Below are 92,277 nucleotides of genomic sequence, written 5' to 3' on the forward strand. Positions count from 1 at the left end.
TTACACCCGTTCCCATACCGAACACGAAGGTTAAGATTTAAACGGTCGATGGTACTGCTTGGGCGACTGAGTGGGAGAGTAGATGGTTGCCAGGTTAGTTTTGGATCTTTAGCTCAGTTGGTTAGAGCAACCGGCTCATAACCGGTAGGTCCGGGGTTCGAGTCCCTGAAGGTCCACCATTTTTGGGGGTATAGCTCAGCTGGGAGAGCACCTGCCTTGCACGCAGGGGGTCAGGAGTTCGAATCTCCTTACCTCCACCAAAAAGTAAGCTATGAACAGAAGTTCATAGCTTTTTTTGTACATAATTTTATATTATAACAAGTTTTAATAATTGCTATATCTAATTATAAATTATTATATATTTAGATTTATAACTTTAAAAATTCAACTAGTTATTTTTATATAAGTGAATATTTTTAAAATAAATTATTAAAAATGCTTTAAATAAATTCCAAATTATGTTACCGTATTGTATATATTTGTTTATATTAAGGAGTTTTAAAATGATTATCTATAGAGTTAAACAATTTATATGGGCATTTACTTCTATATTTAAAGAGATAGATAAAGAGTATATATCTAGGTATTTAAACGATGAGGAGAAGTTACTATTTAATAAATTAAAAAAATCAGATAAGGCTCATAGTATTAGAGTATCAAAAGAAAATTTAAATTTATTAGAGAGAGATTTTAATAAAGGAAATTTAAGTGAAGAAGATTTAGCTAAAGTTGGACTATTACATGATATAGGAAAAATAGATAGACCTTTAAATATATTTGAAAAGTCTATAATCGTTATATTAGATAAAATAACTAAGGGGAAGTTAAAAAAATATAATAATATAAAGCTTATAGATATTTATTATAATCATTCTAAAAGGGGAGTAGAGATTTTAAAAAACTATAATAACAATATATATTCATATGAATTTTTAGAGGCTATAGAATATCATCATATGAAAAATATTAATATAAACAATAAGATTCTTGTAATTTTAAGAGAAAGTGATAATAAAAATTAATTTTATAATAAAGAGGGGGATAATAATTTATGAAAAAAAATATAGCCATTATTATAGCTATATTAGTATCTTTAATAGGCTTATTTTTCTTAAGTTCTAATGTTATTATAAATATTCAGTGGTTTAAAGAAATTGGATATTTAAACGTTTATTTTACTAAGATTATTGCTATTTTAAAATTAATGATTCCAATTTTTTTAATATGTTTTTTAATTATATACTTTTATGGAAAGAGTATAGTTAAAAAAGTATTAGGAGTTATAGGTGATGAAAAGAAAAAACAAATATATAAGATAAATATAATAGTATCATTAATCACATCTTTAGTTTTAGCATATGGCACAGCGTCAACCTATTGGTATAGGATACTTCAATTTACTAATTCAGTAGAGTTTAATTATAAAGATCCATTATTTAATAATGATATTTCATTTTATGTTTTTAAATTACCTTTATTACAATCACTTTATAGTTTATTAATAATATTATTAATTGCATTAATAGTAATAACTTTTTTATCTTTTATTTTAATAAATGTAAAAGATAAAATTTTTTCAACAAATTTTAATTATAATAGTGCAAGGGATGTATTTAAATATTTTGCAGGAAAACAACTTGCAGTACTTGTATCTGCGTTTATGATAGTTATATCAATAGGATATATATTAAAGTCTTATAGTTTATTGTATAGTCCTAGAGGGGTTGTATATGGAGCAGGTTATGCAGATGTAAAGATAACTTTATTATTTTATAGAGTCATTTTCATAGTAAGTATAATTGCAGCAATAGTTGTTTTTATAAGTATAAAAAAGTTAAAAATAAAACCAATTATATTTTCTGCTGTATCTATATTGGCATTAATAGTTATAGAACCTATAGTTGCTAATGTATTTCACAGCTTTATAGTTAAATCTAATGAAATGGAGCTAGAAAAACCTTATATATCAAATCATATTGAAGCTACTAGAATGGCTTTTAATATTAATGGTATAGAAGAAAGGGAATTTGCACCTAAATATGATTTAAATAATGAGCAATTAAGTCAAAATAAAGATATAATTGAAAATTTAAAAGTTAATTCAATGCTTCCAGTTTTAACTTTTTATAATCAAGTTCAAGTAATAAAGAATTTTTATGAATTTTATGATGGAGATACAGATAGATATAATATAAATGGAGATTATACTCAAGTATTTTTAGCACCTAGGGAAATTGATTATAATGGCATAACTACATGGCAGAATAAACATTTAAGATACACTCATGGCTATGGAGTTACTATGAGTAAGGTTAATTCTGTTACATCAGAAGGACAACCAGATTTTCTTATGAAGGATATACCAACAAATAATATTACAGATATACCCTTAGATAATCCTAGAATATATTTTGGAGAGGGAAATTTAGATTATGCTATAGTAAATACAGATGTTGAAGAATTTGATTATCCAAGCGGTGGAGAAAATAAAACAAACAAATATGAGGGTGAATCTGGTATACCTATGAATTTTTTAAATAGAATTTTATTTAGTATAAATGAAAAGAGTATAAGAATACTTTTTTCTAGTGATATAAATAATGATAGTAAAATTCTTTTAAATAGAAATATAGTAGAAAGAGCAAAGAAAATAGCTCCATTTTTAGATTATGATAGTGATCCTTATATTGTTATAGATGAAGGAAAATTATTTTGGATTATAGATGCCTATACTACAACAGATAAATTTCCTTATTCAAAACCTTATGATAAGAAATTTAACTATATAAGAAATTCTGTAAAAGTTGTTATAGATGCATATAATGGAGATACAAATTTTTATTTAGTAGATAAAAATGATCCTATAGCCGTAAGCTATTCTAAGATATTTAAGGGGTTATTTAATGATGTAGAAAGTGCTCCAAATGGAATAAGAAATCACTTTAAATATCCTCAAAACTTATTTGATATTCAATGTAATGTTTTAGGTAAGTATCATATGACAAATCCAACAGTATTTTTTACTGAAGAGGATGTATGGGAAGTTTCATCAAATATAAATGAAATAGAGGGAAAAGAAAATACTAACGAAGCTCTTTATATGATGACAAGATTGCCAGGAGAGAAAAATTTAGAGATGCTTTTATTTGAATATTTTAATATAAAGGGTAAGCAGAATATGGTTTCTCTTCTATCAGCTAGAATGGATGGAGATAATTATGGAGAGTTAATACTATATAGATTTCCACCGGATAAAACAGTATATAGTCCTGTTTTATTTAAAAATAAAATAAGAACAGATTCTGATATATCTAAAGAAATAAGTTTATGGCAGGGAAAAGGAGCCAAAGTTGATTATGGGGATACAGTAATATTACCTATAAATGAATCACTACTATATTTAGAAACTATATATTTAAAAGCAGATTCAGAAAATTCTCTTCCAGAGGTAAAGAAAATAATAGTATCTGATGGTGAACAAATAGTAGGAGCTAATACTGTTGAAGAAGCTTTAGGGCTTTTATTTGGATATAAGGATGGAAAGAACAATAATTTAAATAATAATCAAGAAAACAATATTTCTAATAGCAATGTAAAAAAGGCAAAACAACTTTATGATAATGCTATAAATGCACAAAAATCAGGAAATTGGGCTGATTATGGAAAGTATATTGAGGAATTAGGGAAATTTTTAGAATCATTAGATTCTGAGTAATAATAAATTTGGAAACATAAAGATTTTAAAATTTTTATGTTTCTTTTTTGTATTTATAATATTAATACTTATTTAATATTATAAATCCTCATAAGTATTCAAGTGAGAAAGTATGATATAATTTTAGGTGTTATATTTTATATAAATTAGGAGGGTACAATGGATTATGATGTTTTGATATTAGGTGGTGGCATAGTAGGTTGTGCTGTTGCTTATGAATTATCAAAATACAATTTAAATATTGCGGTAATTGAAAAGGATTTTGATATTGCAGATGATATATCATTTATAAATACAACTGTAGTTTATGATGGACTAGAAGCTAGCGATGATCTTATGAGTAAACTAGAAGCTAAAGGAAATTATATGATAGAAGAGGTAGCTACTAAATTTAAAGTACCATTTAAAAGAACAGGATCTCTTCATATTGCTGAAAATGATGAGCAAGTTAAAAAGCTAGAGGAAATTTATAATAGAGCTTTAAGAAGAGGAATAGATAATATTTATCTAGTAGATCCAGATTATATTAATGAAGTAGAGCCAAATTTAAATATAAAAATAAAAAAAGCTTTATATTCTAGAAATACAGCAGTTATATCTCCTTATGATTTAGCTATATCTTATGCTGAAGTAGCTTTTGATAATGGAGTTAACTTTAAACTAGAAGAAATAGTTCAAGATATTAAAAAGGGCGCTAATGGATTTAATATAACAACAAATAAAAATAAGTTTTCTTGTAGGGTAGTTGTAAATACTATACCAGGAGATAACTATACTATAGATATGGACAGAATGAAATTTAAAGAACCAGATGCTAATATAAATTATGTTTTGTTAGAAGATAATGAAAACATAAATCTATCTAATGTGGTTTTTAAATTAGAGGAAAATGGAGAGACTGTTCTAGAAGCACCTTTGTTATCTGGTGGAACTTTAGCTGCTGTAAGAAGTAAAAAGCGCTTAAAGTTTAACGAAACAATAAATAAAATAAAAAAGGTATTACCTAACATCACTAAAAGAGATGTAAATAACATTTTAAGTGATAGTTTTCATAAAGACTTAATATTGATTGATGATAATAATTTTAGTAAAGGTTATATAAAGGTTACAGGAAAGCATTATGCAGAAGTGACTATAGCACCATCTATATCTAATATGATTTGTGAAACTATAGTAAATAATTTAAATTGTAGCATAAAGAAAAATTTTATAGATAAAAGAAGAGAATATTATAGATTTAGAAATATGACGAGAAGTGAAAGAAATGAAATAATAGCTTTAGATAAAAGATATGGAAAAATAATATGTCTTTGTAACCAAGTGACAGAGGGAGAAATTGTTGAGAGTATAAGAAGACCTTTAGGAGCTAGAACTGTTGAAGGAGTAAAGAGAAGAACAGGAGCTACATTTGGTAATTGTCATGGTGCTTATTGTATAAGTAAGATAATAGATATATTAGCAAGAGAAATGGATAAGAGTCCTACAGAAATAGTAGAAGACTCTAAAAACTCTAAAGTTTTAGCCTCTAGAATAAAAGAATTTGAAGATATGTAGGGAGGAATAACGTTGAAGGAAAAAGATATTTTTACAAGTCTTGTTAGAATTAAAGGATCTAAAAGATATAATGTTGTTCCTGTTAGAAGTAGCAAAATAGTTGATAAAAAATTATGGATTGAAATATCAAAGGTATTAAGTAGGATATACATAGGATTACCTATTAAAAGAGGAGATGTTATTTGCAAGAATATACTTAATACAGGTATTGATATAATTTGTACGAAGACTTTAAGTAAAGATGAATAAATTTTATAATATATTGACATTATAACAATAAATGTATATAATAAATTAAAAATTTATTTTTAATTTAAACCGTTGAAGAGGCTAGTAACAATTGTTAATTTTTTAGAGAGTCGATGTTTGGTGTAAATCGATATTTTACATTTGTGAATCCACCTTGGAGGGGCTGTGATGAGCAGTACGGCGGAAGTCGTTAAATTTTTTAACTGAGAGAATGATGCAAATTGCATCATTAATTAGGGTGGCAACGCGGAGTCTTTCGTCCCTATTAATATAGGGATAGAGGCTCTTTTTTATATGTAAAAAATAATGATATACAAGGAAGGGGTAACAATATGTTAGATTTAAAAAAAATAAGAAATAATCCTGAAGAAATAAAAAAAGCCTTATCAAATAGAGGAGAAGATTTTGATGTTTCTGTAATAGATGAAATTATAGGTTTAGATGAGAAAAGAAGAGCTATATTAGTTGAGGTTGAGGCATTAAAGAGCAAGAGAAATCAAGTATCAGCAGAAATTCCAAAGAAGAAAAAAGCAGGTGAAGATGTTTCTTCTATAATGGCTGAAATGAGAGAATTAGGTGACGAAATAAAAGAGCATGATATTAAAGTATCAGAAATAGATGAAAAGATAAATTATATAATGCTAAGAATTCCTAATATTCCAAATCCACAAGTGCCAGATGGAGAAACAGATGCTGATAATATAGAAATTAAAAGATGGGGAGAACCAACTGAATTTGATTTTGAACCAAAGGCTCACTGGGATTTAGGTACAGATCTTGATATACTTGATTTTGAAAGAGCTAGTAAGATAACAGGATCAAGATTTACTGTATATAAAACGTTAGGAGCAAGATTAGAAAGATCAATAATAAATTACTTTTTAGATAAGCATACATTGGAAAATGGTTATACAGAAGTACTTCCTCCATATATGGTTAACAGAGAAAGTATGACAGGAACAGGTCAATTACCTAAGTTTGAAGAGGACGCATTTAAAGTAGAGAACAATGGATACTTTTTAATTCCAACAGCAGAAGTTCCAGTAACCAATATGTATAGAAACGAAACATTAAAGGGAGATGAGCTTCCTATAAAACATGCTGCATATTCAGCTTGCTTTAGAGCGGAAGCTGGTTCAGCTGGAAGAGATACAAGAGGATTAATAAGACAACATCAATTTAATAAAGTTGAATTAGTTAAGTTCTGTAAACCAGAGGAATCATATAGTGAATTAGATAAATTAGTGCAAGATGCAGAATCAGTTCTTCAAGGATTAGGATTACCATATAGAATAGTTAGAATATGTAAGGGTGATTTAGGATTTACAGCAGCATTAAAATATGACATAGAAGTATGGATGCCAAGTTATGGTAGATATGTTGAAATATCAAGCTGCTCAAACTTTGAAGATTTCCAAGCTAGAAGAGCTAATATTAAATATAAAGAAACTCCAAAGGATAAACCACAATTTGTTCATACATTAAATGGTTCAGGAGTTGCTATAGGAAGAACAGTTGCGGCTATTTTAGAAAACTTCCAACAAAAAGATGGTTCAGTAGTTGTACCAGAGGCTTTAAGACAATATATGAGATGTGATGTTATAAGCAAATAATTTGTATTATAATTATAGATAAAATTAATAGTTATTTTAAAATCATAGTTTTAGTAAATCTTATATTGACTAAAACTATGATTTTTCTATATAAAAACTAAATTTTATTATATTTATAATATATTGATATAAATTTAAAAAAATATGTTGACAAATATTTTTTTAGTTGTTATAATAATTTTCGTAATGACACGGAGAGATGGTCGAGTTGGTTTAAGGCACCGGTCTTGAAAACCGGCGTACGGGTGACCGTACCGTGGGTTCGAATCCCACTTTCTCCGCCATTTTTTTTTTACAAAAAATTAATTTTGTAGAACTTGGAGGAATACTCAAGAGGCCGAAGAGGCGCCCCTGCTAAGGGCGTAGGTCGGGCAACTGGCGCGAGGGTTCAAATCCCTCTTCCTCCGCCAAAGCATTTAGTTTAAAACTAAGTGCTTTTTTTATTTTAATTTATATAAATTACTTATGATTATAATGAATTATTTTAAATTCTTTAACTGTTATTAATATTTAAGTTATGATTTATTTTAATGCAATAATCTATATATTGTTTATTTATTAGAAATTATAATATCAATTTATAAAATAAATTTTATTTAATAAGAAATAACTGTTAATTAAAGTAAATAACAACTAAATTAAAAAATAATAATTAGAAACAATCAATAATTAAAAATAATTATTAGTTTTAATTATAAAAGTTATTATAAGAATAAAGTGGTAATAATGTATATATACATGAATTTAGTAAAAATTTTTATGTTTTTAAAGAATTTAATTATTTATAACCATATAAATGAAAAAAATTTAAATGATAATGTTGACATTTTTTTAATTAGTTATTATAATATGTATTGTGACTTGATGGAGAGATGGTCGAGTTGGTTTAAGGCACCGGTCTTGAAAACCGGCGTACGGGTGACCGTACCGTGGGTTCGAATCCCACTTTCTCCGCCATTTTTATATATTTAAAATTGTAGGACTTGGAGGAATACTCAAGAGGCCGAAGAGGCGCCCCTGCTAAGGGCGTAGGTCGGGCAACTGGCGCGAGGGTTCAAATCCCTCTTCCTCCGCCAAAAATAAAACACTTAGTAATTACTAAGTGTTTTATTTTTTATATCACTAGAAAATATTGCAAATTATTGTATTTAATTGTATAATTCAAATATTAACATATATTGAAAATTATATTAATAATAGAAATCTATGAAAGGGAATATGTAAATGAAGGACAAAAAATTTATTACTTTTACATTAGTAAGTATTTTTATAAGTACAAATTTTACAATAGCCAATGCAAGAACTGTAGGATTTGGTGATATAAATAAAGATAGTAATATTATAACTGAAAACCATCATGTAAATGATAACAATAATTTAATTGATGGTAATATTAAAAATAATAATATTAGTAAAGAAAATAATAGTAATAATAAAGAAGAATCGCAAAATAGTGATTCTCAAATTAATGACAATAATAATATAGATAATAATATAAACAAAGAAAATGAAAATAATGATGAAGATAAAAATTTAGAAGACAAAAATTTAAATGAAGATAATCAATCCAACATAGAAAATAGTATAAATAATAATAAAGATAATGGTAAAGACAATATAAAAAATGGATGGGTAGAAGAGAATAATAATAAATACTATTATAAAGACAACCATAAGATATTAGGATGGATTGATCTACATGGAGATAAATATTATTTAGATAGTAATAATTATGGGGCCATGGCTAAAAGGTGGAACTATATAAATAATAAGTGGTATTACTTTAATGAAGATGGAAAAATGTTAAAGGGATGGTTACTAGATAATGGTACATGGTATTATTTAGATGAAGATGGAACTATGAAAACAGGCTGGTTTAGTGATGGAAGCCATTGGTATTATCTATATCCAACAAGTGGAGCTATGGCTACCGGATGGGTTAAAGATGGTGAAGATTGGTATTATTTAAATAGTAGTGGATATATGCAAACAGGATGGTTAAATCTAGGAGGTACATGGTACTATTTAAATTCTTCAGGAAGAATGCAGACAGGCTGGTTTAGTGATGGAAGCCATTGGTATTATCTATATCCATCAAATGGAGCTATGGCTATCGGATGGGTTAAAGATGGTGAAGATTGGTATTATTTAAATAGTAGTGGATATATGCAAACAGGATGGTTAAATCTAGGAGGCACGTGGTACTACTTAAATTCTTCAGGAAAAATGAAGACAGGCTGGTTTAGTGATGGAAGCTATTGGTATTATCTATATCCAACAAGTGGAGCTATGGCTACCGGGTGGGTTAAAGATGGTGAAGATTGGTATTATTTAAATAGTAGTGGGTATATGCAAACAGGATGGTTAAATCTAGGAGGTACATGGCACTATTTAAATTCTTCAGGAAAAATGGAGACAGGCTGGTTTAGTGACGGAAGTCATTGGTATTATTTATATCCATCGAGTGGAGCTATGGCTACCGGTTGGATTTTGGATAATAATAATTGGTATTACTTATATAATAGTGGGGCTATGGCCTGTGATAATATTATAAATGGATGGTATGTAAATAATCAGGGAATTTGCAAGGATAAGGTTATAGAAAACATTAATTATGGAACAAGTGGATATGGAAGAAATTTAGATGCATATAAAATAGGAAGTGGATCTAAAAGCTTAGTTGCAGTATTTGAAGTTCATGGATATGAAGATGCTTGGGCAGGAGATGGAAATGAATTAGTAAAGATAGCTAATGATTTAATTTATGATTTAGCATTAAGATTTGGTAGATATGGTGGTATTAATGATTGGTCAGTTTATATAATTCCGTCAGCAAATCCTGATGGATTAATAGATGGTTGGACTAATAATGGACCTGGAAGAACTACAGTAAAGCATGGAGTAGATATTAATAGATCATTCCCAACTGGATTTAGGCCAAGATATGATGGAAGAAATTATACAGGAGCAATTAGTTTAGGAACTCCAGAGTCTAAATATCTATATAATTTTATAAGCAGTATAAATAATAAATCTACAGAATCAGTTTTATTAGATGTTCATGGATGGGAAAATAAAACAATAGGATCTTATCAAGTTGGTAGGTATTTTGATGAACAATTTGGTTTTAGAAATATAGATGCTTATCCAGGTGGATTTTTAATATCTTGGGGAAACTCAATAGGAATGAAATCTAACCTAGTTGAATTACCTTATCCAAGTTCAAGTTATGATATAAAGGTTAAGGATTTTAAAGGAAGAATGTTAAGAGCATTTATAAACCTTATGGAAGGTATGTAGTATAGATTTAAAATATAGTATTCTATATAAACTATTTAAAATAAAAGAACTATGAAATAAACAAGATTTTAAATCTAATTTCATAGTTTTTTTTATTATATAAATCTTATAAGGATAATTATTATATATATAAATAAAATAATAATTTACTGCACATAATTAAATATAAATTTTAATGATAATTGGATTTTAATTGTGACTAAGAAGGATATTAAAACATCAAAGGCATTTAAAACATATTTTGACCATATATAAAAGAAAATAGAATTTTAAAGGTTTTTTAATAGAGTTATAATTATAATAGAAATGAATAAAGGGAATATTGCCTTTATATAGGAGGGGTGTTTTTTGCTTAAGGGAGAGAAGATTTATTTAAGATCTGTAGAGAAAAGGGATATGAGTATATTTTATAGCTTTTGTGAGGAAGAGGAAGTTCGCAAATTTGATGGTGGTCATAAGATAATGCCAGCATTAGAAAGAGTAATGCAATCTTTTGATGAAATGACTAATAACAGAAGAGATGCATTAAGTATAATAAATGAAAAGAATGTATTAGTTGGATATATGACATTTAAAGAAAAAATGGATACTATAAATGTTTATTCTATAGGCATAACTATAGGATCTAGGTATTGGAATAGGGGATATGGAAAAGATTCTATAAAAACTTTATTAGATTATTTATTTATGTATAGAGCAGCTCAGAGAGTTGAACTAGAAGTTGTAGATTATAATGAAAGGGCTATAAATTGTTATAAAAGTTGTGGGTTTATAAAAGAAGGAACTAAAAGAAAAAGTTATTTTTCAAATGGAAAGTATCATGATGTATTTATGATGGGAATACTTAGTGAAGAATATAAGGATGGCGTTATAAAAGAATAGGGTTTTTAACACTGATTTTGTAAAAAATCAGTGTTTTTTTATTTAGAAATGTATTATAAATAAATGATAAAATAAAACTATATGGAGAAAATAAATGATAAATTAATTCTCATAAATTTTAGGAGAGTGTACTATGGGTTTAAAATTAATATATGGAAGAGCTGGTAGTGGAAAGAGTCATTATTGTATAGATGAAATAAAGAAAAAGATTAATAACAATAGAAAATTAATATTACTTGTGCCAGAGCAATTTACATTTCAGACAGAGACTAAATTACTTAGAGAAATTGGAGAAACGAGTGTTATAAATGCAGAAGTTTTGAGCTTTAAGAGAATGGCGTATAGAGTTTTTAATGAATGTGGTGGAATTACTCATGACAGAATGAAAGATGCTGGAAAAAGTATGCTTATATATAAAATACTACAGGATTTAAATGATGAAATGACTGTATTTAATAAATCAGCAAATAAGCAAGGATTTATAGATATAGTATCTAAAACAGTAACAGAATTCAAAAAGTATAATATTACCCAGGAAATATTAGGAGAAACAATCGATAGTCTTCATAAAGAGGAAGATGAACTTAAAAATAAATTACAAGATTTAAAAAAATTATTTGATGAGTTTAACTTTAAAATTAGCAAAAATTATATAGATACTGATGATGAACTTACTATGTTAGCAGAAAAATTAGACTTTTGTAATATTTATGATGGAGCAGAAATTTGGGTAGATGAGTTTACAACATTTACTCCACAACAGATGTCTGTACTTACAAAGCTTTTAAGAAGATGTAAGAGAGTTAATATAACTTTAGTTTCAGATGGAGAAAATAATGGTAATTTAGAAACGGATATATTTAATGTTACTAAAAGTACAGAAAGAAGACTTATAAAACTTATAGAAGAAAATAAAATTCCTTTTGATGGGGTAAAAAATTTAAATAAAAAGAAAAATCCTAGATTTAAAAATAGTGAAGAATTAGCTTATCTAGAATCTCATTTCTTTTCTTATCCTTTTAAGGCTTATAAGGATAAGACTAAAGATATAAGAATTTATAAGGCTAATAATAGTTATGATGAATTTAATTGGATTGCAAAGGATATTATTCGTCTTGTTCGTGATGAAGGTTATAGATTTAAAGATATTTCTGTAGTTTGTAGAAGTATAGATAATTATGAAAAGATATCTTCAGTAATTTTTTCAGAATATGATATACCTTATTTTATAGATAAAAAAATAGCTGTAACTAGTAATCCATTAATAGTTTTAATTAGTTCAGTTTTTGAAATTTATTTAAAAAATTGGAACTATGAAAGTGTCTTTAGATATTTAAAAACTGGCTTAACTTCAATAGATAAAGACTATATAGATATTATAGAAAATTATGTTTTAGCTAAAGGAATAAAAGGAGCTAAATGGAGAGAAGAGTGGTGGAGTTATCCTGTTTATGAAAATTCAAAGAAAAGTGATGAACCTTCTATTGAAGAAACTCAACTATTAAACACAATTAATGATATAAAAGATTTAATTAGGAAGCCTCTTATTAATTTCTTTGAAAGTTTAAAAAAATCTAAGACTTTAAGAGATAAATGTGAGTTATTATATGACTTTTTATTAAATTTAGGTGTATTAAGTAAAATAGATTCCTTATCTAAGGAATTTGAAGAAAAGGAAATAATGGATAAGGCTAAAGAATATTCTCAAATTCAAGATATAGTTATGGAAGTATTAGATCAAATGGTTGAAGTTTTAGGAAATGAGGAAATTACAAATAAGGAATTTATAAAAATTCTTCAAGTAGGATTTGAAAAATATGAAATGGGAGTTATACCTCTTTCTTTAGATCAAGTGAATATAGGAGATATTGCAAGAATTAGAAGTAGAGATGTTAAAGCTTTATATATAGTTGGAGTAAATGATGGAATTTTACCTTCTGCTAACAAAGAAGAAGGTATACTTTCAGATAAAGATAGAGAGGTTTTAAGTAATAAAGGAGTAGATTTAGCTTCTGATACAAAAACTAAAGCTTTTGAAGAACAGTTTTTAGTATACACAGCACTAACTATTGCTACAAATTATTTAGTTATAACATATCCATTAGCAGATTTTGAAGGTAAGGCTTTGAGACCATCTATAATAGTTCCGAGACTTAAAAAGATATTTCCTTATTTAAAAGAAGAAAGTGAAATATTTAAAGTTCAAAGGGATAAGTATGAAAAAATATCTTCTCCTAAACCAACTTTTAATAATCTTATAGAAGCTTTAAGAAGAGAGTATGATGATAAAAGTATAGAAAGTTATTGGGGGGAAGTTTACAGTTGGTATAAAGATAATGATCAATGGAAAGAAAAGTCTAAGAGAATGATAGAAGGATTATTTTATAGTAATCAAGCTGAAGATGTAGATAAGGAAAAAATTAAAGCTTTATATAGTTCAGCAAAAAATAAAAATAAATTTTTATTTAATGTATCAAGAATAGAAAAATATGCTCAATGCCCTTTTGCTTATTATATTAAATATGGACTTAAGGCAAAAGATAGAAAAATATATGAATTTACAGCTCCAGACTTAGGAAGTTTTATGCATGAAATTTTAGATAAATTTACAAACTATATAAGAAATAACAAGTTAAATTGGGGTGAATTAGAAAAAGAGCAGTGTGAAAAATTAATTTCTAATTTAGTTGAAGAGGAAATCACGGAAAATTCCTTAAGTATTTTAAATAGTAATAAGAGATATCAGTATTTTACTAATAGATTTAAAAGAATTTTAACTAAGTCAGTTACTGTAATATCAGAGCATATAAAAAGAAGTGATTTTAAAATATTTAAAAATGAATTTGAGTTTGGAAACTTTAAAGATAGTGAACCAATAAAGTTAAATATATCTAAAGATGAAGAAGTATTATTAACAGGAAGAATAGATAGAATAGATACTTTAGATTTAGATGGTAATACTTATATAAAAATAATAGATTATAAGTCTGGTAGCAAAGAGTTTAATTTAAATGAATTATACTATGGTCTTCAAATACAGCTTTTAGTTTATTTAGATGCTATTCTTAAAAACTCTAAATATTTATTAGAAAAGCAAGCAGTACCTGGAGCTATACTTTATTTTAAGATTGATGACCCAATAATTAAAAGTGATATAGATTTAAGTGATGAAGAGATAAAAGAAAAGATATTAAAAAAATTAAAGATGAATGGATTATTGTTAAAGGATGCAGATGTAGTAAGGTCTATGGATAATAGTATAGAGAGTATCTCTTTAATAATACCTGCAAGCTTTAATAAGGATGGAAGTTTCTCAAAAAGAAGTTCTGTTATTACTGAAGAGGATTTTTTGGTATTAAGAAAATATGTAAATGATAAAATGATAGAATTGTGCAATGAGATGTTAAGTGGAAAAATAAAAATAGAACCTACAAAAGATGGAGATTTTTCATACTGTAGTTATTGTGATTATGGATGTATATGTCAATTTGATACTGGGATAAAAGAAAATAAATATAATATCATAGGTAAAAAAAGTGATGATGAAATATGGAATAATATATTACAAAAAGTAAATTGCAAAGGTGGTGAGGATAATGGCGGAAACTAAGTGGACAAATGAACAGTTAAATGCAATAAATGTTAGAGGGTGTAATTTATTAGTAGCAGCAGCAGCAGGTTCTGGAAAAACAGCTGTATTAGTTGAGAGAATAATTAAGATGATTACTAATAAGGATAATCCAATAGATATAGATAAACTATTGGTAGTTACATTTACTAATGCAGCAGCAGCAGAGATGAGAGAAAGAATAGGCGATGCTATTTCTAGGGAACTTGAAAAAGATCCAACTTCAATAGTTCTTCAAAGGCAATTAGCACTTTTAAGTAGAGCTAGTATTACTACCATACATTCTTTTTGCCTCGATGTTATTAAGAATAATTTTCATCATATAGATTTAGATCCTAATTTTAGGATAGGAGATGATACAGAATGTACCTTGCTAAAGTTAGAAGTAATAGAAGAACTTTTTGAAGAAAAATATGAAGAAGATAATGAAGATTTTTTAAGGTTAGTTGAAGCTTATGGAGGAGGAAAAGATGATAAAAGCCTTCAAGATATGATTTTAAAATTATATAACTTTTCTATGAGTGGTCCTAATCCTAAGAAATGGTTAGAAGAAAGAGCGGAAGATTTTAATATAAATGATTTAAATGATCTTAGTGATACAAAGTGGTGGAATATATTATCTGAGACTATAACTATAGAACTTTATGGTATAGTAAAGCTTTTTGAAAAGGCTAAGGATATATGCATAAGTAGTGATGGATTAGAACCTTATATACAAAATCTTGATGATGATTTAATAAAAATAAATAGAATTAAAGAAGCTTTAAGTATTGGAATAGAAGAAACTTATAAAGCTTTTAGTTCTATAAAGTTTACTACTCTAAAAAGAATAAAGAAGGAACTAATAGAAAGAGAAGAGGATCAAAATAAAGTAAAAAAGCTAAGAGATGAAGGAAAAGAAAAAATAAAGAAACTTAATAACGAAATATTTTCATTTACTCCAGAGGAGATGGTAGATGGAATAAAAAAATGTTATTTACCGATAAAAACTTTAACTGATTTAGTTTTATATTTTAAAGATTTATATGATAAGAAAAAAAGAGAAAGAGGAATAATAGACTTTAATGACTTAGAACATTTATGTATAGAGATTCTTAAGGATGGAGAAGAACCATCAAAAGTAGCATTAGATTTTAGAGAAAAGTTTGAAGAAGTATTAGTAGATGAATATCAGGATAGTAATAATGTTCAAGAAACTATAATCAATTTAATATCTAGAAGAAATTTAAAAAATCCTAATGTATTTATGGTAGGAGATGTAAAGCAAAGTATATACAGGTTTAGGCAAGCAAAGCCAGAATTATTTTTAGATAAATATAGCAAGTATTCAGAAGAGGAATATTTTGATAACAGAAAAATAATGCTTTATAAAAACTTTAGAAGTAGGAAAGAAGTAATAAATGGAGTTAACTATATATTTACAATGCTTATGTCTAATATAATTGGTGAATTAGATTATACAGAAAAAGAAGCATTAAATTTAGGAGCTAATTACAAAGAATTATCATTAGAAAATATATATGATATTGATTCAAGTATTAATTTAGATAATGTAAAAATAGCAGGGGATATAGAAGTTAATATTCTAGATAAGAATGAAAGTTTATCTAAAGAAGATCAGCAATCAGAAAATAATAAAGAAAAAGTATTGGATTTAAATGATGGAGATAACGAAGAAGAGGACTTAACTTCTATTCAATTAGAGGGTAGGATAATAGCTAGAAGAATAAAAGAACTAATGGGTTATTCTAATGAAAAAAAGTATTTAGTTTATGATAAAAATATAAATAAATATAGAAATATTAGGTTTAAAGATATAGTAATACTTTTAAGAGCCACAAAGAATTGGTCAGAGGTATTAGTTGAAGAACTTGCTCTTGAGGGAATACCGGTTTATGCAGATACAGGTACAGGATATTTTCAAACTATAGAAATAAGAACTATTATGTCTTTGCTTCAAATAATAGATAATCCAATGCAGGATATACACATAATATCAGCACTAAGATCTCCTATATTTGGTTTTACATCTGAAGAATTAGCAGATTTAAGATTGATAAATAAGGATCAATACTTTTTTAATAATATAAAAGAGGTAGTAAGTAATTTAGATATCAATACTTCTCATGAATTAAGAAGTAAATGTGATTATTTTATAGAATGTTTAGAAAGATGGAGAGAAAAATCTCTTTATATGGCCATTGATGAATTTATATGGTATTTGTATAGTGACACAGGTTACTATGGATATGTAGGAGCTATGCCTAATGGAGTACAAAGACAGGCAAATTTAAGAATATTATTTCAAAGAGCAAAGCAATTTGAAGAAACAAGTTTTAAGGGAGTATTTAACTTTATAAATTTTATAAGTAAGTTAAAAAATTCATCTGGAGATATGGGAAGTGCTAAAATACTTAGTGAAAATGAAGATGTAGTAAGGATAATGAGTATACACAAAAGTAAGGGCTTAGAGTTTCCTGTAGTATTTTTATCTGGAACAGGTAAAAACTTTAATTTAATGGATTTAAATAATGAGATTCTTATACATGAAGAATTAGGTTTCGGCCCAAATTGTATAGATATCCACAGAAGAATAAGTTATAATACTTTAGCAAGAAGTGCTATAAAGAAAAAATGTAAATTAGAGACTCTTTCAGAAGAAATGAGGATATTATATGTTGCTTTTACTAGGGCTAAGGAAAAGTTAATAATTACAGGAGCTAAGGCTAATTTAGAAGATACATTTAGTAAATGGTGTTCTTCAGCATTTCTAAATAAAAATAATATACTACCATCAGAAGTTTCTAAGTGTAAAAGTTATTTAGACTGGATAGGGATATCGTTAGCTAGACATAAGGATGGACAATTAATTAGGGATATTGCCAATGTGGATATATTTTATTCAAATGATGAATTATCCACATGGAGTTTGAGAATTTGGAGCAAGAATGACTTTTCTGTGGATAAAAAACAAGAAAATGTGGATAAAAATAAAGATGATTTGTTTATAAGTAAGCAAGTGGATGAGATAGATAAGGAAATACTTAAAAGATTAGATTTTAATTATAAGTTTAAGGGAGCAACAATACTTCCTTCTAATGTATCTGTATCAGATTTAAAAAGAGCAAATTATGATGAAGATGATAATATGTTAAAAATTTATAAAGATGAAGTCATAAAAAAGCCTAAATTTTTAAGAGAAGAAAAAGGACTATCTGCTGCTGAAAGAGGTACTGCTGTTCATTTTGTTATGCAGCATTTAGATCTTAACAATATAGATACAATAGAAGAAATAAAAAAACAAATACAACAAATGATAGAAGATGAGCTATTAACAGAAGAACAGAGTAAGGCTATATATCCTCCTATGATTTATAAATTTTTTAAAAGTTCTTTAGGAAAAAGAATGCTTAAAGCTTTTAATGATGGGAAAATGATTAGAAGAGAATTACCTTTCTTTACAGAAATACCTGCAGTTTTAGTTAATGAAGAATTACCTAAGGATATATATATAAATGAAAAAATAAGATTACAAGGAATAATAGATTGCTTCTTTGAAGAGGATGATGGAATAGTTTTATTGGACTATAAAACAGACTATGTAGGCGAAGAAGGCAGTAATTCATTAAAAGAAAAGTATGAAATACAAATAAAATATTATAGTAATACTTTAGAGAAAATTTTAAATAAAAAAGTAAAAGAAAAATATTTATATTTATTTTCAAATGGAGAAATAGTTAAATATTAAAAAATATAAGAGCTGAATCAAAATATAAATATAAAAATAATTTAATTACTATAGGTTTATTTTTGATTTAGCTCTTTTTATACCCCAATTAAATAATAATAATGAATATTTCGTAGAGAAACACTTTTAAATATTACTTTGTTTTTCTATGAAATATTATTAGTAAAATCTATAGTTTTTCTTTAGTAATTATAAAATAAAAGTAAATATAAATATATAAATTGGTATAAAGATAAAACTAAATAATAAAGTTACTGGATTCATTATAGTAGCAAACTTATAATCTCCATTATATTTTTTAGACATTATAGCAACTAAATTCATAACAGGCATTGATGCCATAACAATAAATACTTCTTTATTTATTGTTTTAAGGTTTGTGAAAGATAGTATAAATGCCATTAAAATAGGAGCTACAATAAATCTTCCAAAGATAATTGAAATAGATTTTTTATTAAACCTAAAACTTTTTAAATCAACATTACTTAAAATAGAGCCTATAAACATGGCTGCTAAAGGAGTAGTCAAACCTCCAAGGTAAGAAAAACTTTCTAATAAAAACTTAGGAAGTTTAATATTAAGTAAAATTAATAATATTGAAATTATAAATGCAATTAAAGGAGGTGTTATTAGATTTTTTAAATTTTCCAAAGGACAATTTAAATCTTTTTTTTTACAAGTATCTCTTTTTATAAAATATACACCAACAGTCCAAAAGCATAAAGTATTAGCAACATAAAAAGTTAATATATAAGGTAATGCCACATCTTTAAATATAGATAAGCAAACAGGAAGTCCTATAAATATAGAATTAGATAGTGAAAAAAGACAACAAAAAGTTCCCTTTTTATTATTTTCTATATTTAGCATTTTAGTAACTATTATGCCTATTAAAAACATTGAAGATTGACAAATAAAAGCAAAGATTAATGAGAGAAGCATGGCTGAAAACTCCTCCTGACTAAATTTTGTAGTCATATTAGCTATCATAAAAGCAGGTAATGAAATATATATAAGTACTGATGTAATAAAACTATCTGTATGTTTATTACAGATTTTTTTCTTTCCTAAAATATATCCGACAGTTATTAAAATTATTAAAGTTAAAGCTCCGTTAAAAGCGTTAAATATCATAATAAAGCTCCTTTTTAAATAGTTTAGTTATTAATATCTTTCAAGATTTTTTTTGATAAGTTTAACAGGATTTCTTTATTATTTAATTGGGGATTATCTAAAACTTTATCTAATAATATATCTAAAATTTCACCTATGATTTTACCAGGTTTAATATTTAAATAATTAATTAAATCATTACCATTTAAATTTAAATGTTTTGTGCTAATTGGTGCTTTAGAATTTAATATTTCTATGCATTTTGCTTCCATATAATCAACTTTTTCTAAATATAAAAATGGAGGAGCAGTAGCTTTTATATCTTCTTTTTGAAGTGTAAATAAATCAAATATTAAGTTCTCACCAACTCTATTAATCATCTTTTTTAATGTTGAATCTTTAGGGTTAACCAAAACATTCATATGTTCTTTTATAAGTATACAAACTTTATTTATAGTTTCGTTATCAAATTTAAGTCTTTTTAGTATAAATTTAGTTATTTCTTCACTTTTTTTATTGTGACCATAAAAATGACCTATATTATTTTCATCTAAAAAGAAACAATGAGGTTTTCCTATATCATGAAAAAGTGCTGCAAGTCTTAAAATAAGATTAGAAGGTACATTACCTAATACTTGAAGAGTATGATTAAATACATCTTTATTATGATAAGGTGTTCTTTGATCAAATCCTATAGTAACTTCAAGTTCTGGAATAATTAAGTTTAATAAATTACAATTCTTTAAAAGAATTAAACCCTTAGAAGGTGTTTGGCTTAATAGTATTTTAATAAATTCATCTCTTATTCTTTCTATGCTTATATTAGATATAAGATGTCTATTTTCCTTAATAGCTTTAAGGGTATTTTCTTCAATAGAAAAATCTAATTGGCAAGAAAATCTTATAGCCCTAAGAATTCTAAGAGCATCCTCTTTAAATCTTTTATTACTTTCTCCTACAGTTTTTATTATCTTGTTTTTTAAATCTTCTTTTCCGTTAAAAAAGTCTATTAAACCTTCTTTTTCATTATAGGCCATAGCATTTATTGTAAAATCTCTTCTAGATAAATCTTTTTCAATATTAGAAACAAATATAACTTCTTTAGGATGACGATTATCTTTATATTCACCATCAATTCTATAAGTTGTAATTTCAAAGGATTCATTATTTATTAATACAGTTATAGTTCCATGCTTTATTCCAGTAGGAATGGTTTTTTCAAATATATTTATTATATCTTGAGGTAAAGCATTAGTTGCTATATCAAAATCTTTAGGCTTTTTATTCAATAAAAAATCTCTTACAGAGCCGCCTACTATAAAAGCTTCAAAGTTATTTTTATATAATTCACTTATTATATATTTAACATTATTAGAAATTTGCATTTATTTTCACTCCTTTTCATATTTATATTCTATCAAAAAATATTTTGATATGTTTAAATATAAAATAAACCGTTATAATTATATATGAACAATATTTTTTTATTTAATAATTTAGTCGATGAAAGGAAGAGATTTAGTGAGTATACCTGAAAAAGCAATAAATGAATTTATACAAGGTGAAAGAATAGAAGGTTTCTTTCTTATAAAATCTGTCAACTGTAAAACTGCTAATGCTAATGGCAAAAAGTACTTAGATTTTGTTATTGGTGATAATACTGGAGAGATAGCAGCTAAACTATGGGAAGTTAATAATGAAAATGAAAACGCATTTAAAGAAAACACTTTAGTTAAAATAAGAGGAATAGTAGTAGCTTGGCAATCCTCTTTACAATTAAAGATAGAACTTATAAGAAATTTAAATGATGATGATCATGTTAATATAGAAAATTATATACAAACAGCTCCTTATAGCAGTAAAGATATGTTTAATGAGATAAATGGTATTATAGGTAGAATGAGTAATGATGATATAAAGAAAATAGTTAGGGAAATGTTTTTAAATAATGAAGATAAACTTATGTACTATCCAGCTGCTAAGAAGAATCACCATTCAATAAGGGGTGGACTATTATATCATATCTTAACTATGTTAAAAGTTGCGAAGCAATTAACTTTAATATATGATTTTCTAAATGAAGACTTATTATATGCTGGAGTTATACTGCATGATTTAGCTAAGATTAAGGAAATGGATGCAAGTAATTTAGGTATAGTAAGTGAATATACATTAGAGGGAACCTTATTAGGGCATATAACAGAAGGAATAAAGGATATAGAAGTAACAGGTATTAAATTAGGTGTAGATAAAGAAATTATAATATTATTACAACATATGGTATTATCACATCACTATGAGCCTGAATACGGTAGTCCTATTAAACCTATGATTCCAGAGGCTGAAGTTCTACATTATTTAGATGTATTAGATGCAAGAATGTATGATATGAGAAAAGCTATTAGGGAAACTAAAGTAGGAGATTTTTCAGAAAGAATATGGTCTTTAGAAAATAGAAGAATTTATAATCACAAATTAACTAAATAAAACTAAAATTAAGAAGCTATGAATTTTAAAATTTTTATTATAATATTTTAAATTCATAGCTTTTTATTTAAGGTATTTTTATAAAAAATATATAAATAAATTTAATTTATAATATAAAGATATTCATAGACAAACTTTTATTTATTTTAAGTTTTAATTAGTTAATTATAAGTTTGGAACCTATAGTGACATTATCATGTATCCACTTAGCATCATCTATAGCTAATCTAATACAACCATGAGAGGCAGGAGTACCTAAGGTATAATCTACTATGGTTTCTTTATCCTTAGCAAAAGGGATAGAGTGGAACATATAGCCATCTATAAAGGTAGTCCAGTACTTTCCTCCTTGCTCATATTCAGGAGCATAGAACCATTCGCCACGTTTTTTTGTTGTATATGTGCCTTTAGGTGTTTCTTTTCCATCAACACCAGTAGAGCATACAAAGTTTTTAATTAATTCCCATTTGTTTTTTGAACCTTTATATACTTGAGTTCTTTGATTTTCTAAATCTACATACATAAGATATGGACTACCACTATTTAAATTTAGAGTATTTATATTATTTGAAGTTATTTTTGTTGTAATAGTAGATGCAGAAGCGGAAGCTTCTTTTGATTTAGATTCTTCTTTAGAAGTATTTTTTTCATTTGATTTTTTAGATGTTTCCTTAGAATTATTTTTATTTAGGATTTCATCTTTTTTTAATTTATATTGATCTATTTTAGATAAAATTTCTTTATCATTCCCATAATAGGTCATATTTTCTTCTAAGATCGCAATTGCTTTAGAATAGTATCTTTGAGATGCTAATTCTTCAGAAGATTTTAAGGCTTTTTCTTTCATTTTAATTGATATTAATTGTTTATAATTTAATGATTCCATGTAATTTTCATCAAAAGCTATTACTTTATTAAAAGAATTGAAAGCTCCAACATAATCCTTATCATTAAACTTTTGTACTGCAGAATTAAAAGTTGTTTGAGAATCATTTAATATAATTAATGATTCTTTTAAGTTTTTTATATCTTCATTTATAACATTAAATCTTTCCATTTCAGTAACTATAGCAAGTAAGGTTAAGTCATTTATCTCATTGTTATCATATTTTTGTGATAATGAGTTTAATTCATTTGAAAAGTATTTTTTCATATCATTTTTTAGTAATAAATGTTTCATAGGATTAAGCTTGCCTTTATTTAAAATTAAATTATTAGCTTCTATATATTTTCCGTCACTAAATAAGCTAGAAAATGAGTTGAAAATTTTATTGTAGGACAAAACTGTAGAAAATATAAATATAAAACAAATCATTAAAAGTGAAGAATATAATATGAAAAATTTCTTTCCTTTTGCAAAGCTTAAGATATTTTTAAGGAAAGATTTTTTTGATTTGTTTTCATTTTTAAGCATAAAACCACTCCCTTTAAATTATTTATCTAAATTATGGACAAAAACTCTAAAAGTTAAACATTGATAATAAATTTTATTTTATGGATAAACTATAAAAAAGGAGTGAGATTTATGGATAAGATTTCTTTTAAAGATAGATTAATAATAAGCATATATAAGCCTAAAAATTATATATTATTATATAAAGATAGATTTTTTAGAGCATTAATTTATATAGTGATAATTTCTTTCATATTAGGGATTATAAGCTTTTTTAATATATTTCATAAGTATAATAAGTTTATAAATTCTGTAGAAATAGAAGTTAAAAATAACTTTCCAGATTTTAGTTTTCATAATGGTATATTACATGTAAATCAAAAAGATGAAATAGTAATAAAAAATAGTGGTGGCCTAGAGATAATAATAGATACAAGAGATGGCGAAGGGAATATAATAAATAATTATTTATATGGTAGGGATAAGGTTATATTAGTCTTAAAAGATAAGATAATTTATAAAAGTAAAGATAAAATAGATGAAACTCAATTAGATACATTTAAAAAAATAACTTTAAATAAAGAAAAATTTATAAAGTATGTTTTTAAATTTAAATTAGGATTAATAACATTAATAATAATATTTCCTTTTTTAATTTTTATTATAAATATATTCTCTTGTTTTTTATTGACATTGCTTGGAGTTTTAATTACTTCAGTATTAAAAATAAAAATTTCTTTTGTTGATTTATTTAAGCTAAGTATATATTCAAACACTTTTCCTTCAATTTTAAAATCTATTTTTATGTTATTCGGATTCTCGAATAATAAGTTTAATTACATATACATAATTTTAGGATCATTTTATTTAATTTTTTCTATAAAATATATAACTATTAACCTGGAAAAATAAACTTATAAATTATATTGGTAAACATATGTAAAATATATGTTTAAAATAGTATAATTAAATATAGAACTTATCCTATGGGGTGAAATTATGGAAATAAAGGATGGTTTTTTCACAGAATTTATAAATGCTATATTTAACTTTAAGTATTATATAAATTTTAAAAATAGTACTGTAAAAAAAGCTTTTGGATTTTTATTTATATTAGCTTTATTTTTTGGTGTCATAGAAGGCATAGGAGGAAGTGTAAGCTATATACAAAATATAAATAGATTAAAAGGCGATATAAAAAGTGGAATAATTGATTTTGAGTTTAAAAATGGAGAAGTTAATATTTCAAAAAGTCCATATATATTAAGTAAAGATGAAAATTTAATATTTATAGATACTAATTTAGAATATAAAGAATTTAATAAGAACTTATTAAAAAAATATAATATAGATAATAAACCTAATGTACTTTTAATATTTAAAGATAAGCTTATACTTATAAATGATTTTAAAGATGTTCAAAAGATTAATTTTGGAGATTTAGAAAAGGTTAATTTTGGAACAAATCAATTGTTAACGATTTTAGCAGTTTTAAAAGCTGGATCTATATTTATAATTCTTTATCAAATAGCTTTTAATTTTATAGGACTTATATTATCTTCAATATTAATAGCTTTAATTGGTTTACTTATAAGCATTTTATTAAGAGTTAAAATATCTATTTTTGATATATATAAAGTTTCAGTATATTGTTTGGTACTTCCAACAACTATATCAACAATATTTTTCTTATTTAAGTTTAAAGTACCTTATTTTTATATAATGTATATATTGTTATCATTAGTATATTTAATATTTGTTATTAAAGAACTTAAAGATAACCTAAATAATAAACAAATTTAATTTTATAAAGGGAGAGGTGTTTTATAATGAACGTAACAGAAAGATTTTTAAATTACGTAAAGGTCAATACTAAATCAGATGAGACAACAGGTACAACTCCAAGCACAAAGGGTCAATTAGAACTTGGAAAGATTCTAGCAGAAGAATTAAAGTCTTTAGGTGTTAAAGATGTCACTATAAGTGAATTTGGATATGTTTACGGAACATTACCTTCCAATACCTCAAAGAAATTACCAACAATAGGCTTTATATCACATATGGATACATCTCCAGATATGAGTGGCGAAAATATAAAACCTCAATTTGTTAAAAACTATAATGGTGAAGATATTATATTAAATAAAGAATTTAATATAGTCTTATCTCCAAAGGAATTTCCTGAATTAAATTTATATAAGGGAAAAACTTTAATAACAACAGATGGAACTACACTTTTAGGAGCAGATGATAAAGCTGGTATAGCTGAAATAATAACAGCTATTGAATATCTTATAAATAACCCAGAAATAGAGCATGGAACTATAAAAATTGCATTTACTCCTGATGAGGAAATAGGAGAGGGTGCAGATCACTTTGATGTTAAATTCTTTGGAGCAGACTTTGCATATACAGTTGATGGTGGAAGACTTGGAGAATTAGAGTATGAAAACTTTAATGCAGCTGCAGCTACAATAACTATAAAAGGTAGAAATGTTCACCCAGGTTCAGCTAAAAATAAAATGATAAATTCAATGTTAGTAGCTAATGAGTTTATAAATATGTTACCATCTAATCAAGTTCCTGAAAAAACAGAAGGATACGAAGGGTTTTTCCATTTAATAGATATGAAAGGTGATGTAGAAAATTCTACAATAGCTTTTATAATTAGAGATTTCTTTACAGAAGGTTTTGAAAACAGAATAAATCTTATGAAAAAAATAAGTGAAGAGTTAAATGGAAAATATGGAGAAGGAACTGTTACAGTTAATATAAAAGAACAATATAGAAATATGAAGGAAAAAGTAGAACCTGTTATTCATATAGTAGAAACAGCTAAAAAGGCTATGGAGGATTCAGGGGTAGTTCCACAGGTAGTGCCAATAAGAGGTGGTACAGATGGAGCTAGATTATCATTTATGGGACTTCCAACACCTAATTTATTTACTGGGGGAGAAAATTTCCACGGAAAGTATGAATTTATACCAACAGAATCAATGGAAAAAGCTGTTGAAGTTATTCTTAACATAATAAAATTAAATAGTAAATAATAATTAGAACATATACTAAAAAGACCTCTTTGGAGATATCCAAGGAGGTCTTTTTAAGATAATATATAATTAATTATAAATATAATTGGAGGGATAACATTGAAAATAATTCATACAGGTGATTGGCATATAGGAAAAATTGTAAATGAATTTAGTATGATACCAGATCAAGGATTCATATTAAGAGAATTTTTAAAAGTAATAAAAGAGGAGAATCCTGATGCTATAGTAATAGCTGGAGACTTATATGATAGATCAATTCCTCCTATAGAAGCAGTAGAGCTTTTAAATGATGTATTTACTAAGATATTAAATGAATATAAAATACCTATTCTAGCTATAGGTGGAAATCATGATGGAGGAGAAAGAATATCTTTTGGTAATAAACTTTTTAAAAATAATGGATTATATATAGAGGGAGTATTAAAAAAAGATATAAGTAAGGTATCATTAAAAGATCAATTTGGAAATGTAAATTTTTATTTAATACCTTATGCAGATCCATCTTTAGTTAGACATATTTATGAAGATTCTGATATAAAAACTCATGAAGATGGAATGAGAAAAATAATAGAAAATATAAAGAGTGATATGAATTTAAATGAACGAAATATAGCAGTAGCTCATGGTTATGTAACCTATGTTAAGGAGAAAGACAATAATATTAGTGAAGAAGCTAATGAAGATTATAAAACTCTTAGAGCTGGTATGGAGATAAGTGATTCTGAAAGACCATTAAGTATAGGTGGTACGGACTTAATAAATGGAGATATTTTTAAGGATTTTACTTATACAGCCTTAGGACATCTACATGGACCTCAAAAAGTAGGAAGTGATAGAATAAGATATTCAGGGTCTCTCTTAAAGTATTCCTTTTCTGAAACTCATCAAAAAAAGAGTATAACTATTATAAATATAGATAAAAATGGTGAATTAGATGTAAAAATAAAACCTATGATATCTTTAAGAGATATGAGAATTATAAAAGGTAATTTAGAAGAAATTATAAAGCCAGAAGTTTATAATCTTGAAAATAAAGATGATTATATATATGCTATTTTAACAGACGAAGGGGAGATTATAGATCCAATATCTAAACTTAGATCAGTTTATCCTAATGTAATGGGATTATCAAGAGAATATATTAATGCAAGGGAAAGTTCAAGGACTTCAGCGTCTAATGGCTATAAAAATAGAACTAAATTAGAATTATTTAAAGAGTTTTATAATTCTATTACAGGAAAGGAATTAGATAATAAAAAAGAAGAAGTTATGACAAAAATTATAGAGGAAGTTGAAAAGGAGGAAATATAAATGAGACCTGTAAAACTTACCTTAAATGCTTTTGGACCATATGCTGGAAAAGTAGAATTAGATTTTAATGATCTTAATGATAAAAATATATTTTTAATAACTGGCCCTACTGGGGCAGGGAAGACCACAATATTTGATGCAATAAGTTTTGCTTTGTTTGGAGAAGCATCTGGAAGTAGTAGGGATAAGGACAGCTTAAGAAGTGACTTTGCAAAAGATGGAGATTTAACTTATGTACAATTAGAGTTTGAGCTTAAGAATAAAAAATATAATATAAAAAGATATCCAGCCCAACTGAAGAAGAAGGCAAAGGGGGAGGGGTATACTCAAAAGGGAGCAGAAGCTGATTTGCTTTTACCATCAGGAAAACTAATAACTAGAGTTACAGCAGTTGATGAAAATATTAGTAATATATTAGGTATAACTAAGCAGCAATTTAAGCAAATAGTTATGTTACCTCAAGGAGAATTTAGAAAGCTTTTAGAAGCGGATAGTAAGGAAAGAGAAGATATTTTTAGAAGAATATTTGGAACTGAGATTTTTGATGGTGTAAAGAAGAAATTAGAAAAGGAAACCAAAGAAATATATATAGATATTAAGGAAAAATTATTGGAGCAAAATACCAACATTAAAAATATAAATGCAGAAGGAAATGAAAGACTTTTTAAATTAATAAGTAGCGAAAATAAAAATACTGAGGAAATAATTACAGAAGTTAAAAAACAAATTGATATAGATAAAGAATTGGTACAAGATATAAATAATAAAAAAGATATAATAAAGATGGAAATAGAAAATCTTCAAGGTAAAATAATAAAAGGTGATGAGCAAAATAAAAAAATACAAAATAGAAATAATTTAAAAATTTTATTAGATGAAAAAGTCAAATTAAAAGATGTTTATGAATATAAAGAAAAAGAACTTTTATTTAATAGAAAAGCATTAGAAATAAGATTTATAGAAAATACTTTAAATAATAAAAAAAGAATAAAATTAGAAAGAGAAAAAAGTTTAGAGCAATCTAAATTAAATCTTAAAAACTATAAAATATTATTAGAAGATAAGAAAAATCAATTAGAAAAATTAAAAGATATAGAAATTCATAAGAAAAAGTTATCTGAGAATCTAATTAAACTTAAAAGTTATGAGGTTAAGGTCCAAGGATATGATGAGAAAATTTCTAATTTGAAAAATTTAAAGAAACAAAAGGATGACATAAATAGTAGTGATATAAATGCAAAAAATAAATTAGAGATTAATAATAAAGCTGAAGAAGAATTACAAAAAAGATTAGTTAATATTCAAAAGTTTGAAATTAAGAAAATAGAAAAAGAAAAAGAAAGAGATAGTATTAGTGATTTAATCATTAATTTAAGAAATATTTATAAAAAATATAATGAACTAAAGGAAATAGAAATTAAAAGAGAAAATGAAGTATCTTCCTTTATTCAATTTGAAAAAATTTATGAAAGTATAAAAAACAATTACGAAATAAAAGAAAAATTATTTAGAAGAGGACAGGCTGGATTATTAGCTAAGAACTTAGAAGATGGTATGCCTTGTCCGGTTTGTGGCTCTATTCATCACCCTAACTTAGCTAGCTTTTCAGATGATGTACCTACAGAAGAAGAGCTTAAAATATTAAAGTTACAATTTGATAAAAAAAGTGATGATTATAAAAGTAAGTATGAAAAATTAACTAAAAGTAATACTTTAATAGAAGAAAAAAAGAAAAGCCTATACGAGGAAGAAGAAAAATTTATAAAAATACTTAAAGAAGATTTTAAAGCTTTAAGTTTAGATGATAAAACTAATAGAATTATACAAATAGGAAAAGAACTAAAATTTAAGGAAGCAGATATAAATAAGGAATTAAATTCAATAAAAGATATAATAAATGAAAAGAAAATTATAGAAGATAAAATAAAGTCTTTAAAATTAGAAAATGAAAAATTATCAGGATTAAGAGAAGATTTAAAGTTAAAATTAAATGATACTATTGGTAAGTTAGAAGGATTAAATGAAGCAATATCTTTAATAGAGAAAGAAATACCAAAAGAAATAAGAAGTTTAGATATACTTAAGAAAAATATAAAGGATTTAGAGGATAAATTATCATTAATTAAAGAAGAAGAAAATAAAATTCAGAATGAATACACTAGAGCTATATCTTTAGCTTCTGCAGGTGAAAAAGAGGTTTCTTCTAAAGAAGAATTTTTAAAGGAAATCAACGAAGAAATTGATAAGGAAAATAAGGAATTATTATATAGTATAAGTAAACATGGATTTAAAGATATAAATGAATATAAAAACTTTTTAATAGATGAAGATGATATCTTTGTTAGGGAGAAAGATATAAAAAATTATTATGAAAACTTAAAATCATTAAAAGATAGATATGAAGAAATATTAAAAGAAACTGATAAATTAGACAAGATAAATATAATTGAATTAGAAGAAGAGTTAAAGATTAAAAAATTAAGTATAGAAGATTTATATTTAAAAGAAAAAAGCATATTGCCAAGAGTTAATAACAATATACATTTATTAAAGAATATTATTTCTATAAGAGAAAAAATAAAGTTTAAGGAGGAAAAATATTCTGTTATAGCTGAACTTTATAAGGTTACATCTGGAGATAATTCACAAAAAATAAGTTTTGAGAGATATGTTCTTGCCGCTTATTTTGATGAGATAATTGAAGCGGCCAATATAAGATTAAATAAAATGGCTTGTGGAAGATTTATATTAAAAAGAAAAGAAGAAAAAGGAAAGGGAACAAAGCAGCAAGGATTGGAACTAGAAGTTTTTGATAATTATACAGGTAAATGTAGACATGTAAAGACATTATCCGGAGGAGAGGGCTTTAAAGCTTCATTATCTTTAGCATTAGGACTTGCCGATGTTGTTCAATCATATGCTGGAGGTATATCCTTAGATACTATGTTTATTGATGAAGGTTTTGGAACCCTTGATACAGAATCTTTAGATAATGCAATTGAAAGTTTAATAGAATTACAAAGAGATGGAAGATTAGTAGGTATAATATCTCATGTACCTGAGCTTAAGGAAAGAATAGAAGCAAGATTAGAGGTAATTCCCGCAAAAGAGGGAAGTAAGGCTAAGTTTATAATTTAAATTATAAAGATTAATAAAAGAGTTTATCTTAAATGTAAATTATTCAGATAAACTCTTTTTTATGTTTTATAGTAATTAGAAAAGACTCTGATAATATAGGATTTAATTTTTTAGATTAATATAGCTAAGAAAAAAATATAATGATTAAGCTCTAGTATTGTACATTATTTCAAAGTAACCTTGAGGATGCTTGCAAGCGGGACAAACAGTAGGTGCTTCTAAGCCATCGTATATAAATCCACAATTACGACATTTCCAATATTGGTTTGTATCTCTTTTAAATAATGTATTATCTTTTAAGCTTGTTAAAAGATCTCTGTATCTTTGCTCATGACCTTTTTCTACTTCTAAAATATGCTTAAAAGCATTTTCTACTTCTGGGAATCCTTCTTCTTTAGCTATTTTTTGAAATGCTGGATAAGCATCTCCCCATTCTTCTTTTTCTCCTTCTGCAGCATATAAAAGATTTTCTTCTGTTGTACCCAAACCAATAGGATAATCTGCATTTACATTTATATGAACAGCTCCTAATCCTTTGATTAATAAGTCATAAAAAACTTTAGCATGAGCTCTTTCATTATCAGCAGTTTCTAAAAAAACTGCTTCTATTTGTTTGTATCCTTCTTTTCTAGCTACACTAGCGTAAAAAGTATATCTATTACGTGCTTGAGATTCTCCTGCAAATGCTTTAGCTAAATTATCAGCAGTTTTTGTTCCTTTTAAGCTTTTCATAAAAAAAACCCCTTTCAAAATCAATAATATTTTATATTATTGACCTAAATAGGGGTTTTTATTACTAATTTTTAAGGCCTTTTATAGGCGCCTAAGAAAAATAATCCTAACATTCCTGGGCCTGCATGACTTCCTATTGCAAGACCTAAATTATTTATGATTATATTTTGCACATTATATTTTTCTTTGATCATTTTAGCTAAAAATTCTGCATCTGCTAGGTTATCACCATGAGATATAAATATAGTTTGATCTTCCCAATTTATAATGTGAGTTTCAAACTGCTCAAATAATGATTTTATAGCTTTTTTATTTCCTTTAACTTTATTAAAAATAACTAATTTTCCTTCATCATCTACATATAAAACAGGTTTTATATTTAATATACTCCCCACTATAGCTGCAGTAGTAGATATTCGACCACCTCTTTTTAAATGATGTAAATCATTTACTGTAAAGAAGTGACAAACTTTGTCTTTAGTTTCTTCTATCCACTTTACAACCTCTTCCTTACTTTTTCCTTGAGATTTATAGCAGCATGAATAGTATACCAATAAACCTACCCCTAAAGACGCGGCTCTAGAATCTACTATTGAGATATCTGCATCTGGATATTTTTCTAAGATTTCTTCCCTTGCTAAAAGTGCACTATTGTAAGTTCCACTTAATCCAGAAGAGAAAGATATATATAATATTCCTTTGCCTTCTTTTATGTGTTTCTCAAATTCTTCAGTAAATCTAAAAACATTTATTTGTGAAGTTGATGGAGTTTCACCGTTTCTCATGGAATCATAAAATGTTTTATAATCTAATGATTGGCCACCATCTTCTATTATTTCGTTTCCTTTGTAATTACATACCAACCCTAAATATTTAACATTTAAGCTTTTGATTAAGTTTATAGGTAAATCACAACTAGAGTCAGTTAAAATGATATATTCTTTCATAAAATCTCTCCTTACTAGAAGTAGTATTAATTTTAATAAATTATATATATACTATATAATTATTTATTTTATCAGATTAGAAGAAATAAAACTTTAAGAAAATTAAAAAAAGACAAAAAAAAGTAGAAGTACGGGAGTTACTTCTACCTATTGTAGTAATAAGAAGTTTGTAGTAGGTAGGGGAACCTACTACAGTAAGTATAAAATATAATAATTAAGTACTTCTTAATTGAATCTTAAATTAATCTTAATAAAGTAAAAATTCACAATAAAGTAAATTCTATAAAAATGGAGAATTGCTATATAAAACTATTTAATAATAGCAAAGTACTAGTATTGATTTATTAATAAAATTATGATACTATTATTTTAATATTTAATATATGCGGTAGTAGCTCAGTTGGATAGAGTAGCTGGCTACGAACCAGTTGGTCGGGGGTTCGAATCCTCTCTGCCGTACCATAAGTAAGGGTTACAATAATTTTGTAACCCTTATTTTTTTTATAATTTATATATTTACTTTTATTAAGTAAGATTAAAAATTAAATTTTGTTAAATTATTCTATATATTTTTGTATAGATGATATAATTGTAGTTAATAAATTAAATATTTTTATACATTAAATTTAATATGGGGGAATTGTAAATTTGAATGTGGCAGATAAATTTAAAATAAAAGATATATTGGGAATTTTATTAGTTATTATTATTATTTTTCTGATTAAAAAATTTTTAATACTTACAGTTTATATACCTAGTGGATCAATGATACCTACTTTAAAGCCAGGTAATGTAGTTGTTGCAACTAAGGTATATAAACCAAGGGATTTAAAAAGAGGAGATATTGTAATTTTTAGATCTAATGAACGTAATGAGAATATGATAAAAAGACTTATTGGTTTACCAGGTGATGAAATAGAAGTTAAAGGAACATTACTTTATGTAAATGGTAAAAAATTAGATGAACCATATATAAAAAATAATATTGACTTTGAAGGAACTTATAAGGTTCCTAATGAAGAATATTTCTTTTTAGGAGATAACAGAGCTTCATCATTGGATTCTAGGTTTTGGAATGATCCATATATAAGTGCTAATAATATAATAGGAAAAGCTCAGTTTAGAATTTGGCCATTAAATAGTATTGAATTTTTAAAATAGTAAAAGATAGTTACATATAAAGCTTAAATAGCTTAATTTTTGATATACCATAAAAATCTGTAATAAGTTTTTACAGATTTTTTTATTAATAAATATTTAATTATAAATAGTTATAAATCTATATGGAATATTTAAGATAATATATTTTAATTTACTAAAATAGTAAAACTAATGAGGTTTTGTTATAGAAATATATATTTTATTATCAAAATATTATTGATTTGTTAAATTAATTCTATATAAATAAGCTTATAATATTTAAATCATAATATTTCTTATAAATTAATAAAAAATAAATAAATATAGTGACAACTTATATAAATTTATATGTTGCTCAGATGTTGACATATTATTTTATGTTATTTATAATGCAATAGACACTCTTGCCCAAGGAGGTTTTTAAATGCTAGAAAAATTTAAAACAAATTTTATTAAGAATTTTTCTAACAGTCCTAAGGCAAAAATATTGTTTTTCCTTGTAATTATAGGAATCTTATTTGGAACAATATACAATATGAAAAAAAATATAGTAGTGAAAATTAACGGAGAAGAAAAGACAATAACTACATTTAAAGGGACTGTTGAAGGAGCAATAAATGATAGTAAAATTGCACTAGCTCCAGAAGACAAAGTACAGCCAGCTTTAAACGAAGTAATTAATAAAAATACAATCATAGAAATAACTACAGCCATACCAGTTAAAGTTCAAGTGGATGGTGATGTCTTAGAATTTAAAAGTGCAGAAAAAACAGTTAAAGGCTTATTAGCATCAAAAGATATAAACTTAGGAGAAAATGATAAAGTTTCTCCAGCTAAAGATACAGAAGTATCAAAGGATATGTCTATTGAAGTTGTAAGAGTAAAAAGTGAAACGATTAAAGAGGTCCAACCTATAGAGTTTAATACTATAGTTAAAGATGATGATACAGTTGAAGAAGGGTCAACAAAAACCGTTACGGAAGGAACTAATGGAGAAAAGGAAATAACTTATGAAGTTGTTTATGAAAATGGTGAGCAAGTGTCAAAGTCAGTTATTGCTGAAAATATTACAAAACAACCTGTAGATAAGTTAATTTCTAAGGGAACTTTAAAAAAATTAGCCCTTTCAAGAGGTGGATCTAGTACAGTTTATAAAAAGAAGATGTCAGTTACAGCAACTGCTTATACTGAAGATCAATTTAATAGAACAGCATCAGGAGCAAAACCGGTAAGAAATATTAATGGATTAAGTACTATAGCGGTAGATCCTAACGTAATTCCTTTAGGCACAAAGGTTTATGTAGATGGTTATGGATATGCTGTTGCTCAAGATACTGGTGGAGCTATAAAAAATAATAAAATAGATTTATATATGAATTCTGAAGCAGAATGCAATCAATGGGGTAGACGTAATGTAGATTTATATATAGTGGCATACCCAGGTCAATGGTAATTAATAATAAGATTATAAATTAATATTAAAATAGATTTATAGGTTCTAGAAATTATTTTTAGATGATTTCTAGAACTTTTTTAAACAATAATTTTTTATTATTATGTATATATTTTTTAAAAAAGTAACACACTTTCTTAGTGAAAGGAAGTGATACTTTGAAAAAATTTAAAATTATATCAGCTACACTTATTGCATTATCTTTTTTTTCAACAGTTAATGTTTATGGAAAATCTTTAACTAGCAAAAAGGGTGAAGAAAGAATTTCCTTTTTAGATCTAGTTAAGGATAGAGATGAAAATGATAAATGTGAAAATGATAGATGTGATAAAGATCATAAAAGAGATGATAAGGAAAATAAAATAAAAGGGGATAAATCAGAGGGAGAGGAAAGTAAGGAAAGACAAAAAATAAAAGATAAGTTTATGAAAGAAAAAAGTAATAACTTATATAAGAATGAACTAGAAAATAAAAAGGATAGAGATCAAAAGCCTTTAGAAAATGATAAAGAAAAAGAAAAAAAAGAAGAAAATAGAAGTTTTCATGATAATAAAAAAGAAAATTTAGAAGAGGAAAATTCTAAATAATAATGTAAATTACATAATTATTTTTAATAAAAAGGACTTTTAATATAAAGTCCTTTTTTTATTTTTAAAATATTTATAAGAATTATGGTTAAAATTTTTAATAAAAGGCAAAATATATAGTAACTCTCCAAATAAATAGGAGGTATATATGAGATGTAGATCATTAATTATAATATTAGGACAACATAACGAAGAAGGTATATTAGCCGCTGCTAAGTATATGCCAGAACGTATAATTTTTATATATAAAAGGAATCAATATACACAAGAGCAACTTCAAAAAATAAATCAGTGTTATTTAAAAAGATTTTCTTTTTTAAAGGTTTTTAATAATTGTATAGAAAAAATAGATATTAATAGTATAAATAATATTTTAAGAGAGCAAAAATCTGAAGAAACAATTATTTCTTTAAATGGAGCAGATAAACTTACTTCATTAATCTTTCTAAATCAATCAAAACAATATAATATACAATGTATTTATATAAATATAGAAAAGGAATCTTTATTAACATTTAAAGATAATAACATAAATATAACAAAACAAAATTTTTTGGATTTAGGAGTAAAAGATGTTATAGAGAGTCTTGGTGGTTCTATTATATTAGAAGGTACAGATTTAAGTCATTGTGAGTCAATACAAGCTTTAACAAAAATAATAGCAAATAATCAAGAAGAATGGCAAACAGTTAAATACAGAATTTCAGATAAAGAAGTTTTTATCCATGATGAGAGTAATCCAACTATAATAAAAATAAATTTAAGATTTTTACCTAAAAAAGAAATAAAAACATATATAAAAATATTAAATATTTTAAAAGAATTCAAAGAGATAGATTATGAATATATAGGAGAACATATAAGGGTAAGATTTTTAACTACTTATATTAAAAGCTTTATATTTAAAAGTGGCTCTTGGCTTGAAGTTTTTACAAAAAATATAGTAGAAGAAATAGAAAAAGTAGATGATGTAAAAAATAGTGTATTATTTTTATGGAATGATTATAAAAAGAGAGTTAAAAATGAGTTAGATGTAGTTGCTATAAAAGATTCTTTATTAATATGCATATCTTGTAAGGATAGTGCAAAATATGATGATGTTGCTCTTAATGAGTTAAATGTGTATGCAAATCAATTAGGTGGTAGAAAGGTTATAAAAATACTAGTTGCAACTAAAAAGCCATTAAAGGGATCTATTATAGATAGAGCAAAGGAAATGGATATTAATCTTATAATTTATGATGGTAATATAGATAGGTTTAAGAAAAATATAGAAGAAGCTATTAAAGTATAAAAAATAATATGTAATAAAAATTTATATAAAGATATAAGTAATTTAAATTATATATTTTATAGTTATAAAAATAAAACAGTAGATAATGTTAAGTTATCTACTGTTCATTGTTTAAAATAATTAATTACTTTGAAATAATCTTTTTACCGATTGATTCTCCCATTAAAACTTTTGTTTCATACCCTAAAGATGATTGGTTTATAATATCTTCATCTATCTTTATAGTACCTTTTTTAAAGAAAAGAATTGTAGTAGATCCTCCAAATTTAAAATATCCCTTTTCATCACCCTTTTTTATAGGTGTATTAGGATTATAAGTTTGTATTATTGTACCAACACAGGTTGCTCCAACTTCTACATGAATTATATCATCAAAGTTTTCAGATTTAAAAATACACCATTCTCTTTTATTTTGACAAAAAAGCTTAGGTATACTGTTTAAAGCTATTGGATTTACGGAATAATAATTTCCTTTTATTTTTTTGGTTTCTTCACAAATACCATTATCTACAAAATGAAATCTATGATAGTCTAAAGGACATAATCTTAAGATTAAACAAGTTCCGCCTTCATAATTTTTTGCTACATCATAGTCATTTATTAATTCTTTTAATGAATAAGTTAATCCCTTTATTTGAACTATTTTATTTAAGTCTATATTATCTATAACAGTTAATCTTCCATCACCAGGAGATACTAATATATTTTTATCCATATCTACAGGTCTAGCAGAAGGTTTTAATTTTCTAGTGAAGAAATCGTTGAAATTTTTAAAGTCATTTATTTTATTTTTTGAAATAGACATATCTATATTGAAATCATTTATAAAAGGAGCTATTTTCTTTTTACTCATAGGACTATCACAAAAAGAGCCATAAAACTTAGAAAAAAGTTTTTTCTTTACAAAAAGCTCTGTAAATCCTTTACCAATAGGAGAATTATAGGACCATTCTATATATTTTTTTCCTGCTATGCTTTCTATTTCATAATCCTTTGTTTTTCTATCATATACTTTAATCATAATTTCCCTCACTTAAAATCAAATAATAAGATTATTTTATCACATTCTTTGAATTAAAATAACAGTAAAAGAGATTATAAAGTAAATATTAAGATATAATTAAGAATTTTATAATTAATAAAATTCAAAGAAAAAGTTAATATTGTTAAGAATGTTAAAAAGAGTTATTCTATAAGAAATAATTTATAAATAAAGTTTAATGTTAAATCTAGCTACAAAATCAATATGGAGTGATATAAATGAATAAAACTAAGAAATCTATTATAGAAGCCGCTATAAATATTTTTTCAAAGAGAGGATACAATGGAGCAACCATTGATGAGATAGTATTAGAGGCAGGAGTTGTAAAGGGAACATTATACTATCATTTTAAAAGCAAGGAAGAAATTTTTAATTTTATAATAGATGAAGGCATAAAAGTATTGCAGAATCACCTGAAGGATATAGATAATGAAAATATTGATCCTTTAGAAAAATTAAAGAATATATGTAGAATTCAATTAACTATGTTATATAAAAATAAAGAATTTTTTAGAGTTTTAATAAGTCAATTATGGGGACAAGAAATTAGGCAATTACAAATTAGAACAAGACTTTTAGATTATTTTAAAGAGATAGAAATTTATATAAAAGAGGCTATGGATGAAGGATTGATAAAAAAGGGAGATGCTAATTTTATGGCTCATACTTTTTTTGGTGTATTGATATCCTCAGCAGTATATGAAATATTTACTATAGATAAAGTTGATTTAGATAAAGTAATAAATAATCTAATAGATGTTAGTTTTTATGGGTTAATAGGTAAAAATTAATATTTTAAAGGAGCCATCTTAGGTATATAGGAGGCTCCTTTTATATTATATATTATAAAAGGTATATGTACCGGTACATTTGATTTAAGGGAATTGTAGAAATAATATAATAATATACATAGATTGATATATTAGTTTTAAGGAGGTAATTTATATGAAGGTTAAAAGATTAGTAAGAATAGGATTGTTTGCAGCATTATGCTTTATAGGAACTTATATACATATACCAATAGTTTTTGGTGGATATAATTCAATGATTCATTTAGGTACTACTATGATATTTTTATCAGCTATACTTTTAGGTCCTGATGCTGGTATTTCAGCAGGAATAGGTTGTGCTCTTTTTGATGCTATGGATCCTAAATTTGCAGCCTATATTATACCGACTCTTATAATAAAGGGACTTACAGGGTATGTAGCAGGGAAAATTGCTTTCTATCATAATAATAATGGTAATAATAACAAATTAAATATATTAGCATTTATATCTGGAGGTCTAGTTTCATTGTTTGGATATTTTATAGCTAATTGGATATTTTTCAAGGGATGGATAGGAGCTGTATTAGGATTAAGCACATCAATAATAACTACAATAATAGGTGTTTTAATTACAATTCCATTAGCTATTATAATAAAACCTTTAGTGATAAGAAGTGGAGTACAACTATTTAATGGAGGTAGATAAGATGAAAAAGCCAGTTAAAAGAGTTATGGCAATACATGATTTATGCGGGTATGGAAGAGCTGCCCTTATGAATATAATTCCAATAATGGCTTATAAGGAGATAGAGGTTTGTCCTGTTCCTACTATGGTTTTATCAACACACACAGGAGGTTTTGGAACTGTAGCAAAGCAAGGATTAAATGATTTTATGGAAAGAAATTTTAATCATTGGAAAGAGTTAAAGTTAGAGTTCGATTGTGTTTATACAGGATATCTCGGTGGGATAAATGAACTTAAAATTACAGAAAAATTTATAAAAGAATTTAAAAATCGAAATAATTTAATAGTGGTTGATCCAGTTTTTGGAGATAACCATAAATTATATTCTAACATGGAGATGGACATGGTAGAAGGAATAAGAAATTTAATAAAATATAGTGATGTAATAACTCCTAATTATACTGAAGCCTGTTATTTAGTTGGATTAGATCCAAAGGAACCTGCTAATTCTATAAGAATAAATAAGTTAATTAAGGGTTTAAAAGATTTAGGTTCCTATAGAGGGATTATAACAAGTATTGAAAAAGAGAATGAGTTAGGAGTTATATGGTATGAAAATGATGATGATTATAAAAGTTACTTTAATAAAAGGTGTCTAAAATCTTATGGAGGTACAGGTGATATATTTACATCAGCACTTATAAGTTATTATATAAATGGTGAAACTTTTGATGATTCTGTTATGAAGGCTATGGACTTTGTAGTTAATTGTATCAAAGTAAGTTCTCAATATGATTACAATACTAGAGAAGGAATATTAATAGAAAAATCTTTAAGTTTACTGTAAAAATCCCCTTAAGAAGTTATATGTTGACAATGGCATATGTAAGTTTTAAAATATATATTGTGTCGCTGTTAAGTCCTCATAGTTCAATGGATAGAACAATCCCCTCTTAAGGGATAAATGTAGGTTCGATTCCTACTGGGGATACCATATAATTTTAAAAATGCTTTAGTGAGATTGCTAAAGCATTTTTTATATAAAATATTATTTATTATTGATAAATTATCAGTAGTTTGTTGTAAATAAATTTCAATCCACATAATTAATAGTATATTTATAAATTATAATTATTATATTGTATATATATAAAATTAATTAATAAATTCCATAAGTTTTTCAATAGCAAAATATTAATAGAAGTAATATCATATCATGTATAGAATTATATAATTAACCTATCTTTTTCAAGAATAAAAATTCCCTATAAAATTTAATGGATAGTACATAGGAATATTTCATTTTTTCATAATAATTAAAATTATCTTAATAAATTTATATTAAGATAATTTTGTCATCTTTTATAAGAAAATATAAAATATAATCAATGCGTAAAAATTACTTATATATTTTTATTAAATTTATAATTTTAAAAAGCATATAGGTAAATATATATTTATAATATAAGAAAAATAGATTGGATTTCATTAATAAATAAGAGTAATATCAAATTATAAATTGTTAAAAAAAACACAATTTAATATATAGTAATTTAAATATTTTGTGTAAAAAAATAAATAATATATAAGCTAAAATAATTGTTTATGATAATCTAAAGGATATCATAAGGCTTTAAATTACATAAAGTATAAAGATTAATTTTAGGGGTATGGGATTTATGAGTATAATTTACTTTTTTGTTTGCTTATGTTCATGTATAGTTGGAGCTATAAGTGGTATAGGTGGAGGAGTTATTATAAAACCTATACTTGATGCTTTAGGAATTTTAAATGTATCAACTATAAGTTTTTTATCAGGATGTACAGTACTAGCAATGACTAGTATGACATTATTTAGAAGTAGAAACTCTACTGTGAAAATTGATAAAAGAAAGGGAACTTTACTAGCTGTTGGTGGTGCTATTGGAGGAATAATAGGAAAGTATATTTTTGATATCATAAAAGTAAGTTATGGAAATGGAGCTGTTGTTGGAGCATCACAGTCTATGTTGTTGGTTATAGTAACTATAGGAGTTCTTATTTTTAGTTTAAATAAAAGTAAATGTAAGGTGTATAACATAGAAAATAATATAGTTTGTATTATAATAGGATTTTTTTTAGGTTCAATATCAGCATTTATGGGAATAGGTGGGGGTCCAATTAATCTTGCTATTTTATACTTGTTATTTTCAATGAATAGTAAGACTGCAGCTCTTAATTCAATATATATAATTTTCTTTTCACAACTAACAAGTTTATTATTCACAATATTTAGAGGTAAGGTTCCAAATTTTAGCTGGTATGTATGTATCTTTATGTTAGCTGGAGGTTTATTAGGCGGAACAATAGGGCCTATGATTTCTAAGAAGCTATCATTAAAGGGAGTAGATAAAGTTTATACAACATTAGTTTTTATTGTAATAGCTATTAGTATTTATAATTTTGTAGGATACTTAGGGAAAATATAAAATTTTAAATATAATAAAAAGTAAGATTTAACATATTAATTAGCCTATGTATTGGTCACAATATTATTATTCTTTAGGGATACAAAAAGCTCCTATAATAATTTTTAAAGTTAATGACAGTCTTTTATGACTTAATTATTTAGGCAATATTTATCAGGTTAAAGCTTATTATAAAAAGAGATTATTTAAATAATTTTTTTATGTATATGGTAAAAGGATCATATATTTTACAACTTATTTTTTTATATTTAATATATATAAGTAATTTAAAATTTTTATAGGATTAATTTCAATAAAAAAGGAGTGTATTAAAAATACTTTTAATACACTCCTTTTTATATAGTTTAAATCATTTTATAATTTTTTTAGTTTTGTTTGAAAGAAATAAGGTAAATATTAAAGCTATTAAAGCTATTATTGCTGCACATAAAAATAAATTACGGAATCCCATATTTAAAACATGTTGAAAAGTATTTTCTATTGCAGCTTTTGCTCCATCTAATGAATTAAAATAATTACTTTGAATTTTATTTACCATCATATCTGGAGTAGTTCCAGGAGGTAATTGAGAATTAGAAAAATTTTGTTTTAATATAGGTGTCATTTTATCCATCATTGAATGAGAAAAGTTTTTAATTACATCAAATATTGTATTAACATCAGCATTTTGAAATGCTTTAGCCATCTCAGCTCCACTACTTCCACTAAACATTGAATTAGCAGAGTTTTGAGCCATACCAGGTATATCTAGTTTTGGCATAACTGCTTGGATTTTACTAGGCATTTTTTGTGCTGCATCTGATATAAAGTTTACTAATATATTAGGGGAAACAGCAACACCTACAGATCTTATAAGTGATAGAGTTGATTGTGCTGAACCAGCTTCACTAGGATCTACATAAGATTGCATTAAGTAATTTAAAGGAGTTCCCATAGTAAAGCCCATACCTAGTCCGCAAAATAATAATCCTATTATTAATGAAGCCATTCCAGGATGAGATGTTGTATATAAGGCTAATATTAATGAACCTAATATAGTAGATGAAAAACCTAATAATAAAAGAGCTTTAGCAGAAAATTTGTCTATAAATTTACCACCTATAGGAGCAGCTATTCCAGAGAATATAGCCATTAGTGTTACTAAATATCCACCAGAGCCAACTTTTAATCTTAGCACATTTTCACCAAATTGAGGTACAAAGACTGTACCCATCATTCCGCATCCAACTAAAAAGCTTAATAATAAAGTTATAGCTATTTGTCTATCTGTAAAATATTTCAAGTTTATAATAGGATCTTCTGCTTTTTTCTCAACCATAATGAATAATGGTAGTATTATTATAAAGGCGATTAAATAGGGATAAACATCTACAGATTTTAAACTATTAAAAAAGTCATGAAATTTTAAATTTGTTATTCCATACATTAAAGAAAGTATTGTTAAACTGGCTAAAACGCTTCCTAAAATGTCCATCTTCTTTGAAGGATGTAATATTCCTTCGTCCTTAACTATTAAAGATACTATTATTACGAAAATGCAAATAGGAATATTTATAAAGAATAAAAATCCCCAATCTTTATCTCCAAAGGTATCAAGTATAAATGAACCTACAGTAGGTCCTAGTGTTGTAGCGATACCATACATAGCACCTACTAATCCTAAAGCAGAACCTCTTTTTTCAATAGGAAAACTTTCTCCTATGTAAGCAGTAGCAATTGGCATTATGCCACCACCACCTATAGCTTGTATAACTCTAGCTCCTAAAAATAATCCATAGTTATCTGTAAAACTAGAAAGTCCGCATAGTAGAGAACCTATGCCAAATATTAATATACTTATTGTAAATATTTTCTTTTTACCTAGTCTATCAGAAATTTTACCAGCTATAGGCATTGAAACAGCATAAGTAAGGGTATAAATAGTTACTATCCATATACTTGCAGTATCTGATATTTTGAATCCATCAGCTATAACAGTACGGGCTGGAGATACTATTCCAGTATCTAAGGCCCCTATAAATATACCTAATAAAAATATTACAAGTAACAGATTTCTACTTTTATTTTTTTCCATAACTTTCTCCTTTCTGAACATTGTTCATAAAATGTTAAATAAATAGTACTCTTTATTTAGAATTAATTTACAAATGTAATTAATCTATTAAGAATACTTTAAGTTTTAATTAGAATTTAAAGGAATTATATAAATCTTCAAAAGTAATATCTTTTTCTTTAGCTATGAATATTATATTATTTAATAGTATTTTTGATAATTTATCACAAGTTAAAGAAGGATTTATATCACCTTTATTTTTATGATAAATAAGAGTTTTATTTATAGCTTCGCAAACGGGATATAATATTTCTTTATTATGACTACATTTTTTACCTTTAGATACAAGCATTAGAAATGTAGTCATATAATTATTAAGAAATAAATCTATATCATTATATATAATTTTTAGTTTATATTTTAAAGTATAATCTGGAGAATTAATTATTTTATTAAATGGTATTAAAGCTTTGGCCCAGTCTGTTCTTATTATTTCTATAATTAATTTATCTTTATTAGAAAAATAATTATAAAAAGTACCTATACCTATATTACAGTTTTTAGCTAATGTTCTTATGTTAAGACAATCATAACCATAATTAGTTAATACTTTTTTACCTTCTTCTAAAATATTTTCTCTTATATTGGGTAATATTTTTGGCATAATAAAAAAGTCTCCTTTACGAACTATGTTCATAGTATAAAACAATGATTAATAAAAAACAATATAAAAACAAATATATAACAGAATTGTAATAGTAATTTTATTTTTGTAAAATACTTATAATATATAAGGAATATTTATATATTATAAGGACATAAATGTATTAGAGAGTGTTAATTAAAGATTATAATAAGAAATAAATTCTATAAAAATATATTTAAAAAATATTTTAAATACTTTATATTAAATTAAATTTTAAAAACTTATAACCTTTATTAAGTATGATATAATAATAATATAAATTTTAGAAAATAGGAGAGTGGTGTTTTTGGACAGTTTTACGTGGCAGTTAATTTTGTTAATAATATTGCTGATACTTTCAGGATTTTTCTCAGCATCAGAAACTGCCTTAATGTCATTGAGCAAAATTAGAACAAGGCATTTAGTTGAAGAAGGAGTTAAAGGTGCTAAATTAGTAGAGAAACTTACTGATGATCCTAATAGGTTATTAGGTAGCATACTTATAGGAAATAATATTGTTAATATAGGAGCTTCAGCTTTAGCATCTTCTGTAGCAGCGCAAATTTTTGGTGGTAGTACTGGAATTGCTATAGCTACAGCAGTTATGACTGTTTTAGTTTTAATTTTCGGTGAAATAACTCCAAAGACCTTAGCAAAACAAAATTCAGAAAGTGTATCTTTAAAGGTTATAAAACCTATAAATATAGTAGTTAAAGTATTTACTCCTTTTGTTTGGATTTTTACTAAGATATCTTCTTTTATAATTAAACTATTAGGTGGAAGCATTGATAGAACTCAGCCATTTATTACAGAAGAAGAGCTAAAAACAATGGTTGGTGTTAGTGAAGAAGAGGGTGTTTTAGAAGAAGAAGAAAAAGAGATGATATTTAATGTTTTTGAATTTGGAGACTCTCAAGTTAAGGATGTAATGATTCCAAGAGTGGACATAATAGCAGTTAATATAAATTCAACCTTTGATGAAGTTTTATCTGTAATGAAAGAAGAACAATTTTCAAGAATTCCTATATATAATGAAACTATAGATGATATAGTTGGAATATTAAATGTAAAGGACTTAATCCTTGTTGATGATTATAAAAAAGATTTTGAAATCAAAAAATATATGAGAGAACCGTCATATACTTTTGAATTTAAAAAGATAACTGAACTATTTAATGAAATGAAAAATACTAGAAACCATATGTATGTTGTTTTAGATGAGTATGGTGGAACAGTAGGAATTGTAACATTAGAAGATCTACTAGAAGAAATAGTTGGAGAAATAGAAGATGAATATGATGATGAAGCTCATAAAGAAATAGAAGTTGTAAAAGAAGATGAATATATTATTGATGGTAGTGCAAAGCTAGATGATATAAGTGATGAAATAGGAGTGAAAATAGAATCAGAAGAATTTGATTCTATAGGTGGTTTTATTATAGGTCAGTTAGGAAGAATGCCAGAAGAAAATGAAGAAGTTGTGTATGGAAATATAAAGTTTATCGTAGAAGAAATTGAAAAAAATAGAGTTAAAAAAGTTAGAGTATTTACTTAGTTAGATATTTTAGCATGATTAAATAACTTGTAAATTTTATTTTACAAGTTATTTTTACTTATATATTAAAATATTTAAAGATTTTTTATGATAGGATTGATATGAATGAATTTTATGGATGTAGCTTTAAAAGAAGCTGTTATAGCTAAGAACTTAAATGAAGTTCCTGTAGGAGCTGTGATTGTAAAGGATGGGGAAGTAATAGCTAAAGCTCATAATCTAAGAGAAACTACAAATTCACCTTTAGCACATGCTGAGATATTAGCAATAGAAGAGGCTGCGAGAAGGTTGGGAAATTGGAGATTAAATCGGTGTGAATTGTATGTAACACTAGAACCTTGTCCAATGTGTGCTGGAGCTATTCTTCAAAGTAGAATAGGTAAAGTTTTTATAGGAACCTTTGATCCTAATTCTGGAGCAGCAGGTTCAGTTATTAATATACTTCAAAATAACAATTTAAATTTTATAACATCAGTTAAATGGTGTTATGATGAAAGATGTAGCAAAATATTAAGAGATTTTTTTAAAGAAAGAAGATAAAAAATAAGACGATCCTAAAGGAAGAATCGCCTAAACTGAGGCATGAAAAAACGCTAGAGGTTAATTTTTAAAAATTAATTAACCTTATACTAAAATGGTAACATACTAGTATATATTGGTAAAATACAAATGTATAATACATATATAATGAACTATTAACAAACGAAATGATTCGTTATATTTGTTAAAATTAATTTAATACATTGAGTTATTATAAGATTTACTTTTAAGCTTATAAATATAAATTAAATAAAAAAACAAGAATTTTTTTAATTCTTGTTTTTTATTTAAAAGTTCATCAGATGTAATAGTTATTTTACTTATTTATTTAATAATTAAGTTAGCCTATAGACATAGTCAATATAATTAAATAGATAAGGGCCCCCTATTTACCTATTATTATTTTAAATTTAGGCTTCTGTTACCTTGTCTGGCTCATGTAGTAGCATAGTTCTAAATTCTTTATTTTTATTAAAGTAATTTTCATCTAAGTATTGTATAGCATCCATAACATTTTCTTTTCCATAAATATAAGCTATCATTCCACAAATACTTGTTTTAAACCATATTCTACAGAAACTTTCATCTAATAAAAGAAGTTGTCCTTTTTCTCTAGTTCCCTTAATTTCTATATCCTCATCAGAATTTATTAAGTGATCAAAATGTTTTAACATATTAAGCATTACATTGTTACCTACCTCTTTTGATTCATCAGCTAGTGTAAGAAAGTAATAAGTCCATGAAAATAAAACATTTTGTTCAACATTCATACCAGCTACTTTATCTCCTAAGGTTGTTTTAAAGTAATTATACATAAATAATGATATTCTTCTAAAGTTATCATTAAATTTTTTCTCAAAATTATTTGCGTCATAACCAATAAGCATTTCTATTTTTTTCATTAAATTACACCCCCGTATATATTTAACTTTAGTATATCATAAGGTTCAGAATATTAACACAAAAGTTTTGATATATTACTTTTAAAGGAGTATAATTTATAGGTAAATATTTTATAAAATGATAAAATAATATAATGGAGAAATGTCCGAGTGGCTTAAGGAGCTTGTCTCGAAAACAAGTGTATTATAGGAATAGTACCAGGGGTTCAAATCCCCTTTTCTCCGCCAAAATAAAAAAGAAAAAGGTTGGTAGCATTTAGATTTGAATATATTTTATTCTTACTAAATGCTATTTTATTTATAAAAATAGTAAATTTTATAAGAATAATATGAGAGTTTAAGACAAAGGTTAGAATTGATTTTTTAAGTATTTAATTTAATTATAGATAAAATTATTTTTAAATTTTAAATTCAAATTAAAATAAATTTTATTATTAAAAACCTACTTGAATTTATAATAATAATATATAAATTTAATTGAATAAAAAAACAATTTAGATTTAGAAATAATAAATATATTATATTAATTTCTATTATAAAGTTATATTTTTTATTTAAGTTTATCATATCTTTAAAATTATAAAACTTTTTGTTATATGATCTTAGAACACCTTTTTATTATAAAAAAATAAATTTATAGTAAAAAAATAAAAAATATTTATCTAAATTACAATAAACAACAAAAAAATACAAATACAAATCTAAGTAAAAAATAAATAAAAAATTATTGAAATTTTAGTAAAATAATACTAAAATAAAAATATATTAAAGGTGAATATATTTATTTTTATAAAAGGATGGGGTTATATGAATAATTTATTAAATAAATTTGAAAAAGTTTTCAATAAAGGAAATGGAAGTATTTATTTTGCGCCAGGTAGAGTAAATTTAATAGGAGAGCATACAGATTATAATGGAGGAAATGTATTTCCTTGTGCATTAACTTTTGGTACTTATGCTATTGCTAGTAAGAGGAATGATAGAAAGGTAAGATTATACTCTGAAAATTTTGAGAAATTAGGAGTTTTAGAGTTTTCACTAGATGATTTAGTTTATAATAAAAAAATTGATTGGGCGAATTATCCCAAGGGAGTAATTTGGGCCTTTGAAAATAATGGATATAAAATAAATCAAGGCTTAGATATCCTGTATAGGGGAGATATCCCAAATGGCGCTGGGCTTTCTTCATCAGCTTCAATAGAGGTTTTAACTGGAGTTATATTAAAGGATTTATTTAATTTAGATGTTTCTATGATAGATATTGTTAAGTTTAGTAAGCTTGCAGAAAATAAATTTATAGGAGTTAATTGTGGCATAATGGACCAATTTGCCATAGGTATGGGAAAGGAAAATTGTGCTATATTATTAGATACAAATACGTTAAAATATGATTATGCACCAGTAAAACTAGATAATGCATCAATAGTGATTGCTAATACAAACAAGAGAAGAGGATTAGCTGATTCTAAATACAATGAAAGAAGAGCTGAATGTGAAAAAGCTTTAGAAGAGCTAAAAAGTAAACTTCAAATAAATTCTCTTGGAGAGCTAACTGAAGAGGAGTTTGAAAAAAACTCTAGTTTAATTGATAGTGATATTAGAAGAAAAAGAGCAAAACATGCTGTTTATGAAAATAGAAGAACTTTAAAGGCGGTAGAAGCTTTAAAAAATAATGATATAAAAACTTTTGGCAGACTTATGAATGATTCTCATATATCATTAAGAGATGATTACGAGGTTACAGGATTAGAACTTGATACTTTAGTAGATTTAGCATGGAACCAAAAAGGTGTTATTGGTTCAAGAATGACTGGAGCTGGTTTTGGTGGATGTACGGTAAGCATTGTAGAAAATGATAGTATAGATGATTTTATTAAAAATGTTGGTGATAAATACAAAGAAAAGATAGGTTATGAGGCAACATTTTATGTAGCTAAAATTGGTGATGGTGCGAGAAAAATAAAATAGATTAAATATTTACTTAGGAGGGTTTAAGATGAGTATATTAGTTTGTGGAGGAGCTGGATATATAGGTTCTCATTGCGTTTATGAATTAATAAAAAGGGGAGAAGATGTTGTAGTTGTAGATAATCTTGAAACTGGTCATAAAGAAGCTGTTCATGAAAAAGCTAAGTTTTATAAAGGTGATATAAGGGATTTTAACTTCTTAGATAAGGTATTTAAAGAAAATGATATAGAAGGAGTTATACATTTTGCGGCTAATTCACTAGTTGGGGAAAGCATGAATATCCCTCTAACATATTTTAATAACAATGTTCACGGAACAGAAGTTTTATTAAAGGCTATGGTTGAAAATAAAATTGACAAAATAATTTTCTCATCAACAGCAGCAGTATATGGAGAACCAGAAAGCTTACCAATCAAAGAAACAGATAAAACAAATCCTACTAATACTTATGGTGAAACAAAATTAACAATGGAAAAAATGATGAAGTGGGTAAACAAAGCTCATGGGGTTAGGTATATTGCATTAAGATACTTTAATGTAGCAGGTGCTAATGAAAGTGGTTTAATAGGTGAGGATCATAATCCAGAAACACATTTAATTCCTTTAATACTTCAAGTGCCTTTAGGAAAAAGAGATAAAATTTTAATATTTGGAGAGGATTATCCAACTAAAGATGGTACATGCTTAAGAGATTATATACACGTAGATGATTTAATAGATGCTCATCTTTTAGCTTTTGATAGATTAAGAAAAGGTCATGATAGTGATATATTTAATTTAGGAAATGGAACTGGATTTACTGTTAAAGAAATGATAGAAGCTGCTAGAAGAGTAACTAATCATGAAATTCCAGCAGAGGTTGCTAAAAGAAGAGCTGGAGATCCAGCAGTTTTAGTTGCATCTAGTGAAAAAGCAAAGAATGTATTAGGTTGGGAACCTAAGTATACAAGTATTGAGGACATAATAAGAACAGCTTGGAACTTTCATAAAAATCATATAAATGGATTTAAGAAATAGGTGATAATAATGGTCAATATCCAAAAAGAAATAGAAAAGTTATTAATATATGGATTAAAAAATAACTTAATAGAAAAAGAAGATATAATTTATACGAGAAATAGAATCTTAGAAGTTTTAAGGCTTAACGGTATAGATGAAATAGAAGTCGATTATAAGGAATATGATTTAGAAGAAATTTTAAATAATATTTTAAACTGGGCAGTAGATCAAAAGTTAATAGAGGATGGAAATGTATCTAAAGATTTATTTGATACTAAAATAATGGGATGTCTAGTAGGGCGACCTTCGGAAATAATAAAGAAATTTGAGTATTTATACTCTGAAAACCCTAAAAAAGCAACAGAATTTTTCTATGAAATGAGTAAGGCATCTAACTATATAAGATGGAATAGGGTTAAAAAAGATTTAAAGTGGAAAGTGGATACTTCCTATGGATCTTTAGATATTACAATAAACCTTTCAAAACCTGAAAAGGATCCTAAGGCTATTGCTATGGCAAAAAAAATGCCTTCAAGTTCATATCCTAAATGTTTATTATGTAAAGAAAATGAAGGATATGAGGGGAGAATAAATCATCCAGCAAGACAAAATCATAGAATTATTCCAATAAATTTAAATAATGAAAAATGGTTTTTACAATATTCACCTTATGTGTACTATAATGAACATTGTATAGTTTTAAAAGGTGAGCATGAACCTATGAAAATATCTAAAGAAACATTTAAAAGATTAATGGATTTTGTTGAGAAATTTCCTCATTATTTTTTAGGTTCTAATGCAGATTTACCTATAGTAGGAGGATCTATATTAACTCATGATCACTTCCAGGGGGGGAATTATCAATTTCCAATGGCTAAAGCAGAGACTGAGGAAATTTTTAAAATTAATGGTTTTGATGATATAAGTGTAGGTAGAATTAAATGGCCAATGTCTGTTATAAGACTTAATGGTAAAGATAAAAATAAGATAATAGATCTTAGCGATTATATACTTTCTAAATGGAGAAATTACTCTGACAAAGAAGCGGAGATATATGCTTATACTGAAAGTAATCCTCATAATACTATAACTCCAATAGCAAGAATGCGAGATGGAAAATATGAAATGGATTTAGTTCTAAGAAATAACAGAACATCAAAAGAATATCCAGATGGAATATTCCATCCTCATAAAGAGCTACATCATATAAAGAAAGAAAATATAGGTCTTATTGAGGTTATGGGATTAGCTGTTCTTCCGGCTAGATTAAAGGAAGAATTAAAAAATCTTAATCCATATCTTTTGAAGGAAAAAAATATAAATGATATAGAATATAATGAAGAACTAGTTAAGCATAAAGATTGGGTATTAGATTTACTAAATAAATATAGTAATATAAATGAAAATAATGTTCAACAAATTATAGAAAAAGAAGTAGGAATAAAATTTAAAGATGTTTTAGAGGACGCTGGAGTATATAAAAGAGATGATAATGGAATAGAAAATTTTAGAAGGTTTATAAAAACTCTTTAATTTTATAAATGATATATAAATAAAAGTGGTGCAACTAAATGGTTGCACCTAATTTTTTAGAAATCTAATGTTAAATAAGTAAGGGATTTGTATACGTATACTTTATCATATTTCTGTAAAGGTTTAAAGTGGGAAAAAGTCTATTTTAAGAAGAAAATATATACTTTATAACAATATATTAAAAAAAACTCTTTTTTTCTATAAAAATAACTTATAAATTAAAGTTTTACAATTAATATTAAAATTTATTTTTTTGTAAGGTTTATATATTAAAGTAATTAAAATAACAAATTTTAATTAAGAAAAATATGTCATATTTCGATTATATATGACATATTTTTATATAGCTTTCATTTATTTAATTAATAATTAATAATATAATATAAAGTATAATTATACTTTGAAATTTTAGGTATATAGGAGAGTGTTATGAAGTTACAATGTAAAATAATGCTTTTTATTACGGTATTAATAACCTTAGTTATATTTACTACATCATATTTTACTGTAGAAGGTACAAGAACAAATATAGAGGATCAAATAAAGAGAAATGTTACTAATACAGCTACTATGGTTGCTGCATTAGATTTTATAAAGGAAAATGTTGGCCAGCCAGATAAGGTAAATGCTGTAGCTAACTATGTAGAAAGACTTAGGCTAAAAACAAGTGTGCATTTTATAACAGTTTTAGATATGGAAGGTACTAGATATTCTCACCCATTACCTACCCAAGTGGGGCTAAAGTTTACAGGTATGGATGAAAAGGCAGTACTTAGATATGGAGGGACGTATACATCAGAGGCAAATGGAACCTTAGGAAAGTCTTTAAGAGCTTTTACTCCTATATTTAAAGATGGTGAACAAGTTGGTGCTGTATGTGTAGGAGTTTTAAAAGGTAATATAAAAGACGAATTTTATTTGTTTTTAAGAAAAATATCTCCATATATAATTTTTGCTTTTATTATAGGGGTTATAGGAGCTATTTTACTTTCCTTAAATATTAAAAAAACCATTTTTGGATTAGAGCCTAAAGAAATCGCTATGGTTTTAAAAGAGAGAGATGCATTAATAAATAATATTTATGAGGGAGTAGTAGCTGTAAATAATCAAGGTAAAATATCTCTTATTAATGAGAAGGCAAAGGAGATATTAAAGTTCTTTAATAATGATAATATAGATGAGGAAATAATAAATACAGGAATATTTAAATCATTAAAAGAGGTTATAAAGTATAAAGTTAATTATGTAAATGTTGAGCAAAAACTATATAATGGGGTAACTATAATAGCTAATTATACTCCTTTAATAAACGATGAGGGAAATAATATAGGTGCTGTTGTAACTTTTAAAGATATAACAGAGGTTAATAAAATGGCAGAAGAGTTAACTGGTATAAAAAAACTTAATTGGGATTTAAGAGCTCAAAATCATGAGTTTATGAATAAATTACATACAATTGCAGGACTTATTCAATTAGAAGAGTATAATGAAGCTTTAGATTATATTTTTAATACGTTTAAGGTTAGGGAAGAGGTTGTAGTAACTTTAGAATATATAAAGGATGCTCCTTTAGCTGCATTACTTTTGGCAAAGTATAATAAGGCTGAGGAGAGCAAAATAGAAATGATTATAGATGAAGAGTGCAATTTGGAATCACTACCTAGAGGTATAACTTCCCATGATATGGTTTGTATATTAGGAAATCTTATAGAAAATTCTATTGATGAACTAATAGGAAGAACTGATGGATATATTTTTGTATCAATAAAACAGGAAGAAAAATTAAAAATATTAGTTGAAAACAATGGGAAAAAGATAGATGAGGAACTTAAAGAAAAAATCTTTAATAGGGGATTTAGCACAAAAAAAGGTGTTAGAGGCTTTGGATTATATAATATTAAAGAATTAGTTGAAGCTGTAGGTGGTAAAATTTATATCACTAGCAATGACGAAATTACAAAATGGTTTGTAGAATTTATATAGACTGGAGGTAGCTATTTTGATTACAGTATTTATAATAGAAGATGATCCAATGGTTAGAGATATAAATAGAAAGTTTGTAGAAAGAATAGAGGGATTTAAGGTAATAGGTTCCGTTGGAGATATTGGTGAAGCTAAAGAATATCTAAAGGATAATGTACCTAATTTAGTTTTAATGGATGTGTTTCTACCAAGTGGTCTTGGAGTAGATTTATTAAAATGGATGAGAAAAAAAGAAGTAGAGAGTGATGTTATTTTTATAACGGCAGAAAAGAATAAAACTTCTATAAATGAAGCTTTTAGATATGGGGCTGTAGATTATTTAGTAAAGCCATTTACTTTTAATAGGTTAAAAGAGGCATTTTTAAAGTATAAGGAAAGATTTGTTCTTTTTAATATAGATGGGGAAATTAAACAAAAATCTATAGATGAACATATATTGCAAATTAAGACTAATGAGAAGAATGATAGAAGAAGCACATCTTTAACTAAAGGATTAAATGAAAATACTTATAATCAAATATGGGATTACATAAAGAATAATAATGGTATAAAATTGACAGCGGATCAGGTGGCAGATGAAGTAGGAGTTGCAAGGGTTACTGCTAGAAGATATTTAGAGTTTATGTTTAAGGAAAATAAACTAGAAATAAATCAAGAATATGGTAAGATAGGTAGACCTACAAATTATTATAAAATTAAAGAGAAATAAGTTAATCAAAGCGTTAAAGGAGCTAGTTAAATAAGATAATAGCTCTTTTTTTATTTAAATTAATTATAAATAAAAAAATATAACTATTTTAAAGATATTGATTTTATATAATTAGAATAAATTTAATTGATATAGTTGCTAATACAATATATTAATATAAATAAAACAATATTAAATAGTAATGAACAAAAAGACCAAAATGATATATAAGACCATAATATTGATGAAAAATTCATAAATTAATATACTTATAATGAAATATTATTTTAATTTGAGAGGGGACAAGCTAAGATGAAAAAGAAAACGTTAGCTTTATTAATGGCTGCTATAGTTGCAATACCAACAGTGTCATTAATGGGATGTGGCAAAAAAGAATCAGCAGATGTTGTTATTATAGGAGCAGGTGGAGCTGGTTTATCAGCAGCAATACAAGCAAAACAGGATGGAGCTAAAAATGTAGTAGTTCTTGAAAAAATGCCTATGGTTGGTGGTAACACAAATAGGGCAACTGGTGGATTAAATGCTGCTGGAACAAAGCAACAACAAGAAAAAGGAATTGAAGATAGTGCTGAAGTTATGTTTGAAGACACAATGAAAGGTGGACATCAAAAAAACAATCCTGAGCTAGTTAAGAAGCTATCAGAAGAAGCTAAGGATTCAGTAGCTTGGTTAACAGATTTAGGTGCAGATTTAAATGATGTTGGTAGACTAGCTGGAGCTACAAATTATAGAGCTCACAGACCAACTGGTGGAGCACCAGTTGGAGCTGAATTAGTTAAAACTTTAAATAAATCAGCTAAGGATCAAAAAATAGATGTTAGATTATGGAACAAAGCTAGTGAAATAGTTTTAGATAAAGAAGGTAAGGTTTGTGGAGTTAAGGCTACAGACAAAGATAGTAAAGAATACACAATAGACACTAAAGCTGTTATAGTTGCAGGTGGTGGATTTGGAGCAAATCAAGAAATGGTAGTTAAATATAAGCCAGAACTAAAAGGTTTTTCTACAACTAACCACAATGGAGCAACTGGTGATGGAATAGTATTAGCTGAAAAAGCTGGGGCTGATTTAGTTGATATGGCAGAAATTCAAACTCACCCAACAGTTGTACCAGAAAAGGCAGTAATGGTTTCAGAGGCTGTTAGAGGTAATGGTGCAATCCTTATAAATAAAGAAGGTAAGAGATTTATAAATGAATTATTAACTAGAGACGTTGTATCAAAAGGAATATTAGATCAGCCTGATAAGCAAGCTTACTTATTCTTTGATGATGGATTAAGAAAGAGTTTAAAGTCAACAGAAGAGTATTTTAATATGGGATTAGTAACTGAAGCTGATTCAGTTGAAGATTTAGCTGCTAAGTTAGAAATAGATCCTGCAACAATGAAAGCTACTGTAGATAAGTATAATCAAGGGGTAGCTGCTAAGAGTGATGAATTCCAAAGACCAGACCTTCCAAGAGAATTAAATCAAGGAAAGGTATATGCTATACTTGTAGCACCAGCAGTTCACCACACTATGGGTGGAATTAAAATAAATACAAATGCAGAAGTTTTAAATAAAGACGGAAAAGTAATACCAGGATTATTTGCTGCTGGAGAAGTAACAGGAGGAGTTCACGGAGGAAATAGACTTGGTGGAAATGCTCTTGCTGATATAGTTACATATGGAAGAACAGCTGGAAAAGATGCTGTTAAATATATAAATCAATAATTAAAACAAAGGAATAAGTGGAGGAATTTAGTATGAAAAAATTATCTGCAATATTAGCAACTGCTTTAATATCAGTAGCATTAATTGGATGTGGTGGTAAGTATAAAGATGGTACTTACACTGGAACAGGAAAAGGAGCTGCAAGTGAAATAAAAGTTGAAGTTCAAGTTAAGGGTGGAGAAATTAATGACATTAAGTTAGTAGACCAACATGAAACTCCAACTTTAGTTCAAGGTGTTGAAGAAAACATGATTCCTGATATTATAAAGAAACAAGGAACTGAAGGTGTAGAAGTTATAAGTGGAGCTTCAAACTCATCAAAGGGTGTATTAGAAGCCGTGAATAAGGCTTTAGATCAAGCTAAGAAGTAATATATAAGTTGAAAGAAACCTCTTAAATAAATAAGAGGTTTCTTATTTATAATTATATGTATTTTTAAAATAAATTTTATAATATATAAGTTTTATTAAATAGGTATATATAGTAAGTTTAAATAATATTTGTTATTGCATTGTTAAATGGTATATGATATTATAACTAATGTAGCATTAAATATAGATTATATTATATTAGAGTTAGTTCTATAAATGATGCAAATAAATTAAATATTTTTTTATATTAAAACTACATGGAGAGATGTTCGAGTTGGTTTAAGGAGCACGCCTGGAAAGCGTGTGTAGGGGAAACTCTACCGGGGGTTCGAATCCCCCTCTTTCCGCCATAGTTGTGCTAGATGGGGAGTTAGCGGTGCCCTGTAACCTGCAATCCGCTATAGCAGGATTGAAGTCCTCACCGAGGCCTTAACTTGTAAGGTCTGCCCTATGAAAGTGGCGTTGATGGTTGGGTCCCACGCAACATAAGCCCGTGAACTTCGTCAGGTCCGGAAGGAAGCAGCGATAAGCGGTTACTTGTGTGTGCCGTGGCAAACCTGGCCTGAGTTAACTACATAGGTAACGCTTATAAGTTATTGTCAGAGTGAGGTGCACAACTTTTAATATGATTATTAAAGTCTTCAAATAATTTTGAAGGCTTTTTTTATATATAATATTAAGAAAACTATATAAAGTTATAATTGTTTCATCTTTATAATAAGATAACCACAATATAATTAATAAAAATATAAATTTAAAATTATATTTTACATAAACCAAAGAAAAATTGATAATCCTAATTATATAATTAAAATAACAGGAGGATTTACTTTGAAAAAATTAATTGTATTTTTATTAATTATTATATGTATTAATACTACTAAGGTTTTTGCCAATGATAAGGTTCCAGAGAAATTCACACTTCCACCTCTTAAATATAGTTACGATGCTTTAGAACCTTATATTGATAAAAAAACTATGATAATCCATCATGACAAGCATCATGGTACTTATGTTGATAATTTAAATAAGGCATTAGAAAAATATCCAGAGTACTATAAGTTTAAAATAGATGAATTATTATTAAATTTAGATAAGTTACCGGAAGAAATAAGAGAAACTGTTAAAAATAATGGTGGTGGACATTATAACCACTCCTTATTTTGGGAGGTTATGGGGCCAAATGGTAAAGGGGAACCAAAGGGAAATATCCTAAAAGCTATAGAGAAAGATTTTACTTCCTTTGAAAAGTTTAAGGAAGAGTTTAAAAAAGCAGCTTTATCTAGATTTGGTTCTGGATGGGCTTGGCTTTTAAAAGATCAAGATGGTAATCTTAAGATAGTAACTACTGCTAATCAAGATATACCAGATATATCAAGATATAAGCCTGTATTACTTTTAGATGTATGGGAACATGCTTACTATTTAAAATATTTAAATAAGAGAGCAGATTATATTGATAATTGGTGGAATGTAGTTAATTGGGATAAAGTTGAGGAGTTATATAACAAAAATATGTAATTGCTATAATAAAAATATTTTATTATTAATTTTAATAAACATTGAAATATAATTTTAGTAAAATATATAAGCTTTATTTTTATAAATAATTAAAAAAAATAAAAGGTGGTAAAATTTAATGTATAAAATTTTACCACTTTTTATCGATATAAATTAAAAATAAAATAAAGAATATTAATAAAAAATCTTTTTAAACTCTGGTGTAAATAATAAAATCAAAGAACAAATCAGAATAATTATCAAAAATATCTTTTTCTTCATAAGATATTTTCCATGTGTTAGAATCTATATGAGGAAAGTAAGTATCACCTATAAAATTTTTTTGTATCCTTGAAATATATATTTTATCTGTATAGTTAATAAGTTCATTATATATTTCACCACCACCTATAACAAAGATCTCTTCTTTACAATGAACAAAGTTGTTTATAATTTCATCTATATTGTTGATAACTTTAACATCTTTGTGGAAAACTTTAAAATCTTTATTTTTACTTAATATAATATGTTTTCTATTAGGAAGAACTTTTGGTAATGCCTCAAAGGTTTTTCTACCCATTATAATGCTATGATTTTCTGTTATTTTTTTAAATCTTTTTAAGTCTTCAGGAATATGCCATAAAAGTGAATTGTTACATCCAATTATATTATTTTTTGATACAGCAACTATAATTGATAACATAAAAAATCTCCTTTTAGATCTATAATAAATATTTTTAATTTATTAATTTTTATATATGTATATTTATTTTAGAATAAAGTAAGAAATTAATAAATAAGTTTTAATACAATATTTTTTATATTAAAAGCTTTAGTTGTTAAAGATTTATGTTATTGTATAATATAAATATATCGAATTGATTTAGAGAGGTGAATACCTTTGGCTTATACTGCTTTATATAGAGAATGGAGACCGAAGAATTTTAATGATGTAGTTGGTCAAGAGCATATAACAACTACACTAAAAAATCAAATAATTAATGATAGAATTGCTCATGCATATCTTTTTTGTGGAACAAGAGGAACAGGAAAAACATCTACAGCAAAGGTTATGGCTAAGGCTTTAAATTGCTTAGACCTTAAGGATGGAGAACCTTGTAATGAATGTGATATGTGTAAGAAAATAAATGAAGGTTTAGCTATAGATATAACAGAGCTAGATGCAGCTTCAAATAATGGAGTAGATAAAATAAGGGATATAATAGAAGATGTTCAATATCCTCCTCAAGAAGCTAAATATAAAATTTATATAATGGATGAGGTTCATATGCTATCTCAAGGAGCAGTAAATGCCTTCTTAAAAACTCTAGAAGAACCTCCTAAAAATGTTGTATTTATATTAGCAACAACAGATCCTCAAAAATTACCTATCACTATTTTATCTAGATGTCAAAGATTTGATTTTAGAAGAATAAGTAATGAAGAAATATCAAATAGGCTTAGAAAGATAGTAGACAATCAAGGAGTTTTTGCAGATAATAATAGTTTAAATTTAATAGCTAGAATTTCAGATGGAGCTATGAGAGATTCTCTTAGTATATTAGATCAAGCTATATCTATGGGGGATGGTAAAGTCGATTATAGTGAGTTAGTTGGAATGTTAGGACTTGTAACTAATGAATATTTGTTTCAACTAACAGATAATGTAATAGAAAGAAATGTGGAAAACTGTATAACCACTATAGATAAAATAGTCTTTTCTGGTAAGGATATTCACTTATTTATTAAAGATTTAATATCACACTATAGAAATTTACTTATGATTAAGGTTACTAATAATCCAGAAGAAGTTTTAGATATGTCTATTGAGAATATTGAGCTTATAAAGGCTCAGGGTTCAAGGTTAAGAGTAGAAGAAATAATGAGAACTATAAGAATTCTTCAAGAAGCAGAAGAAAATTCTAAAATAAGTAGGCAATCTAGATTATATTTAGAACTTGCAGTTATTAAAATGTGTAAAATAGAATATGATACATCTAAGGAGGTATTATTAGCTAGAATAAATAGATTAGAAGAAACTTTGAAAAGTGGAAAAATAAAGCTTTCTATAGATGATTCTAAAAAAGAAAATAAAGAGTTAAAATCACAAAATACAAATAAAAAGCATTTGGAAAGTTCTAAAAAACATATAGATAATTTACAAGGGGATTATAATAAAAATTCTAATATAACAATAGATGATGTAAAAAAGGCTTGGAGAGATATTCTTGAGAATTTAAAAAATAGAAGATGTATGGTAATATATGCATCTCTTATGACAGGAAAGCCTTTAAGTTGTGTAAATGGAATTATAGATATTGAATATGATAGTCAATATGCTTTTAATAAAGTTAGATTGGATAAAGTTGAAAACTCAAAAATAGTAAATGAAGTTTTCTCTGAGATATTAAAAGATAAGGTTATTGTCAGATATTCTGTAGTTAAAGAAGAGGAAAAAGAATTAGAAACTGAGCAGATATTGACGAATGTTTTAGGTGAAGATATTTTAGAAATATTAGATGAATAATATAACAAATTTCAGCTTATTTCATAGTATTAATATTATGAGAATTAGTAGTAATCATAATTAAAATACTATATAATAAATAGAGATTTATACAAATAAGGAGGATTTAACATGGCAAAAGGCGGATTTCCAGGTGGAATGGGAAACATGAACAATCTAATGAAGCAAGCTCAAAAACTTCAAAAGCAAATGGAAGACATGCAAAAAGAACTTGAATCTGCAGAGTTTGAAGCTTCTGTTGGTGGTGGAGCTGTTACAGTTAAGGTTACAGGAAAAAAAGAGATAACAGCAATAAATATAAAGCCTGAAGTTGTAGATCCAGATGATGTTGAGATGCTAGAAGATTTAGTTCTTTCAGCAGTAAATGAAGCGTTAAGAAAAGCTGATGAAGAAACATCAAGTAAAATGGGCAAATTAACTGGTGGTATGGGAATGCCTCCAGGATTATTCTAAGGTAATTTTTGTTTTAGGCATACAGTTTAAACTGTATGCCTAAAATATTAGAATAGAATTTTTGTAAATAAATTTATAAAGGAGGATAAACTTTATGGAATTTTATCCAATTGCTATTGAAAAACTTATAGAAGAGTTTGCAAAATTACCTAGTATAGGTCAAAAGACCGCTCAAAGGTTAACTTTGCATATATTAAATCTTCCTAAAGAAGAGGTAGAAGATTTTGCTAAGGCCCTTATAAAAGCAAGAGGAACAATAAAGTATTGTTCTGTTTGTGGTAATTATACAGACTCAGATCCTTGTGCTATATGTTCAAATCCTAACAGAGATAAAAAGGTTATATGCGTTGTAGAACAACCTAAAGATATAATGACAATGGAAAAAGTCAAAGAGTTCAATGGAGTTTATCATGTTCTTCATGGTAATATCTCACCTATGCAGGGGAGAGGGCCACAAGATATAAGAATAAGAGAACTGGTTTCTAGAATGTCTGGAGATGTTAAAGAAGTAATTGTAGCAACTAATCCTAATATAGAGGGTGAAGCTACTGCTATGTATATAGCAAAGATTTTAAAGCCTTTAGATGTTAAGGTAACTAGGATAGCAGCAGGAATTCCTGTGGGAGGAGATTTAGAGTATGCTGATGAAGTTACTTTGTCAAAAGCCTTAGAAGGAAGAAAAGAAATATAAAAAAATTAACTGTATAAACTTAAATTTTAATGGACATACTTACTACTAATATTACAATGTTTAGGAGGAAGTATGATTAAAAGAAATAAAAAAAAGAATGAAAAATATAATATAAATAGAGATAAGATTATAGAGTTAATAAGATTGGCTAAGGTGGAGATTGATATAGCTAGAGAAAATTTCAATTATTTAGATGATCCTAAACTTATAGAAATGGCTATATATCAAGAACAAGCAGCTAAAAGTAAATTTGAGTATTTAGTTTTAGAAGCAAAAAGAAAAGGAATAAAGGCAGAAGACGAAAAGATTTATTTAGATTATTGTAAGTAAGTTTTAAGGAGTGATTTCTATACAATCTTTAATTTATTCATTATTACCCTTTATAGGAATAATTATTTTATTTATGATATTTGCATGGCCAATTAAGCTAATGATTAAATTATTAGTTAATGGTTTATTAGGGGTAATTTTATTAGCAATTACAAATTATATAGGTGGATACTTTGGTTTGGGTTTAGATATAAACATATTTACTTCCTTGATAGCAGGTTTTTTAGGAATACCAGGAGTATTACTTTTAATATTCTTTAAATTATTTTTATAAATAAACAATAAGAAACAGGTGACTTTAAAAAGTTCACCTGTTTTATTATAGATGGGAGTAGAAATTTTACTTAGTTTTAGAGAGGTAAATATTATCTTAATCAAAAGATGGGGGCTTAATGAAGAAATATATTAGTTATTGCTACAAAATTAATATATGATAACTTTTTATAATATGTTACTAAATTTAGGTATGCTTAAGGTATAAAAATATATTAGTAAGTAAATAAGTTTTGTTTTAGGCTACTATAAGTAATAAAAATGATATATTATTATATTATACAGTAATGATGTTACTACCATAGTATTTATATCTGTAAAAGTTATCAAAAGATAAAAGAGAATTAAGTTTTTGTTTTTTATATGATATTATATTTTTATATAAGTAGATTATAAAATTGTAGTATTTATTATATAGATAAAACAGTAATATAGGAGGATAAACTATGCAAATAATAAAAGAGCAAGGGGTAGCTTTATATCATCAGTTGGCTGAAATAATAATTAATTTAATAGATAAAAAAGAGCTAAAAGAAAATGATAAGATACCATCTGAAAGAGAATTATGCGATATGTATAATATAAGTAGAACCACAGCAAGGCAAGCTCTTAGTGAATTAGAAAGAAAGGGATATATATATAAAGAGCATGGTAAGGGAACTTTTGTATCCCCTAAGATATTTAATCAACAGTTATTTAAATTTTATAGTTTCACAGAAGAAATGAAAAAGTTAGGAAAAGAACCTACTTCTAAACTTTTAGGTTTTGATTTAATAAGAGCTAATGAAGAAATTGCACATAAATTAAAAATTAAAGAAAATGATCAGATATATAAAATTACAAGATTACGTTTAGCTGATAATGAAGCTATGATGGTTGAAAATACATATTTACCAGAGAGTAGATTTCCGGATCTTGGAGAAAAATTATTGTTATCAAAAGCTCTTTATGAAATTTTCAAAGAAAAATATTTTGTTAAAATAACAAGGGCCACAGAAACTTTTAAATCAGTTATTATGAATAAAATAGATAGTAATCTTTTAAATAGTAAAAGTGGAATGGCAGCTATGAAAATTGAAAGAATAACTTATGAAAGTGAAACTGTTATTGAGTATACAGTTAGTATTGCTAGAGGAGATAAATTTGAATATACAGTAAATTTAGATTAATAATTTAAAAAAGTAAATCATATAAATTTAAGGTTGAGGGATAACCTCTGCCTATTTTTTTATATAGAAATTTATTGACATATTTTTAAAATAGGATTAACATAATATTAAGTGGTAATTACCACTTAATATTTGCAACGAATTTATTATAAAAAATTATTTTTTTATAATAAATGGTAGTAACAATATTACCTATGGGGGGAGAAGTATGAAGAATATATTTGGGTTTGATGAAAAGAAATTAAGTGATTTGGGAGCTACTTATACAGCTACAGAAATTTATCAACAACCTAGACTTTGGAAAGAGGTTTATAAAATAATAAACGATAACAAGGAAGAAATAAAAAAAATTAATAATAAAATAAAAGAAACTGAAAACATAAGAATAGTATTAACTGGTGCTGGAACATCGGCTTATGTAGGTGATACAGTAGAATGTTATTTGTTAAAAATTACAAGAAAAAGAGTACAATCAATAGCCACTACTGATATAGTATCAAATCCACAAGAATTTATAGAAAAAGATACACCTACAATATTAGTATCTTTTGCAAGATCCGGTAATAGCCCTGAAAGTGTAGGAACTTATAATTTATTTGAGCAATTATGTGATGATGTAACTCAAGTGGTAATTACATGTAATAAAGATGGAGAGTTAGCTAAAAAAGCTAGAATGGATAAAAGGAATTTAGTAATACTTATGCCAGAAGAATCCAATGATAAAAGTTTTGCTATGACAAGCTCTTTTACATGTATGTTACTAACAACATTATTGATTTTTGATATAGATAATTTAGAAACTAAAAAGACATTAGTTGATGTTATATCAAACAATGCTCAAAGAATATTAGATAATGAATGGAAATCTATAAAAGAAGTTTCAGAGGAAGATTTTAATAGAATAGTTTATTTAGGTTCGGGCTCACTAAAAGGTCTAACAAAAGAGGCTGCATTAAAAAACTTAGAATTAACAAGTGGAAAGTTAGTGTCAGTATGTGAATCTATATTAGGTTTTAGACATGGTCCAAAATCAATAATAAATGATGAAACAATAGTTGTAGCATTTATAGCTCAAAATGATTATACAAGGCTTTATGATTTAGATTTGGTTAAAGAAATTAATGGAGATTCAGGTAATCACAGACTTTGGATTATAAGTTATGACTATAATGAAGAGCTTAAGAAAAATTGTGATAAATTTTCTTCAATAGACATAAAATACGTACCAGAAGCTTTTGCATCATTAGATTATATTATATTTGCACAAGTATTTGCACTAATGAACTCAATAAAACTTGGAATATCACCAGATAATCCAAGGCCAGATGGAACAGTTAATAGGGTAGTAAAAGGGGTAACAATTCATAAATTTGAATAAAGATTTATAGGGGGAGAGAAGTATATGAATAGAATATTATCAACAAAGGAAATGTTATTAAAAGCTCAAAGAGATGGATATGCAGTACCTGCATTTAATATTCATAATTTAGAAACTGTACAAGTAGTTGTTGAAACTGCTGCAGAAATGGGTTCACCAGTAATATTAGCAGGGACCCCTTCAACAATAAAATATGCAGGAGCAGATTATTTAGTATCAATAGCAGAAGTTGCAGCAAAAAAATATAATATTCCAATAGCCATACACTTAGATCATTTTGAAGATGTAGAGCAAATTAAAAAATATATTGATGCAGGATTTAAGTCTGCTATGATAGATGCATCTCATTTAAATTTTGAAGAGAATATAAAAATAGTAAAAAGCGTAGTAGATTATGCACATATGTTTGATACAACAGTTGAAGCAGAATTAGGACAATTAGGTGGAATAGAAGATGATAAAGTAGTAGATGATAAAGATGCTTTATATACTAATCCTAAAAGTGCAAAAGAATTTGTTGAAAGAACCAATATAGATTCTTTAGCTGTGGCTATAGGTACAGCTCATGGACTTTATAAAGGAGAGCCAAAACTTGATTTTGATAGATTAAAAGAAATAAGACAATTAGTGGAGGTTCCTTTAGTTTTACATGGAGCATCTGATGTGCCTGATGAACTAGTAAAGAAAGCAATAAGTTTTGGTATTTGTAAAGTTAATGTAGCAACAGACTTAAAGATACCATTTTCAGATGCAGTAAAAAAATATTTTATAGAACATCCAGATGCAAATGACCCAAGAAAATATATGACTCCTGGAAAATCAGCAATGAAAGAGATAGTTAAGCATAAAATAGAAGTATGCGGAAGTAATAATAGATATTAATTTCGTAAATAATCTATAATAAAATAATTTGATATATTCAATTATTGCAAAAAAATATCTATGATGTTAGCATATAATTAGAATTAAAGTAAAGATTATAGTGAGGGAATATGGTTAAATTCCATAGCAGCCCCCGCTACTGTAAGCATGGACGATTGATATAATATGCCACTCAAAATGTTTGGGGAAGGAATATCAAGAGAATGATATGTAAGTCAGGATATCTCATATAATCTTCTAATCTATACCTTCGGGGGAAGGATAAGGTTTAATTAATCTATTACATGTTAAATACGTAGTATTTTAAGTAAATCTTTACCGGGCTCAAAGGGCTCGGTTTTTTATTTGAAAACAGAATAAAAAATTATTTATTAAGGAGAATATAAAATTAAGTTAATTAAAAAGAGAATTTTTAAATAGGAGATTTTAATGAGTAATATAAAGTTTCATGTTTTACCAGCTATAATTATTAATATTATTTTTATGATAATTGTATTCTCAACAGATAATCCTTTATTAGTATTTGCTGTACTTTTTTGGACTCTTATACTTTTATTAAAATATGGAGGAAGAAAAGATATAAAAAGGGGATTAAAAGTATTCATTCCCTTAGCGATAGTTACTGCGTTTATAAACCTATGCTTTGTAAGTGGAGGAGAAATAGTTATTTTTAGGTTTTTAAATAAAAGTTTTACCCTAGAAACTATAGTATATGCATTAGTATCAACATTAAAATTAATTGTAGTTATTGATTTATTTTATTTATTATCTTATATGATAGATTCCGATAAAAGTCTTTCTTATTTTTCATCTAAAATGCCTAAAGTTACATTGACTATGTTAATATCGTTAAAACTTGTACCTAATATGAAAAAAAGGTTAATGGCTATAAAGGAGGTTTATGAAGTAAGAGGGGTGGATTATTCTAAAACTACAATGAAAGATAAAATAAAAAGCTATTTTCCTGTTTTATCTATTCTGTTAGAGGACTCTTTAGAGTGCTCTTTTGATATAGGAGAAAGTGCATATGTTCGTGGTTTTTTAAGTGGAAAGAGAAGTGAATACGAAAAAAGTTATTTAAAATTTCAAGATAAAATATTATTAATTTTATCAATATTAATATTTATAGTTCATATTATTTTTCTAATAAATGGATATACAGAATATGATGTATATAAGGTAAATAGTCTTTTAGATTTCATTAATATATATTCTATATTAGAGATGGGAATAATAGTATTTATAACGTTTTTGATATTGATATTTTTAAGGGAAAGGAATAAGTAAAATGAGTTATATTAGTTTGCAAAATGTAACATATAATTATCCACTGCAAAAAATCAAAGCTTTAAACAATATAACTTTAAATATAGATAAAGGAGAAATTGTTTTTATATTGGGTAAATCTGGTTCTGGGAAATCTACTTTAGCAAGGTGTTTAACAGGTGCAATTCCATATTTTTATGGTGGAGATATTTCTGGGGAAATATTAATTAATAATAAATCTATAAGAAATTTTACTCATAAAGAGAGAGCTAAGGAAATAACTATGGTTTTTCAGGATCCAGAAAGACAATTAGTAATGGATAAGGTCCATAGAGAGATAGCTTTTTCTTTAGAAAATATAGGCGTTTGTGATAAAGAGATAAAAAGAAGAGTTTGGGAAACTATGACGTTTTTTAATATATCACATCTTTGGAATAGGGAAGTAGTATCCTTATCTGGAGGTGAGAAACAAAAGGTTGTAATAGCTTCAGCGGTAGCTTTAAAACCTAATTGCATAGTTTTAGATGAACCTATATCTCAATTAGACCCTCAAAGTGCTGAAGAGGTTATTTACTTCATAAAAAAAATAAATGAAGAATTAGGAATTACAATAATTATTATAGAACAAAGAATAGATAAGTGGTTTGATATAAGTGACAGAATTTTAATGATAGATAATGGAAAGATAAAGTTTATAGGAAATAAAGAAGAATTCTATAAAGAAAATTCCTATAACTTTTTACCTTCTTATTTAAAAGTTAATAAATTATTAGGTGAAAAGTCTTATAAAAGTATAAAAGATACTAGAAAAATTATAAACAAATTAAATTATAAAAATACAAAAAATGTTTTACAAGAAAATACTTCTGATAATAAGAATAAGTTTAGCTTAAAAAATATTTTTAAAAAGCAGGTAGAGGAAAAATATCTTATTAAGTTAAGAAATATATCTGTAAAAAAAGAAGATAAAACTATATTAAGTGATATAAACTTAAATTTTAAAGGATCAACCTTTTATACAATAATGGGAGAAAACGGAGCAGGTAAAAGTACATTACTTAAAACTTTAATGGGATTGATAGATTTTAAGGGAGATATATATTTAAAAGAAAAATCTATAAAGAATCTTAAAAGAAAAGAAATAGCTAAGTTAATAGGGTATGTATCTCAGAATCCTAATGATTATATTTCAAAGGATACTGTAGAAGAAGAGATAAAATTTACTTTAAGTAATTTTGGAATAAATGATGATAAATCTGTAGATGATATATTAAATGAGTTAAACATAACTAGTTTAAAATATATGAATCCAAGAGATGTAAGTGGTGGGGAAAAACAAAGGATAGCGATAGCTTCTATAATGGTTATGAAACCTAAAATTATAATATTAGATGAACCTACAAGAGGATTAGATAATGTTACTAAAGAAAGGCTTGGAGAATTTTTAAAGTCTTTAGTTAAATCTGGATCAACGGTTATAATGGTAACTCATGATATGGATTTTACCAGTGAATATTCAGATGAAATAATTTTAATGTTTAATGGAAAAATAATAGCTAAAGATTATAAAGAAAAAATATTAAAGGATGGAATTTATTATACATCTATAGTACATAATTTATTTAAAGATAAATATCCTAATGTATTTTCAATAAAAGATTTTAAAAATTTATTAAAGTAGGTAAGTTATGAAAAAGAATTTTATTTTATTAATAGGAATAACTCCACTAATTTTAATTACATTGTTTATAAAAAAGTTAGGAAGTAGTACATATTTTGCAGCAATACTAACACTTACAGTGATTTTTACTTTATTTATGAGTTATTTATATTTTGAAAAAAGTGATAATGGAACAAAAGAAATCGCTATAATTGCAACTTTAAGTGCTTTTGCAGCAGTAGCTAGAGTTCCTTTTGCAATGATTCCTAATGTCCAACCTACTACTTTTATAGTTGCTATATCAGGTTTAGTTTTTGGTCCATATGAGGGATTTTTAGTAGGTTCTTCTGCTGCATTCATATCTAATATATTTTTAGGACAAGGACCTTGGACTCCTTGGCAAATGGTTGCATGGGGAGTTATTGGAGCTATAAGTGGATTAATAGGAAAAGGTAATAAAAGGCCTAAGACAGAAGTCTTTGCTATAATCTGTTTATTTTATGGTTTTTTATTTGGAGCTATAATGAATCTTTGGCATATAGTTGGTTTTATAAAGGACATAAATAAAACAACAATATTATTAGCCTATATAAATAGTTTCCCTTTTGATTTACTTCATGGCCTTGGTAATTTCTTTTTTTCTATAATATTTTATGAAAAATTTTATAAGATATTATTTAGATTTAAGTTAAGAATTACTTAGATTAAAAAATTAATTTTAATCTAAGTTTAATTTAAAATTAATTTAGTTTTAGGGAGGTTAAAAATGAAAAGAGGAATAAAAAGTACTTTATCATCAATGGCATTAATATTTTTCTTTATATCAATGTTTTTAGGTATTACAGGAATTAACGTTTATGCTGCAGATGGAAAAAACGTATATGTTACAGTTGAGGGACTAAATTCTATAATATCAGAAGGTCCTTCTAAAGGAAATAATGCATTAGAGGCTTTAGAAAATTTTTTAAATAATAAAAAGATAAATTATAAAGCAACGAATGGAAAATGGGGAGCTTATATAGAAGAAATAAATGGACTAAAGGCAGGAAACTTTGGAAGATATGATGGATGGGGATATTACATAAAAAATAATCATAAATTTATAGTACCACAAGTTTCTATTGATAATTATAAATTAAATGCTGGAGACAAAATTACTGTATATTATAATGAGTATGGAGTAACAGCTTTACCTAATATAGTAAGTTTTGAGCCTAAAGTTGTTAAAGAAGATCATCCATTTAAAATGCAAATTTTAGAAAGTTCTATTGATTATAAAACAAATAAAGAAATCAAAACACCAATAAAAAATGTTAGTGTACAAATAGATAATAAAAATTATACAACTAATGAAGAGGGATTTATTGATGTAGATCCATTAAAAAATGGAGAGCATATCTATAGAATAACTGGATATCAAAAAGAAAATGTTCCTAAGGTTTCTGAGGATAATGATAAATTTATAGTAGATAGTATTAATGCTCCAGTTATATCTTTTGTAAAATCTGACGATTCTAAAGTAGATGAAAATAATGATATTAAAAAAGAAAATAAAGAAGATAAAAACACAAAAGAAGAAAACAATGAAAATATTAAAAAGAATAGTATAGATAAAGATACTATAGATAATCAATATAATGAAACTTTAAAATATTTAGAGGAAAAAGAAGCTTCCCCTTGGGCTGCATTTTCTTTATATAAAGCAGGAGTTAGGGTTAAGTCTAATTTTTTAAGCGAATTAGATAAATCTTTAGAAGAAACTCCTCTAGAAAATATGAGACCTGGAGAACTTGAAACAAATATTATTGGACTAGCTTCTTTAGGATTTTCTCCATATGACTATAAGGGAAACAATTTTGTAAAAGAATTATATTCAAGAGATATAAATAAATTTCTTACTAATGAGTTAATTTTTGGTTTATTAACTTATAGGGCTGTAAATATAAAGGAAGAGTATATAATAACTAAAAGTGATTTAGTAAATAAAATATTAGATAAAAAATTATTAAATGATAAAGATGGTAAAAATCTAACTGGTTGGGCATGGGCAGGAGATAAAATAGATCCTGATATGACAGCAGCGGCTATAAATGCATTAGCTCCTTATTATAATGGTAAAACTTTAGCTAATGTAGATAATAATAAAATAAAATCAGTTGTAGATAATTCAATAGATACATTATCATTAATGCAAGATAATAATGGAAATATAATAGGAAATTATGGACCATCTTCAGAAACTGATGCTTTTGTAATAATGGCATTAACATCAGTTGGATTAAATCCTCAAGGAGAAAAGTTCACTAAAAATAATAATAATTTAGTGAAGGGATTCTTAAGCTATAAGGGTGAAAATGGAGCATTTAATCATAATCCAGAAGTTAAAAATAATTATTTTGCAACAGAACAATCCTTTAGAGCTTTAATGAATCTAAAAAATTATAATGGTGAAAATAAAGTAGACTATTATACAAGTAATATAGATAAAAATAAATTAAAAGTTATAAAAAAAGAAGTTAATGAGCAAAATAACAATGAAAATGATAAAGAACAAAATAATAACATAGCTGTTGAAAATAATAGCAGTAATGATGAAGTAATAGTAAAAGTTCAAGATACTTCTTCAAAGGAAAATGAAAATAACAAAAAAATACCTAAAACAGGTTCTCCAATGGGAACTACAGAGATTTTATTTATATCTCTTCTTATAGGTTCCTTAGGAGTATTAGCAATTTATAAAGGTAGAAAAGAGGCATAATATGAAAAATAAAAAGATAATAATATGTATAATAGTAGTAGTTGCAGCAGTATTATCTTTAATAAGTGTAAATTATGCAGGAAATAAGATTAAGCTATCTACTAATGAAAGTAATATTGTAGAAGAACGCAATAATGATGATACAAAAAAAGAAGAAGCTAAAGAAGAAACTCCAAAAGTAGAAGAAAGTAAGGATTCTAATAAAGCTGAAGATAATCAAAGCAAGGAAGAAACTAATGTACAAAATAAAAATAATGATAACAACAAAAGTGAAGATAATAAAATAAATACAAATCCTTCAGCTAATATAAAAAATCAAACTGAAGAAAACAAAAACACAGAAAATAATAAGGCTAGTATATCTAATGAGCCTAAGAAAGAAAATATTATACAAAAGGAAGAGCAAAAACAACCTAAAAAGGAAGTTGTTTACATTGAGATAATTAATGGAACTAATGGTCAAAGCTTAGGCAGTGGTCAGGTTACATTAGATCAAAATAGAAATCTTAATGATATAATGAATAGCTTTTTATCTAATAATGGAATTAAATATATAAATAAAAATGGATATATTTCTATGATGTATGGGTTGTCTGAATTTGATGAAGGACCTACAAGTGGATGGTGTTACTATATAAATGGTAATAAAGGTACTGTAGGAATAAAGGGATATACACCTAAACCTGGGGACAAAATAGTATGGAAATATTTAAAAGATGGACTTAATTAAATAATAAAAGCTTAAAATTAATGCTATAAATTTTAAATAATTTATAGCATTAATTTTTTTATATTTTTTAATAAATTATATTTTAAATAAATATAATTTATTAAATATATAAAAGGGAGAGTGAATAATGTTTAATAAGTTTTTGAAGTTTATAGATATAAGGAGAATAAAGGATAGTAGGTTTTTGATTCTAATTAATAGCACAATAATATTTTTTATATTTTTTATTGGAAGTAATACACATCTTATGCTAAAGGAAAGTTATTTGTTAGATATAAAAAATCACAATAATAATTTTATAATTAAACAGTTCTTTTCTTTTAACTGGATAACTGTGTTAATACTTTATTTTGCATGTGGAATAATGACTTTTATTATATTAAAAAATAAGGACAAGAATTTTATAGGAGAGATAAAAGAAAGGACAAAGTATTTTATTACAAATTTCTTTATTATAATTTTAAGTATTTTATTTGGGGTTTTATTATTTTTTATAATAAAGTTTTCAATAATATTTTTTAAATCTAATTATTATGGGGGTTTTCCCTCCTATAAAAATTTACTTTCTTTTGTATTTATACAATTAAGTTTTTCCTCACTATCTGTAGCTTCAATATTTTTAGTTAATTCATTTATTAAAGATAGATACAAAGCAATATTAGTACCTCTTTTTATATTAGAAATACCGTTAATAATATTTTCCTTTACAACTATATTAACAAGTACAAAGTTATTTCCACTAAAGTATTTAGGAGAATTAGCTAATAAATTATTTGTAGGAAATATAGTTAATGCATTTTTATATGATTTTAGATTAGAATTTTTAATTCTTCCTAAAAGAATTTTAGCTACTATATCTTTTCTAATTTTAAGTTTTATATTTATTATTTTAGCTTATAATCTATTAAAAAAATTAAATAGCAAAAAAATTATAAATGAATATTATTTTAAAGAATCAAAAATATTTTATTTTATTTTAATTTCTATGATTTTAAGTTATATATCTACTATAGTCTTAACATTTATAATAACTTTTATATTCGTAAGTATAGGATTTGAGGGGATTAAACTTTTATTTGATTTTCTATATATTGGACTAATAATTGTATACTATTATATATTTAAATATGTAGAGAAGAAAAGAAATAATAAACTTAATTTTGAGAAGAAGGAAAAAGCTAAAGTAATTTTCTTAGGAGAATAATATTTTAAAGTATAATAATATAAAAACTAAGAAAATCTTAAGATTTTTATAATATATAATTAAGTAACAACATGTACAATTATTCTATAAGAAGAAGGGGGATAATTGTATATGAATGTTTTGGAAGTAAAAAATATAAGCAAAAAATTAGGCAAAAGACAAATTATAAAAGATATATCCTTTTCTGTTGAAGAAGGAGAAATATTTGGTTTCTTAGGCCCTAATGGTGCAGGAAAAACAACTACCATAAGAATGATTGTTGGTCTTATTTCAACAGATAAGGGTGAAATAAAAATAATGGGTAATGATCTTTCAAAGGAAAGAGAAAAAGCTTTAAAAAATTTAGGTGCAGTAGTTGAAAATCCAGAACTTTACGGATATTTATCAGGTAGAGAAAATCTAATGCAGATTGCAAGGATTAGAAATATATCTAAAGAGAGAGTAGATGAAGTCATAGAATTAGTAGGACTAAAAGATAGAATAAACGATAAAGTAAAGAAATATTCTCTTGGTATGAAACAAAGATTAGGAATAGGAGCGGCATTATTATCTAAGCCTAAACTTTTAATTTTAGATGAACCTACTAACGGATTAGACCCATCTGGAATATTAGATTTTAGAGAAATAGTAAAAAGATTTGCTAAAAAAGAGGGAACAGCAGTATTTATTTCATCACATATATTAAGTGAAGTTCAAAATTTATGTAATAAGGTAGCTTTTGTAAATCATGGAGTGATTAAAGCTGTGGAACATATAGGTGAAAGTGATGATGAAAGCACAGAAGTTATATCATTAAATACAAATGATATGGAGAAATCTGAACGTTTATTAAAAGAATTAGAACTAGTAAAAAATATTAAAAGGAGTGATAAAAATCTTCTTTTAACTATAGAAAAAAATAAAACCCCTCTAATTGTAGAATTTCTTGTAAAAAATAATGTTGAAGTTAATGAAGTATATAAGAAAAATATAGGATTAGAGCAAATGTATATGGAACTAGTAGAGGGAGGGGTTAGGTAAAATGTTATTATCATTAATAAAAAATGAAACTATAAAGATATTAAAAAGGGGAAAAACATGGATAGTTTTTATTTTATTTATTTTAACTGCTATAGCTGTTTTAGCAACCTCTATAATATCTGAAAAAAATATGATTAAATATAATAGTCCAGAATATAAAATATCTATGGAAAAGGATCAATTAGACTGGATAAATAAAGATATACAAAATGCAGAGAATGAAATTAAATCTAATAATGATGATAAACAGACCGTAAAAAAAGCTGAATTACATTTAGAATCTTTAAAAGATAATAAATTAGAATGTGAAAATAGAATAAAGGAATTAGAAGAAAAGATTAAATCAGGAAATAAAAGCGATTGGAAAGAAGAAACTAAATTAGAAATAAAAAATCTTGAAGAAGAAATAAAAAATGATAATATTCCAGAAAGATACAAAGCTAAGCAAAAAAAGCATGTAGAGAATTTAAAGTATCAATTAGAGAATAATATTAAACCAATAGAACCTTGGGAAGTTAATGGACAAAATTATATATTAAGCTTTATAGGCTTTTTAGGTTCTGGAATATTAATTATTGGGATTTCTTTATTTATGAGTGATATAGTTTCTGGAGAATGTACTCCAGCTACATTTAAATTCTTATTAACACAGCCTATTTCAAGAGGAAAGATATTATTTTCAAAACTTATATCTGTAATTTTAGTTTCCCTATCAATGATATTAGGAGTAGAATTAGTATTTTTCTTAGGAGTAGGTCTTACTAAAGGATTTATGCCTTCTACTTATTTAATGAATTATGGCACAAAATATCAATTCGATCTTAGTAAAATAGTAGATGGAACTCATCCTCTAATGGAAGTTGCTAATTCAGGTTCTATGATAGGAGTAAATGAGTTTGTTTTAAAGGCTTTATTATTACAGATACTATTTATAATAACTTGTTGTGTATTTGTATTTATGATATCTACATTATTTAAAAGTAGTATGATAACAATGGCAGCTTCAATTTCATTTATTATATTCTTTACTGCAATTATAAATATAGTTGGTAAATTAAAACAGTATGCTCAATATTTCTTTATTACTTATGGAGATAGTGTGGCGTTATTAAAATCTAATTTGGTACTATATTATAATAATATTAATATAAATATAAGTATCGGAGTAATAACAATGATAGCTACAATAGTTATATGTTATTTAATAGCACATATAAATTTTATAAAAAAAGATATGCTTATATAAAAAAAGATGGGAAAGCTTTCCCGTCTTTTTTTATAGCATATTTTAGAATAAAATTTTTTATGTGATATAATTTTTATTAATAATAATATATTTTAAAAGGAGAAATATTATGGCTGTTGGAACAGGAGTAAATTGTAAATGGTGTCCAGATTTTAAAAATAATAATTGTGATGGTAAGGCATCAGATTGCCTATGTAGATTATGTCCTAGAAATTTATCACAATGTATTTGTGTTAAATATTGTAGGGAAACAGAATCAGTACTTATATTTGAAAATACTAATAATGAAAGAGAAAACTTTTGGGATTTATATAGAGATTAAATATAAATTGATTTTATATTTTAATAAAGCACTATTTATTTTGTTTAAACAGTAAAATAAATAGTGCTTTATTATTATTTATATAAATATATAAAAACTGTACATAGTATATAAAAATTTATATAAACTAATAATAAACTTAAATTTATATAGAGGTGATACTATGACAGATAATCAATTGAAGAGTTTAATCGGTCAAAATTGTGAAGAATATTCTGCAAAAGTACCACAGCATTTTATGAGAATAGGATTTACTAATGAAAGCTGTTATAACTGTTATTATTATATAGCAGGGCAATGCAGTAAAAATTTATATAATGATATGGAAAATATATTCACAACTAATTAAAAATAATAGATTTATAAAATTTAAGTTTATAATTAAAAAGAGTCTAGGAAAACCTAGACTCTTTTTAATTAACAGGTATAAAATAGATTATTTAACTTATTATTTTTTATAATAAGTGGGTTAGCTCTTTTGGAAAATCACTTTTATAAGTGTATTCTGTAGATACTTGAAAGGTATTTATATTGATATTTTCTTGTTTTAATAGATTTAATATCTCTTCCATAAAAATCCCTCTATTGCCTGTTAGGCTACAAGTAGGACTATCTTTTATTCCTATTAATGCTTTTATATTATAGCCGTGCTTTATATACTCTTTTATATCATTAAGTACAGGTATAAATAAATTTTTGCATAAATTTCTATATTCCTCAAAGCAATAATCTTCTTTACTCATAGGTTTTCTTGATAAACCTAAAAGTTTAAACTCTGGACAAGGCAACTGAATTATACCATATCCTTTATCTATGAGAGTTTTAATAAAAGGAAATGCTCCCTTAGCTCTAGCTAGAGGAAAAACTACAGAATTTTGATTTATTATACAGTGAGAAATTATTATTAAATTTTTTTTTCTAGTATCCATAAAACACCTCTTCAAATCCTCTATCCAGTACAAATTTTAATATAAATTATACTTTAAGTCTAATAGATATTGATGATAGATATGAGTATTAATATTTTTATAATCAATTAGAGTTTAGTATATCAATAATATAAAATATAATTAAATAGAGGTAAAATGAGAGGGGTATAAGATAATGGGAAATAATAAATTAAGGATGCTGACCTTTTCATCAATAGCCATCGCTTTAAACATAGTACTTGGAATTCTATGTAGTAGTTTAAGGTTACCATTATATATTGATGCCTTAGGGACTGTTTTAGTAGCTGTTTATTTTGGACCTTTATATGGAATGGCAGTAGGGGCTTTAAGTAATTTAATTACAGGTATTATAAGTAATCCTAAAGATATACCATTTTTATTAGTTAATGTAGCCATTGGACTTATAGTTGGACTTATAGCTAAAAAATATAAGTTTAATGTAAAGGTTGCTATAATAACGGGTATTATATTAGGAGTTGTTTGCCCATTAATAGGAACACCTATAGGGGTTTGGGTGTACGGTGGACTTACAGGAACAGGACTTGATTTTGTATTTTTATGGTTAAAAGAAAGTGGACAAAATATTTTTGTATCTTCTTTTATACCTAAACTTATAAATAATTTAATGGATAAAACTTTAAGTTGCGTTATGGTAGCTATACTTATTAAATGTTTACCAAGAGCTTACAAACCATTTTCTTATAAAAAGATAGAAGATTTTAGATAGAATATGGCCATCTAGAATTTAAGAGAATATAATATAACTATTAATTGATTTAAGATAGTGATTTAGTTTATGGTATAATAAATATTACTATTTTAGGAGGAAGTTTCTATGAATATAAAGCTTTTAGCCATTTTTTCAATAATAGTTATAATAGGTATGATACTTATTGCAAGTGTTATGGATTTTTCTGAACAATGGAAAACAAAAAAAGTAATAGAAAGTTCTAAGAATGAGGAAGGTGCTAAAAATTTATTAGATTCTTTAGATGATAAAAAACCTTTGTTATATTCAGGATTTATATTATTTTTACTAGGATTAGTAGGAATTGTTTTAACAGTTATATTTTCATAAAAAAGAGTTAGTATTAGGAATTTTTACCCTAAAACTAACTCTTTTTATTTTAGTTAATTTTTTCAATCATAGCTTTTAATATAGTAGTTGAATTTTTAACACCAATTGGAGTAAATTCTGCAAAATCCATATGAGCTCCATTATTAGCATTATCTGATATAGAACGTATTACAACGAAAGGAATATTATTTAAATAGCAAACGTGAGCTATACTTCCACCTTCCATTTCACAAGCTAAACCGTTAAATTCTTTTGATAACCATTGAATTTTTTCTAAGTTAGCAACAAATTGATCTCCTGTAACTATTCTTCCTACAAAGCTTTTAATATTACTACTTTCTTTACATGCTTCTTTTGCTAAGTTAACAAGTTTTTCATTACATTTAAAATCAAAAGTATCTAATCTTGGAATTTGTCCATGAGGATCACCAAAAGCTGTTGTATCCATATCGTATTGAACTAAAGAATCTGCAATAACTACATCTCCAGGATATATATCTTTACCAATACCACCAGCAACACCTACATTGATTACAGTATCTACTTTATATTCACTAATTAATATTTGTGTGCATATAGCAGCATTAACTTTACCTATACCACATACTACAGCAACAACATCTTTACCCCATAAGGTTCCTTCATGAAAAGTCATATTAGCTTTAGTTTTTTTATTTTTAAGATTCATATCTTTTAATAATATTTCAAGTTCTTCGCTCATAGCGCCGATAATACCTAATTTCATTATTAATCCTCCGTATAATTAAATTTATATATAATTAATTATAACTAAAAGGCTATGTAAAATAAACAGAGTTAATAATTTATTGTTAAATACTATTAATTTGATATAATAAAGTCAATATTTTAGTATTATAATTTTTAAAACTTTAAATAATATAATTATTAAAAGTTTTAGTCTTCTAAAAAGGAGAGAAATCATATGGAAAAGAATATGTATACAAGAACTCAATTAGTTATAGGAAAGTCTGGTGTAGATATATTAAAAAATAGTAAAGTTATAGTGTTTGGAATAGGAGGAGTAGGAGGATTTACAGTGGAATCATTATGTAGAGCTGGAGTTGGAAACTTAGTAATAGTAGATAATGATACTGTAGATATAACTAATCTAAATAGACAAATAATAGCTACTGTATATACTATAGGTAAATCTAAGGTAGAAGTTATGAAGGAGAGAATACTCTCAATAAATCCTAATTGTAATGTTACGGCTCTTGAAACTTTTGTAACAGAAGAAAATATAAAGGATATTATTACAGATGATGTTGATTATGTTGTTGATGCTATAGATACAATATCTTCCAAGTTAGCATTGGCCGAATATTGTTATAAAAATAATATATCAATAATAAGTTCTATGGGAACTGGTAATAAAATGGATCCATCAAGATTTAAAGTAGTTGATGTTTTTAAAACTAGCGTATGTCCTCTTGCTAAAGTTATGAGATATGAACTGAAAAAAAGGGGAATTAAAAAATTAAAAGTAGTTTATTCTGATGAATTACCTATGAAACCTAAGCTTCAAGAATTTGCAAAAGAAGGAGAAACAGAAGAACAGGTTCTAAGAAAATTTACTACTAAAAGGCAAGTACCTGCTAGTATAGCTTTTGTACCTCCAGTGGCGGGAATGATTATAGCTTCTCAAGTGGTTAAAGATTTAGTAGAAGAGGTACTTTAAATTAAATTTAAGAATTAATTTAGTTTTTAGAGAGTATAAAAAATAATTTATTAAAATATATATTAAATTATTATATAAAATAAAATGAGGTTGCTTTATTAAGAGAGTTATATACAATATATTAATTTGCAAATTTAAAATTAATATATTGTAGTATTTATTTTTAATGTGACAGCCTCATTTTTATAGAATTTTTATTCAAATAATTATTTAAAACTATTTATTTACTTTAATATATTAAGAGATATTTTTAGTATTTATATAATTTACCTAAAACTTATATAAATTTAATTTTAAATCATCCAATTTTCATTAAGGAACTTATATAAAGCTGGATAAATATTTAAACTTGCCATAAGATTTATATATTCATCCATTACTTTGTCATTTTCTTTTCCTGTTCTTAAAGCTCTTATCATTAAGTTTTTTGGAGTTTCTAGAGGAGATATATATTCTACAACAGAAACATTATAACCCTTAGCTTCAAGCATCATACTTCTCATTCCATCAGTTAATGCATCAGCGATTCTTGCTTTTAATATTCCATGTTTTAATATGCTTTTAAATGGCTCATAGCTATATTGATTTAATAGCTCCCTATGGCAACAAGGAACAGCTATTATACAATCTGATTTTAATTTTATACCTAATGCTATTGCCATATCTGTGGCTGTGTCACAAGCATGAAGAGAAAGCGCTACATTTATTTTTCTTGAAGGTTTATAGTTTTTGATATCTATAGCGTGGAATTCCATATTTCTATAACCTAAATTACTAGCCATTTTTTTTGAGCTTTCTATAACTCCTTCTGAAATATCTAATCCTATAAAATGACACTTTCTTCTTTTTACTTCAGTTAAATAATAATTAAGAACAAAGCTAAGATAAGATTTTCCACAACCACAATCTAAAAGAGTAATTTCTTCATTTTTAGGAAGAGAATCTAAAACTCCCTCTAAAAGTTCTACATAGTGATCTATTTGATTATATTTTCTTATTTTATCATTTTTTATTTTACCATCTTTAGACATTATGCATATTTCTTTTAATAATGAATCAGCTTTTCCAACCTTTATGTAATAGTCTCTATTTAAAAGAGTAGAGGTTTCCCTTATATTGTGGTCATCTTCATTTTCGTTAAAAGATAAGTTATCATTTGTTTCTGTATTAGTCATTTTTACATTTTTATTATCACCAGTTATTAATATATCTGTTCCTCTTTCTTTATATAAAATTATGATAGAGTCATAATTATCACATTCTTTTGTAATGTTATTAAACAAAGAATTTATATCAAGCAATTCTGTTTTGCCATTAAAATTATATTTAATTTTTCCATCGTAAAAAATTCCAGTTCCCTTAAATTCTTTAAGTCCAGCACTGTAAGTTACATAAATATTTTTAAATATTGATGAGTTTTCTTTAAATCTATTTTCAAGACCCATAAGAAATAACTTAATCTTATTTATATTTTGTTTATTCATAAGAAATCATTTCCTTTCAATTTATGAAATATATTAATTATACATCATATTAACTTTAAATTATTCATTATATATTGTATATTAAATAGAAGAAAAAATTAATTAAAATAAAAAATTATCAACATGTTTATATTAAAAAAATTATATAATAAAATTTTAAAAGAATTTATATGTAAAATAAATAAAAATTTTATTATATAATAAATTAAATTTTTATGATATAATTTACTTTGTTTTTCATGACAGCTTAACATAACTTACTTAATTTTAGTCATAAATGAAGGAATTAGAGAGGTTTTTTATTTAAAATTGACTAGGAGGATCAAAAGTTATGGAAAAGAAAGGAAAAAACAATTGGGTAGCATTGACCTTTATATTTATAATGATGGTGCTTATTGCCATTACGGAAAATACAAAAGGGATATTTATACCTGGATTTAAAGCGGAGTTTGGAGTAAACGATGCACAAATAGGAAATATGATTATATTGACATCATTGATGTACATGTTTGCCACTTTTATTGGAGGAACATTATGCCAAAAAATAGGACAAAAGAAAGTCTTTATTATTGGATTGGTAACTATAATATGTTCTTTATTAATATTATCAAGAGCTGATAGCTATAATATGTTATTAGTGGGAATAGGTATAAGCAGCGCAGGGGTAGCAACTATAGCAATTGCAAGTAATACTATAATACCTGTAATAGTTTTAACTGCTCAAACTATAATAATGAATGTAACTCACTTCTGTTATGGATTAGGTTCTACAATAGGACAAAGATTATTTGGAGTTTTAACTGCAGATGGTATAAACTGGAGAACTATGTACTTTGGATTAGCCATTGTATATGTAGTTGTTCTAGTAGTGTTCTTATTTGTAAAAATGCCACGTGTTGAAAAAGCAGAGGAAGAGCAAAAGATTCCATTTATTAAATTAATGAGCAATAAACTAATATTATTTTATATGATTGCATTAGGATTTTATGCATTTGCAGAGCAAGGAACAGGAAACTGGTTTGTAAACTATATGCAAGTTTCTTATGGTTTTGACTATCAAAGAAGTTCTTTCTATTTATCATTATTCTTTGGAATATTCTCTATAGGTAGATTATTTGGTGGAATAGTAGTAGAAAAGTTAGGATACTTTAATGTATTAATAACTTCTGTTTTAGTGGGTTCTATATTATTTATAATAGGAATTACAATAGGCTCTAGTGGTATGGCATTAGTATCATTAGCTGGATTATTCTATTCAATAATATTCCCAACAACAGTATTAACTATAAGTAAAGTATTTAATAAAAACAGTGCATATATTACAGGAATAGTAATTACAGCTTCTTCCTTTATAGCAATGATACTTAACCGTATAATAGGAAATCTTAATGAATTAGTAGGAACTTCAGTAGCATTCTATCTATTACCAATAAGTGGTGTAATTTCTGCTTTGGCTATGGTATATATATATATAAAAACCAAGGATGTTTTAGTGAAGAAAAATAATTAATCAGGAGATGACTTTATGCCCCAAAAAAATAAAGTGATAATAGAATTAGTTAAAGGTACTATTTCAGAATATGTTATTAAAGATAATATGGGTATCACGATTGGAAGATTTGCAGTTATTGAAAAAGATAATAAGAATAAAAATTCTACTATAAGATTAAAATTTTATAGGACTGATAATTATTTATTATTTTCAGAAGTAATAGAATTAATGTTAAATGGGATATTTAAAGATAAAGATATATATAAATTGAATATAATAACTGCAGAGGATACCAATATAGGAGTGTTTTTAAGTAAGGGATTTATATTAGAAGGAATTTTAACAGACAATGTATTTGAAAATGGAGTACATAAGTCGGAGATAGCTTTTGGGATAACTGTCAATGAATATAATATACACAGCAATATTGTACAAGTTCAGTTAAAAGGCTCTAATATAATATTAAAAAATTTAACTCCAGAATATAGTTGTGATTTATTAGACTATTATTTAAGAAATAAAGAATATTTGGAGCCGTTTGAGCCAGCTAGAGATAAAAGTTTTTATACTTTAGAAGGTCAAAAGGAAATATTGTTAGAAGGGTATAAACAATTTATAGACGGAACTAGTTTAGACTTTGGAATTTTTAAAGATAATAAACTAATAGGTAAGATAAAGCTGTCAAACATAGTTTTTGGAGTCTTAAGGAATGCGTTTCTAGGATATTCAATAGATGAAAATTATCAAGGAAAAGGTTTTATGAGGGAAGCTGTTAATCTAGTTTTGGATTATGCTTTTAAAGAAATGGGACTTCATAGGATAGAAGCTTCTACTTTGATAAATAATGAAAAATCACAAAGGGTTCTAAAAAACTGTGGATTTAAAGAATTAGGAATCAATGAAGAGTATCTTTATATAAATGGGCAATGGAGTGATCATATAATTTTTTATAGAATAAATACAGAGATGTAATATGTTAAATAATAAATGGGACTGTATCATAATAGTTTGATAAAATTATAATATATATTGGTGTTTTGGTTATAAACATAGTATATTATATGTAATTTAAACTTTGATACAGTCTTTTATTTTTTGAGTGAACTTATCAATAAAAAGTTGCACAAAATTAATGTTTATTTTAATTAAAACGTATACATGGTATAAAAGAATAAAAGGATAACTAAATAAATTTAGTGATTTTATATATCAATTTATGCTAAGTAAAAAATACAAAATAAAACTTTCCTTAAAAAGATATTACTGTTTAAAATAAAAAATCATTTATAGAATAAAAGATAGTGCATTAAAGAGGTCAAATTAAAATTGTTCAAAGGTATAAGATCTTTTATTAAAAACAAAACATAGAGAAAGTTATATAAATGAGATCAAAAATGGTTTATGGTAAAAGGGAAAAATAATTGCTTAGTAAGTATTTTATAAGATAAAGTCTTGGTTATAAAACTTTTGATTTTATAAATAATATAGTTTTAGAATTAGGTTTATTAGCAGTTATATATACTTTGAACAGAAAAAACTTGCAGATATGCTTAAGAAAGGAGTAATAATAATTTCTTTGTTATTAGTACTTTATATATTCATTTATTCAAAAATATTTTGAATAAAAAACTATAATAAGAGCTATAAGGGGTTAAAAGATAAAATAATTATTTATATAAATAATAAAATAAAGGGGTGTTTTTATGAAAATTTTAATGATTGATATTGATACTTTAAGGGCAGATCATTTAGGTTGCTATGGGTATTATAGAAATACTTCGCCTAATATAGATGAAGTAGCAAAAGAATCTGTGATATTTAATAATTACTACTGTTCAGATGCTCCTTGCTTGCCATCAAGATCCGCTTTGATGAGTGGAAAATTTGGAATCCATACTGGAATTGTAAATCATGGTGGTACAACAGCTGATTTAAGATTAATAGGAGAAAATAGGGGATTCAGAGATAGTATGGCTTGTGAAAGTTTACCAGCCTTTTTGAGGCAGCAAGGGTTGTATACAGCAACAGTAAGCCCTTTTGCAGAAAGACATAGTGCTTGGTGGTTTAATGCAGGTTTTAATGAAATATTTAATACTGGAAAATCTGGTCACGAATCTGCAGAAGAGGTAACCCCTTATGCATTAAGATGGTTAAATCACAATAAAGAAAGAGAAGATTGGTTTCTTCATGTAAATTATTGGGATCCACATACTCCTTATAGAGCTCCAGAAGGTTTTGGTAATCCTTTTAAAGATGATAAGATTTCAGATTGGGTTACAGAAGAAATATTTGAAGAGCATAGAAAAAATAAAGTTGGACCACATGGACCACAAGAAATAAATCTATTTGACAATCATTCATATCCTCAATATCCAAGATATAAAACTGAACTTAAAACATATGAAGATACAAGAGATTGCTTTGACGGATATGATTGTGGAATAAAATATGCAGATATACATGTAGGTAAAATTATAAATGAGTTAAAAAAATTAGGTATATATGATGAGGTTGCCATAATTATAACCTCAGACCATGGAGAGGCTATGGGAGAGTTTGGTATATATGGAGAACACTCAGTTGCAGATTATTCAATATGTAGAATACCTATGATTATAAAGTGGCCTAATGGAAAGAAAAATCATTATGATAATGGGCTACATTATAATTTAGACTTAGCTCCAACTTTGGCACAATTATTTAATAAAGAAGGAAAATCATCATGGGATGGAGAAAGTTATGCTAATACAATTTTAACTGGAGAAAAGAATGGCCGTGAAGCATTAATACTTTCTCAATGTGCTCATGTATGTCAACGTTCAGTTAGATTTGGCGATTATTTATATATGAGAACATATCATGATGGCTACCACTTATTTCCTAAAGAGATGTTGTTTAATATTAAAGAAGATCCTCATGAACAATTTAATATTGCAGAGAATAATAAGAATCTATGTAAGGAGGGAGCATATTATTTAATGAATTGGCATGATGATATGATGGCTTCTATGGATTATGACGTAGATCCTTTATGGACAGTTATAAAAGAAGGTGGACCTTTACATGCAAAAGGATATCTGAAAGATTATTGCAAAAGATTAGAAGATACTGGGAGAGGATTTGCGGTTAAAGAATTAAAAAGAAGACATCCAAGGGAATTTAGGTAATACCATTGTGAAATTTAAGCAAGGGTAGGAGAAAAATAAATGATATCTAATAACAAAACTTTAATTAATAAGAACTGGCTTTTTAAAGACAGTGAGCAAGCTGAATTTAAGAGAGTAATGATTCCTCATACAAATAAAGAGGTTCCCTATAATTATTTTGATGAAAAAATATATCAGTTTACTTCTTATTACAAAAAAGAATTATTTATAAATGATAGTGATAAACGTATATTTTTAAATTTTGAAGGGGTTATGACTGCTTTTAAGTTATTTGTAAATGATAAATTAGTTGGAGAATATAGAGGGGGATATATTCCACATTTTATAGAGATAACTAATTTTACTATAAGAAATAAAAAAAATACTTTATTATTGGAAGTAGATTCTAGAGAGAGAGAAGATATACCACCTTTTGGTTATGTTATTGATTATTTGACATTTGGTGGAATATATAGAGATGTTTATTTATATGAGTTAGACCAATGTTTTATAGAAAATATTCTTTATGATTATGAAGTTTTAGAATTTGATAATCTTAAGGGAAAGATAAAAATAACACCAAGGGTTTTAATAAATAATAATAGTGATGAAAAAAGATATTGCATAGAATTTTGTATTAATGAAAGAACTTTTAAACAAGAAGTTGATGTACTTAAGGGTAAAAAGTGGTACGAGTTAAATCCTATAAACTTAGAAAATATAGATCTTTGGGATATTAATTCTCCTAGTTTATATAACTGTAATATGAAGCTTATTTTAAATGAAGATATAAGGGATTGTAATAATATAACAGTAGGATTCAGGGATTTAAAAATAGATGATACTGGACTTTATTTAAATGGTAGAAAAGTAAAAATCACAGGATTAAATAGGCATCAATCATTTCCGTATGTAGGTTATGCTATGCCTAAAAGAGTACAAATTAAGGATGCAGATATTTTAAAAGATGATTTAGCTGTTAATTTAGTAAGAACATCTCACTATCCACAATCACCATATTTTCTTCAAAGATGTGATGAAATTGGTCTTTTAGTATTAGAAGAGATTCCAGGTTGGCAAAATATAAGTGAAGATAAGCAGTGGAGAATTCAAGTCTTAAATGATGTAGAGGGAATGATAATGAGAGATTATAATCATCCATCTATAGTTACTTGGGGAGTTAGAATTAATGAGTCTATGGATGATGATGAATTATACTCAGCTACTAATAAATTAGCTAGAATTATAGATAAAAATAGAAAAACCTGTGGTGTAAGATATATAGAAAACAGTAATCTTCTTGAAGATATATATACAGTTAATGATTTTATTCATGATGGTGGAGATATAATCTTAAGAACTAGGGAGGAAGTTACAGGATTAGAAAAGCCAGTACCATATTTAGTTACAGAATTTTGTGGTCACATATTCCCTACTAAAAAATTTGATCAAGAAGAAAGATTAATAGAACATGCTTTAAGACATGGAAGAGTTCAAAGTTATGCCAAAGAACATGATGAGTATATGGGGGCAATAGGATGGTGTGCATTTGATTATAATACTCACTATGATTTTGGATCTGGGGATAGGATATGTTATCACGGTGTTATGGATATGTTTAGAATACCTAAATATGCTGCGCATATTTATAAAAGCCAAAAGGATCCTAAAGTTGAGCCTGTAATAGAACCTTTAACATGGTGGTCAAGAGGGGAAAGAGATAAAGGCATAGTATTTCCTATATATGTTTGCACAAATTGTGATGAAGTAGAGGTTATATTAGGAGATAATAATATAGGTCGTTTTTCTAGAACAGAAGAAAATATAGATGAAAAGTTAAAAGGATTAAAATATCCTCCAATAAAAATTGATTTGCTTAATGGAGATTGGGGAAGTAAGTGGTCTGAAGCAGAATTTATAGGATACTTAGATGAAAAACCTATTGTAAGTAAAAAGTTCTGTGAAAATCCTATTGTATGTGACTTAGATGTTCAATTAGATGATAGGAAATTAAATGGAACGGAATTTGATGCTACAAGAGTTGTTGTGAAAGTAGTAGATCAAGTTGGAAACGTACTACCATTTAGCACTGGATGTATAAACGTTGAAACTGAAGGTGATATAGATGTTATAGGACCTAAATGTATTTCTCTTATAGGTGGATCAATAGGATTTTGGATTAAAACTTTAGGAACTTTTAAAGATAATACAGCAAAGATTAAAATAACAAGTTCCTTTGGAATAAATAAAGAGATAAAAATATCATTAAAATAGTAATTATTATGTTAAATACTAATTAAATAACATTTTATAGTAAATAATTAAATATTGCCATATATTAAAGTTAATATAAACAAATTACTATTAAAAATATAAAAAAATAAGATTAAATAAAAAATGGAGAGTTTACTCTCCATTTTTTATGAAGATTTTAATTAATTAAATTACATATATATTAATTGTTAAGTAACAAATGTTTTGGTTAATTAATATATAAGGGAAAATATATAGTCCATTGAAGGGAAATTTAAACCAAGAAATTACTTTGAATTTTTATCAAAATAAATTGATACATTGTTTAATATAGGTTTTTCTATAGAATCTAAAATTTCTATTTTAATCTTTGATGCTTTTACTGTATCTATTAAAATTAATCTTTTATATCCTATTGTTTGACCTTTATAAACTTCTTGCCAATTATTTTCTATAAAGCAATATATTTTAAAATTAAATATTCTTTGACCTAATGGAATATATTCTTGTATCTGAATTATATTAAACTTTAATTCTTTTTCAAAACTTATTTCTATAGTTGGAGTTTTAGTTGTACAAGAACAATAATCATCATAATTACTATTAATTAAATTAGAGTGATTTTGATCTAATTCCTTTGATTTAATACTAGATCCTTTTAATAAATTATTAGAAAAAGTTCTATTTATCCAATTGCTAAATGATTTTAGATTGTTTATATCCACTTTATATAACTTTCCTTCTTTATTAGGACATACATTTAATAAGAGAACAGCGTTTCTACCTACAGAATTAAAATAAATATCCTTTAATTCATTTAGAGTTTTTACTTTTGAGTTTTCAGATTCATGATAAAACCAACCAGGGCGAATTGAAACATCAGCTTCACCTACTACCCAATTAGTACCTTTAGGGTCTCCGGTATTTAAATATTTAGGAATTTCTTTTATTTTCATTTTAGAGATATCAATGGTGGACCAAAAAGGTTCACCAGCATATCCCCTTTCGTTTCCTATCCATCTTATATCAGGACCTACAGGACTAAAAATAATACAATTTGGTTGTAATTTTTTTATAACTTTAAAGTATCTATCAAAATCATAATCTTGATTTATTTTAGAATCTTTAGCACCGTCCATCCATATCTCTAATATAGAAGGATAATTATTTAATAATTCTTTAAGTTGGTTTATATAGTATTTGTTATAAGCTTCACCTTTACCATAATAAATAGAGTTTTGATCCCATAAGGATAAATATATGCCAAATTTCAAGCCGTATTTACAGCAAGCATCGTAAACCTCCTTAACAATATTTCCTTTACCATTTTTGTAAGGAGAATTTTTTATACTGTGATTTGTAAAACTACTTGGCCATAAACAAAATCCATCATGGTGTTTAGTTGTTATTATTACTTTTTTAAAACCTGATATATATAATGTATAAATCCATTGATTTACATCTAAGTCTTTTGGATTAAATATCTTAGGATTTTCTTTGCCATCTCCCCATTCCTTATCTGTAAATGTATTTATTCCAAAATGTATAAAAGCTATAAGTTCATCTTTTTGATAAATTATTTGATTTTTCGATGGAACTACTAACATTAATTAATTACCTCCGTAAAGAAATAGTCTTAAATTTTTCTGTTTTTAAGGTTATATCTAGACTTTAATATAGTTGCTATTTCCATAAGACCATCTATATTTGTATCGAAGAAGTTATAATAAGCATTGCAATAGTAATTCATTGGTATATTAGAATCTGTAATTAAAGTGCGATAACGTTTGCAACCGCCGTTGCACAATTTTCTATATTTACACTTTATGCATTTTTCATCTATTAAAGTAGATTCTCTTATGAAGTTTTTAGCTGTAGAGATCTCTTTTATATTATTAAAGGAGTTATCTGATATATTACCTAATTTATATTTATCTAAAGCGTAAAAATCGCAAGGAAAAACATCTCCATTAGATTCTATTACAAAATAACAGCTACATACTCCAGATAGTCCACAATTTTCTGGGGGATATCCTAAGCACATTTGTATGTAATTATCAAATAATCTTATGCTTGTATAATTACCGCTTAAAAAATCTTCTTTATATAATTTAAATAAAGTATTTAGAGCGTAGGTATACTCATCATTTTTCAAACTATATTTTGAAAGATGTTCATTATATTCAAAAGGTTCAATACAAGGGATAAATTGTAGGTGAGTAAATTTTTCCTTTTTAAAAAAGTTATATACCTTAGTTATATGTTTAGAATTAAATGAAGTCAAAACAGAAAGAATATTGAAAGGAATATCGAATGATTTTAATAGCTTTATAGAATGCATAACTTTATTAAAGCTGCCTTTTTTATTTTGAGTTATCCTAAGTGAATCATGAATATCTTTAGGACCATCTAATGATATTCCTATTAAAAAATTGTTAGCTTTAAAAAATTCAGCCCACTTATTATTTAAAGAAAATCCATTGGTCTGTAGTGAAAAGTTTATTATAGTATTGTTGGTATTATATTTTTTTGTTATAGCAACAAATTTTTTAAAGAAATCTAATCCTGCTAAAGTTGGCTCACCTCCTTGAAAAGCAAAAGTTATCATCTTTGCATTTTCATCGAATGCGCGTTTTATTAAAGTTTCTGCTAAAGAATCTTCCATAATCCCATAGTTTTCTACAGATCTATTATCTGCAATATCACAATAAAAGCAGTACTTACATCTTAAGTTACAGCTAGATGAAGCTGGTTTAATAAGAAAAGAAATATGATTCATAATATCCTCCTAAATTATTCTGTTAAGTAAAATAAAAAAATTAATACTATACTTAAAAGTATAGTGTTAAATATATGTTATATCAATGAATTAGCATATAATAAGTATTAATTTGGTAAAAGATTAAATCACAAGTTTAGTTTTTATAACTTTAATATAACCTAAGTAATATTTATGTTGGCTTTTATAGAGTTTATACATATATTAAAATGTAAAATTTATTTAATTTATAGAGTATATTACAATAAAAATCCGGTTATTATAATAATAACAACTTAAACTCTGCCTAGCGTATCTATATAAGAAATATATATAAAATAGTAGTAATTAATAGATATATTAATATAAATTAATCTGAATAGGTAAAATAGCAATTTTAACTTTAAAATACAATGTTATTATAATAAGCGTCGTCAGGAACGACAGCAAACAACAAGTTCTTCAAAACTAAATTAAAAGTTTTTGAAAAAAGTTGTTGACACAAATCACTTAGTGTGATATAATAAATATCGTTGTCGAGAGATGACGGATTGGTCTTTGAAAATTAAACAGAGAGAAACTTACAAAATCTTTTAAGATTTTTTAAACCAGCAATTCTTTTATATGAGTAAAGATTAAACTTTTTAAATTGAGAGTTTGATCCTGGCTCAGGACGAACGCTGGCGGCGTGCTT

73 protein-coding genes, 10 tRNA genes, 1 rRNA gene, 1 other RNA gene, 1 riboswitch and 1 other annotated feature are annotated in these 92,277 nt (G+C 25.9%); of the genes, 70 read left to right on the forward strand and 15 right to left on the reverse strand.

Annotation, left to right across the window (positions count from 1 at the left end):
- The 16 genes from rrf to addA form a co-directional block, all read left to right on the forward strand.
- Positions 1-95: ribosomal RNA gene (rrf, locus tag BUA70_RS06560) — 5S ribosomal RNA — on the forward strand; the annotation flags it as partial.
- Positions 96-102: 7 nt separating this feature from the next.
- Positions 103-179, forward strand: a tRNA-Ile gene (locus tag BUA70_RS06565).
- 5 nt (positions 180-184) lie between these two features.
- Positions 185-260: transfer RNA gene (locus tag BUA70_RS06570), tRNA-Ala, on the forward strand.
- Positions 261-503: 243 nt separating this feature from the next.
- Positions 504-1,022 (forward strand): HD domain-containing protein, encoded by a 519-nt coding sequence (locus tag BUA70_RS06575; protein ID WP_072895174.1) that lies wholly within the window; start codon positions 504-506, stop codon positions 1,020-1,022.
- Positions 1,023-1,051: 29 nt separating this feature from the next.
- Positions 1,052-3,715 (forward strand): UPF0182 family protein, encoded by a 2,664-nt coding sequence (locus BUA70_RS06580; protein WP_072895178.1) that lies wholly within the window; start codon positions 1,052-1,054, stop codon positions 3,713-3,715.
- A gap of 159 nt (positions 3,716-3,874) precedes the next feature.
- Positions 3,875-5,269, forward strand: coding sequence for an NAD(P)/FAD-dependent oxidoreductase (locus BUA70_RS06585; RefSeq protein ID WP_072895181.1), 1,395 nt, complete (start codon positions 3,875-3,877; stop codon positions 5,267-5,269).
- 12 nt (positions 5,270-5,281) lie between these two features.
- Positions 5,282-5,518: a DUF1667 domain-containing protein gene (locus BUA70_RS06590; protein ID WP_072895185.1), complete on the forward strand. Its 237-nt coding sequence runs from the start codon at positions 5,282-5,284 to the stop codon at positions 5,516-5,518.
- Between the two features lie 63 nt (positions 5,519-5,581).
- Positions 5,582-5,785: a binding site (T-box leader), on the forward strand.
- A gap of 65 nt (positions 5,786-5,850) precedes the next feature.
- Positions 5,851-7,131 (forward strand): serine--tRNA ligase, encoded by a 1,281-nt coding sequence (gene serS / locus BUA70_RS06595; protein WP_072895188.1) that lies wholly within the window; start codon positions 5,851-5,853, stop codon positions 7,129-7,131.
- Positions 7,132-7,324: 193 nt separating this feature from the next.
- Positions 7,325-7,415 (forward strand) — tRNA-Ser (locus tag BUA70_RS06600).
- Positions 7,416-7,450: 35 nt separating this feature from the next.
- Positions 7,451-7,541: transfer RNA gene (locus BUA70_RS06605), tRNA-Ser, on the forward strand.
- A gap of 456 nt (positions 7,542-7,997) precedes the next feature.
- A tRNA-Ser gene (locus BUA70_RS06610) sits at positions 7,998-8,088 on the forward strand.
- Positions 8,089-8,116: 28 nt separating this feature from the next.
- A tRNA-Ser gene (locus BUA70_RS06615) sits at positions 8,117-8,207 on the forward strand.
- Positions 8,208-8,355: 148 nt separating this feature from the next.
- Positions 8,356-10,431 carry a hypothetical protein gene (locus tag BUA70_RS06620; protein WP_072895192.1) on the forward strand — a complete coding sequence of 692 codons (2,076 nt, stop codon included), beginning with the start codon at positions 8,356-8,358 and terminating at the stop codon, positions 10,429-10,431.
- A gap of 348 nt (positions 10,432-10,779) precedes the next feature.
- Positions 10,780-11,313 carry a GNAT family N-acetyltransferase gene (locus BUA70_RS06625; RefSeq protein WP_072895195.1) on the forward strand — a complete coding sequence of 178 codons (534 nt, stop codon included), beginning with the start codon at positions 10,780-10,782 and terminating at the stop codon, positions 11,311-11,313.
- A 133-nt stretch (positions 11,314-11,446) separates the two neighbouring features.
- Positions 11,447-14,923, forward strand: coding sequence for a helicase-exonuclease AddAB subunit AddB (gene addB / locus BUA70_RS06630; protein WP_072895198.1), 3,477 nt, complete (start codon positions 11,447-11,449; stop codon positions 14,921-14,923).
- On the forward strand, positions 14,910-18,689 hold the full coding sequence (addA, locus tag BUA70_RS06635) for a helicase-exonuclease AddAB subunit AddA (RefSeq protein WP_072895202.1): 3,780 nt from the start codon (positions 14,910-14,912) through the stop codon (positions 18,687-18,689). The genes addB and addA overlap by 14 nt, the downstream gene beginning before the upstream one ends.
- 189 nt (positions 18,690-18,878) lie before the next feature.
- Here the strand turns inward: addA and BUA70_RS06640 are convergent, their stop codons facing one another.
- Positions 18,879-19,823: an AEC family transporter gene (locus tag BUA70_RS06640; RefSeq protein WP_072895206.1), complete on the reverse strand. Its 945-nt coding sequence runs from the start codon at positions 19,821-19,823 to the stop codon at positions 18,879-18,881.
- Between the two features lie 23 nt (positions 19,824-19,846).
- Positions 19,847-21,187, reverse strand: coding sequence for a CCA tRNA nucleotidyltransferase (locus tag BUA70_RS06645; protein ID WP_072895209.1), 1,341 nt, complete (start codon positions 21,185-21,187; stop codon positions 19,847-19,849).
- 118 nt (positions 21,188-21,305) lie between these two features.
- Here BUA70_RS06645 and BUA70_RS06650 point away from each other — a divergent pair, with 118 nt between their 5' ends.
- Entirely contained in the window at positions 21,306-22,289 is a 984-nt protein-coding gene (locus BUA70_RS06650; RefSeq protein ID WP_072895212.1) for a 3'-5' exoribonuclease YhaM family protein, read from the forward strand.
- 157 nt (positions 22,290-22,446) lie between these two features.
- On the opposite strand, the gene BUA70_RS06655 is transcribed toward BUA70_RS06650, so the two are convergent.
- On the reverse strand, positions 22,447-23,703 hold the full coding sequence (locus BUA70_RS06655; RefSeq protein WP_083573473.1) for a L,D-transpeptidase: 1,257 nt from the start codon (positions 23,701-23,703) through the stop codon (positions 22,447-22,449).
- 111 nt (positions 23,704-23,814) lie between these two features.
- Between BUA70_RS06655 and BUA70_RS06660 the strand changes: the two genes are divergently transcribed.
- The 5 genes from BUA70_RS06660 (at position 23,815) to BUA70_RS06680 (ending at position 31,184) form a co-directional block, all read left to right on the forward strand.
- Complete coding sequence (locus tag BUA70_RS06660; RefSeq protein ID WP_072895218.1) at positions 23,815-24,594, forward strand: DUF1189 domain-containing protein; 780 nt, start codon at positions 23,815-23,817, stop codon at positions 24,592-24,594.
- A gap of 87 nt (positions 24,595-24,681) precedes the next feature.
- Positions 24,682-25,485 (forward strand): DUF1189 family protein, encoded by an 804-nt coding sequence (locus BUA70_RS06665; RefSeq protein ID WP_072895221.1) that lies wholly within the window; start codon positions 24,682-24,684, stop codon positions 25,483-25,485.
- A gap of 23 nt (positions 25,486-25,508) precedes the next feature.
- Positions 25,509-26,732, forward strand: coding sequence for a peptidase T (pepT, locus tag BUA70_RS06670; protein WP_072895224.1), 1,224 nt, complete (start codon positions 25,509-25,511; stop codon positions 26,730-26,732).
- A gap of 99 nt (positions 26,733-26,831) precedes the next feature.
- Complete coding sequence (locus BUA70_RS06675) at positions 26,832-28,046, forward strand: exonuclease SbcCD subunit D (RefSeq protein WP_072895227.1); 1,215 nt, start codon at positions 26,832-26,834, stop codon at positions 28,044-28,046.
- On the forward strand, positions 28,047-31,184 hold the full coding sequence (locus tag BUA70_RS06680; RefSeq protein ID WP_072895231.1) for an AAA family ATPase: 3,138 nt from the start codon (positions 28,047-28,049) through the stop codon (positions 31,182-31,184).
- Between the two features lie 144 nt (positions 31,185-31,328).
- Here BUA70_RS06680 and rbr read toward each other — a convergent pair whose 3' ends face one another.
- Entirely contained in the window at positions 31,329-31,916 is a 588-nt protein-coding gene (gene rbr / locus BUA70_RS06685) for a rubrerythrin (RefSeq protein WP_072895234.1), read from the reverse strand.
- Positions 31,917-31,987: 71 nt separating this feature from the next.
- Entirely contained in the window at positions 31,988-32,863 is an 876-nt protein-coding gene (locus BUA70_RS06690) for a DegV family protein (RefSeq protein WP_072895237.1), read from the reverse strand.
- A 385-nt stretch (positions 32,864-33,248) separates the two neighbouring features.
- Between BUA70_RS06690 and BUA70_RS06695 the strand changes: the two genes are divergently transcribed.
- The 5 genes from BUA70_RS06695 (at position 33,249) to BUA70_RS06715 (ending at position 37,337) form a co-directional block, all read left to right on the forward strand.
- Positions 33,249-33,325, forward strand: a tRNA-Arg gene (locus tag BUA70_RS06695).
- A gap of 192 nt (positions 33,326-33,517) precedes the next feature.
- Positions 33,518-34,024: a signal peptidase I gene (gene lepB / locus BUA70_RS06700; RefSeq protein ID WP_242977367.1), complete on the forward strand. Its 507-nt coding sequence runs from the start codon at positions 33,518-33,520 to the stop codon at positions 34,022-34,024.
- 403 nt (positions 34,025-34,427) lie between these two features.
- Positions 34,428-35,456: a resuscitation-promoting factor gene (locus BUA70_RS06705; RefSeq protein ID WP_072895243.1), complete on the forward strand. Its 1,029-nt coding sequence runs from the start codon at positions 34,428-34,430 to the stop codon at positions 35,454-35,456.
- Between the two features lie 158 nt (positions 35,457-35,614).
- Entirely contained in the window at positions 35,615-36,043 is a 429-nt protein-coding gene (locus tag BUA70_RS06710; protein ID WP_072895247.1) for a hypothetical protein, read from the forward strand.
- 148 nt (positions 36,044-36,191) lie between these two features.
- Complete coding sequence (locus BUA70_RS06715; protein ID WP_072895250.1) at positions 36,192-37,337, forward strand: Card1-like endonuclease domain-containing protein; 1,146 nt, start codon at positions 36,192-36,194, stop codon at positions 37,335-37,337.
- Between the two features lie 124 nt (positions 37,338-37,461).
- On the opposite strand, the gene BUA70_RS06720 is transcribed toward BUA70_RS06715, so the two are convergent.
- Positions 37,462-38,358: a phosphatidylserine decarboxylase gene (locus tag BUA70_RS06720; protein WP_072895253.1), complete on the reverse strand. Its 897-nt coding sequence runs from the start codon at positions 38,356-38,358 to the stop codon at positions 37,462-37,464.
- A 239-nt stretch (positions 38,359-38,597) separates the two neighbouring features.
- On the opposite strand from BUA70_RS06720, the gene BUA70_RS06725 reads away from it, so the two are divergent.
- From BUA70_RS06725 to BUA70_RS06745, 5 genes are all read left to right on the forward strand, one after another.
- Positions 38,598-39,170 carry a TetR/AcrR family transcriptional regulator gene (locus tag BUA70_RS06725; RefSeq protein WP_072895256.1) on the forward strand — a complete coding sequence of 191 codons (573 nt, stop codon included), beginning with the start codon at positions 38,598-38,600 and terminating at the stop codon, positions 39,168-39,170.
- Positions 39,171-39,324: 154 nt separating this feature from the next.
- Positions 39,325-39,855, forward strand: coding sequence for an ECF transporter S component (locus tag BUA70_RS06730; protein ID WP_072895259.1), 531 nt, complete (start codon positions 39,325-39,327; stop codon positions 39,853-39,855).
- Between the two features lies 1 nt (position 39,856).
- Positions 39,857-40,681, forward strand: a complete 825-nt coding sequence (locus BUA70_RS06735) for a pyridoxamine kinase (RefSeq protein WP_072895262.1) — start codon at positions 39,857-39,859, stop codon at positions 40,679-40,681.
- A gap of 72 nt (positions 40,682-40,753) precedes the next feature.
- A tRNA-Lys gene (locus BUA70_RS06740) sits at positions 40,754-40,828 on the forward strand.
- Positions 40,829-41,513: 685 nt separating this feature from the next.
- Entirely contained in the window at positions 41,514-42,302 is a 789-nt protein-coding gene (locus BUA70_RS06745; protein WP_072895265.1) for a sulfite exporter TauE/SafE family protein, read from the forward strand.
- Positions 42,303-42,651: 349 nt separating this feature from the next.
- Here the strand turns inward: BUA70_RS06745 and BUA70_RS06750 are convergent, their stop codons facing one another.
- The gene (locus BUA70_RS06750; protein WP_072895268.1) at positions 42,652-44,376 is read right to left on the reverse strand and encodes an MFS transporter; all 1,725 of its coding nucleotides are present in this window, start codon (positions 44,374-44,376) and stop codon (positions 42,652-42,654) included.
- A 109-nt stretch (positions 44,377-44,485) separates the two neighbouring features.
- On the reverse strand, positions 44,486-45,019 hold the full coding sequence (locus BUA70_RS06755) for a TetR/AcrR family transcriptional regulator (protein ID WP_072895272.1): 534 nt from the start codon (positions 45,017-45,019) through the stop codon (positions 44,486-44,488).
- A 328-nt stretch (positions 45,020-45,347) separates the two neighbouring features.
- Between BUA70_RS06755 and BUA70_RS06760 the strand changes: the two genes are divergently transcribed.
- Positions 45,348-46,595 carry an HlyC/CorC family transporter gene (locus BUA70_RS06760; RefSeq protein ID WP_072895275.1) on the forward strand — a complete coding sequence of 416 codons (1,248 nt, stop codon included), beginning with the start codon at positions 45,348-45,350 and terminating at the stop codon, positions 46,593-46,595.
- Between the two features lie 105 nt (positions 46,596-46,700).
- Positions 46,701-47,135, forward strand: coding sequence for a nucleoside deaminase (locus tag BUA70_RS06765; protein WP_072895276.1), 435 nt, complete (start codon positions 46,701-46,703; stop codon positions 47,133-47,135).
- Between the two features lie 410 nt (positions 47,136-47,545).
- Here the strand turns inward: BUA70_RS06765 and BUA70_RS06770 are convergent, their stop codons facing one another.
- Complete coding sequence (locus BUA70_RS06770) at positions 47,546-48,037, reverse strand: hypothetical protein (RefSeq protein ID WP_072895280.1); 492 nt, start codon at positions 48,035-48,037, stop codon at positions 47,546-47,548.
- 136 nt (positions 48,038-48,173) lie between these two features.
- Between BUA70_RS06770 and BUA70_RS06775 the strand changes: the two genes are divergently transcribed.
- The 11 genes from BUA70_RS06775 (at position 48,174) to BUA70_RS06825 (ending at position 58,835) form a co-directional block, all read left to right on the forward strand.
- Positions 48,174-48,265: transfer RNA gene (locus BUA70_RS06775), tRNA-Ser, on the forward strand.
- Between the two features lie 579 nt (positions 48,266-48,844).
- On the forward strand, positions 48,845-50,005 hold the full coding sequence (locus tag BUA70_RS06780; protein WP_072895283.1) for a galactokinase: 1,161 nt from the start codon (positions 48,845-48,847) through the stop codon (positions 50,003-50,005).
- Between the two features lie 28 nt (positions 50,006-50,033).
- Complete coding sequence (gene galE, locus BUA70_RS06785) at positions 50,034-51,023, forward strand: UDP-glucose 4-epimerase GalE (protein ID WP_072895285.1); 990 nt, start codon at positions 50,034-50,036, stop codon at positions 51,021-51,023.
- A 9-nt stretch (positions 51,024-51,032) separates the two neighbouring features.
- The gene (gene galT, locus BUA70_RS06790) at positions 51,033-52,538 is read left to right on the forward strand and encodes a UDP-glucose--hexose-1-phosphate uridylyltransferase (RefSeq protein WP_072895288.1); all 1,506 of its coding nucleotides are present in this window, start codon (positions 51,033-51,035) and stop codon (positions 52,536-52,538) included.
- A gap of 429 nt (positions 52,539-52,967) precedes the next feature.
- Complete coding sequence (locus tag BUA70_RS06795) at positions 52,968-54,521, forward strand: ATP-binding protein (protein WP_072895291.1); 1,554 nt, start codon at positions 52,968-52,970, stop codon at positions 54,519-54,521.
- 16 nt (positions 54,522-54,537) lie between these two features.
- A complete protein-coding gene (locus tag BUA70_RS06800; RefSeq protein ID WP_072895293.1) occupies positions 54,538-55,230 on the forward strand; it encodes a response regulator in 693 nt (230 codons plus the stop codon).
- 291 nt (positions 55,231-55,521) lie between these two features.
- Positions 55,522-56,943 carry a flavocytochrome c gene (locus BUA70_RS06805; RefSeq protein ID WP_072895296.1) on the forward strand — a complete coding sequence of 474 codons (1,422 nt, stop codon included), beginning with the start codon at positions 55,522-55,524 and terminating at the stop codon, positions 56,941-56,943.
- A 32-nt stretch (positions 56,944-56,975) separates the two neighbouring features.
- The gene (locus BUA70_RS06810) at positions 56,976-57,314 is read left to right on the forward strand and encodes an FMN-binding protein (RefSeq protein ID WP_072895299.1); all 339 of its coding nucleotides are present in this window, start codon (positions 56,976-56,978) and stop codon (positions 57,312-57,314) included.
- Between the two features lie 259 nt (positions 57,315-57,573).
- A tRNA-Ser gene (locus tag BUA70_RS06815) sits at positions 57,574-57,664 on the forward strand.
- A gap of 3 nt (positions 57,665-57,667) precedes the next feature.
- Positions 57,668-57,931, forward strand: an RNA gene (gene ffs / locus BUA70_RS06820) — signal recognition particle sRNA large type.
- Positions 57,932-58,145: 214 nt separating this feature from the next.
- Entirely contained in the window at positions 58,146-58,835 is a 690-nt protein-coding gene (locus BUA70_RS06825; protein ID WP_425290432.1) for a superoxide dismutase, read from the forward strand.
- A 190-nt stretch (positions 58,836-59,025) separates the two neighbouring features.
- Here the strand turns inward: BUA70_RS06825 and BUA70_RS06830 are convergent, their stop codons facing one another.
- Entirely contained in the window at positions 59,026-59,517 is a 492-nt protein-coding gene (locus BUA70_RS06830; RefSeq protein WP_072895302.1) for a dihydrofolate reductase, read from the reverse strand.
- A gap of 198 nt (positions 59,518-59,715) precedes the next feature.
- Between BUA70_RS06830 and dnaX the strand changes: the two genes are divergently transcribed.
- The 18 genes from dnaX (at position 59,716) to BUA70_RS06920 (ending at position 77,072) form a co-directional block, all read left to right on the forward strand.
- On the forward strand, positions 59,716-61,341 hold the full coding sequence (gene dnaX / locus BUA70_RS06835; RefSeq protein ID WP_072895305.1) for a DNA polymerase III subunit gamma/tau: 1,626 nt from the start codon (positions 59,716-59,718) through the stop codon (positions 61,339-61,341).
- Positions 61,342-61,452: 111 nt separating this feature from the next.
- The gene (locus BUA70_RS06840; protein ID WP_072895308.1) at positions 61,453-61,794 is read left to right on the forward strand and encodes a YbaB/EbfC family nucleoid-associated protein; all 342 of its coding nucleotides are present in this window, start codon (positions 61,453-61,455) and stop codon (positions 61,792-61,794) included.
- A 94-nt stretch (positions 61,795-61,888) separates the two neighbouring features.
- Entirely contained in the window at positions 61,889-62,485 is a 597-nt protein-coding gene (gene recR, locus BUA70_RS06845) for a recombination mediator RecR (RefSeq protein ID WP_072895311.1), read from the forward strand.
- Positions 62,486-62,557: 72 nt separating this feature from the next.
- Entirely contained in the window at positions 62,558-62,815 is a 258-nt protein-coding gene (locus tag BUA70_RS06850; RefSeq protein ID WP_072895315.1) for a DUF2508 family protein, read from the forward strand.
- A gap of 10 nt (positions 62,816-62,825) precedes the next feature.
- Positions 62,826-63,089, forward strand: a complete 264-nt coding sequence (locus tag BUA70_RS06855) for a pro-sigmaK processing inhibitor BofA family protein (protein WP_423236781.1) — start codon at positions 62,826-62,828, stop codon at positions 63,087-63,089.
- Between the two features lie 445 nt (positions 63,090-63,534).
- Positions 63,535-64,257 carry a GntR family transcriptional regulator gene (locus BUA70_RS06860; RefSeq protein WP_072895317.1) on the forward strand — a complete coding sequence of 241 codons (723 nt, stop codon included), beginning with the start codon at positions 63,535-63,537 and terminating at the stop codon, positions 64,255-64,257.
- A gap of 208 nt (positions 64,258-64,465) precedes the next feature.
- Positions 64,466-65,635, forward strand: coding sequence for an SIS domain-containing protein (locus BUA70_RS06865; RefSeq protein WP_072895323.1), 1,170 nt, complete (start codon positions 64,466-64,468; stop codon positions 65,633-65,635).
- Positions 65,636-65,659: 24 nt separating this feature from the next.
- Entirely contained in the window at positions 65,660-66,517 is an 858-nt protein-coding gene (locus tag BUA70_RS06870; RefSeq protein WP_072895327.1) for a tagatose bisphosphate family class II aldolase, read from the forward strand.
- 81 nt (positions 66,518-66,598) lie between these two features.
- Positions 66,599-66,763: riboswitch (cobalamin riboswitch) on the forward strand.
- Between the two features lie 183 nt (positions 66,764-66,946).
- Entirely contained in the window at positions 66,947-67,804 is an 858-nt protein-coding gene (locus BUA70_RS06875) for an energy-coupling factor transporter transmembrane component T (protein ID WP_072895329.1), read from the forward strand.
- 1 nt (position 67,805) lies between these two features.
- Positions 67,806-69,464 carry an ABC transporter ATP-binding protein gene (locus BUA70_RS06880; RefSeq protein WP_072895333.1) on the forward strand — a complete coding sequence of 553 codons (1,659 nt, stop codon included), beginning with the start codon at positions 67,806-67,808 and terminating at the stop codon, positions 69,462-69,464.
- 7 nt (positions 69,465-69,471) lie between these two features.
- On the forward strand, positions 69,472-70,146 hold the full coding sequence (locus BUA70_RS06885; protein WP_072895337.1) for an ECF transporter S component: 675 nt from the start codon (positions 69,472-69,474) through the stop codon (positions 70,144-70,146).
- A gap of 63 nt (positions 70,147-70,209) precedes the next feature.
- On the forward strand, positions 70,210-72,201 hold the full coding sequence (locus BUA70_RS06890) for a DUF4430 domain-containing protein (protein WP_072895340.1): 1,992 nt from the start codon (positions 70,210-70,212) through the stop codon (positions 72,199-72,201).
- A 1-nt stretch (position 72,202) separates the two neighbouring features.
- The gene (locus tag BUA70_RS06895; RefSeq protein WP_072895344.1) at positions 72,203-72,931 is read left to right on the forward strand and encodes a DUF4430 domain-containing protein; all 729 of its coding nucleotides are present in this window, start codon (positions 72,203-72,205) and stop codon (positions 72,929-72,931) included.
- Positions 72,932-73,058: 127 nt separating this feature from the next.
- Positions 73,059-74,135 carry a hypothetical protein gene (locus tag BUA70_RS06900; protein WP_072895348.1) on the forward strand — a complete coding sequence of 359 codons (1,077 nt, stop codon included), beginning with the start codon at positions 73,059-73,061 and terminating at the stop codon, positions 74,133-74,135.
- 111 nt (positions 74,136-74,246) lie between these two features.
- Positions 74,247-75,155 (forward strand): ABC transporter ATP-binding protein, encoded by a 909-nt coding sequence (locus BUA70_RS06905; protein WP_072895350.1) that lies wholly within the window; start codon positions 74,247-74,249, stop codon positions 75,153-75,155.
- Between the two features lies 1 nt (position 75,156).
- On the forward strand, positions 75,157-76,401 hold the full coding sequence (locus BUA70_RS06910; RefSeq protein WP_072895354.1) for an ABC transporter permease: 1,245 nt from the start codon (positions 75,157-75,159) through the stop codon (positions 76,399-76,401).
- A gap of 109 nt (positions 76,402-76,510) precedes the next feature.
- Positions 76,511-76,723 carry a hypothetical protein gene (locus BUA70_RS06915; protein ID WP_072895358.1) on the forward strand — a complete coding sequence of 71 codons (213 nt, stop codon included), beginning with the start codon at positions 76,511-76,513 and terminating at the stop codon, positions 76,721-76,723.
- 163 nt (positions 76,724-76,886) lie between these two features.
- A complete protein-coding gene (locus tag BUA70_RS06920) occupies positions 76,887-77,072 on the forward strand; it encodes a hypothetical protein (RefSeq protein WP_072895361.1) in 186 nt (61 codons plus the stop codon).
- 106 nt (positions 77,073-77,178) lie between these two features.
- On the opposite strand, the gene BUA70_RS06925 is transcribed toward BUA70_RS06920, so the two are convergent.
- Positions 77,179-77,652: a CD3072 family TudS-related putative desulfidase gene (locus BUA70_RS06925; protein ID WP_072895365.1), complete on the reverse strand. Its 474-nt coding sequence runs from the start codon at positions 77,650-77,652 to the stop codon at positions 77,179-77,181.
- 175 nt (positions 77,653-77,827) lie between these two features.
- Between BUA70_RS06925 and BUA70_RS06930 the strand changes: the two genes are divergently transcribed.
- Both BUA70_RS06930 and BUA70_RS06935 read left to right on the forward strand, forming a co-directional pair.
- A complete protein-coding gene (locus BUA70_RS06930; RefSeq protein WP_072895368.1) occupies positions 77,828-78,400 on the forward strand; it encodes a CD3073 family putative ECF transporter S component in 573 nt (190 codons plus the stop codon).
- 108 nt (positions 78,401-78,508) lie between these two features.
- Entirely contained in the window at positions 78,509-78,751 is a 243-nt protein-coding gene (locus tag BUA70_RS06935) for a hypothetical protein (protein WP_072895372.1), read from the forward strand.
- A 49-nt stretch (positions 78,752-78,800) separates the two neighbouring features.
- On the opposite strand, the gene BUA70_RS06940 is transcribed toward BUA70_RS06935, so the two are convergent.
- On the reverse strand, positions 78,801-79,496 hold the full coding sequence (locus tag BUA70_RS06940; RefSeq protein ID WP_072895375.1) for a 5'-methylthioadenosine/adenosylhomocysteine nucleosidase: 696 nt from the start codon (positions 79,494-79,496) through the stop codon (positions 78,801-78,803).
- 198 nt (positions 79,497-79,694) lie between these two features.
- Here BUA70_RS06940 and BUA70_RS06945 point away from each other — a divergent pair, with 198 nt between their 5' ends.
- Positions 79,695-80,450, forward strand: a complete 756-nt coding sequence (locus BUA70_RS06945; RefSeq protein ID WP_072895378.1) for a tRNA threonylcarbamoyladenosine dehydratase — start codon at positions 79,695-79,697, stop codon at positions 80,448-80,450.
- 293 nt (positions 80,451-80,743) lie between these two features.
- Here BUA70_RS06945 and BUA70_RS06950 read toward each other — a convergent pair whose 3' ends face one another.
- A complete protein-coding gene (locus BUA70_RS06950; protein WP_072895381.1) occupies positions 80,744-81,934 on the reverse strand; it encodes a class I SAM-dependent methyltransferase in 1,191 nt (396 codons plus the stop codon).
- A gap of 331 nt (positions 81,935-82,265) precedes the next feature.
- On the opposite strand from BUA70_RS06950, the gene BUA70_RS06955 reads away from it, so the two are divergent.
- The 4 genes from BUA70_RS06955 to BUA70_RS06970 all read left to right on the forward strand — a co-directional run bounded on the left by BUA70_RS06955 (position 82,266) and on the right by BUA70_RS06970 (position 88,846).
- Positions 82,266-83,444, forward strand: coding sequence for an MFS transporter (locus tag BUA70_RS06955; protein WP_072895385.1), 1,179 nt, complete (start codon positions 82,266-82,268; stop codon positions 83,442-83,444).
- Positions 83,445-83,459: 15 nt separating this feature from the next.
- Entirely contained in the window at positions 83,460-84,398 is a 939-nt protein-coding gene (locus BUA70_RS06960; RefSeq protein ID WP_072895388.1) for a GNAT family N-acetyltransferase, read from the forward strand.
- A 731-nt stretch (positions 84,399-85,129) separates the two neighbouring features.
- On the forward strand, positions 85,130-86,593 hold the full coding sequence (locus tag BUA70_RS06965) for a sulfatase family protein (RefSeq protein ID WP_072895392.1): 1,464 nt from the start codon (positions 85,130-85,132) through the stop codon (positions 86,591-86,593).
- Between the two features lie 39 nt (positions 86,594-86,632).
- Positions 86,633-88,846 carry a glycoside hydrolase family 2 protein gene (locus tag BUA70_RS06970; RefSeq protein ID WP_072895397.1) on the forward strand — a complete coding sequence of 738 codons (2,214 nt, stop codon included), beginning with the start codon at positions 86,633-86,635 and terminating at the stop codon, positions 88,844-88,846.
- Between the two features lie 266 nt (positions 88,847-89,112).
- Here the strand turns inward: BUA70_RS06970 and BUA70_RS06975 are convergent, their stop codons facing one another.
- Positions 89,113-90,432, reverse strand: a complete 1,320-nt coding sequence (locus BUA70_RS06975) for an alpha-L-fucosidase (protein WP_072895401.1) — start codon at positions 90,430-90,432, stop codon at positions 89,113-89,115.
- A 29-nt stretch (positions 90,433-90,461) separates the two neighbouring features.
- A complete protein-coding gene (locus BUA70_RS06980) occupies positions 90,462-91,604 on the reverse strand; it encodes an anaerobic sulfatase maturase (protein WP_072895404.1) in 1,143 nt (380 codons plus the stop codon).
- Between the last annotated feature and the right edge of the window lie 673 nt (positions 91,605-92,277).

It is taken from the genome of Clostridium fallax, assembly GCF_900129365.1.
Lineage (GTDB): Bacteria > Bacillota > Clostridia > Clostridiales > Clostridiaceae > Clostridium_AH > Clostridium_AH fallax.

Coding starts and splice junctions, on each gene's coding strand:
- BUA70_RS06575 (WP_072895174.1), top strand. CDS start 504: ATGATTATCTATAGAGTTAAACAATTTATATGGGCATTTACTTCTATA.
- BUA70_RS06580 (WP_072895178.1), top strand. CDS start 1,052: ATGAAAAAAAATATAGCCATTATTATAGCTATATTAGTATCTTTAATA.
- BUA70_RS06585 (WP_072895181.1), top strand. CDS start 3,875: ATGGATTATGATGTTTTGATATTAGGTGGTGGCATAGTAGGTTGTGCT.
- serS (WP_072895188.1), top strand. CDS start 5,851: ATGTTAGATTTAAAAAAAATAAGAAATAATCCTGAAGAAATAAAAAAA.
- BUA70_RS06620 (WP_072895192.1), top strand. CDS start 8,356: ATGAAGGACAAAAAATTTATTACTTTTACATTAGTAAGTATTTTTATA.
- addB (WP_072895198.1), top strand. CDS start 11,447: ATGGGTTTAAAATTAATATATGGAAGAGCTGGTAGTGGAAAGAGTCAT.
- addA (WP_072895202.1), top strand. CDS start 14,910: ATGGCGGAAACTAAGTGGACAAATGAACAGTTAAATGCAATAAATGTT.
- BUA70_RS06640 (WP_072895206.1), bottom strand. CDS start 19,823: ATGATATTTAACGCTTTTAACGGAGCTTTAACTTTAATAATTTTAATA.
- BUA70_RS06645 (WP_072895209.1), bottom strand. CDS start 21,187: ATGCAAATTTCTAATAATGTTAAATATATAATAAGTGAATTATATAAA.
- BUA70_RS06650 (WP_072895212.1), top strand. CDS start 21,306: ATGAAAGGAAGAGATTTAGTGAGTATACCTGAAAAAGCAATAAATGAA.
- BUA70_RS06655 (WP_083573473.1), bottom strand. CDS start 23,703: ATGCTTAAAAATGAAAACAAATCAAAAAAATCTTTCCTTAAAAATATC.
- BUA70_RS06660 (WP_072895218.1), top strand. CDS start 23,815: ATGGATAAGATTTCTTTTAAAGATAGATTAATAATAAGCATATATAAG.
- BUA70_RS06665 (WP_072895221.1), top strand. CDS start 24,682: ATGGAAATAAAGGATGGTTTTTTCACAGAATTTATAAATGCTATATTT.
- BUA70_RS06680 (WP_072895231.1), top strand. CDS start 28,047: ATGAGACCTGTAAAACTTACCTTAAATGCTTTTGGACCATATGCTGGA.
- rbr (WP_072895234.1), bottom strand. CDS start 31,916: ATGAAAAGCTTAAAAGGAACAAAAACTGCTGATAATTTAGCTAAAGCA.
- BUA70_RS06690 (WP_072895237.1), bottom strand. CDS start 32,863: ATGAAAGAATATATCATTTTAACTGACTCTAGTTGTGATTTACCTATA.
- BUA70_RS06705 (WP_072895243.1), top strand. CDS start 34,428: ATGCTAGAAAAATTTAAAACAAATTTTATTAAGAATTTTTCTAACAGT.
- BUA70_RS06715 (WP_072895250.1), top strand. CDS start 36,192: ATGAGATGTAGATCATTAATTATAATATTAGGACAACATAACGAAGAA.
- BUA70_RS06720 (WP_072895253.1), bottom strand. CDS start 38,358: ATGATTAAAGTATATGATAGAAAAACAAAGGATTATGAAATAGAAAGC.
- BUA70_RS06725 (WP_072895256.1), top strand. CDS start 38,598: ATGAATAAAACTAAGAAATCTATTATAGAAGCCGCTATAAATATTTTT.
- BUA70_RS06730 (WP_072895259.1), top strand. CDS start 39,325: ATGAAGGTTAAAAGATTAGTAAGAATAGGATTGTTTGCAGCATTATGC.
- BUA70_RS06735 (WP_072895262.1), top strand. CDS start 39,857: ATGAAAAAGCCAGTTAAAAGAGTTATGGCAATACATGATTTATGCGGG.
- BUA70_RS06745 (WP_072895265.1), top strand. CDS start 41,514: ATGAGTATAATTTACTTTTTTGTTTGCTTATGTTCATGTATAGTTGGA.
- BUA70_RS06750 (WP_072895268.1), bottom strand. CDS start 44,376: ATGGAAAAAAATAAAAGTAGAAATCTGTTACTTGTAATATTTTTATTA.
- BUA70_RS06755 (WP_072895272.1), bottom strand. CDS start 45,019: ATGCCAAAAATATTACCCAATATAAGAGAAAATATTTTAGAAGAAGGT.
- BUA70_RS06765 (WP_072895276.1), top strand. CDS start 46,701: ATGAATTTTATGGATGTAGCTTTAAAAGAAGCTGTTATAGCTAAGAAC.
- BUA70_RS06770 (WP_072895280.1), bottom strand. CDS start 48,037: ATGAAAAAAATAGAAATGCTTATTGGTTATGACGCAAATAATTTTGAG.
- BUA70_RS06780 (WP_072895283.1), top strand. CDS start 48,845: ATGAATAATTTATTAAATAAATTTGAAAAAGTTTTCAATAAAGGAAAT.
- galE (WP_072895285.1), top strand. CDS start 50,034: ATGAGTATATTAGTTTGTGGAGGAGCTGGATATATAGGTTCTCATTGC.
- galT (WP_072895288.1), top strand. CDS start 51,033: ATGGTCAATATCCAAAAAGAAATAGAAAAGTTATTAATATATGGATTA.
- BUA70_RS06795 (WP_072895291.1), top strand. CDS start 52,968: ATGAAGTTACAATGTAAAATAATGCTTTTTATTACGGTATTAATAACC.
- BUA70_RS06805 (WP_072895296.1), top strand. CDS start 55,522: ATGAAAAAGAAAACGTTAGCTTTATTAATGGCTGCTATAGTTGCAATA.
- BUA70_RS06810 (WP_072895299.1), top strand. CDS start 56,976: ATGAAAAAATTATCTGCAATATTAGCAACTGCTTTAATATCAGTAGCA.
- BUA70_RS06830 (WP_072895302.1), bottom strand. CDS start 59,517: ATGTTATCAATTATAGTTGCTGTATCAAAAAATAATATAATTGGATGT.
- BUA70_RS06840 (WP_072895308.1), top strand. CDS start 61,453: ATGGCAAAAGGCGGATTTCCAGGTGGAATGGGAAACATGAACAATCTA.
- recR (WP_072895311.1), top strand. CDS start 61,889: ATGGAATTTTATCCAATTGCTATTGAAAAACTTATAGAAGAGTTTGCA.
- BUA70_RS06850 (WP_072895315.1), top strand. CDS start 62,558: ATGATTAAAAGAAATAAAAAAAAGAATGAAAAATATAATATAAATAGA.
- BUA70_RS06860 (WP_072895317.1), top strand. CDS start 63,535: ATGCAAATAATAAAAGAGCAAGGGGTAGCTTTATATCATCAGTTGGCT.
- BUA70_RS06865 (WP_072895323.1), top strand. CDS start 64,466: ATGAAGAATATATTTGGGTTTGATGAAAAGAAATTAAGTGATTTGGGA.
- BUA70_RS06870 (WP_072895327.1), top strand. CDS start 65,660: ATGAATAGAATATTATCAACAAAGGAAATGTTATTAAAAGCTCAAAGA.
- BUA70_RS06875 (WP_072895329.1), top strand. CDS start 66,947: ATGAGTAATATAAAGTTTCATGTTTTACCAGCTATAATTATTAATATT.
- BUA70_RS06880 (WP_072895333.1), top strand. CDS start 67,806: ATGAGTTATATTAGTTTGCAAAATGTAACATATAATTATCCACTGCAA.
- BUA70_RS06885 (WP_072895337.1), top strand. CDS start 69,472: ATGAAAAAGAATTTTATTTTATTAATAGGAATAACTCCACTAATTTTA.
- BUA70_RS06890 (WP_072895340.1), top strand. CDS start 70,210: ATGAAAAGAGGAATAAAAAGTACTTTATCATCAATGGCATTAATATTT.
- BUA70_RS06895 (WP_072895344.1), top strand. CDS start 72,203: ATGAAAAATAAAAAGATAATAATATGTATAATAGTAGTAGTTGCAGCA.
- BUA70_RS06900 (WP_072895348.1), top strand. CDS start 73,059: ATGTTTAATAAGTTTTTGAAGTTTATAGATATAAGGAGAATAAAGGAT.
- BUA70_RS06905 (WP_072895350.1), top strand. CDS start 74,247: ATGAATGTTTTGGAAGTAAAAAATATAAGCAAAAAATTAGGCAAAAGA.
- BUA70_RS06910 (WP_072895354.1), top strand. CDS start 75,157: ATGTTATTATCATTAATAAAAAATGAAACTATAAAGATATTAAAAAGG.
- BUA70_RS06915 (WP_072895358.1), top strand. CDS start 76,511: ATGGCTGTTGGAACAGGAGTAAATTGTAAATGGTGTCCAGATTTTAAA.
- BUA70_RS06920 (WP_072895361.1), top strand. CDS start 76,887: ATGACAGATAATCAATTGAAGAGTTTAATCGGTCAAAATTGTGAAGAA.
- BUA70_RS06925 (WP_072895365.1), bottom strand. CDS start 77,652: ATGGATACTAGAAAAAAAAATTTAATAATAATTTCTCACTGTATAATA.
- BUA70_RS06930 (WP_072895368.1), top strand. CDS start 77,828: ATGGGAAATAATAAATTAAGGATGCTGACCTTTTCATCAATAGCCATC.
- BUA70_RS06935 (WP_072895372.1), top strand. CDS start 78,509: ATGAATATAAAGCTTTTAGCCATTTTTTCAATAATAGTTATAATAGGT.
- BUA70_RS06940 (WP_072895375.1), bottom strand. CDS start 79,496: ATGAAATTAGGTATTATCGGCGCTATGAGCGAAGAACTTGAAATATTA.
- BUA70_RS06945 (WP_072895378.1), top strand. CDS start 79,695: ATGGAAAAGAATATGTATACAAGAACTCAATTAGTTATAGGAAAGTCT.
- BUA70_RS06950 (WP_072895381.1), bottom strand. CDS start 81,934: ATGAATAAACAAAATATAAATAAGATTAAGTTATTTCTTATGGGTCTT.
- BUA70_RS06955 (WP_072895385.1), top strand. CDS start 82,266: ATGGAAAAGAAAGGAAAAAACAATTGGGTAGCATTGACCTTTATATTT.
- BUA70_RS06960 (WP_072895388.1), top strand. CDS start 83,460: ATGCCCCAAAAAAATAAAGTGATAATAGAATTAGTTAAAGGTACTATT.
- BUA70_RS06965 (WP_072895392.1), top strand. CDS start 85,130: ATGAAAATTTTAATGATTGATATTGATACTTTAAGGGCAGATCATTTA.
- BUA70_RS06970 (WP_072895397.1), top strand. CDS start 86,633: ATGATATCTAATAACAAAACTTTAATTAATAAGAACTGGCTTTTTAAA.
- BUA70_RS06975 (WP_072895401.1), bottom strand. CDS start 90,432: ATGTTAGTAGTTCCATCGAAAAATCAAATAATTTATCAAAAAGATGAA.
- BUA70_RS06980 (WP_072895404.1), bottom strand. CDS start 91,604: ATGAATCATATTTCTTTTCTTATTAAACCAGCTTCATCTAGCTGTAAC.